This window comes from Polynucleobacter sp., from assembly GCF_044342855.1.
Lineage (GTDB): Bacteria > Pseudomonadota > Gammaproteobacteria > Burkholderiales > Burkholderiaceae > Polynucleobacter.
Genome location: NZ_JBIIPA010000002.1, coordinates 1 through 114627 on the forward strand (window position 1 = coordinate 1; position 114627 = coordinate 114627).

Annotated in this window: 116 protein-coding genes, 2 tRNA genes, 1 rRNA gene, 3 pseudogenes and 1 riboswitch (1 of these 123 only partly in view); of the genes and pseudogenes, 66 read left to right on the top strand and 56 right to left on the bottom strand. The window is 46.3% G+C overall.

Annotation, left to right across the window (positions count from 1 at the left end):
• Window positions 1-401: ribosomal RNA gene (locus ACIQZ3_RS00900) — 16S ribosomal RNA — on the bottom strand; the annotation flags it as partial.
• Between the two features lie 567 nt (window positions 402-968).
• Here ACIQZ3_RS00900 and ACIQZ3_RS00905 point away from each other — a divergent pair.
• Window positions 969-2314 (top strand): annotated as a pseudogene (locus ACIQZ3_RS00905) (IS5 family transposase).
• An 81-nt stretch (window positions 2315-2395) separates the two neighbouring features.
• The gene (locus ACIQZ3_RS00910; RefSeq protein WP_397389711.1) at window positions 2396-3055 is read left to right on the top strand and encodes a GNAT family N-acetyltransferase; all 660 of its coding nucleotides are present in this window, start codon (window positions 2396-2398) and stop codon (window positions 3053-3055) included.
• Here the strand turns inward: ACIQZ3_RS00910 and ACIQZ3_RS00915 are convergent.
• Genes ACIQZ3_RS00915 through ACIQZ3_RS00925 form a run of 3 tightly spaced genes read right to left on the bottom strand, consistent with a single transcriptional unit; the run spans window position 3052 to window position 4706 of the window.
• Window positions 3052-3405 (bottom strand): c-type cytochrome, encoded by a 354-nt coding sequence (locus tag ACIQZ3_RS00915; protein WP_397389712.1) that lies wholly within the window; start codon window positions 3403-3405, stop codon window positions 3052-3054. The two genes, ACIQZ3_RS00910 and ACIQZ3_RS00915, sit on opposite strands and share 4 nt — an antisense overlap.
• 23 nt (window positions 3406-3428) lie before the next feature.
• Complete coding sequence (locus ACIQZ3_RS00920; protein WP_397389713.1) at window positions 3429-4076, bottom strand: BON domain-containing protein; 648 nt, start codon at window positions 4074-4076, stop codon at window positions 3429-3431.
• 27 nt (window positions 4077-4103) lie between these two features.
• Window positions 4104-4706 carry a phosphoheptose isomerase gene (locus ACIQZ3_RS00925; RefSeq protein ID WP_397389714.1) on the bottom strand — a complete coding sequence of 201 codons (603 nt, stop codon included), beginning with the start codon at window positions 4704-4706 and terminating at the stop codon, window positions 4104-4106.
• Window positions 4707-4813: 107 nt separating this feature from the next.
• Here ACIQZ3_RS00925 and rsmI point away from each other — a divergent pair, with 107 nt between their 5' ends.
• Window positions 4814-5719 carry a 16S rRNA (cytidine(1402)-2'-O)-methyltransferase gene (gene rsmI, locus ACIQZ3_RS00930; protein ID WP_397389715.1) on the top strand — a complete coding sequence of 302 codons (906 nt, stop codon included), beginning with the start codon at window positions 4814-4816 and terminating at the stop codon, window positions 5717-5719.
• Window positions 5720-5759: 40 nt separating this feature from the next.
• Here rsmI and ACIQZ3_RS00935 read toward each other — a convergent pair whose 3' ends face one another.
• Window positions 5760-5984 (bottom strand): hypothetical protein, encoded by a 225-nt coding sequence (locus ACIQZ3_RS00935; protein WP_397389716.1) that lies wholly within the window; start codon window positions 5982-5984, stop codon window positions 5760-5762.
• A 106-nt stretch (window positions 5985-6090) separates the two neighbouring features.
• Here ACIQZ3_RS00935 and ACIQZ3_RS00940 point away from each other — a divergent pair.
• From ACIQZ3_RS00940 to ACIQZ3_RS00950, 3 genes are all read left to right on the top strand, one after another.
• Window positions 6091-6166, top strand: a tRNA-Arg gene (locus ACIQZ3_RS00940).
• An 80-nt stretch (window positions 6167-6246) separates the two neighbouring features.
• A complete protein-coding gene (locus ACIQZ3_RS00945; RefSeq protein WP_397389717.1) occupies window positions 6247-7389 on the top strand; it encodes a fatty acid desaturase in 1143 nt (380 codons plus the stop codon).
• A gap of 41 nt (window positions 7390-7430) precedes the next feature.
• Window positions 7431-7616 carry a hypothetical protein gene (locus ACIQZ3_RS00950; RefSeq protein WP_041396810.1) on the top strand — a complete coding sequence of 62 codons (186 nt, stop codon included), beginning with the start codon at window positions 7431-7433 and terminating at the stop codon, window positions 7614-7616.
• Between the two features lie 33 nt (window positions 7617-7649).
• Here ACIQZ3_RS00950 and ACIQZ3_RS00955 read toward each other — a convergent pair whose 3' ends face one another.
• Window positions 7650-8288, bottom strand: coding sequence for an MBL fold metallo-hydrolase (locus tag ACIQZ3_RS00955; RefSeq protein WP_397389718.1), 639 nt, complete (start codon window positions 8286-8288; stop codon window positions 7650-7652).
• A gap of 73 nt (window positions 8289-8361) precedes the next feature.
• On the opposite strand from ACIQZ3_RS00955, the gene gcvH reads away from it, so the two are divergent.
• Window positions 8362-8754 carry a glycine cleavage system protein GcvH gene (gene gcvH / locus ACIQZ3_RS00960; protein WP_397389719.1) on the top strand — a complete coding sequence of 131 codons (393 nt, stop codon included), beginning with the start codon at window positions 8362-8364 and terminating at the stop codon, window positions 8752-8754.
• Here gcvH and priA read toward each other — a convergent pair.
• From priA to dnaA, 25 genes and pseudogenes are all read right to left on the bottom strand, one after another.
• On the bottom strand, window positions 8751-10883 hold the full coding sequence (gene priA, locus ACIQZ3_RS00965; RefSeq protein ID WP_397389720.1) for a primosomal protein N': 2133 nt from the start codon (window positions 10881-10883) through the stop codon (window positions 8751-8753). The genes gcvH and priA overlap by 4 nt on opposite strands.
• Window positions 10884-11145: 262 nt before the next feature.
• Window positions 11146-12264 carry a uroporphyrinogen decarboxylase gene (hemE, locus tag ACIQZ3_RS00970; RefSeq protein WP_397389839.1) on the bottom strand — a complete coding sequence of 373 codons (1119 nt, stop codon included), beginning with the start codon at window positions 12262-12264 and terminating at the stop codon, window positions 11146-11148.
• A gap of 9 nt (window positions 12265-12273) precedes the next feature.
• Window positions 12274-12690 carry a F0F1 ATP synthase subunit epsilon gene (locus tag ACIQZ3_RS00975; RefSeq protein ID WP_015420208.1) on the bottom strand — a complete coding sequence of 139 codons (417 nt, stop codon included), beginning with the start codon at window positions 12688-12690 and terminating at the stop codon, window positions 12274-12276.
• A gap of 21 nt (window positions 12691-12711) precedes the next feature.
• Window positions 12712-14112, bottom strand: coding sequence for a F0F1 ATP synthase subunit beta (gene atpD, locus ACIQZ3_RS00980; RefSeq protein ID WP_072582052.1), 1401 nt, complete (start codon window positions 14110-14112; stop codon window positions 12712-12714).
• 55 nt (window positions 14113-14167) lie between these two features.
• On the bottom strand, window positions 14168-15037 hold the full coding sequence (gene atpG, locus ACIQZ3_RS00985) for a F0F1 ATP synthase subunit gamma (protein ID WP_397389721.1): 870 nt from the start codon (window positions 15035-15037) through the stop codon (window positions 14168-14170).
• A gap of 17 nt (window positions 15038-15054) precedes the next feature.
• Window positions 15055-16596, bottom strand: a complete 1542-nt coding sequence (gene atpA / locus ACIQZ3_RS00990) for a F0F1 ATP synthase subunit alpha (protein WP_216225711.1) — start codon at window positions 16594-16596, stop codon at window positions 15055-15057.
• 45 nt (window positions 16597-16641) lie between these two features.
• Window positions 16642-17178: a F0F1 ATP synthase subunit delta gene (locus ACIQZ3_RS00995; protein WP_397389722.1), complete on the bottom strand. Its 537-nt coding sequence runs from the start codon at window positions 17176-17178 to the stop codon at window positions 16642-16644.
• A gap of 1 nt (window position 17179) precedes the next feature.
• On the bottom strand, window positions 17180-17650 hold the full coding sequence (locus ACIQZ3_RS01000) for a F0F1 ATP synthase subunit B (protein WP_397389723.1): 471 nt from the start codon (window positions 17648-17650) through the stop codon (window positions 17180-17182).
• 63 nt (window positions 17651-17713) lie between these two features.
• The gene (gene atpE / locus ACIQZ3_RS01005; protein WP_012357116.1) at window positions 17714-17980 is read right to left on the bottom strand and encodes a F0F1 ATP synthase subunit C; all 267 of its coding nucleotides are present in this window, start codon (window positions 17978-17980) and stop codon (window positions 17714-17716) included.
• A 45-nt stretch (window positions 17981-18025) separates the two neighbouring features.
• Window positions 18026-18901 carry a F0F1 ATP synthase subunit A gene (gene atpB, locus ACIQZ3_RS01010; RefSeq protein WP_397389724.1) on the bottom strand — a complete coding sequence of 292 codons (876 nt, stop codon included), beginning with the start codon at window positions 18899-18901 and terminating at the stop codon, window positions 18026-18028.
• Between the two features lie 33 nt (window positions 18902-18934).
• Entirely contained in the window at window positions 18935-19444 is a 510-nt protein-coding gene (locus ACIQZ3_RS01015) for an ATP synthase subunit I (RefSeq protein WP_397389725.1), read from the bottom strand.
• A gap of 59 nt (window positions 19445-19503) precedes the next feature.
• Entirely contained in the window at window positions 19504-20391 is an 888-nt protein-coding gene (locus ACIQZ3_RS01020; RefSeq protein ID WP_397389726.1) for a ParB/RepB/Spo0J family partition protein, read from the bottom strand.
• A gap of 23 nt (window positions 20392-20414) precedes the next feature.
• Window positions 20415-21185, bottom strand: a complete 771-nt coding sequence (locus ACIQZ3_RS01025; RefSeq protein ID WP_397389727.1) for a ParA family protein — start codon at window positions 21183-21185, stop codon at window positions 20415-20417.
• Window positions 21186-21209: 24 nt separating this feature from the next.
• The gene (rsmG, locus tag ACIQZ3_RS01030; protein ID WP_397389728.1) at window positions 21210-21872 is read right to left on the bottom strand and encodes a 16S rRNA (guanine(527)-N(7))-methyltransferase RsmG; all 663 of its coding nucleotides are present in this window, start codon (window positions 21870-21872) and stop codon (window positions 21210-21212) included.
• The gene (gene mnmG, locus ACIQZ3_RS01035; RefSeq protein ID WP_397389729.1) at window positions 21865-23790 is read right to left on the bottom strand and encodes a tRNA uridine-5-carboxymethylaminomethyl(34) synthesis enzyme MnmG; all 1926 of its coding nucleotides are present in this window, start codon (window positions 23788-23790) and stop codon (window positions 21865-21867) included. The genes rsmG and mnmG overlap by 8 nt, the downstream gene beginning before the upstream one ends.
• A gap of 269 nt (window positions 23791-24059) precedes the next feature.
• Window positions 24060-24989: a branched-chain amino acid ABC transporter permease gene (locus ACIQZ3_RS01040; protein ID WP_397389730.1), complete on the bottom strand. Its 930-nt coding sequence runs from the start codon at window positions 24987-24989 to the stop codon at window positions 24060-24062.
• The gene (locus tag ACIQZ3_RS01045; RefSeq protein ID WP_397389731.1) at window positions 24990-25910 is read right to left on the bottom strand and encodes a branched-chain amino acid ABC transporter permease; all 921 of its coding nucleotides are present in this window, start codon (window positions 25908-25910) and stop codon (window positions 24990-24992) included. It abuts the gene before it with no gap.
• A gap of 17 nt (window positions 25911-25927) precedes the next feature.
• On the bottom strand, window positions 25928-27151 hold the full coding sequence (locus ACIQZ3_RS01050; protein WP_397389732.1) for an ABC transporter substrate-binding protein: 1224 nt from the start codon (window positions 27149-27151) through the stop codon (window positions 25928-25930).
• A 22-nt stretch (window positions 27152-27173) separates the two neighbouring features.
• The gene (locus tag ACIQZ3_RS01055; RefSeq protein ID WP_397389733.1) at window positions 27174-27878 is read right to left on the bottom strand and encodes an ABC transporter ATP-binding protein; all 705 of its coding nucleotides are present in this window, start codon (window positions 27876-27878) and stop codon (window positions 27174-27176) included.
• Window positions 27875-28636, bottom strand: a complete 762-nt coding sequence (locus tag ACIQZ3_RS01060; protein WP_397389734.1) for an ABC transporter ATP-binding protein — start codon at window positions 28634-28636, stop codon at window positions 27875-27877. Before ACIQZ3_RS01060 ends, ACIQZ3_RS01055 begins: the two co-directional genes overlap by 4 nt.
• A gap of 192 nt (window positions 28637-28828) precedes the next feature.
• Window positions 28829-28963 (bottom strand): annotated as a pseudogene (locus tag ACIQZ3_RS01065) (DUF3717 domain-containing protein); the annotation flags it as partial.
• A 9-nt stretch (window positions 28964-28972) separates the two neighbouring features.
• Window positions 28973-29467, bottom strand: coding sequence for an SET domain-containing protein (locus ACIQZ3_RS01070; RefSeq protein WP_397389735.1), 495 nt, complete (start codon window positions 29465-29467; stop codon window positions 28973-28975).
• Between the two features lie 5 nt (window positions 29468-29472).
• Window positions 29473-31971, bottom strand: a complete 2499-nt coding sequence (gyrB, locus tag ACIQZ3_RS01075) for a DNA topoisomerase (ATP-hydrolyzing) subunit B (RefSeq protein WP_397389736.1) — start codon at window positions 31969-31971, stop codon at window positions 29473-29475.
• Window positions 31972-31982: 11 nt separating this feature from the next.
• The gene (dnaN, locus tag ACIQZ3_RS01080; protein WP_397389737.1) at window positions 31983-33098 is read right to left on the bottom strand and encodes a DNA polymerase III subunit beta; all 1116 of its coding nucleotides are present in this window, start codon (window positions 33096-33098) and stop codon (window positions 31983-31985) included.
• 264 nt (window positions 33099-33362) lie between these two features.
• Complete coding sequence (gene dnaA, locus ACIQZ3_RS01085) at window positions 33363-34787, bottom strand: chromosomal replication initiator protein DnaA (RefSeq protein WP_397389738.1); 1425 nt, start codon at window positions 34785-34787, stop codon at window positions 33363-33365.
• 222 nt (window positions 34788-35009) lie between these two features.
• Between dnaA and rpmH the strand changes: the two genes are divergently transcribed.
• The 7 genes and pseudogenes from rpmH to mnmC all read left to right on the top strand — a co-directional run.
• On the top strand, window positions 35010-35144 hold the full coding sequence (gene rpmH, locus ACIQZ3_RS01090) for a 50S ribosomal protein L34 (protein ID WP_011903922.1): 135 nt from the start codon (window positions 35010-35012) through the stop codon (window positions 35142-35144).
• A 77-nt stretch (window positions 35145-35221) separates the two neighbouring features.
• Window positions 35222-35470 carry a ribonuclease P protein component gene (gene rnpA, locus ACIQZ3_RS01095; RefSeq protein WP_397389739.1) on the top strand — a complete coding sequence of 83 codons (249 nt, stop codon included), beginning with the start codon at window positions 35222-35224 and terminating at the stop codon, window positions 35468-35470.
• Between the two features lies 1 nt (window position 35471).
• A complete protein-coding gene (gene yidD / locus ACIQZ3_RS01100; RefSeq protein ID WP_397389840.1) occupies window positions 35472-35708 on the top strand; it encodes a membrane protein insertion efficiency factor YidD in 237 nt (78 codons plus the stop codon).
• Window positions 35709-35718: 10 nt separating this feature from the next.
• Entirely contained in the window at window positions 35719-37395 is a 1677-nt protein-coding gene (gene yidC, locus ACIQZ3_RS01105; protein ID WP_397389740.1) for a membrane protein insertase YidC, read from the top strand.
• A gap of 42 nt (window positions 37396-37437) precedes the next feature.
• The gene (mnmE, locus tag ACIQZ3_RS01110; RefSeq protein WP_397389741.1) at window positions 37438-38817 is read left to right on the top strand and encodes a tRNA uridine-5-carboxymethylaminomethyl(34) synthesis GTPase MnmE; all 1380 of its coding nucleotides are present in this window, start codon (window positions 37438-37440) and stop codon (window positions 38815-38817) included.
• Between the two features lie 89 nt (window positions 38818-38906).
• Entirely contained in the window at window positions 38907-40754 is a 1848-nt protein-coding gene (locus ACIQZ3_RS01115) for a phosphoenolpyruvate carboxykinase (GTP) (RefSeq protein ID WP_397389742.1), read from the top strand.
• 48 nt (window positions 40755-40802) lie between these two features.
• A pseudogene (gene mnmC / locus ACIQZ3_RS01120) lies at window positions 40803-41804 on the top strand (FAD-dependent 5-carboxymethylaminomethyl-2-thiouridine(34) oxidoreductase MnmC); the annotation flags it as partial.
• Window positions 41805-41863: 59 nt separating this feature from the next.
• Here mnmC and ACIQZ3_RS01125 read toward each other — a convergent pair.
• Both ACIQZ3_RS01125 and dprA read right to left on the bottom strand, forming a co-directional pair.
• Window positions 41864-44542, bottom strand: coding sequence for a DNA topoisomerase III (locus ACIQZ3_RS01125; protein WP_397389743.1), 2679 nt, complete (start codon window positions 44540-44542; stop codon window positions 41864-41866).
• A 198-nt stretch (window positions 44543-44740) separates the two neighbouring features.
• Window positions 44741-45439, bottom strand: coding sequence for a DNA-processing protein DprA (dprA, locus tag ACIQZ3_RS01130; RefSeq protein ID WP_397389744.1), 699 nt, complete (start codon window positions 45437-45439; stop codon window positions 44741-44743).
• Between the two features lie 71 nt (window positions 45440-45510).
• On the opposite strand from dprA, the gene def reads away from it, so the two are divergent.
• From def to ACIQZ3_RS01190, 12 genes are all read left to right on the top strand, one after another.
• The gene (gene def, locus ACIQZ3_RS01135) at window positions 45511-46026 is read left to right on the top strand and encodes a peptide deformylase (RefSeq protein WP_197712879.1); all 516 of its coding nucleotides are present in this window, start codon (window positions 45511-45513) and stop codon (window positions 46024-46026) included.
• 7 nt (window positions 46027-46033) lie between these two features.
• Window positions 46034-47029: a methionyl-tRNA formyltransferase gene (gene fmt, locus ACIQZ3_RS01140; RefSeq protein WP_397389745.1), complete on the top strand. Its 996-nt coding sequence runs from the start codon at window positions 46034-46036 to the stop codon at window positions 47027-47029.
• A 1-nt stretch (window position 47030) separates the two neighbouring features.
• On the top strand, window positions 47031-48344 hold the full coding sequence (rsmB, locus tag ACIQZ3_RS01145; protein WP_397389746.1) for a 16S rRNA (cytosine(967)-C(5))-methyltransferase RsmB: 1314 nt from the start codon (window positions 47031-47033) through the stop codon (window positions 48342-48344).
• On the top strand, window positions 48341-48922 hold the full coding sequence (locus ACIQZ3_RS01150; RefSeq protein ID WP_397389747.1) for a DUF4390 domain-containing protein: 582 nt from the start codon (window positions 48341-48343) through the stop codon (window positions 48920-48922). Before rsmB ends, ACIQZ3_RS01150 begins: the two co-directional genes overlap by 4 nt.
• Window positions 48923-48996: 74 nt before the next feature.
• Window positions 48997-51228 carry an ATP-binding protein gene (locus ACIQZ3_RS01155; RefSeq protein WP_397389841.1) on the top strand — a complete coding sequence of 744 codons (2232 nt, stop codon included), beginning with the start codon at window positions 48997-48999 and terminating at the stop codon, window positions 51226-51228.
• A gap of 2 nt (window positions 51229-51230) precedes the next feature.
• A complete protein-coding gene (locus ACIQZ3_RS01160; RefSeq protein WP_397389748.1) occupies window positions 51231-51911 on the top strand; it encodes a response regulator in 681 nt (226 codons plus the stop codon).
• A gap of 107 nt (window positions 51912-52018) precedes the next feature.
• On the top strand, window positions 52019-54229 hold the full coding sequence (locus tag ACIQZ3_RS01165; RefSeq protein ID WP_397389749.1) for an OsmC domain/YcaO domain-containing protein: 2211 nt from the start codon (window positions 52019-52021) through the stop codon (window positions 54227-54229).
• Window positions 54230-54333: 104 nt separating this feature from the next.
• Window positions 54334-54409, top strand: a tRNA-Phe gene (locus ACIQZ3_RS01170).
• Window positions 54410-54466: 57 nt separating this feature from the next.
• Window positions 54467-54991, top strand: a complete 525-nt coding sequence (locus ACIQZ3_RS01175; protein WP_397389750.1) for a GNAT family N-acetyltransferase — start codon at window positions 54467-54469, stop codon at window positions 54989-54991.
• Between the two features lie 256 nt (window positions 54992-55247).
• On the top strand, window positions 55248-55706 hold the full coding sequence (locus ACIQZ3_RS01180) for a superoxide dismutase family protein (RefSeq protein WP_397389842.1): 459 nt from the start codon (window positions 55248-55250) through the stop codon (window positions 55704-55706).
• A gap of 199 nt (window positions 55707-55905) precedes the next feature.
• Window positions 55906-56553 carry a haloacid dehalogenase type II gene (locus ACIQZ3_RS01185; RefSeq protein WP_397389751.1) on the top strand — a complete coding sequence of 216 codons (648 nt, stop codon included), beginning with the start codon at window positions 55906-55908 and terminating at the stop codon, window positions 56551-56553.
• A 36-nt stretch (window positions 56554-56589) separates the two neighbouring features.
• Window positions 56590-57345 carry a YoaK family protein gene (locus tag ACIQZ3_RS01190; protein ID WP_397389752.1) on the top strand — a complete coding sequence of 252 codons (756 nt, stop codon included), beginning with the start codon at window positions 56590-56592 and terminating at the stop codon, window positions 57343-57345.
• Between the two features lie 103 nt (window positions 57346-57448).
• On the opposite strand, the gene katG is transcribed toward ACIQZ3_RS01190, so the two are convergent.
• Entirely contained in the window at window positions 57449-59599 is a 2151-nt protein-coding gene (gene katG, locus ACIQZ3_RS01195) for a catalase/peroxidase HPI (RefSeq protein ID WP_397389753.1), read from the bottom strand.
• 462 nt (window positions 59600-60061) lie between these two features.
• On the opposite strand from katG, the gene ACIQZ3_RS01200 reads away from it, so the two are divergent.
• Both ACIQZ3_RS01200 and ACIQZ3_RS01205 read left to right on the top strand, forming a co-directional pair.
• The gene (locus ACIQZ3_RS01200) at window positions 60062-60628 is read left to right on the top strand and encodes an SRPBCC family protein (protein ID WP_397389754.1); all 567 of its coding nucleotides are present in this window, start codon (window positions 60062-60064) and stop codon (window positions 60626-60628) included.
• Between the two features lie 30 nt (window positions 60629-60658).
• Window positions 60659-61219, top strand: coding sequence for a peroxiredoxin (locus ACIQZ3_RS01205; protein WP_397389755.1), 561 nt, complete (start codon window positions 60659-60661; stop codon window positions 61217-61219).
• A 7-nt stretch (window positions 61220-61226) separates the two neighbouring features.
• Here the strand turns inward: ACIQZ3_RS01205 and pagP are convergent, their stop codons facing one another.
• The gene (gene pagP / locus ACIQZ3_RS01210; protein ID WP_397389756.1) at window positions 61227-61778 is read right to left on the bottom strand and encodes a lipid IV(A) palmitoyltransferase PagP; all 552 of its coding nucleotides are present in this window, start codon (window positions 61776-61778) and stop codon (window positions 61227-61229) included.
• Window positions 61779-61957: 179 nt separating this feature from the next.
• Here pagP and ACIQZ3_RS01215 point away from each other — a divergent pair, with 179 nt between their 5' ends.
• From ACIQZ3_RS01215 to ACIQZ3_RS01235, 5 genes are all read left to right on the top strand, one after another.
• Window positions 61958-62515: a phasin family protein gene (locus ACIQZ3_RS01215; protein WP_397389757.1), complete on the top strand. Its 558-nt coding sequence runs from the start codon at window positions 61958-61960 to the stop codon at window positions 62513-62515.
• A 138-nt stretch (window positions 62516-62653) separates the two neighbouring features.
• Window positions 62654-63019: an aspartate 1-decarboxylase gene (panD, locus tag ACIQZ3_RS01220; protein WP_397389758.1), complete on the top strand. Its 366-nt coding sequence runs from the start codon at window positions 62654-62656 to the stop codon at window positions 63017-63019.
• A 299-nt stretch (window positions 63020-63318) separates the two neighbouring features.
• Window positions 63319-63561, top strand: a complete 243-nt coding sequence (locus ACIQZ3_RS01225; protein WP_397389759.1) for a transporter substrate-binding domain-containing protein — start codon at window positions 63319-63321, stop codon at window positions 63559-63561.
• 8 nt (window positions 63562-63569) lie between these two features.
• A complete protein-coding gene (locus tag ACIQZ3_RS01230; RefSeq protein WP_397389760.1) occupies window positions 63570-63866 on the top strand; it encodes a hypothetical protein in 297 nt (98 codons plus the stop codon).
• A gap of 73 nt (window positions 63867-63939) precedes the next feature.
• Window positions 63940-64179 carry a hypothetical protein gene (locus tag ACIQZ3_RS01235; protein WP_397389761.1) on the top strand — a complete coding sequence of 80 codons (240 nt, stop codon included), beginning with the start codon at window positions 63940-63942 and terminating at the stop codon, window positions 64177-64179.
• Window positions 64180-64224: 45 nt separating this feature from the next.
• Here the strand turns inward: ACIQZ3_RS01235 and ACIQZ3_RS01240 are convergent, their stop codons facing one another.
• Genes ACIQZ3_RS01240 through ACIQZ3_RS01250 form a run of 3 tightly spaced genes read right to left on the bottom strand, consistent with a single transcriptional unit; the run spans window position 64225 to window position 65657 of the window.
• Window positions 64225-64872 (bottom strand): histidine phosphatase family protein, encoded by a 648-nt coding sequence (locus ACIQZ3_RS01240; protein WP_397389762.1) that lies wholly within the window; start codon window positions 64870-64872, stop codon window positions 64225-64227.
• Between the two features lie 19 nt (window positions 64873-64891).
• The gene (locus ACIQZ3_RS01245; RefSeq protein WP_397389763.1) at window positions 64892-65398 is read right to left on the bottom strand and encodes an MOSC domain-containing protein; all 507 of its coding nucleotides are present in this window, start codon (window positions 65396-65398) and stop codon (window positions 64892-64894) included.
• Between the two features lie 52 nt (window positions 65399-65450).
• A complete protein-coding gene (locus tag ACIQZ3_RS01250; protein ID WP_397389764.1) occupies window positions 65451-65657 on the bottom strand; it encodes a hypothetical protein in 207 nt (68 codons plus the stop codon).
• A 126-nt stretch (window positions 65658-65783) separates the two neighbouring features.
• Between ACIQZ3_RS01250 and ACIQZ3_RS01255 the strand changes: the two genes are divergently transcribed.
• Together ACIQZ3_RS01255 and ACIQZ3_RS01260 are read left to right on the top strand one after the other, a co-directional pair.
• Window positions 65784-66011 (top strand): DUF2798 domain-containing protein, encoded by a 228-nt coding sequence (locus ACIQZ3_RS01255; protein ID WP_397389765.1) that lies wholly within the window; start codon window positions 65784-65786, stop codon window positions 66009-66011.
• A gap of 36 nt (window positions 66012-66047) precedes the next feature.
• A complete protein-coding gene (locus tag ACIQZ3_RS01260) occupies window positions 66048-66296 on the top strand; it encodes a hypothetical protein (RefSeq protein ID WP_397389766.1) in 249 nt (82 codons plus the stop codon).
• Between the two features lie 2 nt (window positions 66297-66298).
• Here ACIQZ3_RS01260 and ACIQZ3_RS01265 read toward each other — a convergent pair whose 3' ends face one another.
• Window positions 66299-67918 (bottom strand): peptide chain release factor 3, encoded by a 1620-nt coding sequence (locus ACIQZ3_RS01265; RefSeq protein WP_397389843.1) that lies wholly within the window; start codon window positions 67916-67918, stop codon window positions 66299-66301.
• Between the two features lie 60 nt (window positions 67919-67978).
• Entirely contained in the window at window positions 67979-68716 is a 738-nt protein-coding gene (locus tag ACIQZ3_RS01270) for a pseudouridine synthase (protein ID WP_397389844.1), read from the bottom strand.
• Between the two features lie 162 nt (window positions 68717-68878).
• Here ACIQZ3_RS01270 and ACIQZ3_RS01275 point away from each other — a divergent pair, with 162 nt between their 5' ends.
• Window positions 68879-70162 carry a dicarboxylate/amino acid:cation symporter gene (locus ACIQZ3_RS01275; RefSeq protein WP_397389767.1) on the top strand — a complete coding sequence of 428 codons (1284 nt, stop codon included), beginning with the start codon at window positions 68879-68881 and terminating at the stop codon, window positions 70160-70162.
• A gap of 25 nt (window positions 70163-70187) precedes the next feature.
• Here the strand turns inward: ACIQZ3_RS01275 and ACIQZ3_RS01280 are convergent, their stop codons facing one another.
• The 4 genes from ACIQZ3_RS01280 to can are packed head-to-tail and all read right to left on the bottom strand — an operon-like array spanning window position 70188 to window position 73966.
• Entirely contained in the window at window positions 70188-71606 is a 1419-nt protein-coding gene (locus ACIQZ3_RS01280; protein WP_397389768.1) for a serine/threonine protein kinase, read from the bottom strand.
• Between the two features lie 7 nt (window positions 71607-71613).
• Window positions 71614-72366, bottom strand: coding sequence for a metallophosphoesterase family protein (locus ACIQZ3_RS01285; RefSeq protein ID WP_397389769.1), 753 nt, complete (start codon window positions 72364-72366; stop codon window positions 71614-71616).
• Between the two features lie 38 nt (window positions 72367-72404).
• Entirely contained in the window at window positions 72405-73292 is an 888-nt protein-coding gene (locus ACIQZ3_RS01290) for a lipid A biosynthesis acyltransferase (RefSeq protein WP_397389770.1), read from the bottom strand.
• A gap of 8 nt (window positions 73293-73300) precedes the next feature.
• Window positions 73301-73966, bottom strand: coding sequence for a carbonate dehydratase (gene can / locus ACIQZ3_RS01295; RefSeq protein WP_397389771.1), 666 nt, complete (start codon window positions 73964-73966; stop codon window positions 73301-73303).
• A gap of 25 nt (window positions 73967-73991) precedes the next feature.
• Here can and ACIQZ3_RS01300 point away from each other — a divergent pair, with 25 nt between their 5' ends.
• Window positions 73992-74285: a DUF167 domain-containing protein gene (locus ACIQZ3_RS01300; RefSeq protein ID WP_397389772.1), complete on the top strand. Its 294-nt coding sequence runs from the start codon at window positions 73992-73994 to the stop codon at window positions 74283-74285.
• 3 nt (window positions 74286-74288) lie between these two features.
• Here ACIQZ3_RS01300 and ACIQZ3_RS01305 read toward each other — a convergent pair whose 3' ends face one another.
• Complete coding sequence (locus ACIQZ3_RS01305; RefSeq protein ID WP_397389773.1) at window positions 74289-75191, bottom strand: aspartyl/asparaginyl beta-hydroxylase domain-containing protein; 903 nt, start codon at window positions 75189-75191, stop codon at window positions 74289-74291.
• 163 nt (window positions 75192-75354) lie between these two features.
• On the opposite strand from ACIQZ3_RS01305, the gene ACIQZ3_RS01310 reads away from it, so the two are divergent.
• On the top strand, window positions 75355-75720 hold the full coding sequence (locus tag ACIQZ3_RS01310; RefSeq protein WP_397389774.1) for a hypothetical protein: 366 nt from the start codon (window positions 75355-75357) through the stop codon (window positions 75718-75720).
• Window positions 75721-75796: 76 nt separating this feature from the next.
• The gene (locus ACIQZ3_RS01315; RefSeq protein ID WP_143742185.1) at window positions 75797-76117 is read left to right on the top strand and encodes an HU family DNA-binding protein; all 321 of its coding nucleotides are present in this window, start codon (window positions 75797-75799) and stop codon (window positions 76115-76117) included.
• 90 nt (window positions 76118-76207) lie between these two features.
• Here the strand turns inward: ACIQZ3_RS01315 and rodA are convergent, their stop codons facing one another.
• The 5 genes from rodA to ACIQZ3_RS01340 are packed head-to-tail and all read right to left on the bottom strand — an operon-like array spanning window position 76208 to window position 81775.
• Entirely contained in the window at window positions 76208-77359 is a 1152-nt protein-coding gene (gene rodA / locus ACIQZ3_RS01320) for a rod shape-determining protein RodA (RefSeq protein WP_397389775.1), read from the bottom strand.
• On the bottom strand, window positions 77341-79248 hold the full coding sequence (gene mrdA / locus ACIQZ3_RS01325; protein ID WP_397389776.1) for a penicillin-binding protein 2: 1908 nt from the start codon (window positions 79246-79248) through the stop codon (window positions 77341-77343). The genes rodA and mrdA overlap by 19 nt, the downstream gene beginning before the upstream one ends.
• An 8-nt stretch (window positions 79249-79256) precedes the next feature.
• Window positions 79257-79781, bottom strand: a complete 525-nt coding sequence (gene mreD / locus ACIQZ3_RS01330; RefSeq protein ID WP_397389777.1) for a rod shape-determining protein MreD — start codon at window positions 79779-79781, stop codon at window positions 79257-79259.
• Complete coding sequence (mreC, locus tag ACIQZ3_RS01335; RefSeq protein ID WP_397389778.1) at window positions 79778-80707, bottom strand: rod shape-determining protein MreC; 930 nt, start codon at window positions 80705-80707, stop codon at window positions 79778-79780. Before mreC ends, mreD begins: the two co-directional genes overlap by 4 nt.
• A 24-nt stretch (window positions 80708-80731) precedes the next feature.
• Entirely contained in the window at window positions 80732-81775 is a 1044-nt protein-coding gene (locus ACIQZ3_RS01340) for a rod shape-determining protein (protein WP_397389779.1), read from the bottom strand.
• 62 nt (window positions 81776-81837) lie between these two features.
• Between ACIQZ3_RS01340 and gatC the strand changes: the two genes are divergently transcribed.
• From gatC to ACIQZ3_RS01400, 12 genes are all read left to right on the top strand, one after another.
• On the top strand, window positions 81838-82131 hold the full coding sequence (gene gatC, locus ACIQZ3_RS01345; protein ID WP_397389780.1) for an Asp-tRNA(Asn)/Glu-tRNA(Gln) amidotransferase subunit GatC: 294 nt from the start codon (window positions 81838-81840) through the stop codon (window positions 82129-82131).
• On the top strand, window positions 82128-83645 hold the full coding sequence (gene gatA / locus ACIQZ3_RS01350; RefSeq protein ID WP_397389781.1) for an Asp-tRNA(Asn)/Glu-tRNA(Gln) amidotransferase subunit GatA: 1518 nt from the start codon (window positions 82128-82130) through the stop codon (window positions 83643-83645). The genes gatC and gatA overlap by 4 nt, the downstream gene beginning before the upstream one ends.
• On the top strand, window positions 83645-85114 hold the full coding sequence (gatB, locus tag ACIQZ3_RS01355) for an Asp-tRNA(Asn)/Glu-tRNA(Gln) amidotransferase subunit GatB (protein ID WP_397389845.1): 1470 nt from the start codon (window positions 83645-83647) through the stop codon (window positions 85112-85114). Before gatA ends, gatB begins: the two co-directional genes overlap by 1 nt.
• Before the next feature lie 36 nt (window positions 85115-85150).
• A complete protein-coding gene (locus tag ACIQZ3_RS01360) occupies window positions 85151-85825 on the top strand; it encodes a DUF484 family protein (RefSeq protein WP_397389782.1) in 675 nt (224 codons plus the stop codon).
• Window positions 85806-86807, top strand: coding sequence for a tyrosine recombinase XerC (locus tag ACIQZ3_RS01365; protein ID WP_397389783.1), 1002 nt, complete (start codon window positions 85806-85808; stop codon window positions 86805-86807). Before ACIQZ3_RS01360 ends, ACIQZ3_RS01365 begins: the two co-directional genes overlap by 20 nt.
• Before the next feature lie 64 nt (window positions 86808-86871).
• Window positions 86872-87924: a CobW family GTP-binding protein gene (locus ACIQZ3_RS01370; RefSeq protein ID WP_397389846.1), complete on the top strand. Its 1053-nt coding sequence runs from the start codon at window positions 86872-86874 to the stop codon at window positions 87922-87924.
• Between the two features lie 224 nt (window positions 87925-88148).
• Window positions 88149-88526, top strand: a complete 378-nt coding sequence (dksA, locus tag ACIQZ3_RS01375) for an RNA polymerase-binding protein DksA (RefSeq protein WP_397389847.1) — start codon at window positions 88149-88151, stop codon at window positions 88524-88526.
• A 26-nt stretch (window positions 88527-88552) separates the two neighbouring features.
• Entirely contained in the window at window positions 88553-89455 is a 903-nt protein-coding gene (argB, locus tag ACIQZ3_RS01380) for an acetylglutamate kinase (RefSeq protein ID WP_397389784.1), read from the top strand.
• A 22-nt stretch (window positions 89456-89477) separates the two neighbouring features.
• Entirely contained in the window at window positions 89478-90134 is a 657-nt protein-coding gene (gene slmA, locus ACIQZ3_RS01385; protein WP_397389785.1) for a nucleoid occlusion factor SlmA, read from the top strand.
• Window positions 90131-91270 carry a homoserine O-acetyltransferase gene (locus tag ACIQZ3_RS01390; RefSeq protein ID WP_397389786.1) on the top strand — a complete coding sequence of 380 codons (1140 nt, stop codon included), beginning with the start codon at window positions 90131-90133 and terminating at the stop codon, window positions 91268-91270. Before slmA ends, ACIQZ3_RS01390 begins: the two co-directional genes overlap by 4 nt.
• The gene (metW, locus tag ACIQZ3_RS01395; protein WP_397389787.1) at window positions 91267-91848 is read left to right on the top strand and encodes a methionine biosynthesis protein MetW; all 582 of its coding nucleotides are present in this window, start codon (window positions 91267-91269) and stop codon (window positions 91846-91848) included. The genes ACIQZ3_RS01390 and metW overlap by 4 nt, the downstream gene beginning before the upstream one ends.
• Window positions 91841-93175: an AmpG family muropeptide MFS transporter gene (locus ACIQZ3_RS01400; RefSeq protein ID WP_397389788.1), complete on the top strand. Its 1335-nt coding sequence runs from the start codon at window positions 91841-91843 to the stop codon at window positions 93173-93175. The genes metW and ACIQZ3_RS01400 overlap by 8 nt, the downstream gene beginning before the upstream one ends.
• Here ACIQZ3_RS01400 and ACIQZ3_RS01405 read toward each other — a convergent pair.
• Complete coding sequence (locus ACIQZ3_RS01405; protein ID WP_397389789.1) at window positions 93168-93950, bottom strand: exodeoxyribonuclease III; 783 nt, start codon at window positions 93948-93950, stop codon at window positions 93168-93170. The two genes, ACIQZ3_RS01400 and ACIQZ3_RS01405, sit on opposite strands and share 8 nt — an antisense overlap.
• 8 nt (window positions 93951-93958) lie before the next feature.
• Between ACIQZ3_RS01405 and pyrE the strand changes: the two genes are divergently transcribed.
• Window positions 93959-94627: an orotate phosphoribosyltransferase gene (gene pyrE, locus ACIQZ3_RS01410; RefSeq protein WP_397389790.1), complete on the top strand. Its 669-nt coding sequence runs from the start codon at window positions 93959-93961 to the stop codon at window positions 94625-94627.
• 21 nt (window positions 94628-94648) lie between these two features.
• Here pyrE and dapF read toward each other — a convergent pair whose 3' ends face one another.
• The 3 genes from dapF to ACIQZ3_RS01425 are packed head-to-tail and all read right to left on the bottom strand — an operon-like array spanning window position 94649 to window position 97348.
• Entirely contained in the window at window positions 94649-95503 is an 855-nt protein-coding gene (gene dapF / locus ACIQZ3_RS01415; protein WP_397389848.1) for a diaminopimelate epimerase, read from the bottom strand.
• 59 nt (window positions 95504-95562) lie between these two features.
• On the bottom strand, window positions 95563-96462 hold the full coding sequence (locus tag ACIQZ3_RS01420; protein WP_397389791.1) for a lipid A biosynthesis acyltransferase: 900 nt from the start codon (window positions 96460-96462) through the stop codon (window positions 95563-95565).
• A 25-nt stretch (window positions 96463-96487) separates the two neighbouring features.
• Window positions 96488-97348, bottom strand: coding sequence for a lysophospholipid acyltransferase family protein (locus ACIQZ3_RS01425; RefSeq protein WP_397389792.1), 861 nt, complete (start codon window positions 97346-97348; stop codon window positions 96488-96490).
• 203 nt (window positions 97349-97551) lie between these two features.
• Here ACIQZ3_RS01425 and metK point away from each other — a divergent pair, with 203 nt between their 5' ends.
• The 3 genes from metK to metF all read left to right on the top strand — a co-directional run bounded on the left by metK (window position 97552) and on the right by metF (window position 101301).
• Window positions 97552-98718 carry a methionine adenosyltransferase gene (metK, locus tag ACIQZ3_RS01430; protein ID WP_397389793.1) on the top strand — a complete coding sequence of 389 codons (1167 nt, stop codon included), beginning with the start codon at window positions 97552-97554 and terminating at the stop codon, window positions 98716-98718.
• Between the two features lie 78 nt (window positions 98719-98796).
• A riboswitch (S-adenosyl-L-homocysteine riboswitch) is annotated at window positions 98797-98908 on the top strand.
• A gap of 61 nt (window positions 98909-98969) precedes the next feature.
• A complete protein-coding gene (gene ahcY, locus ACIQZ3_RS01435; RefSeq protein ID WP_397389794.1) occupies window positions 98970-100415 on the top strand; it encodes an adenosylhomocysteinase in 1446 nt (481 codons plus the stop codon).
• Window positions 100416-100470: 55 nt separating this feature from the next.
• The gene (gene metF / locus ACIQZ3_RS01440; RefSeq protein ID WP_397389795.1) at window positions 100471-101301 is read left to right on the top strand and encodes a methylenetetrahydrofolate reductase [NAD(P)H]; all 831 of its coding nucleotides are present in this window, start codon (window positions 100471-100473) and stop codon (window positions 101299-101301) included.
• Here metF and ACIQZ3_RS01445 read toward each other — a convergent pair.
• Window positions 101291-101923 carry a 5-formyltetrahydrofolate cyclo-ligase gene (locus tag ACIQZ3_RS01445; RefSeq protein WP_397389796.1) on the bottom strand — a complete coding sequence of 211 codons (633 nt, stop codon included), beginning with the start codon at window positions 101921-101923 and terminating at the stop codon, window positions 101291-101293. The genes metF and ACIQZ3_RS01445 overlap by 11 nt on opposite strands.
• Window positions 101924-102011: 88 nt before the next feature.
• Between ACIQZ3_RS01445 and ACIQZ3_RS01450 the strand changes: the two genes are divergently transcribed.
• The 3 genes from ACIQZ3_RS01450 to ACIQZ3_RS01460 are packed head-to-tail and all read left to right on the top strand — an operon-like array spanning window position 102012 to window position 106004.
• Window positions 102012-103928, top strand: coding sequence for a transglycosylase SLT domain-containing protein (locus ACIQZ3_RS01450; RefSeq protein ID WP_397389849.1), 1917 nt, complete (start codon window positions 102012-102014; stop codon window positions 103926-103928).
• 23 nt (window positions 103929-103951) lie between these two features.
• Entirely contained in the window at window positions 103952-104860 is a 909-nt protein-coding gene (locus ACIQZ3_RS01455; RefSeq protein WP_397389797.1) for a complex I NDUFA9 subunit family protein, read from the top strand.
• A gap of 4 nt (window positions 104861-104864) precedes the next feature.
• Window positions 104865-106004 (top strand): polynucleotide adenylyltransferase, encoded by a 1140-nt coding sequence (locus ACIQZ3_RS01460; protein ID WP_397389798.1) that lies wholly within the window; start codon window positions 104865-104867, stop codon window positions 106002-106004.
• A gap of 4 nt (window positions 106005-106008) precedes the next feature.
• On the opposite strand, the gene ACIQZ3_RS01465 is transcribed toward ACIQZ3_RS01460, so the two are convergent.
• The gene (locus ACIQZ3_RS01465; RefSeq protein ID WP_397389799.1) at window positions 106009-107136 is read right to left on the bottom strand and encodes a class I SAM-dependent methyltransferase; all 1128 of its coding nucleotides are present in this window, start codon (window positions 107134-107136) and stop codon (window positions 106009-106011) included.
• Between the two features lie 85 nt (window positions 107137-107221).
• On the opposite strand from ACIQZ3_RS01465, the gene ACIQZ3_RS01470 reads away from it, so the two are divergent.
• The 8 genes from ACIQZ3_RS01470 to ACIQZ3_RS01505 form a co-directional block, all read left to right on the top strand.
• Entirely contained in the window at window positions 107222-108043 is an 822-nt protein-coding gene (locus tag ACIQZ3_RS01470; RefSeq protein ID WP_397389800.1) for an SDR family oxidoreductase, read from the top strand.
• A gap of 45 nt (window positions 108044-108088) precedes the next feature.
• Window positions 108089-108484: a dihydroneopterin aldolase gene (locus tag ACIQZ3_RS01475; RefSeq protein WP_397389801.1), complete on the top strand. Its 396-nt coding sequence runs from the start codon at window positions 108089-108091 to the stop codon at window positions 108482-108484.
• Between the two features lie 25 nt (window positions 108485-108509).
• A complete protein-coding gene (gene ttcA / locus ACIQZ3_RS01480) occupies window positions 108510-109418 on the top strand; it encodes a tRNA 2-thiocytidine(32) synthetase TtcA (protein WP_397389802.1) in 909 nt (302 codons plus the stop codon).
• Complete coding sequence (gene glmU / locus ACIQZ3_RS01485; protein ID WP_397389803.1) at window positions 109415-110875, top strand: bifunctional UDP-N-acetylglucosamine diphosphorylase/glucosamine-1-phosphate N-acetyltransferase GlmU; 1461 nt, start codon at window positions 109415-109417, stop codon at window positions 110873-110875. Before ttcA ends, glmU begins: the two co-directional genes overlap by 4 nt.
• On the top strand, window positions 110875-112707 hold the full coding sequence (gene glmS / locus ACIQZ3_RS01490) for a glutamine--fructose-6-phosphate transaminase (isomerizing) (protein ID WP_397389804.1): 1833 nt from the start codon (window positions 110875-110877) through the stop codon (window positions 112705-112707). The genes glmU and glmS overlap by 1 nt, the downstream gene beginning before the upstream one ends.
• Window positions 112708-112855: 148 nt before the next feature.
• Window positions 112856-113278 carry a MarR family winged helix-turn-helix transcriptional regulator gene (locus ACIQZ3_RS01495; protein WP_397389805.1) on the top strand — a complete coding sequence of 141 codons (423 nt, stop codon included), beginning with the start codon at window positions 112856-112858 and terminating at the stop codon, window positions 113276-113278.
• A 2-nt stretch (window positions 113279-113280) separates the two neighbouring features.
• Entirely contained in the window at window positions 113281-113838 is a 558-nt protein-coding gene (locus ACIQZ3_RS01500; protein ID WP_397389806.1) for a flavodoxin family protein, read from the top strand.
• 31 nt (window positions 113839-113869) lie between these two features.
• Window positions 113870-114627, top strand: partial view of a pirin family protein gene (locus ACIQZ3_RS01505; RefSeq protein WP_397389807.1) — the 5' portion only. The gene runs 106 nt beyond the window's last position; only the first 758 of its 864 coding nucleotides appear in the window; it begins with the start codon at window positions 113870-113872; the stop codon falls past the right edge of the window.

A 114627-nucleotide genomic window follows, 5' to 3' on the forward strand; every position in this document is an offset into this window, starting at 1 on the left:
ACGCGGCATTGCTGGATCAGGGTTTCCCCCATTGTCCAAAATTCCCCACTGCTGCCTCCCGTAGGAGTCTGGGCCGTGTCTCAGTCCCAGTGTGGCTGATCGTCCTCTCAGACCAGCTACTGATCGTCGCCTTGGTGGGCTTTTACCCCACCAACAAGCTAATCAGGCATCGGCCGCTCTAATCGCGCGAGGTCTTTCGATCCCCCGCTTTCCCCCTCAGGGCGTATGCGGTATTAGCACAGCTTTCGCTGCGTTATCCCCCACGATAAGGTACGTTCCGATGTATTACTCACCCGTTCGCCACTCGCCACCAGGTACAAGTACCCGTGCTGCCGTTCGACTTGCATGTGTAAGGCATGCCGCCAGCGTTCAATCTGAGCCAGGATCAAACTCTTCAGTTCAATTCCTGTGATCCTTGCGGATCGTCGCACTCATTCAAGAAATTGACTTGGTAATAAAACCAAATCTTTTTACTGTCTATGAGTACTGTTTATTTACATCTGTCCCGAAGGACTTGATGCTTTCACTTAGTACCCACAATTATCGGTTGACTAATTTTTAAAGAGGGCCGCTTCGTTTTTCGTATTTCGTAAAACGTTGCAGCAGAGAGATGAGACTTTATCCTAGTGATTAGGGTCTGTCAACACCTTTCGTAGTCTTTTTCATAAAAAAAGCGAAGTTTTTTCTTATTTTTAAAATAAACCCTTTAAAAACAATGGGATGTAGTTTGAAAATATTTTCAACTTTTTTTCATATTCTAGGAATTTTTATACATTAGATAGTGGTTTAGGGGGAACATTCACCTTTTTAGCCCCCATTTGCTGCTTTTCTGCCGCCCTACTTAGTCCACCCTGAAATATCCCCCAAACCCATACCCCATATAGAAAAAGACCTCAAAAGTGGTCAACCAATTTGCCAGGTTTTGCGTTGTTTATATCAATAACCTTGCAAATATTGACGAAAGTTTTATGGGTCCCAAGGCTACTGACATTCAAACCGATGAACTGTTCTTAATGCGCTTAGATGGGCAACTTAAGATGAGTCACCCCCTGATTAAGTTGGCCAATACCCTAGATTGGTCCGCCGTTGAAAAAGAATTCTCTGGCCGCTTTGTGACTACTCGTGGCAGACCAGTATTACCTCCCAGATTAGTGACTGGACTTTTGTATCTGCAGCATGCCTTTAGGGCCTCTGATGAGATGGTGATTAATGCGTGGTTAGAGAACCCCTATTGGCAATACTTCACCGGTGAGATCTATCTTCAGACGGAGTTACCTATTAATCCATCGAGTCTCACCCGCTGGCGTAAGCGTTTAGGAGAGGCTGGAGTAGAGCTATTGCTCAGCTTGACCATTGATTGCGCCAAGCAACTGACGGTCGTGAAAGAAAAAGTCTTGATCGTGTGATTGTCGATACCACCGTCATGCCCAAAGCCATTGCCCACCCCACTGATAGCGCCCTATTAGAAACCGCCTGTCAGCATCTGGTTGCCTTTGCCAAAGAGCGCAACTTAACTCTACGTCAGAACTACAACAAAGAAGCGCCTAGATTAGCCATCCAAGTAGGGCGTTATGCCCATGCTCGGCAGTACAAAAGAATGCATGGCGCACTGCGTAAGCTCAAATCGAGAGTAGGCCGCATCCATCGTGAGCTCATCCGTCAGTTTGAGCAAGTACCATCAGGGGCAGAGCAAAGCGGGTTTGAACTACTACAATAAGTAGAGCGCATCTTGACTCAAAAGCCCAAAGACAAGAATAAGCTCTACAGCCTGCATGCTCCTGAAGCCGAGTGCATCTCCAAGGGCAAAGCCAGAAACCCTTATGAGTTTGGCGTGAAGGTTAGTATTGCCACTACGCTAAATGAAGGCTTAGTAGTGGGCATGCGAAGCATGCCGGGCAATCCCTATGATGGTCATACTTTGCATGAAGCGCTAGAGCAAGCAAGCATCCTGGCCGATCACCGTCCCAGGATTGCCATCGTGGATAAGGGTTACAAGGGTGCAGCGATTGATGGCATCCGAATATTGCGATCAGGACAAAGAACCCAGAGCAAAACCCTCAAGAAGATGATTAAACGCAGAAGCAGTATCGAACCGGCCATAGGCCACATGAAGATGGATGGCAGATTAGCCAGAAATCCTCTTAAAGGCGCTATTGGTGATGCGCTTCATGCAGTGCTATGTGGAGCTGGACATAATCTGCAATTGATCCTCAGGAAGCCGCGGCTTTTTTGTTCCCTATTTTTATCATTGCCACTCAGAAATATATTGGCAATTCTGAAACAACATCAGCTTGCACATCAAGTGGCATTGTGAAAAGTGAATTGTTCAGGGTGGACTAGTTATAAGCCTAGGGAAAACCCTGATAATTATTCTAATTTCTGCTAATATATTGCTATGCACAATAAATTAGCAAACAGTCACTTACCTAGCAAGCTATATATGGCGGGCCTGGCCGTCCCTGTACGCGAATTACACACCGGCCTTAGAAAAGAAATTCTGCACCATCTTCTACTCTTAAATGAAGAAGATCGTCGCCTGCGTTTTGGTACACAAACCCCTGATGAGGTCATTCATCACTATGTAGAAGGCCTGGACTTCAATAGAGATAAGATATTTGGTAGCTTTGACTCACAACTAGAGCTTATTGGCATGGCGCATTTGGCATATTTACCAAAAATTAAAGGTCAGCCGCAGGCTGCCGAGTTTGGGGTTTCTGTACTCCCTGATGGTCGCGGGCAGGGCATTGGGACAGCTTTATTAGCGCGCGCTTCAGTGCACTCATGCAATACTCGCATTGAAACCCTATTTGTTCATTGCTTGGCAAACAATAGAGCCATGATGCATCTAGCCCAAAAGGCTGGCATGCGCGTTGAATACGCTTATGGTGATGCGGATGCGTACTTAAAATTACCACCCGCAAATCCTGCTACGTTTGTGGAGGAAGCGGCCAATGAACAATGGGCTGACTTTGACTATGCACTCAAAGAGAATCTTAAGCGTTCAAATGATGTGTGGTCTTGGTTTCTGGGTCAGCCAGTCGTTCGTCCAACTTAATTTGCACTGGGCGCTCCGCGCAAAATCCAGCCTGTAAGCAGAGACACATCAGCGTCGCTTAACTTCGCATTTGCTGGCATTGGCACAACACCCCAAGATCCGGAGCCGCCTTTTAGAATTTTATTTTTTAGAAATGCGCTTGCAGCAGGATCAGTCGCATATTTTTTTGCAACAGCCTGAAAGCCAGGCCCCACAACCTTTTTATCAACAGCATGACATCCCAGGCAAGCGTTTTGTTTTGCAAGTGTGGCAGCCTTTGCATCATCAGTAGTAGCTTGTACTCTTAAAGAGCAAAGCGAGAAGAGGGCAGCAAGAAAAAAATATTTCGGATCCTGCCCAAAGAAATTCATTGCTCGCTTCTCAACAAATAAATTTACTGCTTAGGCATTGTGTTGGGCTGCGACTCATCTGCCTTGCCTTGTTTCTCTAAGCGCGCTTTTTCTGCCTCAGAAATACTATCGAAGTAAGCGTAAACGTCTTTTACGCCGTCAATATTGCTCGCAACTTTCTTGGCAATTGCCGATTCATTCTGAGTCAAAATTCCCATTAAATAAACACTACTGCCTTCAGCAACAATCTCCATCGAATTCGATGGTAACTTGTCTGTGAAAATCATTTGTGTTTTGATTTTGGATTCGAGATAAGAATCATTGGCGCGAGAAGTGTAAGTGCTGTTTGGTCCAACGACTAATTCATTAAATACGGAGCGAACATTCTTGTTTGCTTTTGCATAGGCGCCAGCTTGCTCTTTAATACTCGCATCCTTAACTTCGCCGGTCAGCAATACTTTTTGATTGAAGGATGTCACATTAATGTGCGCACTATCTCCAAATTTCTTGTCCAAAGCATTCTCTACCTCCAGCCCGATCCCCTTATCAATTGCCTGAACTGCTGGGGGTCGTCGATCCGCCATAACGCTTGCGCCGGCAGCTACACCGCCTACAGCAACAACTGCACAAGAAGATAAGAAAGCGGCAAGTATTAATACGGCCAATACCTTGCTAATGAAATATGTGCGCATATGTAATACCTTTTTATATTTAAAACGTTAATCGAGTAAAAGGTGATCCACGCCATCGCATAGAGCGTGAAGCAAAACTAAATGTGTTTCTTGAATGCGAGCGGTACGAGTGGAGGGTGCACATAGATGAATGTCGTCCGCATCCAAAAGAGTTGCAATTTTTCCACCGCCATTACCAGTCAGCGCAATAATTTTGATGCCCATCTTTTTTGCAGCCTCAATGGCCTGCACTACGTTTTTTGAATTTCCCGAAGTGGAGATGCCAATCAAGATGTCGCTTTTTTTTCCAAGGCCTCGCACTTGTTTGCTAAAGATCTCGTCATAGCTGTAGTCATTTCCTACGGCAGTCAAGATTGAGGTATCCGTTGTTAATGCAATTGCAGCCAACTCTTGGCGCTCTCTTTCAAAACGGCCAATGAGCTCGGCAGCAAAATGCTGTGCATCAGCAGCAGATCCGCCATTGCCGCAAGCCATCACTTTTCCACCGGAGCGCAAACAATCCGTCATAGTAACGATGGCACGAGCAACTTGCTCAGGCAGTATTTTTTCAGCCTCTTGCTTTACAACAATGCTGTCTAAAAAATGTTGGGATGCGCGAGCGCGCAAACGTTCGAGGGTATCTTTATCCATCACATTATTATGCGCCAAACTACAGACGGAATGTCTGCGCTGCCCATGAATTCAAAAGGGACGTATTCTCTTGCTTATTAACATCTCTTTCGCAAAAGATTGCTCCCATGGAATTAAGCTCCTTTGACTTTTTGAAACAGCAGGACCTGCCTACTGGGGCCCTATATATGGTTGCCACCCCGATTGGCAATATGGGGGACATCACCCTGCGTGCGCTGCATGTTCTCAACACGGTAGATGGCATTGCCTGTGAAGACACCAGACATAGCGCGCCCCTGCTTCAACACTTTGGCATTCATAAGAAATGTGTTGCCTTGCATGAGCACAATGAAATTGCAGGCGCACAAAACATCATTCAGCATCTCTCCCAAAACGAACGCTGGGCTTATATCTCAGATGCAGGCACTCCTGGCGTTTCTGATCCGGGCGCACGACTAGTCAATGCCGTTCAAAAGGCAGGCTTTCGCATTATTCCCATTCCTGGCGCTAGCGCAGTGTCATCTGCCATTTCTGCTAGTGGTTCAGTCATGTTGCCATCAGAAGGGCGCTTTCAGTTTCTGGGCTTTTGGCCGAATAAGGCCAAAGAACGTTCTGCACTGTTACAAGATATTCGAAGCAATTCAAAAACGAGCATCTTTTTTGAATCGCCACATCAGATACGTGAAACACTCGCAACACTTCACAAAGAATTAGAGTCCGAGCGACAAGTCCTAGTTGGTAGAGAGCTCACTAAAAAATTTGAGCAGTTGGTAACACTGACAGCTGGCGATATTCCACAGTGGCTTGAGAAGGCGGAGACCCTCAAAGGTGAATTTATTATTTTGGTCGCTGGTCGCCAAGCCAATGCTGATGAGGCTCCAGAGCATTCAACCTTATTGCTGTGGGCTAATGCATTAAGTCCATATTTGGGCAGCAAAGAAATTGCTGCTGTACTTGCTCAGATACTTGGGATCAGCAAAAAAGATGCTTATCAAGCAGCCCTAGATGCAAAAGGGCAAAACGAAGGGCAATAAAAAGCTGGCATGTAGCCAGCTTTCAAATTGCGCCAAATGATTACTTCGCTGCTTGCGTATCGCTGGGCGCAGGGCTCTCTTGAACATTCAATTGAGCCACTGGCTTAATCAATTGCTCAGCTGAGGCTTCTGAATCTGCGCGCTTGCCATTGTTTACAAACACCATTAACAACAAAATAACAATTAAGGGTACAAAAAAGCTGAGAAACACCATGATGATGAGTTGTTTGGGGGACTTAATTAGGCTGCCGTGCGCTTCGCTCATAGGACTTTTATCGTTTGACGGGTTTAAGGATTGCTTTGCAAAGATTATAACGAGACCGCGGGGGATATAGGCACTTACAATAGCGTAGTTAGCGAATTCCCTACTGGCGCCCGTAGCTCAGTGGATAGAGTATTGGCCTCCGAAGCCAAGGGTCGCAGGTTCGATTCCTGCCGGGCGCACCAAAACAGGGGGTTTTTGACCTATATCATGCGTAAATTCGTGAAAAAGGCTATCATTTGCACCTAACTTATTGATTCTTATCATGTCAAATCATCTAAATTCCGCACTCTCTGAGCCATCTATTGCCAATCCTTTGGCTCCTGACCTTCCATTGCCGCATCGAAAAATCATTCGCAGCTGGCTGATCCCAATGGCCGAAGGAGAGACCGCAAAAGCAATCGCGCTTTTAGTGCTAGATGCCGTTTTGTGGCTTGCCTGTATTGCTGGGACCATTTTTGTCGAAAGCATCTTCATCAAGATCATCTTGGGCTTGGTTGCCGGTTTTGTTACTGGTCGTATCTTTATTTTGGGCCATGACGCTTGCCATCAAAGCTATACGCCTCACCGTGAACTCAATAAAATACTGGGTCGCATTGCATTCTTGCCATCCTTAACCCCATATAGCTTATGGGATGTAGGTCATAACGTAGTTCACCACGGCCAAACTAACCTCAAAGGCTTTGACTTTGTTTGGGCTCCGCTATCGAAGGCGGAGTTTGATGCCCTACCGGCTTGGCGTAAAACCTTAGAGCGCCTCTACCGTAGCGGCTGGGGTCCAGTTTTTTACTACCTGATTGAAATCTGGTGGAGACGCGAGTACTTCCCTAATGCGAAGAACAAACCAGGTGATCGCCCAATCTTCCTAAAAGACAACTTATTGGTGACTGGCTTTGCCATTATTTGGATCGGCTGCCTGATTGCTGGCGCGATTGCTACTGCGCAATCTATCTGGCTTGGCCTAATTACTGGCTTCGCCATCCCATTCCTATTCTGGAACGGCATGATTGGCTTTGTAGTCTACGTTCACCATACCCATCCAAGTGTTTCTTGGTACGACAAGAAGTCAGAGTGGTTACGCGCCCAGCCTTTTGTTTCAACCACGGTTCATTTAACCTTTAACTGGATTTGGGGCTCTTTAATGCACCACATCATGGAGCACACAGCCCATCACGTGGACATGAGCGTACCCCTATATCGCCTGCAAGAAGCCCAAAATACACTCGAAACCATCCTTCCAGGGCGTATTTTTGTACAAAAGTTCTCTTGGGCATGGTATTTCGATACAGCGCGCAAATGCAAGCTCTATGACTTCGAGAACAAGGCTTGGCTGGATTTTGATGGCAATAAAACGGCTGATTCCGTCAGAGTCGTCCTAAGCCCAGCCCCAGTGGGACAAAACGGGTAAAATGGATCTTCTGCACAAGATTTGGCTTACCCGGATTGCCCATGACTACCTCGACTCCAGCTGCTACCCAAGAAACCTCACAGAGCCTTAAGTTTTGCTCCTCATGCAGTCGCGAAAAGCGCCTGGAAGGTGGCACATGGATTCCGACAAGCAATCGTAAACAACGCTGGATTTGCGCAAGCTGTTTGTATAACCGCACACACCGCACAGGCTCAGCAAAAACCTAATTTCTCAATTAGGTTCTACCAACTCCAGCTTGATTAATCCCCGACATAAGGGTTTGTTTGGCGCTCTTTGCCAAATGTCGACATAGGTCCATGACCAGGAACAAACTGCACGTCATCACCTAGCGGCCATAATTTTGTCTTAATGGCATTAATTAAATCGGCATGATTACCGCGCGGAAAATCTGTTCTTCCAATTGAGCCTGCAAAAAGTACGTCACCCACTAAAGCCAAACGATCTTCTTTATCAAAGAACACAACATGGCCTGGTGTATGGCCCGGACAATGCAGCACCTCCAAATCCACATTACCCACTTGCACATGATCCCCATCCTCTAACCAGCGAGTTGGCACAAATGCTTTTGCATGGCCAAATCCAAAACGTATAGTTTGCTCGGGTAATTGGTCCAGCCAAAACTGTTCATCAATTTGCGGACCCTCAATAGGCGCACCTAATTGATCTGACAAGTCTTTGGCTGCAGCGCAATGATCCAGATGTCCATGGGTTAATAAAATCTTTTTAACGGTACCGCCTAATTGCTTGACGCCAGCCAAAATCTTATCGATATCCCCACCAGGATCAACCACTGCTGCATCCCCAGTTTCTTGGCAAACCAAGATAGAGCAATTTTGCTCGAATGGCGTAACGGGAACAATTCCTAATTTGATCGGCATAAATTAAAACACTTAAATTGATTGGCTACTAGTTTATGGCAAAGACGCTAGAATATATCTCACAGGATACACAATGAAAACTCAAGACACGTTTAAATTCGCAGAAACACATGAGTGGGCCAGCACTGAAGATGATGGGCTAGTGTGGGTCGGCATTAGCAATCATGCGCAAGAAGCTTTGGGTGATGTCATGTTTTTTCAAGCGCCGAAAATTGGGCAACAAGTAAAGCGGGGCGAAGCTATTGCTGCAATCGAATCCGTTAAGGCAGCGAGCGATATTCATGCGCCCATTAGTGGTGAGATCGTTGCCCTAAATGATGAAATGGATGCAAGCCCCGAGGTAGTAAATGCAAAGCCCTATGCAGTTTGGCTTTTTAAAATTAAACCGACATCAACAGAATCTCTGGCTGCAGATCTCAATGCTTTAATGCCTCTTACGCAATATGAATCTGGACCAGGTGCTTAAATAGAAATTGGGTCGCGCTCTACCAGCCAACGAATGCGCGATGCTTTACTAATTCTTCCAGTGGAATCTTGACGCAGGTCTTGATCAATCATTTCAAGCGCTTCTTGTAGAGTCTTACGATTACCTGACTCAATAAGCAACTGGGCGCGCTCTGATCCCGCCACCCTCATGACTGGCTTGGGTACGGGGTCATAGACTTTCAATTCTTTAGTAATCAAGCCCCTGCTTCTGATGCGCGCTTTTAATTCACTCAAAAACTGAATCGCCTTATCTAGGCTTTTACCTTCTGCATGAATAAGGGCTTGATAAGAGTAGGGCGGTAACTTTGCCTCTTCTCGCTCACTCGCAGTAAATGCTAAGAATCCATCTACGTCATGTCTTAACAAATACTGGAATACCGGAGACTCTGGATACTGAGTCTCGATATAAATATCACCTCCAGCTTCACCACTGGTGCCAGACCTTCCTGCGCGTCCAGCCACCTGTACCAACTGCGCAAATAATCTTTCAGCGGCCCTAAAGTCAGCCGAATAAAGTCGACTATCGGCATCCAGGACCGCAACCAATCCTATGTTCTGATAATCATGTCCCTTGGCAATCATTTGAGTGCCAACAACAATGTCTACATTGCCATCATGTATTTCCTGAAAGAGCGCTTCTGCCCCTTTGCTCTTTCTACTTGAGTCTGTATCTACACGCAGGACCCTTGATTGTGGCCACATTTCTTCAATGGCGTCTTCTAGCTTTTGTGTGCCATGGCCCAAAGTTTTTAAATCAGCATTGCCACAGTCTGGGCAAAACTGTGGAATTGGCTTTACCAACCCGCAGTGATGGCAGCTCAACACTGATCTCTTCCCTAATGCGCCAGCCTTATGCATTACGGTATAGGCGGAGCACTGGGTACATTTTGATAACCAATTGCACGCCGAGCAACTGAGTACAGGAGCATAGCCACGTCGATTAATTAAAATCAGGCATTGTTTTTTTTCTGCCAATGATTTGCTAATTGCATTTGAGAGTGTTTTAGTGATGAGGCTTTTTTCTTTTGGCACCCCCACATCACCTGGGCTAAATTGATTTTGTGGATCTCGCGTATTGATTAGATGCACTCTTGGCAAGCTAGCACCCTGCGCTCGTTGATCGAGACGTATATATTCATAGCGGCCTGATTGAGCAGCCAGCCAAGTTTGTAGAGAGGGCGTTGCTGAAGAGAGAAGAATGGGAATTTTTTGATCATGCGCACGCCATATTGCTAAATCTCTTGCAGAATAGCGCGTACCATCCTGCTGCTTATACGATGGATCATGCTCTTCATCTACGACGATGGCGCGTAAGTTTGGCATAGGCGTTAATGCTGCCAACCTAGTTCCTAAAATGATTTGCGCATTTCCGGTCATTGCCTCATACCAAGCTACACCTCTCTTCTTCTCGCTCACACCGCTATGCAGTACAGCCATTTTGTTATCTGGGAAGTATGCCTTCACGCGCCTCTCTAATTGCGGCGTTAAATTAATTTCTGGCACAAGCAGCAATACTTGGGCACTTTCATCCTGGAGAATACTTGCCAGCCAATTCAAAAAGACCGCGGTCTTACCGCTACCCGTTTGTCCCTGCAATAAGATTGCTCTAAACTGATTTTCTTTTGCACCGCCAGCCAATAATTCTTGTAATGCCTTTTTTTGCTCGTCGTTCAGTTGATCGATTGTGATTAATCCTTCTGGGATAACCGCACTCTTTTTTTTGCTTTTCTTTTCTGCCGATTCCAGTTTCTCTGGAATCTTTTCCCAATCATCAGCTTTTTTCCACATCTGTGGAATAACCGGCAATATGGCTTCCCCCAAAGCATGGACGTAATACTGGCTTGCAAAATTCATTAGGCGCAAAAGGGCTGGATCAAAAGCAGGTAGCGGCGCTAGACGCTCAACGGATTTGAGCTTTGCTAAATCATATTCAGAGTGATCGCTTACTTTAATCACTATGGCAACCATCTTCGATCTAGCAAAAGATACTTCGACTACATTGCCAATCTCTGGTAATTTGCCTAATTTTTCACCATCCCACAGATAGTCAAAGCCTTGAGCCAAAGGCTTATCTATCACTACCTGTACAACGATGGGCTTGGGAATCATTTACTTAACTTCTTCCGTCTTATCCTGTGGATAAGTCTGTGGATATCATTCGCTGTTTTAGATTTATATGGCTATTTTATAGGAATGCTATTTTGCATAGAAAATCAGCCTAATGTTTATTTTCTATATAAATCAGTAAGTTGCATTGATTACTAAAGGTGAAAGTTCACAATTAACACGAATCTCACTGTATTTATGATTCTGTACGTTTCTGTGCATAACTTTTGCCTTAATATTGGCCAAAGTTAGTAATTACTTGTGCTTATTTTGCTGCCCGTAGGCCTTTTGACCTGGATATTACAGTTTCAGAGAGGGCGGCTACGCTTTCCGGAGGGGTAAATTGATTAATCCCGTGACCAAGGTTAAAGATATGGCCATCCAAAGAATGTAAGCCAGGCTTTAGTGCAGGGGCACTGGCTAGGTCATCCAAAAGGCTCGAGGCGGCTGCTGAAATCTGCTGCGGCTCTGAAAATAGAATGAGGGGGTCTAAGTTGCCCTGCAAGGCCAAAGGCTTTTTGATATCTAAAAGTTGTTTACGAGCGCGGCTTAATTTCATGGTCCAGTCGATAGCAATGACATCCGCCCCAACTTGCGCCATATCGTTTAACCAAACACCACCGCCTTTAGTAAACATGATGATTGGGATCTTGCGTCCCTCATGCTCACGAGGCAATAGCGCAATCACTTTTTGCATGGCCGCCAAAGACATGCGCTGATACCAACCATCGGGAAGTAAACCGCCCCAAGTATCAAAGATCATCAGCGCTTGTGCACCAGCCTTTACCTGCTCAATTAAATATGCGGCTACCGACTGCACATTAATCTCAAGAATATGTTCAAGTAAATCAGGGCGACTAAACATCATCGTCTTGGCATGCCGGAAATCATCGGAACCTGAACCATCAATCATGTAACAAGCCAATGTCCATGGGCTTCCAGAGAAGCCAATTAAAGGGACACGCTGCCTTCCATCTTGAATTAATGCTTTACGGATTTCAGAGACAGCATCAAAAACATATTTGAGCTGATCCATATCTGCAACACGTAATTTTTTTACCGCCTCTTCTTTGCGAAGGGGATGATCAAAACTAGGACCTTCACCGGCAGTAAATTTCAAGCCCAAACCCATTGCATCGGGAATGGTCAAAATATCGGAGAACAAAATTGCTGCGTCTAATGGGTAGCGGTCCAATGGCTGGAGCGTTACTTCAGTAGCATAGGCTGGATTTTTAGCAAGACCAAGAAAACTTCCAGCTCTTGCACGAGTTGCGTTGTACTCGGGTAGATAGCGGCCCGCTTGGCGCATGAGCCAAAGCGGTGTTTGATCAACCGCTTCGCCCAAGCAGGCTTTTAAAAACCGATCATTTAACAACAAGGAGATGACCGGCTCTTACTTTTTACGACGGAAACGAGCAATTGCTGCAAGCTGTGCTGCTGCCATTGCAAACTCTGATTGTGCCAATGCCAAATCAAAGTCAGTGCCACGATTTTGCATTGCTTCTTCAGCGCGCTTCTTAGCTTCGTTGGCTTTAGCCTCATCCAAATCATGACCGCGAATAGCAGTATCAGCCAATACAGTGACATGATCAGGCTGAACTTCTAAATAGCCACCTGCAACGAATACAAACTCTTCATCACCGTCAGCTTTTTCAATACGAACTGAGCCGGGACGAATGCGTGTAATCAAAGGAGTGTGGCCGCGTAAAATACCGAGCTCACCATTCTCACCAGGAAGCGCAACAAATTTGGCCTCACCGCTGAAAATGGATTGCTCAGCACTTACTACATCGACGCGTATGGTTGACATAATTTCCCTAGATGAGTTCGATTAAAGCTTCTTAGCTTTCTCGATGGCTTCATCAATTGAACCCACCATGTAGAATGCTTGCTCTGGCAAGTGATCCAATTCACCGCTGCAGATCATTTTGAAACCACGAATAGTTTCTTTTAGTGGAACGTATTTGCCTGGTGAACCAGTAAATACTTCAGCAACGTGGAAAGGCTGGGACAAGAAACGTTGAATCTTACGAGCACGTGACACAGATAATTTATCTTCTGGTGACAACTCGTCCATACCCAAAATTGCAATAATGTCGCGCAATTCTTTGTATCGTTGTAATGTCATCTGAACTTCGCGAGCAACTTCATAGTGCTCTTGACCAACTACTTGTGGATCAAGCTGACGGCTGGTTGAATCCAGTGGATCAACTGCTGGGTAAATACCCAAAGCAGCGATGTCACGTGACAACACAACTGTAGAGTCTAAGTGTAAGAAAGTTGTTGCTGGTGACGGGTCGGTCAAGTCATCCGCAGGAACGTAAACGGCCTGAATAGATGTAACAGAGCCAGTCTTAGTTGAAGTAATACGCTCTTGCAACTTACCCATTTCTTCAGCCAAAGTAGGTTGATACCCCACAGCTGAAGGCATACGACCTAGCAACGCTGATACCTCAGTACCTGCGAGTGTGTAGCGATAAATATTGTCAACGAAGAACAAAATGTCACGGCCTTCATCACGGAACGCTTCAGCCATTGTCAAACCAGTCAACGCTACGCGCAAACGGTTACCAGGAGGCTCGTTCATCTGACCAAACACCATCGCCACTTTGTCGATAACGTTAGATTCTTTCATCTCGTGGTAGAAGTCATTACCTTCACGAGTACGCTCACCAACACCGGCAAACACAGATAAGCCTGAGTGTTGCTTAGCGATGTTGTTAATCAATTCCATCATGTTCACGGTCTTACCAACACCCGCACCACCGAACAAGCCAACCTTACCGCCTTTAGCAAACGGGCAAACTAAGTCAATAACCTTAATACCGGTTTCTAACAAGTCAACGGAAGGGGAGAGTTCATCAAACTTTGGTGCTGGCTGGTGAATAGCGCGACGCTCTTCAGTGGCAATTGGACCTGCATCATCAATTGGACGACCTAAAACGTCCATGATGCGCCCCAATGTTGCCGGGCCAACAGGCACAGAAATTGGACCACCGGTAGATTTCACTTCCATGCCGCGACGCAAACCATCACTTGCACCCATGGCAATCGCGCGAACTACGCCGTCACCGATCTGTTGTTGCACCTCAAAGGTCAAACCTTTTTCAGCAAATGATTTTTCGCCGCTATCAACTAATGTCAACGCATCATAAATGTTTGGCATTTTGTCGCGTGGAAACTGAATATCCACCACTGGACCGATACACTGCACGATATTTCCGTTACTCATCGCATTTCTCCGCTTTTAATTCCTGAATTCTTTCGTATTCCTAAACGCTGACCGCTTAAACAGCAGCCGCTCCGCCAACAATCTCTGACAACTCTTTTGTAATAGCAGCCTGTCTTGTCTTGTTGTATTCCAATTGCAATTCGCCGATTACATTCTTCGCATTATCTGAAGCGGCCTTCATTGAGACCATGCGAGCAGATTGTTCTGAAGCCATATTCTCAGCAACAGCTTGATAAATCATTGCTTCTACATAACGCTTGAGCAGTCCATTCAAAATGGACTCTGCATCAGGTTCGTAGATATAATCCCAAGAATTTCCTGCCTTCTCTTCTGGAGTTAATTCAGCTGGCTCCAGTGGTAAGAGTTTTTCTAAGACAGGCTCTTGTTTCATTGCGTTAACAAAGCGGGTGTATGCCAAATAAACAGCATCAATTTCACCGCGCTCAAACGCCTCCAATTGAGCCGTAATTGCACCAATCAAAACATCCATATGTGGCGTATCGCCAATCTGAATTGTTTGAGAAATGAGTTTTGCTTTAGAGCGATTTAAAAACTGGAGGCCTTTTGAACCGATGGCGGTGTACTCAATACTAACATTGCTGCCTTCCATATCGCGCACTTGGTTTGCAATCAGACGCAATACGTTGGTGTTTAAACCGCCACACAAACCTTTGTCTGTTGTAACCAAGATCGTACCAATCTTCTTCACTTCCCGAGTTGCCATGTATGCAGGGCGGAACTCAGGATTTGCTTTGGAAAGATTGGCAACAATCTCACGAATTTTTTCAGCATATGGACGCGCATTACGCATGCGCTCCTGGGCGCGACGCATCTTGGATGCGGCGACCATTTCCATTGCCTTCGTGATCTTGCGCGTGTTTTGCACGCTCTTGATCTTAGATCGTATCTCTTTTGTGCTTGCCATGATTTATGCGAGTCCTCTTAGAAAGAGGCTGAACGCTTGTAATCCTCAATTGCAGCACGCAAAGCAGCTTCGTCATCTTTACTCAAATCTTTTGTTTCTTCGATACGGCCAACTAAATCAGCGTACTTAGATTTCAAATGATCTTGCAAACCTTTTTCGAATGGCAATACGTTCTTTACTTCGAGGTCATCAAAGTAGCCGTTATTAACAGCGTAGAGCGACGCAGCCATTTCCCAAACTTGCAAAGGCTTGTACTGCGCTTGCTTACACAATTCTGTAACACGACGACCGCGCTCTAACTGCTTACGAGTTGCTTCGTCAAGGTCAGAAGCGAACTGAGCAAACGCCGCCAATTCACGATACTGCGCCAAGTCGGTACGGATACCGCCAGACAATTTCTTAATGACTTTAGTTTGAGCTGCACCACCAACACGTGAAACAGAAATACCAGCGTTAATCGCAGGTCGTACGCCAGCGTTAAACAAGTCAGTCTCCAAGAAGATCTGACCATCAGTAATCGAAATTACGTTAGTTGGAACGAATGCAGAAACGTCACCAGCTTGAGTTTCAATAATTGGCAATGCGGTCAAAGAGCCCGTCTTACCTTTTACCGAACCATTTGTAAATTTCTCTACATACTCCGCGTTTACACGAGCAGCGCGCTCTAACAAACGTGAGTGGAGATAGAACACATCGCCAGGGTAAGCTTCGCGGCCTGGTGGGCGACGCAAAAGCAAAGAAATCTGACGGTATGCAACAGCTTGTTTTGTTAAATCGTCATAAACGATCAATGCATCTTCGCCACGGTCACGGAAGTATTCGCCCATTGTGCAACCAGCATATGCTGAGAGGTATTGCATCGCTGCAGATTCAGAAGCACTTGCAGCAACAACAACGGTGTATTCCATTGCGCCTAGCTCTGTGAGCTTGCGAACAACGTTAGCAATAGTAGAGGCTTTTTGACCAATCGCAACGTAAACGCAATAAACACCTTTACCTTTTTGGTTGATGATCGCGTCAACCGCAACTGCTGTCTTACCAGTTTGACGGTCACCAATGATCAACTCGCGCTGACCACGGCCGATTGGAACCATTGCATCAATCGCCTTCAAACCAGTTTGAACTGGCTGACTAACGGATTGACGAGCGATAACGCCTGGAGCAACTTTTTCGATAAAGTCAGTCAACTTGGTATTGATTGGGCCTTTGCCATCAATCGGCTGACCGAGTGCGTTTACAACGCGACCGAGCAACTCTGGACCAACTGGAACTTCCAAAATGCGGCCAGTACATTTAACTGGGTCGCCTTCTTTAATGTGGGTGTACTCACCCAACACCACAGCACCAACTGAATCACGCTCAAGGTTCAGCGCGAGGCCGATTGTGTTGTTAGGGAATTCCAACATTTCGCCCTGCATAACACCAGACAAGCCATGTACGCGGCAAATACCGTCGGTCACTGAAATTACAGTGCCTTCGTTGCGAAGCTGGGAATCAACACCCATTTCGCTAATTCGGCTTTTGATCAGCTCGCTGATCTCGGAAGGGTTGAGTTGCATTACTTACTCCTGGGTCTTATTTCGTATGTTCTTAATAGGGATAACTTATGCGCCAAGACTTGCTTGCATTTGAGCTAACCGTGCTTTAACTGAACTATCCAACACCTCATCTCCAACTTGAATGCGAACTCCGCCAATCAACGCAGGATCTACTTGAATAGTTGGGCGCAATTCTTTACCCCCAAAGCGCTTCTTCAAACTTGACAACAAATCATTTAACGCAGAACCCTCTAATGGGAATGCGCTAGTAATCATTGCTTCTGCTGCACCTTCGCTCTGATTCTTCATTGCCTCAAATTGACGTGCAATTTCAGGAATGGCAGATAAACGATGGTTTTGATTTACAAGACTTAAAAAACTTGCGGTTTTGCCATCCAGCTTTGTCTTAACCATGCCGGAAAGCAATTTGCTTAAATCATCTGCAGATACTTTTGGATTGCTTGATAAAGCAGCAACCTCTGGCAATGCAGCTAGCTGCGCCAATTCATTTAACTGCTCTAAACAAGTAGCAAGCTCAGCAGGCTTGGCGCTTTGGAAAAGCGCTTCAGCGTAAGGGCGTGCAATCGTGGCTAATTCAGCCATATCAAAGTTCTGCCTTTAGTTGATCAAGCAATGTGCCATGGGCTTTTGCATCAACTTCACGACGCAAAATTTGCTCTGCACCTTTCACAGCCAACACGGCAACTTCTGCACGCAACACTTCACGAGCACGAGTTACTTGTTGATCTGCATCTTGCTTAGCTTGAGAAATGATGCGGGCGGCTTCAGCTTGTGCATTGGCGCGAATTTCTTCAGCGGACATTTGTGCACGTTTTTCTGCTTCTGCAACACGCTGCACACCTTCTTGGCGTGCTTTATTTAATTCTTGCTCTGCTTCATTGCCTGCTAATGCGAGTGCTTCTTTACCACGCTCGGCCGCAGCTAAGCCGTCGGCAATTTTGCTTGAACGTTCATCTAACGCCTTAACTAGCGGTGGCCACACAAAGCGTGCAACAACCCACCATAAGACGAAGAAAACGATCATTTGCGCGAATAGGGTCGCGTTCAGATTCACGATATTCCTTTCAGTATTGTTGAGAACGGTTGGATGACCCAGTGGTCATCCACGCCAAAACAATTACTTAATAACTGCGAGCAGTGGGTTTGCGAAAGCAAACAACATTGCAACACCAACGCCGATCAAGAACGCAGCGTCGATCAAACCAGCCAAAAGGAACATCTTAGTTTGGAGTGGCTCCATCAATTCTGGTTGACGTGCACAAGCTTCGATGTACTTACCACCCATCAATGCAATGCCTAAACAAGCACCGATCGCGCCGAGGCCGATGATGATGCCGATAGCGATTGCTGTGAAACCTTGAATGTTTGCGAGAAATTGTTGCATGTTGCTGACTCCTGAAGTTAAAGAGATAAGTTAAAAATAAAAATCTTAGTGATGGCTATGTGCTTGCCCGATGTAAACCAAAGTCAACATCATGAAAATAAAGGCTTGCAACAAAATAACCAAAATGTGGAAGATGGCCCAAGCTGATCCAGCAATAACATGGCCCACCAATCCGAGCAGGGATAAATCAAAATTAAACGTCCACACGCTACCTAGCAATGCGATCAATAAGAAAACTAACTCGCCGGCATACATATTGCCAAACAGTCGCATTCCCAGTGAAACACCTTTAGCAAGATATTCGATGATGTTCAAAGCAAGGTTGAATGGGGCCAAGTACCACTTCGCGCCAAACGGGGCAGAAACGAGCTCATGCAAGAAGCCGCCAAAACCTTTTACTTTGAAGCTGTAAAAGAAAACCAAAAGTAAAACAGACATGGACATACCCATGGTCGCATTTAGATCGGTTGTAGGAACAACCTTATGGTGCGGAACATGAACACCAAAACTTTCGATGAAATGATTGACGCCCAAAACCCAATCCACTGGAATCAAGTCGAGGGTATTTAAAAGGATGATCCAAAAGAATACGAACAGGGCAAGCGGGGCAATGAAAGAGCGGTCGCCATGAACAATGCTCTTCGATTGCGTCTCGGCCATCTCCACAATCATTTCAATAAAGCACTGGAAGCGGCCTGGTACACCTGGAGTTGCACGACGCGCCGCAATCAACAAAATGAATACAGTGATCAAGCCCATAAGGGATGCCCAAAAGATGGTATCTAAATTGATGATGCTGAAATCAATAATGGACGTCTGTGGTCCACCTGAATTGTTGAGGTTTTGTAAGTGCTCTGAAATGTACGCTGTTGGCGTCATTTGCTCGGCTGCCGCGTGGGCTTGGTTTACTTCGCTAGACATCTCTTAACTAGTCCTTTGGTTCAATCTCATTTATTACTCTTGGCGCCACAACCACGCCAGCCACACACACTTAAGGGCAAGCACATAAGTCACCAACAATGGGGCCCAAAGCACGCCCGGGATCAAATATGCAACCCCCAAAAACAGCATCAAAGTAACGACGATTTTAATAAATTCGCCCGAAACTAATGCTGCTAAATAATTACCTGGATTCAATATCTGCGTATTTTTTGCCAACTCCAACCTGATCAAAAACAAGGTTGATGGCAAGACGCTAATTAAACCACCTAAAAAGGCCGACTGAGTATAAAGGCTTACCCCTACCGGCTCCCCAAAAATTGACCAAGTCACCATACTGAGCACAGTAACAGCTGCTTGCGCAGCTAAAATCATCCAAGGCGATAGTGGGGGGTGTTTTACGGCATTGCTTTCTTGCAGCGCCGCCATTTCCGCCTTACTTAAAACCCGATAGACATCTTCTTCGGGCCCATCCCACTCATTTGCCTTGGAAAATCGATTTTTTTGAGGAATCAATTTAGCCACGTGAGTTTAATGTGTGCACTGCAGTAGGTCAAATGTTTTAGGGTCATTTCTGAAGACTTTTAAGCCTCAACGCCTAGCTTTTTTAGCAAAGAATCTAGCTCGTCAAACTGGCTAAAGCGAATTCTGAGCTCTCCGCCCTTTCCTTTGAACTTAAATTCAGCATTTAAGCCAATTAAATCAGCGATTTCCTGAGTTAAGCGACGCATATCGGGATCTCGGCTTGGAGCGCCTGCCTCTGTCTTGGTTTTGGCTTTTTTGTCCCCGATCTGACCGCCGGCGAGCGCTAGGGCAGCAGACATTCTTTCGGCCTCACGAACCGATAGTCCTTGGGCTGCAATTCTTTGGGCCAAGGCCACCTGAGTTGCTCCAGGCAAAGGCAATAAAGCACGAGCGTGACCCATATCAATATCCCCCGCTAAGAGCATGGCTTGCACTGGTTTTGCTAGTTGATTTAAGCGCAATAAATTGGTTACAGCACTGCGTGATTTGCCAACCGCTTTTGCCGCTTGTTCGTGCGTGAAACCAAACTCCTCAATTAACCTTGCGAGACCCTGAGACTCTTCAAGCGGATTCAAATCCTCGCGCTGCATATTCTCAACCAAGGCCATCGCTGCTGCAGCTTGATCGTTAGCACCAGAAACTAAAACGGGGACCTCTTTTAAGCCAGCCAGTGTTGCTGCACGGAAGCGACGTTCGCCCGCAATAATTTCATACTTACCAGGAGCAACCAAACGCACTAACAATGGTTGCATCACACCTTGCTCGCGAATACTCTCAGCTAACTCTTGTAATGCGCCCGCTTCCATTTTTTGACGCGGCTGATATTTACCAGCCTGCAATGCGGTTAATGGCAAGCGATTAATTTCAGCAGCAGTTTCTTTCTGCGCCTTATCGCCGAGCAACGCCTCTAAGCCACGACCCAAACCTTTTTTCTTAATAGCAACCATAATATTTTTCTTGTTCCTAGGTTTTACATTTGCTTAATGCGCTCAATCATCTCGGCACCAAACTCCAAATAGGCTTTAGCGCCACGCGAAGACTTATCAAACGCCACCCCAGGAAGCCCATAGGACGGGGCTTCGGCCAGGCGGACATTGCGGGGAATAATGCTCTTAAATACTTTGTCGCCAAAGTGCCCAAGCAATTGATCAGAGACTTGTTGCTGCAATGTCATGCGCGCATCAAACATCACGCGTAATAATCCAATGATCACTAAGTCGGGATTTAAATTCGCATGTACTTGCTTGATGGTGTTAACTAAATCCGACAATCCTTCTAATGCAAAATATTCACACTGCATTGGCACGATCACACCGTTCGCTGCGCATAATCCATTGAGCGTCAACAAAGATAATGCAGGGGGACAATCAATCAAAATAAAATCGTAGTCATTTGCTACGAGTGCAAGCGCATCTTTCAATCGTTGTTCGCGAGAATCTAAATCTACCAACTCAATTTCTGCGCCAGCTAAATCACGATTTGCTGGCAATACATCGTAGCCAGAACTCTCGCAACGCACCGCAGATTCTTTCACTGATGACAGGCCAATTAAGACTTGATACACAGTGCTATTGAGATCCGCTTTTTCAATTCCCGATCCCATCGTGGCATTGCCTTGCGGATCTAAATCTACCAATAAAACACATTGCCGATGTCCGGCTAAACCAGCGGCCAAATTCACAGCGGTAGTGGTTTTACCAACACCGCCTTTTTGATTTGCAATACAAAATATTTTGGCCATAATTTTTCTTAAAAATGTCGTACTTTAGAGGGGTAATTTTCTCACGGGGGATAGGACTAAAAGTCTGCGCTCCACCGCCAAATTCGGGATCTGCAAGGGCTCATCGGCAACCAGGCGCCAGTCATTCATGCAAACATCTTGCAGCTCTTCATCTGCCCGCTTAGCTTTCATTGCAAACACTAGGCCATCAGACTTCAGAAGGGGGAGGGAGAGCTCTAGAAAGTGAGCAAGATTAGTAAATGCCCTAGAAATCACCGCATCAAACTGTCCAGGCTGTGATTTAGCCACCGCTTCAACGCGCTCACTCAGAACCTGTATATTCTTTAAAGCCAACTTGCCGCGCACATGTTGCAAGAAGGCTGTTTTTTTGCGGATAGCCTCAATCAAGGTCACATGCCACTCAGGCTGCAAGATGGCGATAGGGATTGCTGGCAAACCACCGCCCGACCCAAGGTCTGCAATTTTGGGATTTTTTAAATCCAAAAATTGACGCATAATAGGTAAAACTGTAATAGAATCAATTAGATGCAATCGTACTGAGTTCTTTTCACCCTCAATTGCAGTCAAATTATGCACCCGGTTCCAGCGACCCATCTCCTGCAAAAAGAGCTCTAAGTCTGCAATATTCTCGGGGCTAAGGTTGAGACCCAGCCCCTCAATTCCTAAAGAAACCAGCTCATTACTCATGCGCTTCTTCTTGAATCCGACCCAAGCCCTTTTTAAGGTGCACCAGCAGGAGCGAAAGGGCTGCAGGCGTAACACCAGAAATCCTGCCAGCCTGACCTAAGGTGCCAGGCTTATGTAGATTTAGTTTTTGCTGCACCTCTTTCGATAAACCAAGAACCTGGGTGTAGTCCAAAGACTTGGGCAAGGGGAAGCTCTCGTTATGCTCTTGCCGAGCAATCTCAACCGCCTGCCTATCTATATAGCCTTGATATTTAATAGAAATTTCAACCTGGTCGCTAATTTGCTGCGCCAAACCCAAATCGTCATCCAAAGTTCCTGGCGACCAAAGGCCATCCGCTAAATTGGTGACCGCCTCATAGGTTATGCCGGGACGTCGCAAAAGATCAGCCAAACTACACTCGTGCGATAAGTCTTGGCCTAAAAGCCCAGAAACCGCCTTTGCAGACCCATGTTTTGGTCCAATCCAAATATCTTGTAAGCGAGATGTTTCACGTGAAACAGCTTCTTGTTTTCTACAGAACGTATTCCAGCGGTAATCGTCTACCAAACCAAGCTCCCGGCCAATCGTAGTTAGGCGCAAATCTGCATTGTCTTCACGCAGGCTCAGGCGGTACTCGGCACGGCTAGTAAACATGCGGTAAGGCTCTTGAACGCCCAAAGTAATCAGGTCATCTACCAAAACACCAATATAAGACTCACTACGCTTCGGCAGCCAAGCCTCCTTACCTTGCGCTGCTAAGCCAGCATTAATTCCGGCAAGCATGCCTTGGGCGGCAGCCTCCTCATAACCTGTTGTGCCATTAATCTGCCCGGCAAAGTAAAGGCCCGCAATCGCCTTAGTCTCTAAACTATGGCGCAAGTGGCGCGGATCAAAGAAGTCATACTCAATGGCATAACCAGGACGCACAATCACCGCAGACTCTAAACCCCGGATGCTTCGCACCAAACTCCACTGAACATCAAAGGGAAGGCTGGTAGAAATGCCGTTGGGATAAAACTCGTTTGTTGTTAAACCCTCCGGCTCCAAGAAGATTTGGTGGCTATTTCTAGAGGCAAAGCGGTGAATCTTGTCTTCAATAGAAGGGCAATAGCGTGGGCCAACACCCTCAATAACTCCCGTATACATTGGCGAGCGGTCTAAACCACCCCGAATAATGTCGTGTGTTTGCTCATTCGTATGGGAAATCCAGCAAGGAACTTGCTTTGGGTGCTGCTCAGGCCTGCCTAAATACGAGAAAACGGGCACAGGATCTAATTCTCCTGGCTGCTCCAGCATGACCGAGAAATCAATAGTACGACCATCAATCCGAGGTGGCGTACCAGTCTTTAATCTTCCCTGAGGAAGTTTTAACTCTTTTAGCCTGGCTGACAAAGAAACAGCCGCTGGATCGCCAGCTCGACCACCGGCGTAATTATTTAAACCCACATGAATCTTGCCATCCAAGAAGGTTCCGGCCGTTAAGACAACCTTCTTGGCCATAAACTTCAAACCCATTTGCGTAACTACGCCCTGGACTTCGTCGCCCTGAACCAGCAAATCATCGACAGCCGCTTGAAAAAGAGTCAGGTTTTCCTGATTCTCAAGACGGCGGCGAATCGCTGCTTTATATAGAACTCGATCACCTTGTGCACGGGTCGCACGAACAGCAGGGCCTTTGCTTGAATTCAATATCCGAAACTGAATACCGGCCTCATCGGTAGCTGCCGCTATAGCGCCACCCATAGCATCAATTTCTTTAACTAGATGGCCTTTGCCAATCCCACCAATTGAGGGATTACAGCTCATGGCACCTAAACTCTCAATACTGTGAGTAATAAGAAGGGTATCGCATCCCATGCGCGCAGCCGCCAAGGCAGCCTCAGTCCCGGCGTGACCGCCGCCAACCACAATGACATCGAAGTTCTTTGAATAACGCATGATTTGCCTCAGATAGGGCGATGATCATAGCATTTTGTAGGTTTCACGTGAAACAAATACTCACTCCAACAAGAATGAATTTCACATTTACTTCGTAAGTCATTGATTTAATTGATTTTTTATAAAAATAGTCGGAAATTGTTGGTGTTACGAAATCCCCAACACCCGCGACCGAGAAGTGGCGGCATATCTTGAGCAAGTGGTGGGAAGTTTTAAATGGGTGCGGCGCCGAAGCGCCGCACTAAAAACTCATCAGAAAAAAACCTAAATCAACTTTTCTTCTTAAAGAGATGAATGATTTCGCCAACAACACCGCGACGGAATGCCAAGACACAGATTACAAAAATGAATCCTGTCGCAATGGTGCTCCAAGAGCCAATGTTAGCCAAGTAGTTTTGCAAACCAACCACAATGCCTGCACCTACTACTGGGCCAAGAATAGTTCCCATGCCGCCAAGCAATGTCATTAGAACAACTTCACCAGACATGTGCCAATGAATATCCGTCAATGTTGCCAACTGAAAGACTAACGTCTTCAAGGAGCCAGCAAGGCCCGCAAGCGCAGCTGAAATCACAAAAGAAATCAGCTTGAAACGATCAACGTCGTAACCCAAAGAAACTGCACGTGGCTCGTTTTCGCGAATGGCCTTTAAGACCTGGCCAAATGGGGAATGTACTGTGCGAACGATCAAGGCAAATCCAAGCAAGAAAACCGCAAGCACAAAGTAATACATGCTGACATCATCTTTTAAATCAACTAAGCCAAATAACATTCCGCGTGGAACACCTTGAATGCCATCCTCACCACCAGTGAAGGGGAGTTGAACCGCTAAGAAGTAAACCATCTGGGAGAGCGCAAGCGTCACCATCGCAAAATAAATACCTTGTCGACGAATGGCTAAAGAGCCAATCAGAAAGCCTAAGATGCCAGAGCCCAAAACACCCAACGCAATACCGAATTCCGGAGATAAGCCCGCCTCTTTACAAAGATAGGCGGTGATGTAAGCAGAGGCTCCAAAGAATGCCGCGTGTCCAAAAGAAAGAAGCCCCGTGAATCCCAACATCAAATTAAAGGCGCAAGCAAAGAGGGCGAAACAAAAGACCTTCATTGCAAAGACTAAATAGATAAAATCTTGAAACGGAAGCAGCAAGGCAATTAAAACCAGGATGCCGTAAAAAAGTTTTGTTTTTGAGCTCACTTATTTCTCCCGGCCAAAAAGTCCAGCAGGGCGAATGAGCAACACGATTGCCATGATCACAAAAATAACCACGCCAGAAGCTTCTGGATAAAAAACTTTAGTTAAACCCTCAACCAAACCTAATGCAAGGCCGGTCAAAATGGAGCCCATGATGGAGCCCATGCCGCCAATCACAACAACTGCAAAAACCACAATAATGAGATTCGAACCCATCAATGGGTTAACTTGAAAAATTGGAGCGGCCAGAACACCAGCAAAACCCGCAAGGCTCACGCCATAAGCATAAGCCAAAGAAATCATTAAAGATACATTGATGCCAAATGCTTGAAGAAGTTTTGGATTTTCAGTACCAGCACGAAGATAAGCGCCCAATTTAGTTCGCTCAATCACATACCAAGTAGAGAAACAAACCACCAAAGAAGCTACCACCACCCACAAACGGTACTTAGGCAAAATAATGCCAATCGACTCAAGCGGGATCGCTCCTTGCAGCAACTCTGGTGCTGGATAACCCTCACCAGAAATTCCATACCAGTGACGGAACATGCCCTCGATGATGAGTGCCAAGCCAAAAGTTAACAACAAGCCATAAAGGTGATCAAGGTGGTAAAGGCGCCTGAGCATTGTGCGCTCGAGAATCAAACCAAAGCCCGCCATAACCAAGGGCACCAGAATTAATGCAAACCAATAATTGATTGAGAACTCAGGAAAGCCAAACCATTGGCCAACTTGAGTAAGGCCAATCCACGCAACAAATGCGCCCATTGTGTACTGGGCGCCATGTGAAAAATTAATGATGTTGAGTAGGCCAAAAATAATGGCCAGACCCAAACTCAAAATGGCGTAGAAGGAGCCATTAATAAGCCCCACCAAGAGCTGAGCAACCAGCCCTTGTGGGGTAATTCCAAAAAGTTCAAACATACTTAGCTAGAAATAAATTACTTGTTAGTAACCAGCTTGCATCGTGACAATGCAAGTGGTTGGGTTGCCTCGGCAGCAGGAATCACTGCCTTGACGTTGTAATAATCCCATGGGCTCTTAGAGTCAGATGGCTTCTTCACTTCGAGCAAATACATGTCGTGCTCAAACTTACCATCAGCGCGGATTTTTCCCTTGAATAATCCATCATCAATATTGGTGGATTTCAAAGCCTTCATTACCGCTTGAGTATCGTCAGTGCCAGCTTTTTGTACTGCAGTTAAGTAAGCAAGAACTGATGAATAAACGCCAGCCTGAACACTGGTGGGCATGCGCTTATGCTGCAAGATGAAACGCTTAGAGAATGCGCGCGTCTTATCATCTTTATCCCAATAGAAACCTTCTGTTAAGTACATGCCTTGTGCAGCATTCAAACCCAAAGAGTGAACGTCTGAGATAAACATAAGCAAAGGCACTACCGTTTGCTTTTTGTTGATACCAAACTCTGAAGCCTGCTTCACTGAGTTAATTGTGTCTTGACCGGCATTCGCCAATGCCACAACATCGGCACCACTGGCTTGGGCTTTTAGAAGATATGAAGAGAAGTCGCTGTTAGGGAATGGGTGCTTACTGGTGCCCAATACTTTACCGCCGTTAGCATTAACAACGTTGGTTGAATCCTTCTCCAAAGCAGCACCGAAAGCGTAGTCGGCTGTAATGAAGTACCAATTCTTTTTACCTTGCTTTACAACGGCTTTAGCAGTGCCGTTTGACAGTGCATAGGTATCGTAAGTCCAGTGCACATTATTCGCAGTACATTTTTCATTAGTAATTGGCAATGAAGCTGCGCCAGAAACTAAGGTGATTTTATTTTTTTGTTCTGCTACTTCCATTACAGCCAAAGCAACGTTGGTAGACACCAACTCAACAATCACATCTACACCATCTTTGTCGTACCACTCGCGCGCTTTATTTGCGGCAATGTCTGCTTTGTTTTGATGATCAGCACTAACCAACTCAATCTTTTTACCAACAACAGTGCCGTCCTTTGAGAAGTCAGCGATCGCCATTTTTGCTGCAATCACGGCGCCAGGACCAGCTAAGTCTGAATACGTTGAAGATAGATCGGTCAATACGCCAATCTTGATTACATCACCACTCACTTTAGATGTTTGTGCAAACGCTGGGTTTGAACCAAAAAAGGTTGCCGCCACCAGACACGCGGTAATTTGCTTTAACTTCATTTTTGTCTCCTATAGATAACCACTAAACACCAAGATACTCATTCAATAAGCTTGCTTTCTCAGCAAGCTCGTTTTGATTAACCACTTCCACCACATTGCCGTGCTCAACCACATAATGACGATCCGCCAAGGGCGCAGCAAAGCGGAAGTTTTGCTCCACCAACACAATCGTGAAACCTTTATTGCGCAAGCTTGTAACCACCTCACCCAGCTTTTGAACAATCACCGGGGCCAGGCCTTCAGTAATTTCATCTAGTAAGAGTAGTTTTGCGCCCGTTCTCAGGATGCGGGCCATTGCGAGCATTTGCTGCTCACCACCTGATAGCCTTGTACCGGGGCTGTTTCGCCGCTCATAGAGGTTGGGGAACATCTCATAGATCTCATCCAAACCCATTCCGCCAGGCGCGATCTCCGGCAACAACATCAAATTCTCTTCAGTGCTTAGGCTGGCAAAGATGCCACGCTCTTCTGGGCAGAAACCAACCCCCAAGCGCGCAATTCTATAGGTTGGCATCGTAATAGTTTGAGCGCCGTAAACCTCTACCGAACCCGTTCTTTTGCTGGTTAAGCCCAAAATCGTTTTTAAAATGGTGCTGCGACCAGCGCCGTTGCGACCCAAAAGAGTAACCACCTCACCATCACGCACAGCAAAGTTCACGCCATGAAGAATATGGGACTCTCCATACCAAGATTGAAGGTTTTTAACCTCTAGGGCCATATTGCTCATATGCCGTCACCCCCGTGACTACCCATATAAGCCTCAACCACCAGCGGGTTGTTTGAAACCTCCTGATAGGAGCCTTCAGCTAAAACTGAGCCGCGCTGCAATACCGTAATGCGGTCAGCAATAGATGAAACCACCTTCATATTGTGCTCAACCATTAAAATAGTGCGGCCCTTAGCCACCCGATCAATTAACTCGGTAACGCGCTCCACATCTTCATACCCCATGCCTTGTGTTGGCTCATCCAGCAGCATTAACTCGGGCTCCATAGCCATGGTGGTGGCAATCTCTAAAGCTCTTTTGCGCCCATAGGCTAGATTTAAAGTCTCTTCGTGGGCAAAATCAGCCAAACCAACCTCACACAGGAGCGCCTCAGCGCGCTCGTTAAGCACGTTAAGCGAGTCTCCGGACTTCCAGAAATAAAATTCGGTACCCAAACCTCGCTGCAGCGCAACACGAACGTTTTCTAAAACAGTTAAATGCGGAAAAACAGCGGAAATTTGAAAAGATCGGACAACACCGCGCCGCGCAATTTGCGCTGGCTTTTCTTTGGTGATATCAAAACTATTAAATAGAATTTGGCCGCTACTAGGCTCTAAAAATTTTGTAAGGAGGTTAAAACAAGTAGTTTTGCCTGCTCCATTAGGCCCAATAAGGGCATGGATGGTTCCCCGAGTGACATCTAGATTGACATCACTCACCGCAGAAAAACCTTTAAAGGTTTTTCCAAGGCCAATTGTTTTTAATATTGTTTCTTGCAAGCTTAGATCCTCATACCCTTCCTTGGGCAAGCGTTTGAGAATAACCTAAGAGAGCGCTTACTAATATAGCGATAACCCTAAACACACAAAGTGTATGTTGTTTTATTTTGTATGGCTATTTTTAAAAAAGTTTTGAATTGCCAGTCTTGCCATCCCATCCAAAACGTCCGTAGGAACCCTTTGAGCACCCTAAACAATCATGAGGGCATATGGCTTTGCAAGCGCTGCAGCCCCTGGACACAAGTGCAACTCCTCACCAACTGCAGGTGATTGGCTGCGCCAATAATTAATAGCTAACTCTAGATCCTGAATGTTCACAAACAACATTTTTAAGAATTACTTATCGTCAAGTGACAACATGGTGCCGCGACATTTTTTTGCACCACAACGGCACTCATAGTCTTTTTTTATTTGCTTAGTAATGCGGCCCTCGACCTCAAGAGAGTAGTCATAAAAAAGCTCCTCACCCAATTTGAGATCTCGTTTAGCATAGATAAATACACGCGGCTCACCATCAAAACTATCTTCTCGTGTTTCACAACTAGGTTTACAAGAGTGATTAATCCAGCGTGCGGCGTTGCCACCGTACTTGGCATCAATACAACGCCCATCCTCCAGGGAGAAGTAGAAAGTGTGATTTGGATCTTTGGGATCGTGCGGGTGGCGCTTCTCAGCCAACTTCCAACTAATGCGCTCACCTTTGTATTCAATGATGGCCGCGCCCTTTTTAATAGGTTTTGCAGCAAACACCCCTTTACCGTGAATAGGTGAAGACCTAACAACAATGCAAGACTTATCCAGACTCGGTAAAGCCAATTTCTTTTTAGTCATCTAAATCAAACATCCAAGTTACGAGCAATTAATGCATTCTTCTCAATAAACGCACGACGCGGCTCTACCTCATCACCCATTAAGGTGGTGAAGACTTGATCGGCAGCAATAGCATCTTCAATTTTGACCTGAAGGAGAGTGCGCGAACCAGCATCCATCGTGGTTTCCCACAGCTGTGATGGATTCATCTCACCAAGACCCTTGTAGCGTTGGCGACTGAGCACGCGCTCCGCTTCGGAAAGCAGCCAAGCAAAGGCGGCTCTAAAATCTTGAATGGCTTGTTCCTTTTGATTTTTATCTGGATCGCCGCGACGCACTTTTGAGCCAGGCAATACTTTGCCAGATAAAACCGCAGCAGCATTTGCTAGGCTTTGATAATCATCACCATGAACAAAGTCAGAATTAATTGCAGATAACTTCAAATTACCATGTATACGACGAGACAGTAATAACTTAAATCGATCGGTGCGCTCTTCCTTTTGCACAATAATTTCTGGTGGCAAAGCTAAAGGATTTAAAGAGTCGGCAAGGGCAATGCGTAGCCGCTCAGCAGATTCTTGAGCAGACTGTTCGGCATCTAAATTCAACTGGGTACCGGAAGCAATTGCACGTAAAGCATCCTCATCAATTGTCCGTGACAAACGATCAACGATAGATTGAATTACTTGGTAGTGTTTTGCCAACTCATTAAGAGCTGCACCCTCAATGATTTCTCCGGCAGGAGTTTGGAGAGACGCTGACTCAAGGGCAATCTTCAATAACAATTGGTTAAGCTCAACATCGTCCTTAATGTATTGTTCATTCTTACCAAACTTCACTTTATATAACGGTGGTTGCGCAATATAAATATGGCCGCGCTCGATCAACTCCGGCATCTGTCTATAAAAGAAGGTAAGTAGGAGTGTACGGATGTGGCTACCATCAACGTCCGCATCGGTCATGATGATGATGCGGTGATAACGCAGTTTATCGGCCTTATATTCTTCAGCACCAATACCGGTACCAAGTACGGTGATTAAGGTAACCACCTCTTGGCTTGCCAACATCTTGTCAAAACGCGCCTTTTCCACGTTCAAGATTTTTCCCTTAAGAGGAAGAATCGCTTGGAAACGGCGATCACGCCCCTGCTTTGCAGAACCTCCCGCAGAGTCTCCCTCGACAATAAATAATTCAGATTTAGTTGGATCTTTTTCTTGGCAGTCTGCCAATTTTCCAGGAAGACCTAAACCATCTAGAACCCCTTTGCGACGAGTCATGTCACGCGCTTTGCGGGCAGCCTCACGGGCACGAGCGGCATCGACAATTTTCCCGCAAAGGATTTTTGCATCAGCGGGACGCTCTTGAAGATAGGCGCTCAAAGCCTCGGCAACAATTTCTTCTACCGGGCCACGAACCTCACTGGAAACTAATTTATCTTTTGTTTGGCTTGAAAACTTTGGTTCAGGCACCTTAACCGACAGCACGCAGGCAAGGCCTTCGCGCATGTCATCACCAGAGATTTCTACTTTTGCCTTCTTGGCGACCTCATGTTCATCAATATATTTATTGATAACACGCGTCATAGCGGCACGTAAACCAGTTAAATGAGTACCACCATCACGCTGAGGAATGTTGTTAGTAAAACAAAGTACTTGCTCACTAAAACTATCATTCCACTGCATAGAGACTTCAGCAGTAATGTTGCCACCCAAGTCTGATGGGCGAATACCTTCTGCGTAAAAAATGTTTGGATGTAAAACATTTTTGGTTTGGTTAATGTATTCAACAAAACCTTTAACACCACCAGAGAATGCAAAATCCTCTTCTTGACCAGAGCGCTGATCAATTAATTTGATGTGAACGCCGTTATTTAAGAAAGAAAGTTCACGGATACGCTTAACAAGAATTTCATAATGAAACTCTACATTTCCAAAAATATCTTCGTCTGCTAAAAAGTGAACTTCAGTTCCGGTTAAAGTTGTATCACCAGTAATGGTAATTGGTGATGTATCAACGCCATTTTCTTTTTGAATGTTGCGATTCTGAACCACACCACGCGCAAACTCCATGTGGTGAGCTTTACCATCACGACGGATAGTCAACCTCAACCATTTTGAAAGTGCGTTAACACAACTAACACCAACTCCATGCAGACCACCTGAAACCTTATAGCTATTTTGGTCAAACTTACCACCGGCATGTAACTCGGTCATCACAATTTCAGCCGCACTTCTTTTTGGCTCATGCTTATCGTCGTACTTAATTCCTGTTGGAACGCCACGACCGTTATCAACAATTGAAATTGAGTTATCGGTTTGGATAACAACAGTAATCTCAGAGCAATAACCTGCTAATGCCTCGTCAATAGAGTTATCTAAAACCTCGAAAACTAAGTGGTGCAGACCTGTGCCATCAGAGGTATCTCCGATATACATACCGGGGCGTTTACGAACCGCCTCAAGACCTTCTAAGATCTGGATCGATGATGCACCGTACTGCTCTACTACTTTTTTTTCTTCAGTCATTTTTTTCTAAATTAAATACGCATTGGCATCACAACATACTTGAAGTCTTCTGAACCTGGCAAAGTAACGACTGCACTACTATTGGCGTCACCTAAGCTAATTTGAATTTTTTCATTCTTCAAGTTTGATAAAACATCTAATAGGTAGCTTACGTTGAAACCAATTTCAACTTCATCACCACCATATTCAGTCTCAATCTCTTCCTGCGCCTCTTCTTGTTCAGCATTTGTTGATTGAACGGTAATTCGATTTGGCGACAAAGAAAAACGAACACCTTTAAATTTATCGGTTGTCAAAATTGCAGCTCGTTGTAGAGCAGATTGCAAAACATCACGCCCAACCACCAATGAATTTTTGTGACCCTTAGGAATTACTCGCTGGAAATCAGGGAATTTACCCTCAACCAACTTTGAGATCAATTCAATATCGCCAAAAGTAAACTTCACCTGGTTTGATGTAAGACTCATCTCCAGCATCTCATCTGAATCCTCAAGAAGATGTTGGCACTCGAGAATGGTTTTACGAGGAATGATAATTTCCTGCCTTTCCCCGGACCCCACTGGAGCCTCAGCTAGTTCAACTTGAGAATAGGCCAAACGATGACCATCAGTAGCCACAGCGATCACCTGCTTGCCCTCAACAACCAACAACATACCATTGAGGTAGTAGCGAATATCTTGCTGAGCCATTGCAAAGTGAACCTGACTAACCAGTTGACGAAAACTCTTTTGAGTCATCTTCCAACTTGCGGTTACCTCACCAACACTTTGCATCACAGGGAACTCAGTCGCAGACAAGGTTTGCAAAGAGAAGCGGCTCTTACCACTCTGAACAACCATCTTGTTATCCTTAAGATTTAATGACACCGGCCCCTCTGGAAGAGCGCGCAAGATATCAAGCAGTTTTCTAGCAGCAACTGTGGTCGTTACATCTTCAGCACCAACACCAAAACTGGCATTGGTTGTAATTTGAATTTCTATATCAGTGGATATAAAGGAAACTTTGTCACTCTGCTTCTTAAACAATAAATTTGCCAAGATAGGTAAGGTATGTCGACGTTCAACAATGCCACTAACAACCTGAAGGGGTTTTAACAAACTGTCACGTGAGGTGTTTACTAGTTGCATTGCTTTTAAATCCTTGTATATATCTTATTAGTAGTAGTAGTAAGGCTCATTATTTCGGTGGATAACTCAAAAACCGTATATAAAACAACCCATTAAAACCAAAAAAACCTGTGGAAAACTTTTGTATAAACGCTGCATAAATATTGGATAACCTTTAATCAACACCCTATTTTTGCATGAAGCGTGAGCTTTCCACAATTTATCCACATGATGTCCCCAAAGTTATCCATTGAGCTATCCACAACCTTATCCACAGGCTAAAGATTATGACTTTAGGGTTTGCTCGATAACGTGGATTTCGTGGTTGAGTTGACCATCGTGAGAGCGCTCCTCACCAATCTTTCGAACAGCATGTAAAACCGTGGTGTGGTCTCGTCCACCAAATAACTCCCCAATCTCCGGAAGGCTTTTCTGGGTAAGCTCTTTGGCCATAAACATCGCGATTTGGCGTGGTCGAGCAATATTTGCCGGACGCTTCTTGGAATACATATCCGCAACCTTGATGCTGTAAAAATCTGCCACCGCCTTTTGGATGTTTTCAACTGAAATTTGACGGTTTTGTATTGAGAGTAAGTCTTTAAGGGCTACGCGAGCCACATCAATAGTGACCTCTTTGCCGTGGAAGCGAACGAAGGCCAAAATCTTCCGTAATGCGCCCTCTAGCTCTCGCACATTGGATCTCAAGTGCTTTGCTACAAAGAAGGCCACATCCTCACTCATGGGAATGCCCTCACTTAAAGCTTTCTTCATCAAAATGGCTACCCGCATCTCAAGTTCAGGGGGTTCAATGGCAACTGTTAGGCCCGAGTCAAACCGTGAAATGAGGCGATCATCTATCCCAGCCATTTCCTTTGGGTAGGTATCACTTGTGATGATGACCTGGGCTTTGTTGCTGAGGAGCGCCTCAAAAGCATAGAAAAACTCCTCTTGCGTCCTAGATTTCCCACTAAAAAACTGAATATCATCAATTAATAAAAGGTCTAAGGAGTGGTAATAGCGCTTAAAGCGGTCAAAAGCCTTTTGTTGGTATGCCCTGACCACGTCGGAGACATACTGCTCTGCATGGATGTATCGAATTCGGGCATTGGGCTTCTCTTTTAAAAGATGGTTCCCAATTGCGTGGATTAAATGGGTTTTACCCAAACCAACACCGCCATACAAAAACATGGGGTTATAAGAGGTGCCTGGGTTGTGGGCAACCTGAATTGAGGCAGCCCTTGCCAATTGATTGGCCTTACCGGTTACAAAAGTCTCAAAAGTAAGGTTGGGGTTTAGCTTGGAATGATCTTCAATTTCAAAAGCCTGCTCTTCTGTCGAGGCGCTATCTGCGGTAATTACAGGCTCTTGGGGCTCTGACTTTGCTTGTGGGATGTGGGCCGGCATTGTTTGGCCGCTCGATCCCTCGACATTAAGTGTGAAGTTTAAGGTGATTGGATGACCAAAGTATTGGTCAGCCATCTCTTGGAAGCGGTCAGAAAAAGTCTTTTTTATCCAATCAAGTTTGAACCTATTTGGAGCCCCCAATATGAGTGATTGCTCACTTTCATCATAAGAAACCAGGCTTAGCGGAGCGATCCAGGTTTTAAATTGTTGGGGGGAGAGCTCGCGAGCAAGCGCGCCTAGGGCGCCATCCCAAAACCCCAGTGGGCTAAGTGAATTCAATGTGGGTGGATTCTGTAAGTTACTCATATTTTTGGAGGATCCATTGTAGCGATCCCACAAAGTTATCCACAAGCCAGAAAAACGTGGAAAACCTGTGGATAACTTGTGTATAAAAGCTAAAAATTCATTTAAATCAATGGCTTAATAAAAACACCCAAACAAAATAGAGAAAAATACCTATATATTCTTCCGCAGCGGTTGACCTTTTGCTGCGCAACAAGGAAAATACGGGGTTTTGCAGGATGAATCATGAAAAGAACATACCAACCCTCAGTAACACGTCGTAAACGCACTCACGGATTCCGCATTCGTATGAAAACTAAGAGTGGACGCGCAGTATTAAACGCACGCCGCGCTAAAGGCCGCAAACGTCTAGCCGTTTAATTTAGCAGTTGAATAGCGCCAGGATTTCTGAGTTACTAAAAACACGCCCCAAGACAAGTTTGTATTGGGGTTTGTATTTGGCATCTCCGGATCAGGGCGCAAAACCAGACTTAGGCATTGCGGTAGCTAAAAAACTAGCTAAGCGTGCGGTAGACCGCAACCAATTAAAACGCATGATCCGTGAACTGATCAGAAGCGCTCAAGCCACAAGCCTCAACAGTGATGTTGTTGTGAAGCTGAAAAAACCAATTGGTCGCGAAACCCGTGGCAGACTTAGATGTAAAGAAAAAGAAGTTCTGCGCACTCAAATCGCAGGGCTTATCTAACGTGCGCCTATTTAACAAACTTGCTATTAAAGTTGTGAGGCTCTATCAAGTAGCGCTTAGCCCTTTTATTGGTATGCATTGTAAGTTCTCACCCTCCTGTTCTCAATACGCATGCGACTGCTTTACTAATTACGGATTTTTGAAAAGCTTTGGGCTAATAGTTTGGCGCATCTTGCGTTGCAATCCGTGGTCACAGGGCGGCTACGACCCCGCAGTAAAACCAACACCTCATCATTAAGTGAATGCAAATGGACTTTAAAAAAACAATTCTTTGGGCAGTTTTCTCTATGTCGGGTCTCATGTTGTACAACAACTGGCAGGTGCACGAAGGAAAGCCCTCGATGTTTGGTGGAAGCCCTACAAGTAGTGCTGTTGTGGCTGATAAAACCCAAGCGGGCAAGGTGGACATTCCATCACCGGTTCAGAATCCAAGCATTCCAGCGCCAAATCAAACGCCAGCCATTGTTGCTGGTGCAATTGAAACATCGGAAAAGTTTATATTGCAAAACGATGTGTTGGTTTTAGAAATCAGCGCCAATGGCGCCAACATTATTGATGCGAAGCTACCCAAGCAGCTGACAGCAGAAAAAAATCCGGTCGAACTATTTCAATACGCGCCAAACCATAAATATTTTGCGCGTTCAGGTTTAATCGCTTTGGGCAATGCGGACTTACCTAATCACACCAGCACATTTAAGTTGGTGCAGTCTGGTAAAGATGAATCCGGAAAGCCTTTTATTGTTTTGGCTAGCGAGCGCAACGGCGTAAAATTAGAGAAGACTTTTATCTTAAGCCCTGGCAGTTATGTTGTTGATGTTGGACATCGCGTTACACAAAGCAATGCAAATGCAGCACCATTGGTTCTCTACACAGAGATCGTGCGCGACGCCTCACAAGAGCAAAAAATTGGACCCTTTGGTGGCGCATTCTCAGCAAGCACTTTTACTGGCCCTGCCGCTTATACCGAAAAAGAGAAATTCAATAAACTGGAATTCACGGCGATTGATAAAAATAAAATCACTATCCCAACACAGGTGCCAGCAGGAGACCCTGCTTGGATCGCCATGGTTCAGCACTACTTTGCCAGCGCGTGGATTCCTGGTGATAAGACAGCGCGCGATATTTATGCGGGAAGAATTGACAACAACCTTTACCGCATTGGCATGCAAACTCCTTTGGGTGTAGTTGCGCCAGGAATAGCTGTTGTTGAAAAAGCAAAGCTGTTTGTTGGCCCACAAGAGGAAAGCGTTTTAGAAACGATTGCTCCAGGTTTTGCTTTGTTGAAAGACTACGGCTACCTCACCATTCTTGCTAAACCTATTTTCTGGTTGCTAGAAAATATTCACGCTTATGTTGGTAACTGGGGTTGGTCAATCATCTTGCTGACTATCTTGATTAAGTTGGTGTTCTTCCCACTGTCTGCAGCTAGCTATAAATCAATGGCACGCATGAAAGAAGTTCAGCCGCGCTTGCTTGCTATGAAAGAGCAATACAAAGGTGAGCCGCAAAAATTAAACCAAGCGATGATGGAGATGTATCGCAAGGAAAAAATTAATCCTTTGGGTGGCTGCTTACCAGTGGTCATTCAGATCCCGGTATTTATTTCTTTGTACTGGGTTCTACTGTCTTCAGTAGAAATGCGCAATGCACCATGGATTGGTTGGATTCACGACCTATCAGTTCCGGACCCATATTACATTTTGCCAATCGTCATGGCAGCTTCTATGTTTGTGCAAACCAAACTCAACCCAACACCGCCAGATCCAATTCAGGCAAAGGTGATGATGTATATGCCGCTAGTATTCTCGGTAATGTTCTTCTTCTTCCCGGCGGGCTTGGTTCTGTACTGGGTGGTAAATAACTTGCTGTCGATTGCTCAACAATGGCAGATCAATCAAATGTTTGGAAAGAAGCCAGCTAAATAAATTTTTTAGCTGACCAAAGATGAATATGGAGTGCCCGCAATGATGACTCGAAAGTTGCCCATCATTGCGGTTGCAACCGCACCAGGAAAAGCTGGTGTTGGCGTCATTCGCATAAGCGGAGCTCAGCTCTTACTGCTGTCAGAAGCTTTATTTCAGAAGACGCTCTCGCCCCGTCAGGCAAACTTATTGACACTTCGTGATGCGCAAGGCGAGTCGATAGATCAACTCATTGCCATTTACTTTGCCGCCCCCGCCTCCTTTACTGGTGAAGATGTCTTGGAGCTGCAATGCCATGGGGGACCACAACTTTTAGAGTTGGTCATGAAGCGTTGTCTTGAGCTGGGAAAAGATCAAGGTCTGGTAATTGCTGAACCAGGTGAATTTTCCTTACGCGCTTATCTGAACAACAAAATCGATTTAGCCCAAGCAGAGGCTATCGCAGATTTAATTGATGCCCAAAGTGAAGCGGCCGTTCGAGGTGCTGCGCGTTCATTGCAAGGGGCCTTTTCAAACGACATCAATAGTTTGATCGAGGAAATTACCCAATTACGTATTTTGGTTGAATCCACTCTAGACTTTCCTGAAGAGGAGATTGAGTTCTTAGAGAATGCCCAGGCTCGTGAGCGCCTCAGTGCGGCGATGAAAAAGTTGCATGCGCTTCGCGAGGGTGCCAAGCAAGGAAAAATTTTGCGTGACGGTATCCAGTTAGTTTTAGCCGGCGCCCCCAATGTTGGAAAAAGCTCCCTTTTGAATCGCCTGGCCGGCGAGGAGGTGGCTATTGTCACGCCTATCGCTGGAACCACAAGAGATCGAGTTAAGGAGAGCATCACCATTAATGGAGTGCCTATGCACATCATTGATACCGCTGGTTTACGTGAGACCGGCGATTTGGTTGAGGCAAAAGGTATTGAAAGATCTTGGGAGGCCATTCGAGCTGCTGACCTGGTTATATTTCTACAAGATCCAAGCTCTACGGATAAAAGCAATAACGCCGAGGCCTCAGCGTTGAAGGCCCAAATATTGCAAGCGCTTCCACCGAAGTGCCCCGTTTTAGAGGTGCGCAATAAATCAGACTTATTGAGCGAATCCGCATTAAATCAAGATGGGAACGAGTGTCTGCTGATTTCAGCGAAGACGGGCGACGGTATCGAGGGACTCAAACAGAAAATCTTAGAGTCGGTGGGATGGGGCGGCACCCAAGAGGGTGCTATTTTGGCTCGTAGACGGCATTTGGATTGCCTAGATAGGGCTGCCACACATTTAGATACGTCAAATCAATTCGCGGCAGATGGCAATGTATCGCTGGAGTTATTTGCAGAAGAGCTCCGTTTAGCACAAGATCAGCTTGGGCACATTACCGGAAAATTGCTCCCCGATGACCTTTTGGGCAAGATTTTTAGTCAATTTTGTATAGGCAAGTAAAGGGTTTGCTCTTGGTGGACCAAGCCCTAAAAATATGCCCAAAATGTTAAGATGGTGCGATCAAAAATATTACATTTCATAGGGCTCTCATGACTATCAATACCAATGCACCTGAGTACGTAAAAAATCAAAAACTGATTCAATGGGTTGCCGAAGTGGCCGCCTTAACTAAACCAGATAAGATCCGCTGGTGTGATGGTTCTCAGACTGAGTACGATGAATTTTGTGAGTTGTTGGTAAACGCAGGTGTATTCAAGCGCCTCAACCCAGCTAAGCGCAAAAACGCTTTCTTAGCATTGTCAGATCCAGATGACGTAGCTCGTGTTGAAGACCGTACCTTTATTTGCTCTGAAAAAAAAGAAGATGCAGGTCCAACGAATAACTGGGTAGAGCCGAGCGAAATGCGCGCCACTCTCCAGCCATTGTTTGATGGTTGTATGCGCGGTAGAACAATGTATGTTGTGCCATTCTCAATGGGCCCAATTGGTTCCCCAATCGCCCACATTGGCGTTGAGCTTTCTGATAGCCCCTATGTTGCTATCAATATGCGCCTGATGACCCGCATGGGTAAAGCAGTGATTGATCAACTTGGCGCCACTGGTGAATTCGTTCCTTGTATTCACACTGTTGGCAAGCCTTTGGCCGCAGGCGAAAAAGACGTTGCTTGGCCTAATAATAAAAACAAGTACATCGTTCACTACCCAGAAACTCGCGAGATTTGGTCTTTTGGGTCTGGTTACGGCGGCAATGCCTTGCTAGGTAAAAAATGTTTTGCTTTGCGTATCGCATCCAATATGGGGCGCGATCAAGGTTGGCTAGCTGAGCACATGTTGATCTTGGGCGTGACTTCACCTGAAGGCAAGAAATACCATATCGCTGCTGCGTTCCCTTCTGCTTGCGGAAAAACCAACTTCTCTATGATGATTCCTCCAAAGGGCTTCGAGGGTTGGAAGGTCACTACAGTTGGTGATGACATTGCATGGATTAAGCCACGCAAAGACCTCGTTACAGGTAAGACACGTTTATTTGCGATTAACCCAGAGTCTGGTTACTTTGGTGTTGCTCCAGGCACAAACCGCCAAACCAATCCAAACTGTCTTGACTCATTAAGCCAAGACGTGATCTTCACTAACGTTGGTTTAACTGATGATGGTGATATTTGGTGGGAAGGTTTAACTGATACACCTCCAGCACATTTAATTGACTGGCAAGGCAAGGATTGGACTCCTGCTGATGGCGCTGCAGGTCGTAAAGCCGCACACCCAAATTCACGCTTCACTGTAGCTGCTACTAACAACCCTGCAGTCGATCCTAATTGGGATAATCCTGAGGGCGTAGCGATTGATGCATTCTTGTTTGGCGGTCGTCGCTCAAACACGGTTCCATTGGTAAGCGAAGCGCGTGACTGGGTTGAGGGTGTTTACATGGCCGCAACAATGGGCTCTGAAACTACTGCTGCTATTACTGGTCAAGTTGGCGTTGTTCGTCGCGATCCTTTTGCAATGATTGCATTTGCAGGCTACAACATGAGTGATTACTTCCAACACTGGTTAAACATTGGTAGCAAGCTTGCTGCTGAAGGCGCTGTGTTGCCAAAGATCTATTGTGTGAACTGGTTCCGCAAAGATGAGAGCGGCAAGTTTGTATGGCCTGGTTTTGGTGAAAACATGCGCGTGCTTTCTTGGATTTTGGGCCGTGCTGAAGGCACAGCTAAAGGCAAGGAAACTGTATTTGGTATTTGCCCAGAGCATGCTGATATGCATTGGAACGGTCTCGACTACTCAGCAGATAAGTTTGAAAAAGCCATTACTGTTGGTGCTGATGATTGGAGGAGTGAGCTCAAACTTCATTCAGAATTATTTGAGCATTTAGGTGAGCGCTTGCCTAAAGAGTTAATCGAAGCTCGTAGCAAAATTGAGAAGCGCTTAAACGCCTAGGTATTCCCTAGAAATTTAAGAAGCCTTTTCAAAAAACATCTCTATTTGATGGCCTCACCCCAACACCATGACATCGTAGTGATTGGGGCGGGCATTGCAGGCTCCAGTATTGCCAGTGAGCTGCTCGAACGTGGTCAAGCGGTTTGTATTGTTGACTCAGCCCCTCACCCTGCATCAGCATGTTCTAGTCACGCTTACGCTATTGCCCATCCACATGTTGGGCGTGGCGCCCCTCGTTTATTACGCCTAACTCGCATTGCATTTCTGATGGCTGAAGCTCGCTGGAGCAAGGTCTGGCACCAGCACGGAATCTTTCAGCCAAGCAAGAAAGACAAGGCCTTTAATCGTGATGATGTTTCAAGCTACTTACGGTCACTCGATCTTGATGAGGATATAGCACAAGCTCTTTATGCGGATGATGCAATGCAAGCCTGTGGAATTTCTCAAGACGGAATTTGGCTTCCGCGGGGCGCAGCATTAAATTTGTTTGAAGCAACGCAAGATGCATTAGCCCCCCAGCCAAAGCTGACGTGCTGCTGGAATACTTCTGTTACCCGACTAGGGAAGGTTGATGCCGGCTGGCAGTTAATCAACTCTCAAGATAGGCTCATCATGACCGCTAGCAAGGTGATTATTGCGGCAGCACTTGAAACCAAAACATTAGCTGCAAGCATCAACATACGGCTTCCCTTAAGGCCGGTACGCGGTCAGCTAAGTATTTTTTCTGTTGATAAAAATAGTTCGTGGGCACCAAAACTACCTCGTACTGCTATATCGGGCGATGGCTATTGTTTGCCGTCCAAGAAATTAGCCGATGGAAATTACCAATGGATAGTGGGCTCTAGTTTTGATGAGGGCGAGTCTGATCTTCAGGATTGGGATGCAAGTGATAACTTTAATCGTCAGCAGGCAAGAGGCTTGTTGAATTGCGTAGAAGACGACCTTAGCCAGCTTCACAAGTCGGGAAGCTTTGTAGGTGTTCGTTGCGTTGCTGGCGATCGCTTGCCGATTATTGGCGCACTTACTCAGCGCCCCGGGATATTTTTGGCAACAGCCCTGGGGTCGAGAGGCGCACTGTGGTCAGCTTTAGCGGCCAAACTCATTACTGCTCAAGTGCTTGGGGATGACTTTGCTTTGCTGGCCCGCTTAGGTTTTGCTGCAGACTTAGTAGCTGCGCTGGCGCCCGCACGTTTCTTCGCTGGCGCTTTAGCAGCAGCACCCACTTTAGGCGCTTTTGCTTCAAACTCAAAACCAATTTTGCCATCTGCGCCTAAGGCGAGATAAGCCTTAAAGCCGCGACCAGTACGGTTGGATTTGAAATTGGCTAGCAAATCTGTTTTGCCTTCCGTGAGCAATTTCTGAACTTGCTCAGTAGAAATTTCTTGTTGCAAAACAACCTTACCTGTTTTGAAATCACACGATTTATCTGGGCCGGTATTTCTTTCGCACAAGTAGCGCATGCCATCTTCGTACACCGCGCCAGAACATTTTGGACAAACGCCCAAAGCCTGACGGCCAGTAAAGTCGATTGCCTCAGATTCATCTTCTTGAGTATTGCCAAAATCAAATTCAAGCTTGAAACCTGCGTTTGGATAATCCTTATCATCTTCAGGAATTTCGCTTAATTTGATAATCGCCGCAAAGGGCCTGCCCATTTTGCTGCGGAATCCTTGCAAGGGTCCGATGGTTTTCTCGCGTAGTAATTCTTCTACTTCTGGATATTCAAATGAACGCCCACCCGGAGTTTTGCTAATGGTAAAGCCACACTTCTCACATGCAAAGCGACGATAGTTTTCTTTAACCGCGCCTTTACAGTGTGGGCACGGTGTAGTCATCGTGGCATAGTCACCAGGGATGGTATCACTGTCATATTCTTTTGCGCGCTTGACAATACGTTGCGTCATCTGTGCAATTTCTTGCATGAAGGTGTCGCGATTCATCTCGCCACGCTCAATCAAGGAAAGTTTATTTTCCCAGCTACCGGTGAGATCGGGCCTAGTTAATTCTTCAACATCCAAGCCACGCAAAAGCGTCATTAGTTGAAATGCTTTGGCTGTGGGTATCAGTTCACGCGCTTCGCGAACCATATACTTTTCTGCTAGCAGGCCTTCAATAATCGCAGCGCGCGTTGCAGGAGTGCCTAAACCTTTTTCTGCCATGGCTTCACGCATATCATCATCATCTACCCACTTGCCGGCACTTTCCATTGCTGATAACAAAGTTGCCTCGGTGTAGCGAGCCGGCGGCTTAGTTTTTAATGAGATGGCGGCGATTGCTTCAGTCTGAACGGTTTCACCTTCCTGTACGGCTACCAACTCATCATCCGCTTGATTGGATCTGCCATATACCGTGAGCCAGCCTGGCGTGACCAGTACTCGACCTTCGGTTTTAAAGTGGTGTCCTGATGCTTCGGTGATGCGAGTGGTGACGCGGAATTCAGCTGCGGGATAAAACACTGCTAAGAAGCGACGTACAACCAAGTCATAGAGTTTTTGTTCTGGCTCGCTCAGGGTCTTTGGAGACTCTAAGGTCGGAATGATCGCAAAGTGATCGGATATTTTTGAGTTGTCAAAAATGCGTTTGTTTGGTTTGATCCAGCCATATCCAGCTTTAGCTTTTGGATCTTTGGGATCACCTTGCAAAATTTGTTTGGCGAAAGCGCGATATTCTTGTGAATGTTCAGCCAAGTTTTCCATGGTCTGCTTCACAGTATCCAGATAATCCTCAGGCAACGCTTTCGCATCGGTACGTGGATAAGTAAGCACCTTGTGACGCTCGTAAAGCGCCTGAGCTAAACCCAAAGTATTTTTAGCGGAGAAGCCAAAGCGTGCGTTGGCCTCGCGTTGCAAGCTGGTTAAATCAAATAGTTGTGGCGCTAGCTGAGTAGCCGGTTTTGCCTCTTCTTTAACGCTCGCCTTTTTGTCGCGACAGGCCGCAACAATACTTTGTGCGGCTGCTTCGCTCCACAGACGATTTTCACGCGCATCTGGAGCGGCAGCATCTTTCTTAAACTTCGGATCAAACCAACGGCCTTCATACACGCCAGCTGCGGCAATAAACTCCGCCTTCACCTCCCAATAATCTTTGGAGATAAATTTACGAATAAGTTCTTCGCGTTCCACCACAATTGATAGTGTGGGTGTTTGTACTCTGCCAACCGTTGTTAGAAAAAATCCTCCACTCTTACTGTTGAACGCGGTCATGGCGCGAGTACCATTAATTCCCACGAGCCAGTCGGCCTCAGAGCGGCAACGCGCTGCATCTGCTAGCGGCTGCATATCACTATCGCTTCGTAGTGAAGCAAAGCCATCACGAATAGCTGCTGGTGTCATCGACTGTAACCAAAGTCGCTTGATTGCTTGGGGTGCTTTTGCGTGCTGTGCAATCAAGCGGAAGATCAACTCACCTTCGCGACCCGCGTCACATGCATTAATCAGTTCATTAATATCTTTGCGCTTAATGAGCTTTTGTAATACCTTAAGCCGCGATTCAGTTTTGGCGATCGGGCGCAAATCAAAATAGGGTGGCACAACCGGAAGATTCGCAAATGACCACTTGCCGCGTTTGACATCAAACTCTTCGGGGGCGGCGATTTCTAATAGATGGCCAACCGCAGAAGAGATAACAAAGTCATCGCTCTCGAAATAGTCCTCGTATTTAGTGAAGCCACCCAAAGCCTTGGCGATGTCATTCGCAACAGAAGGTTTTTCCGCAATGATCAGCGCCTTGGGGTGATCTAAGGCTGAGGTCTTTGAGCTGCTTTTTTTGGTAGTTGCTTTAGTTGCCACGCGTTTTGCCTAAATTTGAGCTTGAAATGATGTTTTTAATGGGTGAAAACGGGCGACCAATTTAAACCAGATCCTAGGCAAGCCCGCCGCACCCCTCTTTTTTATTATTAACCGATAAATTAATAAAAGTCCAAAACCCACATTTTTTGGGGCCTATTTGGGGGTCTTATAAAGGACAAATTTAGTGAAAATAGGCTTTTAAAGCCTTTTAAATGAGGTTTTTTGGTATTTTGGCAACTCCTCAAGAATATCTTCCGGGGATTGAACCAGTTTGGCGCCTTGCTGCAGAAGTTGGTGGCAGCCCCTGGACAAGGGGTGGTGAATCGATCCTGGAATCGCAAAAATCTCCCGCCCGAGCTCGCACCCCAGCCTAGCGGTAATCAGCGAGCCAGAGCGCTCAGCAGCCTCAATTACCAAGATTCCTAGGGCTAGGGCTGCAATGATGCGGTTCCGGCGAGGGAAGTGCCAGGGTTTTGGACCCAATCCTGGGGCCAGCTCAGATACCAAGAGCCCAACTCCAGCAATAGCCTTAGCCAATCGAAGATGCTCTCTTGGATACACGATATCCAGCCCTGTTCCGCATACCGCAAGGGTTGGGCAGTCTTGATTTGATCCAAGAGCACCCAGATGCGCAGCGCCATCAATCCCTTTGGCAAGGCCAGAAACAATGAGATAGCCCTCCGCAGATAAGGCTTGCGCAAAATAATGGGCATTTTTGATTCCTTCTGGGCTGGCGGCGCGCGACCCAACAATAGCAATCATGGGCAAATTCAACAGGCTAATATCCCCATATATATAGAGTGAATGAGGTGGGTCGCATAAATCCAGCAGGCGAGATGGGTAGCCAGGGGTGTCCCGGTGCATTTGAGTGATGTGGGGACTTTTGGGAATGTGCATAAAGCAATTTTCAGCATGGGGCGAGAGAGAACTATCGGGACAGTCTGATTACTCTGTTGGATAATTCCCATATGGCTTTATTAACCGTCCTTTGTTATCCAGATCCGCGCCTACACAAGGTTGCAAAACCCGTGGCGCAGGTAGACGCACGTATCAAAAAAATTGTGGCTGATATGGCTGAGACAATGTACGAAGCCCCCGGCGTTGGTTTGGCTGCAACCCAGGTGGATATTCATGAGCGAATTGTGGTGATTGATGTTTCAGACAATCAAGATGAGTTAATGGTATTCATCAACCCAGAATTAGTTTGGGCAAGCCCAGAAAAAAAATCGTGGCGTGAAGGCTGTCTCTCGGTGCCTGAGTATTACGATGAAGTAGATCGTCCAGCAGTCGTGCGAGTGAAGGCTCTTGATATCAACGGCAAAGAATTTGAAGTAGAGGCGGATGGTTTGCTATCGGTTTGCTTGCAACACGAGATGGACCACTTGCAAGGCAAAGTATTTGTTGAGTATCTCTCGATGTTGAAGCGCAACCGCATTTCTCTCAAGATGAAAAAGCGCGCAAAAGAATTAGTAGGCGAGCGCTAAGCACCCAATGAAAATTGTTTTTGCTGGCACTCCAGGGTTTGCTGCACAAGCAATGCAGGCAATAGATGACGCTGGCCATCAAATTGTCTTGGCGCTTACTCAACCGGATCGTCGTGCGGGTCGAGGCATGCATCTCCAAGCTAGTCCCGTAAAAATATTTGCGCAAGAAAAAAACATTCCTGTCTTGCAACCAGAAACGCTGAAGCGAGAACATGCAGATCCACAAAAGAGGGTCGCCGCTGCACGGACTTATCAATATTTATCTGATATTGAGTTTGATGCGATGGTAGTTGTTGCTTATGGATTAATTCTTCCCCAAGACATTCTTGATATTGCCTCTAGTGATGGTAGATATGGCTGCTTTAATATTCATGCCTCCTTGCTGCCAAGATGGCGTGGTGCGGCGCCGATTCAGCGCGCCATCGAGAGTGGTGATGCCACCACAGGCGTGAGCATCATGCAGATGGATTCAGGCTTAGATACCGGTGATACCGTTTTGGTGGGCGATCTAGAAATTACGCCTCACGAAACTAGTACATCACTTCATGATCGTTTGGCAGTCTTAGGTGCGGAGCTCATGGTCAAGACGCTCAATGATTTGGACAAAGGCCTGGACCTCGCAAGAACTCCGCAGCCCAGTGCAGGCATTACCTATGCAGAAAAAATATTAAAGAACGAGGCAGAGATTGATTGGCATTTAAGTGCCATGGAAATTGATCAACGCATTCGAGCTTTTAATCCATTTCCTGGATCCACTAGCAATCTTCATGGCGAGCAATTTAAGTTTTGGAATTCTTGCTTGCCTAGCAAAATGCCGACACTTCAAAACGCCATTCCAGGACAAGTTTTGGGCTTTGATGGAGATGCTGTGTATGTCCAGTGCGGAGAGGGTGTGGTTGAGGTCTTAGAAATGCAAAAGCCCGGCGGAAAAAAAACAAGCGCCAGTACTTGCCTTCAAAGTTATCGCATACAAGAAAAAATAATGCAGTTCAAGAAAGATTAATTTGACCGATCATAAAACACCACGCAGTCTTCCGCTATCAGAGGCGATTACTATTTCTGCGCAAGCAATTGGCGAGGTGATGGTCGGTCGATCACTTACAGAAGTGTTGGATCAGCTGGATGCACATGAACGGCCCATTATTCAAAGTCTCACCTTTGATGCTTTGCGTAAGTGGGTGAGGTCACATGAGTTCATTCAGCAATTCATTCCAAAGGCGCCACCGCTGGAGGTGGAGTATTTGTTAAGCGTGGCAATCGCTTTGTTTTTGCAGGGCACGACGGATGGCAAAGGTTATGCGGCACACACAATAGTTGATCAGGCTGTAAAAGCCTGCAGTGAATATGAGCCGACGATGTATGCCAAGGGTTTAGTGAATGCTGTGTTGCGTAAGGTGAGTCTTGCAGTTCAGGCTGAGAGTGAAAAGCCTTATCCGCCAGACCCTATCCCCATGTTCTTTCCGCCTTGGTGGCGTGCTAGTCTGAAGCGAAATTATTCCAAAGCTTGGCAGACCATGCTGATTCAGCAGGCTGAGCGAGCACCTTTGATTTTGCGGGTGAATGCTAAACAACATACACGCCAAGAATACCAAGAGTTATTGCATCAAGCTGGCATAGCCGCTGAGCCTATTGAGAATGTTGCTGGGATCACACTAGATTCCGCTTTGCTCTTGCGCGAGCCGGTGCCAGTTTCGGATTTGCCAGGCTTTTACAGTGGCGCAGTGTCTGTTCAGGATGCGGGCGCGCAAATTGCAGCCGTATTGCTTGACCCAAAACCGGGTGAGCGCATATTGGATGCATGTGCGGCACCTGGAGGTAAAACCGCCCATTTACTAGAGCTAGCGCAGTGCGATATGACTGCCTTAGAGCTAGATGGCGAGCGCCTTGGAAAAATTGGCGGCAATTTAGATCGGTTGCGTCTTCAGTCTGACGCTGTTCGAGTAGTGCGCGGTGATGCTTCAAAGGCAGCTTGGTGGGATGGCAAGCCATTCGACAAAATTCTATTAGATGCACCCTGCTCAGCATCTGGCATTGTTGCCAGGCATCCAGACATTCCATTTTTGCGTCGTGAGGCGGATATTAAAGCCCTTCAGCTCAGGCAGCGCACCATATTGGAGCAGGCGTGGAGGATGCTTAAGGTTGGTGGCATGCTTTTGTATGTGACTTGCTCCGTGTTTCCGGAGGAGGGCGAAGAGCAGGCAATTTGGTTTACGGCAGAGCATGTTGATGCGTTACGATTAGGCGCCCCCGGACAAATTTTGCCCGCTGAGCTAAATGACGGTTTTTATTACGCTTTGTTTAAGAAAAATGGTGCATGAGCCAAGGCATTAAACAATTCATTCTTTGTGTTTTGATGGCACTGAGTTTATTTTCAGCAGCAGCAAGCGCAGAGGGAGTCAAACTTAAATCTGCTGACCTTGAGCGGTTGGATGGTGACTGGCTATTAAATGCTACTTTCCAGATTGAGCTAACTCCCGGTCTAGAAGATGCAGTTCAAAAAGGCGTGGTTTTATATTTTCAGACTGAATTTGATGTAACCCGTTCTCGTTGGTACTGGTTTGATGAAAAGCCCGCGCTTGCTCAGCGATTAACGCGCTTGTCCTATCAGCCAATGACACAGCAATATCGTATCGCCTCCGAAGGCTTCACCTTTTCCGCCAAGACAATCTTTGAAGCCTTGCAGGCGGTGGGTAGCATTGGTGGTTGGCGAGTAATTGATGGCAATCAAATTGATCCAAGCAAGTCTTACACTGCGGCATTAAGAATGAGCCTGGATTTGGCTAAGCTACCCAAACCATTCCAGGTAAATGCGCTAAATAATCGCGACTGGAATGTCAGTAGTGATTGGCTACGCTTTCCATTTCTACCAACTGGCCCCAACGTCATTAAACGATGAAGATATCTTTAGACTTCATTGGGCCCAATGCGCTTGAGAAGGATGCGTGGAAGAGGCGCGCTCTGCCCATAGCGATGGCGGTGATTGGTGCCTTTGCTCTCTTACTCTTAGTGCTCCTCTCAATTGCAACATCAAACACCGAGTTTTTTGATAACTATTTTATTTGGCTTTACGCGGCCAACGTAATCATTGGCATTTGTTTAACTTTAGTCATTCTGACTTTGGTGATTGTGATTGCCATTCGTTGGCGTAAGGGCCGATTCGGTACGCGCTTAGTCGCCAAACTAGCCATGATTTTTGCTTTGGTTGGTGTTGTTCCGGGATTAATTTTGTATGGGGTATCTCTGCAGTTTGTATCCCGCAGCATTGAAACCTGGTTTGACGTTAAAGTGGAGTCAGCCTTAGACGCTGGTCTTGAGTTGGGCCGCGTTACCCTGCGCGTTGCGCAAGAAGAGATTTTGGCTGAGGGCAATTACATCGCCGAGCAAATTGTGCAGATTCCATCCGGGGCAACTTCTGAACAAGTTGGTGCCATGGTGATGAAAACCCGCAACCAATTTGGCATTCAAGAGGTGAGCCTATTTAATATTCAGCGCAACTTGATTCTAACTAGCGAGTCACGACTTAAAAAATATTTTCCTGCACCTGGTCCCGATATTGTCGCAGAAGCATTTAAAAAGAAGGGCGTTACCTTCATAGATCAAATTGAAATGGATGGCGGGCAACGCGGCTATCGAGTAAGGGCGATTGTGCCTATTGTGCGTAAAAAAAATATTTCTAGCAAAGGCGATTCTGGTAAAGACATAGAGGATAAATATTTTCTGCAGCTAGTGCGCTTTATTCCTGGCCCCTTGGCTAAGAACATCGTTGCGGTTGAGTCTGCTTACAGAGACTATCAAGAAAAATCATTGGGCAGGACCGGTTTACGAAAAATGTTTGTGGGCACGCTCACATTAACGCTATTTTTTGCATTATTTGTAGCGGTTACTTTGGCCTTGATTCTGGGTCGTCAACTGGCAAGACCGTTGCTAATGCTTTTAAAAGGCACGCAGGCTGTTGCCCAGGGAGATTTGTCCCCCAAGCCAGAGCTCGATACCGGCGATGAGTTGGGTATGCTCACGCGTCAATTTAATGTGATGACTCGCCAGCTCGCCGACACCAGAACATCTCTACAAGAATCCAAATCATTTCTAGAGACGGTATTGGGAAATTTAACTGCCGGTGTTTGCATCTTTGATAAGAGCTTTAATGTAGTGTCTAGCAATGCAGGTGCTGATCGTATCTTTGGGCAAGACTTAACGCAACTGGATGGGCGTCCTCTAGGTGATGGCCCAACTCTTATTGAGTTTGAGCAAGCCATTAAAGAAGGCTTTGCTACGATTAAGCTAACGGTTGGCACGGATGGTGAAAAGCCGACCCTAGAAAAAAATAAACCAGCGCCAGTATGGCAAAAACAAATTCAGCTCCACAGTACAAATGAGTTTGAGAATGAGCCTGGCGTCACATTATTTATTCGCGGAACCGAATTGACTGCAGATTTACGAATGGTGGTCTTTGATGACATTACCGATGTAGTGAGCGCACAGCGCTCCATTGCCTGGAGTGAAGTGGCGCGGCGCCTTGCGCACGAGATCAAGAACCCACTAACCCCTATACAGCTCTCAGCAGAGAGATTGCAGCATAAGTTGGCTGGTAAGTTGAGCCCTGAGCAGGAAGAGATGATGAATCGCAGTACGGAAACCATCATTGCGCAAGTGCAAGCCATGAAAGAAATGGTGAATGATTTTAGGGATTTCGCGAAGACGCCAAGCCCACAACTGAAACCAGTCTCCATTAACATTTTGACCAAAGAGATCTTGGGCTTGTATGAAGGAAGCCCGTTAAGAACCCAGCTTGATTCCCATTGCCCAAATATTATGGGTGACGCTACGCAGCTCAGACAGATTATTCATAATCTTTTGCAAAATGCACAAGATGCCACTCTTGAGGGCAAGCATCAGGCTGAGCCAGTTGAAGTAAAAACAGAATTGGTGTCTTATGGTGAAGTCAATGGCGTGCCACAGAATGCGGTGCGATTAACAATAAGTGATAGCGGTTCAGGATTTCCAGCTAAGATATTAGCAAGAGCATTTGAGCCGTATGTAACAACAAAGAGTAAGGGCACCGGATTGGGTCTGGCGGTAGTGAAGAAAATCGTTGATGATCATGGGGCCAAGATTGAAGTCCGGAACCGCATGCAGGGAGATGAAGTGATCGGCGCACAAGTATCAATTTTGTTTATGAATCTGGCAAAAGAGGCAGCATAAGAATGGCAAGTATTTTGGTGGTCGACGATGAGATGGGAATTCGAGAGCTTCTCAATGAGATTCTGACGGATGAAGGTCACACCGTTTATGCGGCAGAGAGCGCCATGCAGGCACGCACAATCCGTGAGCAAATGCGCCCAGATCTTGTTTTGCTTGATATCTGGATGCCAGACGTTGACGGTATTACCCTTTTAAAGGAGTGGTCCAAGACTGGACAGCTCACAATGCCGGTAGTCATGATGTCTGGACATGCCACGATTGATACTGCGGTTGAAGCTACGCGTATTGGCGCGCTGAACTTTTTAGAAAAGCCGATTGCGCTTCAAAAGTTACTAAAGACAGTTAATAAAGCGCTGGAGAGTTCCCCCAGGTATGTGGAGCCAGATGAAGAGAGGGCTGCGTCAGCATCTACATCAAGCCCAAGCCCTAAGGCAGTGGTCAGCGAACAGGCGCCCCAAGCCCAGGATGGCGAATATATTAGCGGGATAGCAAAAACCTATTTTGATTTGCCGCTGCGAGAGGCTAGAGATTTATTCGAAAAAGCCTACTTTGAACACCAAATGATCATTATGGGCGGTAGCATGACCAAGATTTCTGAATACACGGGTCTCGAGCGAACCCACCTTTATCGTAAGTTAAAAGCTTTGGGAATCGATACGTCGCGCAATAAGGCTGAGCAGTAAAACACCCGCCATCAGTCTTGGCAGCGATTCTTTGAGGCCATTGATGCGGCACACAGCATCGCCGATGCGACGGATAATAATGCCCATATCATTTCGGAATTACTCCTATGGAAATAAAGGTTAACTTTCTCGATAAGTTGCGTCTTGAGGCCAAGTTCGACGACTTCACGGTGATTGCTGATCAGCCCATTCGGTATAAGGGGGATGGGTCAGCTCCTGGACCTTTTGATTACTTTTTGGCTTCATCAGCTTTATGTGCCGCCTATTTTGTGAAGTTGTATTGCGATACGCGCAATATTTCAACTGAGAACATTCGGCTTTCGCAAAATAATATTGTTGATCCAGAAAATCGTTACCAACAGATTTTCAAAATTCAGATTGAATTGCCAGAAGATATCCCCGCAAATGATCGCCAGGGTATATTGCGTTCGATTGAGCGTTGCACGGTAAAAAAAGTTGTTCAAGCAGGCCCCGAGTTTGTTATCGAGGAGGTCAAGAACTTAGATGCGGATGCGCAGACTTTGTTGGCGCTGAAGTCAGCCTCCGATGCGAGCACCTATATTGCGGGAAAGGATTTACCGCTAGAGCAAACCATTGCCAATATGTCCAGCGTGTTGATCAATCTAGGAATTAAGATTGAAATCGCTTCATGGCGCAACCTGATTCCCAATGTGTGGTCTTTGCATATTCGCGATGCGCATTCGCCAATGTGTTTTACAAATGGTAAAGGTTCTACAAAGGAAAGTGCTCTGGCCTCAGCGCTGGGTGAGTATATCGAGCGACTCAGCAATAATCACTTTTACGCCGGGGCATTCTGGGGTGAAGATATTGTAAATAGTACATTTGTTCATTATCCGAATGAGCGCTGGTTTAAGCCGGGGCCAAAAGATTCAATCCCCGCAGAAATGCTTGATGAGTATTGCCTAAAAATTTTTAATTCTGATGGTGAACTGCATGGCTCACATTTAATCGATACTAATTCCGGCAATGTAGAGCGCGGGATTTGTTCCTTGCCATATGTTCGCCAGTCTGATGGGGAGACGGTTTATTTTCCATCAAACCTCATTGAAAATCTCTATGTCAGTAACGGCATGAGCGCTGGCAACACATTGGCTGAGGCTCAGGTCCAATGCCTATCAGAGATTTTCGAGCGGGCGGTGAAGCGAGAAATTATTGAAGGTGAAATTGCTTTACCAGATGTGCCGCAAGAAGTACTTGCCAGATACCCTGGCATTCTGGAGGGCATTCAGAGTCTTGAGGATCAAGGCTTTCCAGTGTTGGTCAAAGACGCATCATTAGGCGGCGTCTACCCGGTCATGTGCGTTACCTTGATGAACCCACGAACAGGTGGAGTATTTGCATCCTTTGGCGCCCATCCAAGCCTAGAGGTTGCTTTAGAGCGAAGTTTAACGGAGCTATTGCAAGGTCGAAGCTTGGATGGCTTGAATGATTTACCCCCGCCCACTTTTGCTAGTGAAGCGGTTACCGAGCCAAATAATTTTGTTGAACACTTTATCGATTCAAGCGGTATTGTGTCGTGGCGATTTTTCAGCGCAAAATCAGATTACGATTTTGTTAATTGGGATTTTTCTGGAAAAGGCGAAAACTCAAATGCTCAAGAAGCCGCCACCTTATTCGGAATTCTTAAATCATTGGGCAAGGAGTCATACGTTGCGGTGTATGACCAGTTAGGCGCGATTGCCTGCCGAATCTTAGTGCCAAGCTATTCTGAGATTTATCCAGTCGAAGATTTGATTTGGGATAACACCAATAAATCGCTGTTATTCCGTTCTGATATTTTGAATTTATCGAACTTAGATGATGCAAGCCTAAGTGCACTGCTTGAGCGTTTAGAAAATAATGAGCTAGATGAGTACGGGGATATTGCTACATTAATTGGTATTGAATTTGATGAGAACACGCCTTGGGGGCAGTTAACAGTTTTGGAGTTGAAGTTATTGATTCATCTTGCCCTCAAGCAATTTGAAGAGGCGCATGAGCTTGTCGGCGCCTTTATTCAATACAACGACAACACAGTCGAACGTAAATTGTTTTACCAGGCTTTAAATGCGGCGCTAGAGGTTTTGCTAGACGATGACTTGGAGCTAGATGACTACTTAGTCAACTTCCGTCGAATGTTTGGCGCCGAGAGAATGGATGCTGTCATGGGCTCGGTCGAGGGAAGTATCCGCTTCTATGGATTGACTCCAACCAGCATGAAACTAGAGGGCCTCGATAGGCATCATCGCTTGATTGATAGCTATAGAAAATTACATGCTGCTAGAGCTAAAACTGTAGATCCCTCTAGTCAGGGCTAGGGCAAGAGCTTTTTGCCACAGATTTACAGCCTTTACCCGGGGCTTATTGATGGTTGACCCATTTTTCAGGCTGGAATGGAGTTTCATTTATAATTCTTACTCTTGGCCTGGTAGCTCAGTCGGTAGAGCAGAGGATTGAAAATCCTTGTGTCGGTGGTTCGATTCCGCCCCGGGCCACCAAGAAACACCAAAACCACCTTCGGGTGGTTTTTTATTGCCCCGTGTGAAACTATCGTTATGAATATTGACGAATACCGCATCGCTACAGCTAGGGATGTTTCAGAGCTAGTCGGCCTGATTAATAAATCATATCGCCCTAACGGCAATGAAGCCGGCTGGACTCATGAGTCAGAGCTTATAGAGGGCGAAAGAGTTAACTCCCAACAACTTACCGAACTCCTTGAGAGGGAGGGCTCGACAGTGTTGCTTGGCTTAAGTAAGACTGAGATTGTGGCTTGTGTGAATGTCAATGAAGAGGGTGGGGCAACTTATATCGCCATGCTGACAGTTAAGCCCTCTTATCAAAATCTTGGTTTAGGTAAGGAAATGCTTCAGCTCGCAGAAGAGTATGCCGAGAATAAATATGCGTCTTCAGAAGTTAATTTATTTGTTATTTCAGAGCGTAGAGAGCTATTTGATTTTTATTTGCGTAGGGGCTACGAGCCCACGGAAGTAAGCTCAGACTATCCAGCAAATGCTGGCGTTGGAAATCCTAAGGTCAGCGGTCTTAAGCTGGTGTTGTTAACAAAACAACTTGGTTAAGCATCCTCAGCCCAGTCGATTCCGCCCTGGGCCACCAAGAAGCACTAAAACCACCTTTGGGCGGTTTTTTCATATGCTACAGAGTTGTTTGGGTTGGTTAATAAGACTACATAGAGAGTGGTCTCTATTTTTCATTGAAGACTGTCCATAAAAGATCTATTCTGATCTTTCATAAACACTGGAGACAAATAATGATTTAAAAATATCTCTATTGCTTGGCGCTGCATCCATTTTGTCTTTGGTTGCCTGTCAGTCAATGGAGCATGGCACTGGTCAAAAAGCATCGGCCACCTTAGACTCACGCTCGGGATCGAATGCCAGGGGAACTGTTAATTTTGTATGGCAAGGGCATGATGTATTGGTTGCTGGAAGCTTTTCTGGTTTGAAGCCAAATGCTGAACAAGGATTTCACGTGCATGAAAAGGGAGATTGCTCCGCGCCTGATGCAGCTAGTGCAGGCGGTCATTTCAACCCAAATACAAAATCACACGGTATGCCAGAAAGTGGCTCAAATCATGCTGGCGATATGCCAAACATCAAATCAGATGCGAATGGTAATGCTGTCTATTCTGCAAAGTTAAGTGGATTTGCTGTTAATAATGGACCAGTTGGAATACTGGGAAGATCCGTAGTTGTTCATCGTGATCCAGATGACTATAAATCTCAGCCCGCTGGAAATTCTGGCCCAAGAATTGCATGTGGCTTGATCAAGTAGGATTAGGCATCTAAGGCATGGTCGATTCTGACCAGAGTCACTAAGAAATACCAAAACCACCTTCGGGTGGTTTTGGTATTAGTGAAGACCTGCTATAAATTGATTAACGATCAATGGAGCTGACGTGACGCAATCGTTACGCTTAGCCATAATATTGTTTTAAACGACAATACAAATACGGGCTGATCACAAGGGCTGCATGTATAAGCTTATCGCTTTTGATGCTTACGGAACATTATTTGATGTGTATTTCATGGGAAAGTTGGTAGAAGATTTATTTCCTGGCAATGGTCCAGCCTTCGCCTTAATGTGGCGTGATCGCCAAATCGAGTACACCCGCTTAGTCACCATGAGCGATCCTAATCCTGGTGGGAGCAGGTACTACCTTCCGTTTTGGGAATTAACAGTTCGCTCGTTGCGTTACGTATGTAAGCGCATGAACTTAAATCTCAGCCCTGACCACGAGAAGCGGTTGATGGATCAGCATGCCAAGCCCACTGGTTTTGAAGATAGCCCGCACGTTCTTAAGACAATAAAAAATAAAGGTATTGCTACAGCAATTTTGTCTAATGGCAGCAGAGAGATGTTGGCGACAGTAGTTGAGAGTGATGGCCTCACCGCTTACTTGGATCAAGTGGTCACCGTCGAGGATGTGCGCTTATTTAAGACCGCCCCTCAAGCCTACGAACTTCTTTTTGTATCGAGCAACGCTTGGGATGCGCTAGCAGCAAAGTGGTTTGGTTTTGATGTGTTTTGGGTTAATCGGCTGGGGCACCCCTTTGAGAAAATTGGTGAGAGGCTGGACTATGAAGGCGGCTCGTTGAGTAAAGTTTTGGAAGTTATTTAGGGCTTGTTAAGTTTAGGGTCGTAAAATGAAGGCTTAATGCCAATTGAGTGTATTCAGCGCTTAACAGGTGCACAGAGATCCCACAAAACCAATATTCAATTGGGCGCTTATATGGCGTTTGTGGCGGGCGCTGTAAATCCTGGTGGTTTCTTGGCTATTTCTCGATATACATCTCATATGAGCGGCATCATCTCTGCAATTGGTGACGATCTAGCGCTTAATGACTTCATTTCAGTTTTGGGCGGCATCTCGCTTTTGCTATCCTTTCTATTTGGCGCAGCTACAACAGCCATCATTGTTAATTGGGGTCATAGAAGAAAAATTCATAGTGAGTTTGCATTACCATTATTTCTTGAGGCTGCTTTGCTATTGATCTTTGGCTTGGTGGGCGCCAACCTCAATTTATATCTACCCTTAACTGTTCCAGCAATCGCCCTTCTTTTATGTTTTGTGATGGGCTTACAAAATGCCATTGTCACAAAAGCTTCTAAATCGAAAATTAGAACAACCCATATGACGGGTGTCATTACCGATATTGGAATAGAGGTGGGGAAGTTAATTTATTGGAATAAGTCTTCTCAAGCCGATGAAGGTGGATATGTCAAAGCAAATAGAGAAAAATTAAAAACGCATTCATTTATTTTCGGAATGTTTTTAATTGGCGGAATAGTTGGGGCGATTAGCTTTAAGACGGTCGGGTATATATCGGTGATACCGCTTTCCCTTTCCCTAGTGTTGACAGCAGGTTTGCAGATTTATCGAGACATCAGGGTGGTATTGAGGTGTTGTTAGCCTTTTCACATTAACTTCAATCAAGATGTTAGGCCCTTACTTCAGCACTAAAAAATAAGGGAGGCAAAGCCCCCCTTATTGCTGAAAGTTACTGCCGTATAAATTATAAGAGATCTGCGTTCATGACCTTAATCCAGGCAGCAACAAAATCATTCACAAACTTTTCCTTGTTGTCATCTTGTGCATACACCTCTGCGTAGGCGCGCAAGATAGAGTTAGAGCCAAATACTAGATCAACTCGAGTAGCGGTCCATTTAGTGTCACCTGTATTGCGCTCAACAATGGCATAGCTATTTCGGCCGGTAGGTTTCCATTGGTAATTCATATCAGTTAAATTGACGAAGAAGTCATTGCTTAATACCCCCTCTCTTTCTGTGAATACACCATGTTTCGTTCCACCATGGTTGGTGCCCAGTACGCGCATGCCGCCTACCAGCGCGGTCATCTCTTGAGCGGTGAGCCCCATCAACTGTGTGCGGTCTAAGAGCAATTCTTCTGGAGTGACAACATAGTTTTCTTTCAGCCAATTGCGATAGCCGTCTGCTAGTGGCTCAAGAACTTCAAATGACTCTATATCTGTCATTTCTTGAGTAGCGTCACCGCGGCCTGGGGTAAATGGCGCCTTGATATCAAATCCTCCAGCTTTGGCGGCCTGCTCAATGCCAATGTTGCCACCAAGTACGATGGTGTCAGCAATGCTGATGCCAGATTCCTTTGAGATTTTTTCGTAGACCGACAAGACTGTTGCCAAACGCTCTGGTTCATTGCCTGCCCAGTCTTTCTGAGGTGCCAAACGAATGCGCGCACCATTAGCACCCCCACGTTTATCTGAGCCACGATAAGTGCGAGCGCTATCCCAAGCAGTGCTTATGAGATCGCTGATGGATAAGCCGCTGGCTTTGATCTTTGTCTTGACGGCTTCAATGCCATAATCATTTGGGCCTGTCGGCACCGGATCCTGCCAGATCAAATCTTCCTTAGGAACATCTGGTCCGAAGTATCTTGCTTTAGGCCCCATATCTCGATGGGTTAACTTAAACCAAGCTCTAGCAAACGTTTCAGAAAAATAGGCTTGATCCTTGTGGAACATTTCTGAGATCTTGCGATATTCAGGATCCATCTTCATTGCCATGTCCGCATCGGTCATCATTGGCATGCAGCGAATAGAGGCATCTTCAACATCGACAGGCTTATCTTCTTCTTTAATGTCGATGGGCTCATATTGCCAGGCACCAGCCGGGCTCTTAGTCAGCTTCCATTCGTAATTGAGCAATAAATGAAAGTAACCGTTATCCCACTGCGTTGGATGTGTTGTCCAGGCGCCCTCAATTCCACTGGTCACCGTGTCTCTGCCAATGTCACGAGTCTTGTGATTCATCCAGCCAAGACCCTGCTCATCAATCGGAGCTCCCTCTGGCGCTGGTCCAAGATTGGCTGCATTGCCATTGCCGTGCGCTTTGCCAACGGTATGGCCGCCTGCAGTTAGGGCAACAGTCTCTTCATCGTTCATGGCCATGCGAGCAAAAGTTACCCGAATATCTTGTGCAGTTTTCAAGGGATCTGGATTGCCATCTACACCCTCTGGATTTACATAGATCAAACCCATCATGACAGCGGCAAGTGGATTAGCCAAGTCTCGTTCGCCAGAGTAGCGACTTCCTTCGCCACCGCTTTTTTGGAGCCATTCTTTTTCTGAGCCCCAATAGATATCTTTTTCTGGATGCCAAATATCTTCGCGGCCAAATGAGAAGCCGAACGTTTTGAGCCCCATAGATTCGTAGGCAATAGTGCCAGCCAGGATCATCAGATCGGCCCAGCTTACTTTGTTGCCGTATTTCTTTTTGATGGGCCACAGGAGGCGACGCGCCTTATCCAGATTGGTGTTATCTGGCCAAGAGTTCAATGGGGCGAATCGTTGATTACCCGTTCCAGCCCCACCGCGACCATCGGCAATGCGATAGCTTCCAGCAGAGTGCCAGGCCATACGAATCATCAGGCCGCCGTAGTGACCCCAGTCTGCCGGCCACCAATCTTGACTATTGAGTAGCAGATCTTTCATGTCGTGCTTAAGTGCACTCACATCGAGCTTTTTCAATTCATCTCGATAGTTGAATGACGGGCCCATTGGGTTTGTCTTTGTATCTTGCTGATGAAGAATATCTAGGTTCAGTGATTTTGGCCACCATGCCATAGGGGTGCTGCTTGATTCGGTATTGGCCCCGTGAGCAACTGGGCACATTCCTTTTGATGTCATTTAGATCTCCTTATGGGTAAATCATTTTTGGTTGGTTAACCCGACTTATTCAGACTAACTGATAAAGCTATAAACGGTCTGTGTGTTTGATGGTTTTTATTCTCCCGCCATGAATGCGATAAGAATATTCATCTCCCGCTCCCTTTGGCGAATTCCGATCGCAAGATTTTTAGCAAGTCCTGCTCATGTTGATGGTTGAGGAAGTACAAGCCCTCTGCAATTCCGGCCAATCTATTTTGGATTTTCATTATTGACTCTCTTCATTGTGTGTTGCGATAGGATCATCTTATTCCTGGTTAGATGATCCGTCCAATGAATAAATATGAACTTATTAATCTAATAAATCGATTATTAGATCAGTTGATCTGGAATTTGACAGACCCATATGCCATCCTTGGGCTGGCGGGCAAATCATTGCAAGGACCTCAAACCTCACTAGCGTATTTGTCGAATTGCCTGAGCATGAGGCGACTCCTCTACTTTTTTCTGATTGCGGCGTTTGGCATTGCCTTTGCGCAAGAGCCGCCCAATCCTTATGACTTAAAGGTTGCCGTCACTAGGGCGGGAGATTGCTTTCAGGTAAATGCAAGCTATGAGGTGCCGATTAACGTGTGCGAAGCTTTTGCATTTATCGCTGACTATGAGGGCATTAAAAGTTTGCCTGGAGTTGTAGATTCAAAAGTGCTCTCTAGATCGGGCAACAAAGTGAAGGTTACCCGTTTGCTTGAAGATAGAATTTTATTTATCCCATTTGAGATGCGCTCTGAGTTGGAGTACATCGAGTTTCCTAACAAAGCGTTGCTTTTTGAGCGGATAAGTGGGGGCGCCAAGTATTACAAGGGAAGTTGGCGGCTCTTACCCGAAAAAGATTTCACTACATTTAAATGCGATGCACAGGTTGAGCCAAATTCTCTTGTGCCATCAGCGGTAATCGAGTTTTTTATCAAAAATGTCTTGCGACGACAGTTTGAATCAATGGCTGAGCTGGCGTCACTCAAGAAGTCAGCCTCTACAAAACCATGTAGGTAGGCTAGTTATTCTTGGGCTAAGATTCAATCTATGATAAATTTCAATCAATTGCCTACTGATCTGCCGATTCCTCAAGATGATGGGGCCGCCGCTCACTTAGTCGGTATGCGCTTACCTGCCATCTCATTGGGCGCGACTAATGCTGGTCAATTTAATCTTGGCGAGAGCAAAGGTCGTCTGGTGATTTACTGTTATCCAATGACGGGTCAACCCAATGTTCCGCTGCCGGAAGGTTGGGATCAAATACCTGGAGCCAGAGGATGCACGCCACAAAGTTGCTCCTTTAGAGATCACTATCAAGAGTTGCGCGCTTTGGGTGCTGATGTTGTAGGCCTGAGTGTGCAGTCTACCGAATACCAAAAAGAAATGGCGGATCGACTGCACTTACCGTTTCCGGTGTTAAGTGATGTGGATTATCAGCTTCAGCAAGCTTTGCGCTTGCCAACTTTTGTTGCTGCTGGAATGACTTTATTAAAGCGCATCACTTTGATTGTGAATGATGGCGTGATTGAAGCTGTGCACTACCCAATATTTCCGAGCGATAGTGACCCAGCTTGGGTGATGGACTATCTAAAAAATAATCCCGCCTGACTTAAGGTTAAGGCAAATTGTATTTGGCCCAGGTGAACAAGACATTTCCGACGTTTTGTCCGCCAGGCACATAGGCAGTCTGAATGCTAAGATCTTTGTAGCTGATTGAGGCAATGGGTAGCACTCCGGGGAAGGGGATGTAGTGCATGATGTCTTGGCGAGACATGATGAAGACAGTAGCTCCAACGCCATACTTCCAGTCGGTGCTATTGCCAATGTTCCACATGGGAATCCATCCATAGCCCACCATGTACTCATAGATTCCGTGCGAGTCTTTGAAGGTCATTCCATAAATGCCCTCCCAATTGCCGCTCTCATTCATTAATCCCTTGCCGAATCCAATGCCCATGGGGTATGAGGTGTATTCATTGATTTTTTCTTGAGAATACGCATAAGGCATGTGATAGGTATAGAGGGGGATGTAAAGCTCGTTACCGCCTTTATCCCAGACGGACTCAAGATGCGTTGTTGTGGTCTGAAACCAATCGGAGATGCTTTCAGCGCGGGAGGCCGCAAATGGCATGAAGAGAAGCAAAAGAACAATGAATCTGCGGCACATAACTAAGAATTTCTGAACTGAGCAAAACACCTGTTAAATGAGGCTGAATGCTGTTTTTGTAATAAACCACCTGAATTGACAACATTATATGTTGCTTTGCAGCAATATTTGCTTGCTAAGCCCAAAATAAGCTATTAATATGGTGCAGTGCAACAAAATAACCCTTTAAAGGAAATCTCATGTTCAAAAATCAATTTGCAGAAAATCAAGCCAAATCCGTAGAAAGCGCCCGTGCATTGGGTCAAACAGCTCTTGAAAATGCTCAAGAATTGGCAGAGATCAATTACCAGGCTGCACAACAGGCCGTAGCAAACGCGCAAGCCAAGGCTGCTGAGCTGTTGAAGGGCAAAGATGCCAAAGCCGCACTAGACCTTCTGCAAAGCCCAGAAGTGCAAGAAGCTGTTGCTGAGGTAGCCGCGTATCAGAAAAAAGTTGCTGCAGTGCTACGTCGCGGTAACCAAGAATTAGTTGAGGCTGTAGAAGCCGCTATTGATCAATCACAAGATGATTTGAAGAGCTTTGTAGCTGCCGCCACTTCAAAAGCACCCGCTGGCTCAGAAGCATATGTAAGTGCCTTTACATCCGCATTCAATACGGCAATGCAAAACTTTGACCAAGTGCGTTCAACAACTCAAGATGCCTTTGCAAACTTTGAGAAAAGTGTAGAAACAGCAATGAAGGCTGCACAGGGTCAATTTGGCCAAGCTCCTAAGGCAGCAAAAAGCCGCGCCAAGTAATTAGTAGATAATAGAAGCACAGAAGGCCCCGTGTAAGCGGGGTTTTTTGTGGCCTTACTTCAAAAAAATTTGAGAAAATAGCCAGATAGCTTTAATAAATACTTAAAGAAGCTCGCTGTTAATTTTTGAGGAAATCGTATGAATCGCATTATGTTGTTGGGAAAAATTCACAGGGCAACCGTTACGGAGGCGGATTTGCATTACGAAGGCTCTTGTGGAATCGATGAAGATTTGCTCGATACCGCTGATATGCGCGAGTTTGAAAAAATCGAGCTCTACAATATCAACAATGGCGAACGTTTCTCCACTTACATCATTAAGGCAAAGCGTGGCTCAGGGGTTATTTCTCTGAATGGTGCCGCAGCACGTAAGGCGCATGTTGGCGACCATCTGATTATTTGCACCTATGGACAGGTGAGCAACGATGAAGTTGCAAAGCATGTTCCTAAAATTGTTTTATTAGATGATGGAAATAGTATTAAAGAAATTAAGAAGGTCAATTAATTATTTTCGATCATTTCTGCCAAACCACCTTCGGGTGGTTTTTTACATTCAAATCTTGATAAGATCGTTCATCTAATTTAATTCTGAATACATCATGAAGCTAGCCCGACTAATTTAGATATTGTTAGCAACCCTACTTATTCTTGGTGCCCGCTCCAAAGAGGAGCAATCTAATGTAATTAAGGTTGCCGTATCTCAAACAATACCCCCCCCATGCTATTTGAAAAGGATGGTAAATATACCGCATAGACTTGGAGATATTTGAGGGCTACTGTAAGTCACGGGGCTGCACATTCAAAATGACTGCCTATGATTGGCTCGGCATGTTGGGCGCGTTGACTAGTGGCCAAGCTGACGTTGCATTCTCCGGGATCTCTATTGCCGATAAACGCAAAGAGATAATGGATTTTTCTAATCCCTATTTCACCAGTACTTGGCAATTGATTCGCTTAAAAAATCGACATATCAAAATTACCGATTTGTCCCAGTTAAAAAATACACTATTGCCTATCCAATTGGCAGCGTATTTGATGACTATGTAAAAACGGTATTGCAACCAAAAGGCTATTATTCGGTAGACCAAGTAAAGCTACACCCATCGCCGGCAGAAGCACTAATTGCATTGCAAAATGGCAATGTGGACTTGGTATTTGTGGACAACGTCATGCTGGTGAATTATCAAAAATCTTTAAATCTCCCGGTTAGCAGTAGTTACCAGGTGGTCGGGTTTGACAATCTGGGATTTGCCTTAAAAAAAGTTTCAAAATTACGCGATGACTTTAATTTATACCTTTCCGAGCTAGGCCCGGAAAAGTTAAAGGCGATTATTAATCGCTGGACGCAATAAATTGAAGTGATTTTCATATATTGGGTTAAAGTGCACCTTAAGCAGATTATTTCAATTATTCGTAAGGAAAAATATGTCCCATCATGACAAGTTAATTGCCGCTTTTGAAGCGTACCAATCAGAGAATGAAAAGTTTCACGGAAAAGGTATTAAAGCTTCTGCTGCAAGAGCCCGTAAAGCATTGCAAGAAATTGCTGGTTCTTGCAAAGAGCGCCGCAAAGAAATTACTGCTGAAAAAGAAGCGCTTGAAGGCAAGCCAAAAAGTGAGGGCATGTCACAAGATGCTGCTCGTCACGCACACATCAGAAAGTAAACTCTTTCTGAAAAGTTAAAAGTCACCTGCGGGTTACTTTTTTGTTTAGAGGTCAACGTTTTCTAGAGTAGGACCCTGAAGATGTCGGGTGTCAGCCCATTGCCCCACTGTCCATCCACTACCTTGACTATGAGTAAGCCAGTTGAGCGATGCATTGGGTACTGAGGCTACTCTATCGGCGCTGAGGACTTGCTTACTGGCAATGCGATACATCATGTCGAGCGTGCCGCCATGACTAACAAGCAAAATGGTTTTACCAGTATGCCGTGCTTGAATTTTATCTAGCGCATTTTGTACGCGCAATGCAAATTGCTGAATACTTTCGCCGCCACCAAGATCATGCTCTAAGTCACGGGCAATATGAGCCTGCCAAATGCCGGGTTCCTGCAGGGGAGCCTCGCTAATTGAAAGCCCTTGAAGTGCGCCAAAATGACGCTCTCGCAAAGCGCTATCGACTTGCACATCCACCCCAAACAATTCAACTACAGCATTTGCGGTGTCAGCCGCCCTCTTGAGATCGCTGGTGTACAAGACATCAAATGTGAGTTTGATATCTTTAAGTGCTTGCGCCATTTGGCGGGCCTGCAATATGCCAGTGGCATTAAGGGGAATATCGGTATGCCCTTGCAAGCGCCTGTCGGCATTCCAGGAAGTTTCGCCATGGCGAATGAGGCATAGTTTGGTTATGGACATACTGCAATATTAAATTGAATTACTTTTCTCCAGGCCCTGAAAATTGAAGAAGGTCTCTGGGGGCAAGTTGTCCAGACTCTAGCGCCTCGGCTCTGAGGCCGCCTCTATCTTTAAATGCACTCATAAAGTCTGGTCTTTTCAGCAAGTTGGCTGGTCGTTGGCATGGTTCACACAACTCAGTGCCTTTAAATGCAAGGCCACCCAAATAGAAAATCTTTCCAACCAGATCATTGAGTTCATCCGCAGAAATGCCGCTGATGATGACATTTCTGCGAGTATCGCCTTCGCCAAAGGGCGTTTGCTGCTTATCCATTAATTGATGCATAGCATCCTCTATACCCTTTAGGGCAATGAGAGAGATGTGGCGTATCTTGAGTTTAGTTTTGGAGAATGCACCTATACCTAGTGCATAACGATCACCCACAATTCCTTCGCCAGCAACGATGTTGGCTTGTGCAATCTGCACCATCGATTCGCCCGCTTGAGGGGCGATGTATATAGAGTGAATTTGAGGGGATGCTTTCATGATGAGAGCATATTACATAAGAAAAAGCCCCGGTAATTTCGGGGCTTAGTACTTAGGCTGCGACAGGCTCAGCGATGGCCGCTGGCGCTGGAGGGCGCTTATTGAGAGCCCTCTGAATCTTTGCCTTTTCTTTAGGTTTGGTGCTGGATTCAAGTAATTTGTTGAGTTGAGCAACGGTAAGTGGGCCCAATTTAGCTTTGCCGGTTTTACTAACCATGGGATCGTTTTTTCTATTTCTTTGATTTTGGCCAACAGCCATATTTTTTCCTAGAGTCTTGGAATGATGAACCTCTGAGCTTGCTCAGCAGACTCCCCTATGTAGGGCGCGGAATAGTGATCACAGATCAGAATAACAGTTAAGCAGTCTAGGCGCTATGATTAGATCATGCTGAATATTCCCAATCTGATTTTTGCCGCCATCATGGGCGGACTCATGTCATTGAGCATTACATTGGTCACGACTTTAGTACGAGTGGGCTTTGCGTCAGATTTCTTATGGGTTTGGTTGGAGGTTTGGTCGGTGGCCTATCCAGTCGCGATTATTTGCATTTTGATCTATCGCCCATTTGCTAGCAAACTCGCTGCAGGCTTAGTGAAGAGGCTTGAGCTATGACTGGGCTGATGTATTTATTAAATAAGGGGGGCTTGAATGAGGCATCTCAAATACGTTTTGCTCTTAGGAATTTTCTTTTTGAGTGCTTGCGCGGCGGTTTACACCGATGCATCAGATTCAAATCACGTCACCTTTTTGAATAGTGATGGTGAATCCATTGGATCGCTAACACCTAAGGCCAATGCGTATTGCACGCAATATGGTAAGACAGCGTCTTTTAGGAAGGGCGATACTCAGTTAGTTGCAGTGTTCGATTGCAATTGGCCGCAATCAAGCCCAAGCTAGATTTATCCGGCGAGATCTGATTGATAGATGAGGCCCGCATGCTCTCTGAGCGCATGGAATTGAATGGATTCCCAGCGCTGCTGAGCAACATCTAGTTCGGATTTGTGGCTAGCCAAAAATACTGAAGCCCCGACAACATCCTCTGCCATGCGGTGAATATTTTCCTGTATGAATTTCTTGAGCGCCACAGGATCATCTGAGCTTACCCAGCGAGCTAGATTATAGCGTGCCGGCAGTAAGCGAACTTCCGCGCCATATTCAGTTTGCAGGCGATGACTTACCACCTCAAACTGCAGCTGTCCAAATGCACCAAGCAGCATGGTGCCCCCGGTCATAGGTCGGAATACTTGAATCGCACCTTCTTCGCCAAGTTGCATTAAGCCTGTGCGCAACTGCTTAGAGCGTAATGGATCAGCGGATTCGACCATGCGGAAAATTTCTGGAGCAAAAAATGGTAAGCCTGTGAATTGCAATTGCTCGCCTTCGGTGAGCGTGTCACCTAGTCTCAGAAGGCCGTGATTTGGTAGTCCAATAATGTCGCCAGGGAAGGCTTCATCCAAGATGTCGCGACGTTGTGACAAAAAGGATAGAGCATTATTGGTGCGCACTTCTTTGCCATTCCGACAAATCTTCAACTTCATACCGCGCTGAAAATGCCCAGAACATATGCGTAAGAAGGCAACGCGATCTCGATGTGCTGGATCCATGTTTGCTTGAATCTTAAACACCACGGCCGAGAATTTATTTTCTGCTGGACTAACTTCACGCTGCAAAGCTTTGCGTGAGCCTGGTGATGGTGCGAGCTCTACTAATGTATTCAGAATTTCGCGTACGCCAAAATTATTAATGGCTGAGCCAAAGAATACTGGCGATTGACGACCAGCTAAAAAGGCTTTCCTGTCAAACGCAGGCATCGCATTTTTAATGAGATCGACTTCAGCAAGCGCATTTTCTAGATCAGTACCTAGACGCTCTTTTAGTGCAGGGTCATTAATGTCAACAATCGCGTGCGAATCTTCAGTCACACGATCTTCGCCTGCCTTGAACATGCGCATTTGCGAGTTAGCGATATCAATCACACCAGCAAATGATTTGCCCATGCCTACAGGCCAAGTAAAGGGAACTACCTCAATGCCTAGCGCAGTTTCAATCTCATCCATGAGTTCCATGGGGGGTTTTACTTCGCGATCCATTTTATTAATGAAGGTCACGATTGGTGTGTTGCGTGCGCGACAGACTTCAAGCAAGCGTAAGGTCTGTGACTCAACGCCATTAGCCGCATCAATCACCATTAGGGCGGAGTCAACTGCAGTCAATACGCGATAAGTATCCTCAGAGAAATCTTGGTGGCCCGGAGTATCGAGAAGATTAATAATGCAATCACGATATTCCATTTGCATTACCGAGCTCGCAACAGAAATACCGCGTTGCTTTTCAATCTCCATCCAGTCGGAGGTTGCGTGACGGCTAGCCTTGCGGGCCTTGACGCTACCAGCAATTTGAATAGCTCCAGCGTACAACAAGAGTTTTTCGGTAAGCGTGGTCTTTCCAGCATCTGGGTGAGAGATGATGGCAAAGCTACGACGTCTTAAAACTTCTGCGCCGGGAGTGCTGGAGGTGATGGTATCGATGGTAATTCTGCGCTTAATCTAATTGACAGGATTATAAGCGTGCGGAGCTTATTAGAATTGCTCTTCAGGCCTTACAAAACGCCATTTTCCAGGGGGTAGGGCGCCCAGAGAAATTCTACCCATGCGAACACGTTTAAGGCCTAGAACTCTCAGGCCAACCATTTCGCACATGCGACGAATTTGACGCTTGCGACCTTCTCTCAGGACAAAACGAAGCTGGTCTTCATTCTGCCAGCTGACTTGAGCCGGCTTTAAAACAACGCCATCCAGTTCCAGACCATGTTTTAGACGATCGAGGCCTTCAAAAGAAAGGGCGCCTTCAACTCGAACCAAATACTCTTTTTCAATCGGACTGTTTTCGCCGATAAGGAGTTTGGCAATACGGCCATCTTGGGTTAGTACCAGCATCCCAGTAGAGTCGATATCGAGGCGACCGGCAGGCGCTAGGCCGCGGGTATTAAAGCGTGGGTTGCGGCCCTTATCAAGCGGGCTAGGAAAGTAATTATCTGGGGTGATCAGCGAGGCGGCCGGTTGGTACTCTTGCTCATCATCATAATGAGATATAAAGCCTACAGGCTTATTCAGAATGACCGTAATCCGAGATGCCTGTTGTGCTTTGGCGCCGGACTGCAATTCAATTTTCTGATGACGAAAAGCCCGTGAGCCTAGCTCGTTAACCACTTCACCATCGACGGTTACCAGGCCCTGCTCAATGTAGGAGTCAGCCTCGCGACGAGAGCATAGGCCCAACTCAGAGAGTAGCTTGGATACGCGTATTTTTTCTTCCATGACCATATTATCGGGCAAGCTGCAAATATGTCAGTTTGATCAGGATTATTACTTGCTTAGAGTGCCATATTTGGCCCATGCCATTAATTCAGCAAAGGAAATGAAATTGACATCCACATTAAAAAAGCCCCCAATTTATAAATCCTTTACTGTCAAGTGGTTGTGGTTGTGGTTGTGGCTGTGGTTGTGGGTGTATTGCTAGGCCATTTATACCCATCCTTGGGTGTGGATATGAAGCCATTTGGCGATGCTTTCATCAAGGGCATCAAGATGCTGATTGCCCTGATTATCTTTTGCACTGTTGTGCTGGGTATTGCGGGCATGGAAGATATGAAGAAGGTGGGCAAGACCGGGGGCTTGGCCCTTCTCTATTTTGAGGTTATGAGCACTATCGCACCCATAGTGGGTCTAGTAGTGGTCAATGTACTCCAGCCAGGTGCGGGCATGAATATTGACCCTGCCAGTTTGGATACTAAGGGAATTGCTGTCTATACGGGTCCGGGCAAGATGGACACGACCACCGAGTTTTTGCTAAATATTATTCCCAACACAGTAGTTGATGCTTTTGCAAAAAGGGAAATTCTGCAGGTGCTATTTATTGCAGTGTTATTTGGTTTTGCATTGCATAAATTTGGCGGTAGAGGGACGATGGTGTTTGACTTGATCGAAAAGACCTCCCATGTTCTTTTTGACATTATTGGCGTCGTCATGAAATTTGCCCCTATTGGCGCCTTTGGCGCAATGGCATTTACGATCGGAAAATATGGAGTGGGCTCTTTATTTTCTTTAGGAAAATTGATGGGTGCGTTTTATATCACCTGTTTACTTTTTGTATTTATCGTTCTTGGAATCATTACGCGCTTGAATGGATTTAACATTTTTAAATTTGTACGCTATATCAAAGAAGGGTTGCTGATTGTTTTGGGAATATCTTCATCAGAGTCAGTTTTGCCGCGAATGATGGAAAAGATGGAGTTGTTAGGGGCAAAGAAAAGCTGCGTCGGTTTAGTTATCCCAACAGGATATTCATTCAATCTGGATGGCGCATCTATTTATTTAACAATGGCAGCAGTATTTATTGCGCAGGCCACAGACACACCCATGACAATTACGCAGCAGGTTACCTTATTGCTAGTCTTGCTTCTGACCTCTAAGGGCGCCGCAGGAGTTACCGGTAGCAGTTTTATTGTATTGGCCGCAACTTTATCTGCGGTCGGGAATGCGCCTGTTGCAGGCTTGGCAATTATCTTGGGCATTGACCGCTTGATGTCTGAGGCTCGCGCACTCACAAATTTAGTTGGCAATGGTGTGACAACTATTGTTGTGGCACGCTGGACGGGAGAGTTAAACCAGCAGCAATTAACGGCTGCACTAAATCGTGATAGTTGGGTTGAGGCCCAGGAACCCGAAGTGATCTTGGATCAAAAGCAAGACAAGATGCGCTAAACACTACCTAGATCAGATCAACGATCTAGGTTCTAACAATGTGAACGCTGCAAGGAGCCTCTTCAACAATCTTTGTCATGGAGGTCCGCCAAGGCGTTACTTTGTTTGGTAGCTTGCGGGATGCCCCAATCAGGATTAGCGAGGCATCATTGTCTTTTGCGAATTCCACAATGCGACTTGCTGGATCAAGCGCCTCTAGTACGTGATACGAAATCCGCTCAGGCGGTAACTTCAAGGGTTTAGCCCATTCCATCAGCTGCACGAGATGGCCTCGCACAATACCGCTGGCAGTTTCACTTTCTTGATTGCCTTCAAAGGTTGGGGTACTTGCAATGGTGCTGAGACACACGAGGCGACTTTCGGGATAGGCCTGTAATAAATTCTTTGCGGTTGTTTGCATACGTTCACGCAAGTCTTCATCCGATTGGCGTGTATCAATCGCCGCAATCATTAATGGGGCATCGTAATTTCCGACGCTAGGGCGCGGGCTTGGGGAGGGCTCGTAACCGGCTGCGCGGAACATGCGTTTGAGGTTTTCCCAAAAGCTCAAAGGGTCAACTCGGTCAGCGCGCTCGGTAAGGGCGACACTCTCATGATCCCGTAAGACTTGACGTAAACGTGTGGCGCTTTGATAGCGATCTGCTGCGCGCGGCTCTAGGCAGCGCAAAATAATTTCTTGCAACCAGCGTGGAATCTCTTTGCGGATGGCACGAGGAGGAAATGCCTGTGCCCACATTCTTTTTCGTAAGCCGCTCATCGACTGTGGGTTCCCAAAGGGTAGCTCACCCGTTAACAACTCATACAGAATGACGCCGATAGAAAAAATATCACTGCGATAGTCAGAGCGAATTCCAGTAACTTGCTCTGGCGAGATGTATGGCGCAGAGCCAATTCCCTTCCGCATTTCTTCTGCGAGTAAGTCAGGGAAGCGCGCATGATGCGATAAGCCAAAGTCAATTAAGGTGAGCTTACCCTTATCATCAATCAGAATATTTTCTGGCTTGATATCTAAATGAATCGCATCTTGTGCATGAAGCGACTGCACTGCTTGTGCCAAGTCAGCCCCAATTTTTACTACTTCATCAATTGAAAAAACTTTACCTTCTTTAATGAAGTCCTCAAGAGGTCGTCCTTCAACACGCTCCATTGCAATATAAGGGCGTGTCGCCATATTGCCAGAGCCGAGATATTTGGGAACATAGGGGCTTTTCAGTGAGCGCAGAATTGTCAACTCAGTTTCAAAGCCAATGAGACTTTCAACAGGCTGGTCACGACCGACCCTCGGAATCTTTAGAAGAATGGGAACATCAATACCTTCTTTGGTTGCGGAGTACAGGCTGGCCATGCCGCCACGATGAACTTCTGTCCCCAGCGTAAACCCGTCAACCACTTTGCCTTCTTGGAAAATCTCATCAACTGCTTCAATATCAGTATTAATCGACATAAATGAATTATTTGCCCGTGATTAGGCGGGTGGCAAGATCTTCCGGCAATCCAGCGCGGCGCACTTTATCAGCCGCTGTAAATTGATCGTAAGGAGTGCGATGAAAGGTGAGTGCCTCTAGCTCTGGTTCGAAAACAGCAAAGCAAGCCTCAGGATTTCCATCTCGCGGTTGACCAAGCGAGCCAACCACTCCAACCCATTGGCGATGACGCATTACTGGAACCTCATCACCAGGGTGAGGGGCAAAACGAATTAACTTACCAACTGCACTTTGATAGAAGAGCGCTTGCTCATGAGTATGGCCGACAAACGTATATGTCTTGCCAGAGCTTTGCACGCAACGCCAAGCACTCATGCTGTCAGTGATGTAATTCCAGTCTGCCGGATTGTGTGCCGATGCATGAACAAAACACATCGCATCTTCTTGAGCCATTAATGGCAAGTCTTTTAAGAATTGCACTTGCGTAGCGTTAAGCTGGGATTTAGTCCACTCAATTGCCGCATTTGCACTCGCATTCATTTGATGGCTGTGGTCTTCAAAGACTGCTTGGTCATGATTGCCTAGAACGGCAATCGCCTTTTTATTGGCAACCATTTCGCCAATACGATCAATCAGTGCGCCGGGGTCTGCGTTGTAGCCAACAATGTCCCCCAAGAAAACCATGCGGGTCACACCCAGCTCTTTAGCCTCCTCCATGCAGGCGTCGAAAGCTTCTAAATTACTATGTAGATCGGCAAATAGCCCAATACGTTCAGTCATCCTTTAATGATAGGACAAAAGCGCTTCGAGAAGAAGGGCTAATAAGGGCCGGCTTCGTTAAATGGCCTATTTTTAAAACGCTTATGAACCCAATAGTATTCAGCGGGTCTGAGCCTGATTTCTCGTTCAAAAATTTGGTTTAAGCGTGCGGTATCTGATTCAGGGCTTTCGGTCGGAAAATTCTCAAGAGGTTTGCTAATAGTGCAAACATAACCAGCCCCATTCTTTTTTAGGGTCGTGGTCATCATGCAGGCTTCTGCCCCCGTAATTTTTGCAAGACGCGATACAGCTGTAATCGTATTAGTTTGAATATTAAAAAAAGGAACGAATGTCGAGTCCTTAAGGCCTAAATCGATATCAGGGGCAATGATGATGAAGCTACCCTTACGAATTTCTCGAATGAGCTCAAGAGAATTTCCTTGGCGGTCAATAGAATTTCCACCAAAGCGATTGCGCCACTCAATAATTTTTCTATTAAAGAAGGGGCTTTTCATTCTTTGGAAAAATCCCGAGGTGCGCGGCCAACCCCTGTCGTCAGCAAGTGCGCTCAAAATAATACTGCCTTCAATGCCAATAAAATGCATGTTCACTAAGATGCGCGGCTTTCTATCGCTCAGATCAACCTCCGACCGAACTTCGATCATGTCCTCTAGCTGTTTTTTGGTACCGAGCCAAATAATACTTTTCTCTACCAGGCTACGACCAAGTAATCGCCAATGCTCTTTTCTAAGTTCGTTAATTTCATTTGAGCTTAGTTCGGGAAAGCACAATTCTAAATTTTTTTGAACCACACGATTGCGATCGCTGGGAATATGTGCCGCAAGATAGCCCAAGCTATAGCCAATAGAGACTAGGGTCTTATAGGGAAGCGATACCAGAAATTGAAGTAGCGCTACCCCAGAATTATTTGAAAAATTTTTAAACAAAACTTAATTTATTCAGAGTCGTAGCGAGATAAGGATTTAGCATAGCGTGCATTCATTTCGTCAGTGGAGCTAATCGACATACCTAAATCATTTACTAGCCCAGTCTCAAGGCGATAAGCCCAACCATGGACCGTTAAATCTTGCCCTCTCGCCCACGCATCTTGAACGATGGTGGTCTCGCAAACGTTGACTACCTGCTCGATAACATTGAGCTCGCACAGGCGATCTTGTCGTTTTGGTGTGGGGATGACTTCACCAAGATAACGCTCATGTTTTTGGTGCACATCCTTAACATGGCGCAACCAGTTGTCAGCCAGACCTATACGCTTGTCTGTCATCGCAGTATGAACGCCAGAACAACCATAATGACCTACCACCAAAATGTGTTTAACCTTCAAGAGATCAATTGCAAATTGAATAACAGATAAACAGTTCAAGTCGGTGTGCACTACTACGTTGGCAACGTTTCGATGAACGAATAATTCGCCCGGAAGAAGGTTGACAATTTCGTTGGCGGGAACACGGCTATCTGAGCAGCCAATCCAGAGATATTCTGGCGCCTGCTGAGAAACTAGACGTTTAAAAAAATCAGCATCTTTGGCGATTTTGGCTTCCGCCCAATCGCGATTATTGGCAAATAGCTGGTCTAGAGCGCTGGAGTTCTTCATAATCATGATTTGAGTTTAAAGTACTTTAATGATGCCTATTTGGTTAAAGCAAACCCCCACTGGCATTGTTCTTAATCTGCACTGCCAACCCGGCGCCAAGTTGACCAAGGTCGTTGGCTTGCATGACGGCTGTCTCAAGATATCCTTGCGGGCCCCAGCCCTAGAAAACAGGGCGAATGAGATGCTGTTGTCTTGGCTTTCAAAGCACTTGAGGGTGCCGCAAAAACAAATTCAACTCTTAACGGGACAAAGTAGCCGCGTAAAGCGAGTAGAGATTTGGGGTTCAATCACTCCAGAGCAGATTATTGAAGCATTAAGCCCATAGAATTTACCAAAAGATAGCCCAGAGAATTCCTAAAATCAAAACCCATTTTCCGATGTAATAAACGCTGCGATGTTTTGCTTTGAGCTTTTTTGCCTGCGCCCTTAGGTGATAAAAGTACTTGAATAGGATGTTTACAAACCCTACCTTCTCTCCTTCAACGTTTTGGGAGGAGGCGGCACTCATTATGTAGCGCCCAAACCAGTGATTGAATAATTGCACCAATTTAGTGTGAACTGGGCGCTCCACATCGCAAAACAAGACAATGCGCTGATAATCCGTCTCATTGGCTGCGTAGTGAATATAAGTTTCATCAAACATGACTGGTTCGCCATCTTTCCAGAAATACCGCTCCCCATCTACATCAATAAAGCACTTGGGATCGTTTGGGGTGACGAGGCCGATGTGATAGCGCAGCGAGCCTGCATAAGGGTCTCTATGGCGTACTAGCGTTGCCCCTGGGGGTAATGAGGCAAACATCGCGGCCTTGATCGAGGGGATCGATATGAGGAGGGCGACAGTTTTAGGACATTGGACTTGTGCAGATGGCATTTCTTTGCCATACCAGTAGAGGTGAAAGCGTTTCCAACCCGTCCGAAAAAAGGAGTTAAATCCAATATCGTTATATCCCGTAGCAGCAGCGATTGCGCCATCTGCGTTTAAAGCAAGTGCTTCATCGCGGATGATCTGCCAATTATCTTGGAGGGGTTTCATCTCAGGAAAGTCTGCAACTGGGATAAATGCCCCAGCCTTAGTTTTCGAGAACAGGTAGAGGAGAGTGTTAACTGGCGCCAAAAGAACTTGGTAGTCTGTAAGTGAGCGCACTACGCCAAATCGGACTTTACCCCTGAAGTAGACATAAACGGCTGAGACAACAAAGATCAAAAAGACGATGTGGCGTAGTTCCATAAGATTTACCAGATAGCGTTAACGCTAGTATTTTAATTTGTATGGAGCGTCATTTCATCCCTATTTTTATAATGAATATGCTCAAATGTTGATTGGGGTCAAAACGGACCGCTATGAATGCACCTATTTAGGGCTGCAGAGATGATTTGTTAAGGAAAACCACATGAATGGATTCGTAAAATGGCTTTTAAGCCTTGTATTGATTGGCTTGGCCAGTTTAGCGGCATATACCTGGATTATGCTCAATTGGAGCTATGGCAGCGGGGAGCGTGCCGGATATGTCCAGAAATTTTCCAACCGAGGTTATGTATGTAAAACTTGGGAAGGCGAATTAGCCATGGTTTCAATGCCGGGAACTATGTCAGAAAAATTCTTCTTTACAGTGCGTGAAGATGCTGTGGCGCAAAAAATTAATGCCAATTTGGGTAAAAAAGTCGCCCTTAAATATGATCAGCACATTGGGTTGCCTACAAGCTGTTTTGGCGATACCGAGTATTTTGTATCTGATGTGGCAGTTATAGAAGAGTAAAAAGCGGCAATAAAAAAATTTGCTGTGACGCAGCTTTATTTTTGTAATTTTTTGTGGTTAAAATCATATCAGCGCAATGTGCGCTGATATCAATATCTATAAGGAGCTTCACTTGAACAAAGCAGAACTAATCGCAGCGATTGCTGACGACGCTGAGATCTCAAAAGCCAAAGCTGAATTTGCATTGAATTCTGCTATTGAGCAAATCATTAAAGCTGTTACTAAAGGCGACTCAGTACAGCTGATCGGTTTCGGTACTTTTGCTTCTGGTAAGCGCGCTGCACGTATGGGTCGTAACCCAAAAACTGGCGAGCCACTCAAAATTGCTGCTGCTAAAACTGTTAAGTTTTCTGCTGGTAAAGCATTTAAAGATTCAGTTAACAAGCGTAAGAAGTAATTCTTGCTTTGTTGATGAAAAAGCCTGGCATGCCGGGCTTTTTTTCTAGAGAGATAGCGCTGTAATCTTGCGTGATTGCCCGATCTAATTTTAGCTTTGCACTAAACGTCGATGTCGATGAATGCTCATCAAAATCCCGGCACCAAATCCCAGCGTTACTAAAGCAGTGCCTCCATAGCTGATGAAGGGTAATGGAACGCCTACAACAGGCAATAGGCCGCTTACCATGCCGATATTGACGAATGCGTAGGTAAAGAAAATTAGCGTCACTGATGCACCTAGTAGTCGCGTAAAAAGATTGGGTGCGCTAGCAGAGATAGCTAGGCCACGTTTAATTAGAGCGAAGAAAAGTGCCAGTAAGACTAGGTTGCCTAATAGGCCAAATTCTTCAGAGAAAACAGCAAAGACAAAGTCAGTATGTTTTTCTGGAATAAATTCAAGATGCGCTTGCGTACCCTGGAACCAGCCTTTGCCAAAAAATCCTCCAGAGCCAATTGCAATCATTGACTGAATTGTATGAAAACCTTTTCCAAGGGGGTCGCTGCTAGGATCGAGCAAAGTGCAAACCCGATGTTTTTGATAGTCATGAACGAATGGCCAAATAACATCCTGTGCGCAAATCATATTGCCAAAAATAATGATCAAGATAATGCCAAAAGCGCCAAGACCAACAAATGGAAGAATCCATTTCCAAGGTAGTCCCGCTAAAATAATCACGTACATACCCGCAGCAAAAACTAAGAGTGCCGTACCCAGGTCGGGTTGACGTGCAATCAGGAATACCGGAATAACAAGGATGATTGTCGCCACCCCATAGTCCCAAGATTTTTGTAGTCCCTCACGTTTTTGAAAGTACCAGGCCAGCATGAGAGGCATTGCAATTTTCATGAGCTCAGAAGGTTGAATCACGAAACCAATATTGAGCCAACGTCGCGCGCCTTTTTTAATTAATCCAAATGCAGCGACTGCAATCAGCAGGGCGACCCCAATTCCATAAATCCATACTGCAGCCATCTCTAACCATTTTGGTGGAATACGAGAGACGATCCACATGACGGCAAATGAAAGCGCTAGGTTACGAAACTCATCTTCAAAGCGAACGGGCGTATTTTGGCTTGCGGATAAAAAGGTAATAAAACCAACTGCCACCAAGCCAAGTAAAATAAGGCCCAGCTGGCGATCTAAACCGCTAAAAATACTAAGAAATATTGCTTTAGTTTTTGTTATGGCGCTCTTTTCCATTCGGGAACCTCCTTAGGCCATTTGCCTTCAAGATAAAAATCTAGCGCCTTCCTGGCAATCGGTGCAGCATACTGTGCGCCGAATCCAGCATTCTCAACGACCATTGCAATGACGATGGTTGGCTTTTCTGCGGGAGCAAAGGCAATATACAAAGCATGGTCGCGTAAAAATTCTGCAGTAGCACCATGTTTATATTCTTTCGAGTTCAAGCTAAATACTTGTGCCGTTCCAGTCTTTCCGCCCACTTGATAACCGGCGCCTTTAAAAACAGAGGCAGAGGTTCCAGAGTTGTTTACCTCAACCATGGCCTTCTTAACTACCTCAATATTCTCCGGAACAAGATCAATGCGATAACTTTCTTTGGGCGTAGCGAGTGTGCGATTTCTTGTGAATGGGTCTTCAATCGCTTTTACTAAGTGTGGCTTCATCACGATGCCATTATTCGCCATATTCGCCATGGCATGTGCCAACTGCAAAATGGTGAATGCGTTATAGCCTTGACCGATTCCAAGAGAAATTGTTTCTCCCTCGTACCATTTTTGCTGCTCTGGTTTCTTGAAGGTATTTTTCTTCCACTCCGTAGATGGCAGAACACCTTTAGATTCGCCCTGTAAGTCGATGCCGGTAATTTGCCCAAAGCCAAATGGTTTCATGAAGTCATGCATCATGTTGACGCCCATATCTCGCGCCAACATGTAGTAGTAGGTATCGCAAGATTCAACGATTGACTTTTGCATATCAACAATGCCGTGCCCACCTTTTTTATCATCACGGAAAGTATGATTTCCAAAATCAAAATAACCTGGATCTGAAATGGTTTGTGACGGTGTGCGCTTTTTGGTCTCTAAAGCAGCAAGCGCCATAAATGGTTTGTATGTTGACCCCGGTGGGTAGATGCCTTTAAGTGGGCGGTTATATAGCGGCTTTTGCGGGGAGTCGTTCAGCTCCTTCCACGTCACTGAATCAATGCCCTCTACGAAATCGTTTGGATTAAAGTTGGGCTTGGATACAAATGCCAAGATGTCACCAGTCTCAGGTTCAATCGCTACGAATGCGCCGCGGAAATTTCCATAAAGTTGTTCAACCAAATATTGCAGTTTGATATCAACTGATAGCACTACATTTTTTCCAGGCACTGATGGCGAGCTAGAGAGTGTTCGTACAGGTTTACCGCCTGCGGTAATTTCTACTTGATCGTAGCCTGGCACTCCACGAAGAACCGTTTCATAGCTTTGCTCTAATCCAATCTTGCCAACGTACTGAATGCCCGGCAAAAAAGAAGTCTGTAGTGCATCTGGATCATCTACTTTGGAGCTATCAATTTCCGCCTGCATTTTCTCTTTATCTCTTTGAGATACGCGTCCGATATAGCCAATTAAATGGGAGGCTAATTCGTTGTATGGGTACTCTCGAAAACTGCGGGCGCGGATCTCAACTCCAGGAAATCGGTAGCGATTGGCCATAAATCGGGCTGTTTCAGCCTCAGTAAGCATCGATCTAAGTGGAAAAGTGCCCATTTTTCGAGAATCTTCCAGGGAGCGCTTGAAATTTCGGCGATCTCGCGGCGAAATCAGCACAATTTGAGACAGCTCGTCGATGAGTTCATCCACATTGCCTTTAACTTCTTCGGCATTCACATCCAAGGTCAGCGCTGAATAGTTTCTGCCAATGACAATGCCATTGCGATCTATCAGCAGACCCCGATTCGCTGGGGCGGGTACAAGGGCAATGCGATTATTCTCAGCCAATAAGGCATATTTGCCATAGCTCACGAGCTGTAGCCATACCAGTCGTGTAATTAATAATAAGAGGCAGAAGGTAACAAATAGAGTCGCAATATGAATGCGCCCTTGAAACGAGTCGAGATCTGGTTTTTTAAACGAAACCATGCCGCCCTCTAAATTGGACGATTGTGATCAACGTCAATGGGGCGACGTTGAGGCGACAACAAGATGCGTGTTGCCACGGGCCATAGCAATGCCTCAATCAAAGCCTGAATGGCGCCAGTTAGGGCCCACCAATGCACCTCACCACTTAATAGCCAATGAGCTAGCACTGGAAACAATGAAACTAATAAGAAGATGGGCAAAAGATGCAGGGCTTGCGTTAGAACTGTTAAGGCGATGATCCGACGATGCCAAGAGATGGCAAGGTAGGCGACCAATGAGTAGCTAAAAGCATGAAGACCTAGCAAATCAGAATTGTGGACATCCATCAAGAGTCCAAGAATGAAGGCGATGATGACGCCAACATAGCGATGCTGATGGATGTTCCAGAACACGATGCAAATAATGAGCCAGTCTGGCACCCAGCCGTAATTACCAATTGGCAGAAGATTTAACAGCAGGGCGCAAAACAAGCTGAAATAAATAAAGACCGGATTCACCGGGCGCAGAATGTAGCCGCTTTGAAAATCGATCATTGCATGCCTCGCGCACGAGTTTGACGGCGACCCGGAGTATTGGTTAGTGGCGCACCAGGCTTGCTAGTGGCTGTTGATGCTTTTGCATCCCACTGTGGATCGTAAAGCAGGGCTAAAGCTTGGCGGTAGCGATTCACCGCTGCAACTGGTACGCAAAATACATTTGAGGAGTTTTTGTCGGCATTACGTTCAATGCGGCTGATTACTGCCACCGCAAAGCCGGGCGGGTAAATGCCATCAATGCCTGAGGTAATGAGTACATCACCCACTTCTAAATCGCTGGCCACAGGAAGATAGCGAAGTTCAAGCGGGTTGCCGCGCCCCGCACCAAATACTGCTGCTCTTAAGCCATTGCGAGCTACCTGAACTGATACCGCAAAGTCACGATCTTCTAGTAAAGAGACTTCTGCAGAGCGATCGTAAATGCGCACTACTTGGCCTAAGATACCGGAGTCATTTGCAATGGGGTTGCCCAGCTTCAGGCCATCGTCGCTCCCACGATTAATCACAATGCGCTGAGAAATTGGATTGGGTGGATTAAATAAAATTTCTACTGGTAATGTTTTAAATGGAACGTGCTTTTGTAAATCCATTAGCTGACGTAGATTTTGATTTTCTACAAGAAGAAATTCAGATTGGTTTGCAAGTAAAGAGAGCTCTGCTTGACGCACTTTCATTTCTTGATTTTCTTTGTCGAGCGTTCCGCGACTTGTGAAATATTCTGATGTCGCTTCATACGCATTGCGCGGCATCATCATCGCATACTCTAGCGGGCGCAATATCCAATTGACGTTACTGCGAATCGGATCAAGCGCCTTAAAGCGAAAATCGATCAACATCAATGCGATGCTGATCGATAGACAGACAATCAGTTTGACTAAAGCCGGAACGCCTTGTCTGAAAAGAGGGGGGGCGCTATGTTGCAATTCCCTAATCGACGCTTAGGTCAATTACTCTTGAGAGAACACGCCGCCCAACTTATCCATGCGCTCTAAAGCAATACCGCAACCACGAGCGACGCAAGTGAGGGGATCTTCTGCAACATGAATAGGAAGGCCAGTTTCTTCGAGCAGTAAGCGATCGAGGTCACGCAATAGCGCGCCACCACCGGTCAGCATCATGCCGCGTTCGGCGATGTCGGAGGCAAGCTCGGGAGGAATTTGTTCTAAGGCTGCCTTTACTGCAGTCACGATTTGATTCAACGGGTCAGTCAAGGCTTCGAGTACTTCATTACTTGTCACAGTGAAGCTACGTGGAATACCTTCAGAAAGATTGCGACCCTTTACTTCCATCTCGCGAACTTCTTGACCTGGGAATGCAGAGCCAATAGTTTTCTTAATTAACTCAGCAGTTTGTTCGCCGATCAACATGCCGTAGTTGCGGCGGATGTAATTAGTGATTGCTTCATCAAACTTATCACCACCAACACGAACAGAGCCTTTGTAAACCATTCCGCCCAATGACATGACGCCAACTTCAGTTGTGCCGCCGCCGATGTCAACAACCATCGAACCAGCCGCTTCAGAAACTGGCAGACCTGCACCAATTGCAGCAGCCATTGGCTCTTCAATCAAAAATACTTGTGATGCGCCTGCACCCAAAGCAGATTCACGAATTGCGCGACGCTCAACTTGGGTAGATCCGCAAGGAACGCAAATGATGATGCGTGGACTAGGCTTTAAAAGCTTGCTCTCGTGCACCATTTTGATAAATTGCTTGAGCATTTGCTCTGTAATCGTGAAATCGGCAATAACGCCGTCTTTCATAGGGCGAATAGCCTCAATATTTCCAGGAACACGACCCAACATGGCTTTTGCTTCTTTTCCAACCGCCAAAATGGTCTTTTTGCCATTTGGGCCGCCTGCAGTGCGAATTGCCACGACTGACGGTTCATCAAGCACAATACCCCGTTCACGCATGTAAATTAAGGTGTTGGCGGTACCTAGGTCGATGGCCAGGTCATTAGAAAAGTAGCTGCGGAAAAAACCAAACATGATGTAGTGGGAAAATAAGTAAGTGTTAAAAAATATATATAGGAATGATACTCTAGCGCCCCATGAAACTTGATGATGTCCAGCGCATTGCGCACCTTTCCAGCCTTGAGTTAAGTCAGGCAGAAGCCGAGGCAGTTTTGCCCCAATTACAGGCAGTTTTTGCCCTGGTTCAGGAGATGCAGGCCGTCGATACAAGCGGCCTTGCCCCTTTGGCTCACCCCATCCTCTTTTTGCGTGATTTGGCGCAACCCCTGCGTAGTGATGCAGTGACTGAAGCTGACCATCGCGCCGAAAACATGCAGTCTGCCCCTGCTGTGCAGGCTGGCTACTTCTTAGTTCCGCGGGTGATCGAATGAGTTGGCACCAAACCCCCATCGCCTTAATGGCCAAAGCCTTGGCTGCTAAAGAGGTCTCTAGCACCGAGCTGACAAAGTATTTTCTAGACCGCATTGAGGCCGGAAAGCACTGGAATGCATATCTTGATGTAAGTGCTCACTTAAGTTTAGGGCAGGCATCCAAAGCAGACAAAATTATTGCTTCCGGGAAGGCTGGAAAATTGACGGGCATCCCTGTTGCCCATAAAGATGTCTTTGTAACCCGTGGCTGGAAGTCCACTGCAGCATCCAAAATGCTCGAGGGTTACCTTAGCCCATTTGATGCCACCGTAGTCGCGAATCTTGGAATTCCGGATGAACTTAATCCCAATGGTGCGGGCATGGTTTGCCTTGGCAAGACCAATATGGATGAGTTTGCAATGGGCTCCTCCAATGAAAATTCAGCCTATGGACCCGTTCTCAATCCCTGGAATTCAGAATATGTTGCAGGTGGTTCTTCTGGAGGTTCTGCAGCGGCAGTAGCTGCAGGGTTGGCTCCGATTGCGACAGGCACAGATACTGGTGGGTCCATACGTCAGCCAGCTGCTTTTTGTGGGCTAACTGGGATCAAGCCTAGTTACGGGCGCGTTTCTCGCTACGGAATGATTGCTTATGCCTCTTCATTGGATCAGGCTGGCCCAATGGGCAAGACCGCAGAAGACTGCGCTTTGTTACTATCAGCAATGTCTTCCCATGATCCACGTGACTCCACTTCTTTGGCAGATTCTGGGGAGGACTACGGTCGTTTCCTCACTCAGCCGTGGAAAGAGGGTAGCTCCAATCCAGCAAAACCTTTAGAAGGCTTACGCATTGGCTTGCCAAAAGAATTCTTCGCGGAAGGCCTTGCGCAAGAAGTGGCTAATGCCGTCAATGCCGCAGCAAAAGCCTTGCAAGATTTGGGCGCAGAGTTGCTTGAAGTAAGTCTTCCTAAGACTAAGTTATCCATCCCAGTGTATTACGTTTTAGCTCCAGCCGAAGCCTCCAGTAATTTGAGCCGCTTTGATGGAGTGCGTTATGGACACCGAGCAAATGAATATCGTGATTTATCCGACATGTATAAAAAGTCTCGCACCGAAGGTTTTGGTGCAGAGGTAAAGCGTCGGATCTTGGTGGGTACCTATGTGCTTTGTCACGGCTATTACGATGCCTACTATTTACAAGCTCAAAAAATTCGCCGCATCATTGCATCTGACTTTCAGGCGGCATTTGAAAAGTGCGATGTGATCTTGGGCCCAGTTGCACCTGATGTTGCATGGCGCCTAGGTGAAAAATCAAAAGATCCAGTACAGATGTATTTAGAGGACATTTACACGCTCTCAACTAATTTAGCGGGACTGCCGGCGATGAGCGTTCCTTGCGGATTTAATTCAAGCAAGCTACCTATAGGTATGCAGCTCATTGGTAATTATTTTTCTGAAGCGCGCTTACTTCAAGTGGCGCACCAATATCAGCAAAATAGTGACTGGCATTTGCGTCAAGCAAGCGAGGTGGCATGATGCAATGGGAAATCGTTATTGGCCTAGAGACCCACGCGCAGCTACAAACACAATCAAAAATATTTAGTGGCGCAAGCACCCACTTTGGGTCGAGTCCAAATACACAGGCCTCCGCAGTCGATTTAGCCTTGCCGGGTGTTTTGCCGGTATTAAATCGCCAAGCGGTTGAGCATGCCATTCGTTTTGGTTTGGCTGTGGGCGCGAAGATTTCTCCAGCGAGTATTTTTGCGCGCAAGAATTATTTCTATCCCGACTTACCAAAGGGATACCAAATTAGTCAGATGGATCTCCCTGTAGTCGTTGGCGGTCATTTGGAAATACTGGTTGGCGATCAAGTCAAAGTAGTTGAGCTCACGCGCGCCCACATGGAAGAGGACGCAGGTAAGTCAGTTCATGAAGAGGGCTTCTTAGGCCCTCATGGCGAAGCATCCAGTGGCATCGACTTAAATCGTGCCGGCACACCATTACTAGAAATTGTCACTGAGCCAGTGATGCGCAGCGCTGCAGAAGCAGTTGCGTATGCAAAAGCACTGCATACATTGGTGGTGTGGTTGGGTGTTTGCGATGGCAACATGCAAGAAGGCTCTTTCCGTTGCGATGCTAACGTGTCTGTTCGGCCTGTAGGTCAAAAAGAATTTGGCACCCGTTGCGAAATCAAGAACTTAAACTCCTTCCGCTTTTTGGAAGAAGCGATTCAATATGAAGTGCGTCGTCAAATTGAATTAATTGAAGATGGCGGCAAAGTAGTGCAAGAAACACGCCTGTACGATCCTGATCGTCAAGAAACACGCAGTATGCGCAGCAAAGAAGATGCAAACGACTACCGCTATTTCCCGGATCCGGATCTATTACCAGTTGTGATTGATGACGCATGGATTGCTGATGTACGAAGCAAGATGCCAGCTTTACCGGCACAGCTTCGGGAGCAATGGCAAGGCGAATTCGGCTTGAGCGCTTACGATGCGCAACTTCTTACACAAGATCGAGATACTGCAACAGTATTTGAGGCGCTTTTAGCAATCGTTGGTAAGCCGCTGGCAAAAGCTGCGGCCAATCTGATTGCGGGTGAGTTTGCCTCATCACTGAATCGTGCTGGTATTGCTACTGCAGATGCGCCTTTAAAGGCAGAGCATTTGGCGCCACTATTGACTCGTGTTGCAGATGGCACTATCTCTAACAAGATCGCAAAAGATATCTTTGCAATTTTGTGGGAAGAGGCTATCGCCGGCAAAATCATTAGCACTGTTGATCAAGTAATTGACGCCAAAGGCTTGAAGCAGATTAGCGATAGTGGTGAGCTTGAAGCCATGATTGATCAGGTTTTGGCGGCCAACGAGAAGTCTGTTGAAGAGTTCCGCTCTGGTAAAGAAAAGGCTTTCAACGCCTTGGTGGGCCAGATCATGAAAGCTTCGCAAGGCAAGGCGAATCCAGGTCAAGTAAATGAGCTGCTCCGTAAAAAGCTAAGCTAAAAAAATGAAATCAGAAAATAAGCGAGAAAGACATAGATGAGTGCAATCGATCCTAAGCAAGCCGAACAAGAAGAATTGGTGGCGGAGTGGTTACGTGCTACACCGGGGTTTTTTGAGCGCTATGCCAGCCTCTTAAATGAAATTCGCTTGAAACATCCGCATGAAGATCGCGCGATCTCCTTGCAGGAGCGTCAGATGACTTTATTGCGCACTCAGAACCAAGAACTCAATCGTCGTCTCAGCGAGATGCTGCACTTTGGTAGTCGCAATGACAAGACACAGCAAAGTCTAGTTGCTTGGTTGTTACGTCTGATGCGTGCAAACACAAAGGCGGATGTGGAGTCTGCGGTGACTGCTGGATTGGCGGAAGTGTTTGAAGTGGAATCGGCACAACTACTATCGCCTAATGCGGCATTTGGTTCTTGGATTGATACACCGCTTTGTGGCTCAGCAAAAGAGCTGGCTGCGGCGAGTGTGGATTTGTTGGTAACCCAAGTGAGCATTGATCCTGAGTGGCAAAGCATGGTGGCTATTGGCTTGCCATTAGGTAAAAGTATTGGTGCAGTCCAATCGCCAGCAGTGCTGTTGTTAGCAAGCAAAGACGAATCTCGTTTTACTGCAGATATGGGCGCGTTCTATCTACGTCAAATTGCTGAACTCACTGCTGCAGCTTTGGATCGTATCCAGGCTTATGAGCCAAGCACCGGCTGATCTTCATCTCCTAGTGCAGGAGTACTTGCACGAGCTGCATGTATTAAGGCAGCTGTCACCGCATACGCTTAAAGCGTATCGCATGGATCTTGGCGAGCTTCAGTCATTAGCAGCAGATGATGCTGTTGAGTTGTTCAAGGTCACTAATGCTCATGTGCGCCGTTGGGCTGGTCGCTTGCACTCCAAAGGAAAGTCATCGCGCACCATTGCTAGAGCGCTATCTGCTTGGCGAGGTTGGTATGACTGGTTGACTGAGAAAGATGCCCGTCGTGATGCGCAGGCGGGAAGGGTGACCGCAAAGCTAGCGGCTAATCCTGTTGATGATGTAAAGGCCCCCAAACGTTTGAAGTCTTTGCCTAAAGCGCTTTCGGTCGAGCAGGCACTCTCTTTAGTAAATCAAGCCGTAAAAGAGGCCGAAGAAAAAAAAGATCTAGAGACTGTGCGTGACGCAGCGATCATCGATTTGCTGTATTCCTCGGGCCTTCGTTTATCAGAGCTTCTTGGTATTGATGTGATGCAAAGCAAAGATCGCCAACAGGAATCTGCTGGATGGTTGGATTGGGATGCTGCAGAAGTAACGGTTTTAGGTAAAGGTGGCAAGCGCCGCTCAGTCCCCATTGGTGGGCCAGCCATGAACACTCTCAAAGCTTGGCGGGAGTTAAGAGATCAGTCTGAGCAGGCTGATGTTTCTATTGCCTTATTTATTTCAGCTACAGGTACCAGACTATCTCCTCGGACGGTGCAGGCACGCCTACGGACTTTGGCAATGAGGGCTGGGCTGCCAACCCATGTGCACCCGCACATGATGCGTCACAGCTTCGCCAGTCATGTCCTGCAATCGTCCCAAGACTTGCGGGCAGTGCAGGAGATGCTGGGTCATGCCAGCATTGCTAGTACTCAGATTTATACCTCTTTGGATTTTCAGCACCTAGCGCAGGCGTACGATAAAGCCCATCCTCGCGCAAAGGCTGGCAAAGCCTGAGGAACTCGGTAAGATAGAAGGTTTCCCATTTGGGGAAATGTACTTATAGATTTTGAATGGATCAATAATGGCGTTAATTCCAGTAACAATTCTCACGGGCTTTTTAGGCAGCGGCAAAACGACTTTGCTCAAACATATCTTGACTGAAGATCATGGCAAAAAAATTGCCGTGATTGAAAACGAGTTCGGCGAAGATAATATCGATAACGACATCTTGGTTCAAGACAATCAAGAGAACATTGTGCAAATGAGTAATGGCTGTATTTGCTGCACGATTCGTGGTGATCTAGTTGAGGCACTCAATTCATTGTGGGAGCAGCGCAAAGATAAAAAGATTAGCTTTGATCGCGTAGTGATCGAGACTACTGGTGTGGCTAATCCAGGGCCAGTAGCGCAAACATTCTTTATGGATGATGATGTTGCGGATCATTACGTGTTGGATGCGGTGGTCACACTTGTGGATGCCAAGCACGGCCCACAACAGCTGACTGAGCATGAAGAAGCGCAACGCCAAGTAGGCTTTGCTGATCAAATCTTCATCACCAAGACCGATTTGGTAGCGCCTGCCGAAGTGGATGCCTTGCGCAACCGATTAATGCACATGAATCCCCGCGCCCCAATTCAGGGTATTTCTAAAGGAGTGGTTCCTTTGGATGCCGTTTTGGATCTCAAGGGCTTTAACTTGAATTCGAAGCTCGATATTGACCCTCACTTCTTGGGGCAAGATGATCATGACCACGCTACTTGTAGCCACGATCACCATGATCACAGCACTTGTGGGCATGACCATAGTCACGATCACCATGGCCATGCGGGCCATACAGACCGCATCAAATCCTTCGTTTTTCGTAGTGATAAACCCTTTGACCATAAAAAATTGGAGGACTTCCTGGGGGGCATTTTGGAGGTCTTCGGAGAGAAGATGCTGCGCTACAAAGGCGTCCTCTATGTGAAGGGAACTAACCGAAAAGTCGTGCTCCAGGGCGTCCATCAGATGATGGGGAGCGATATGGCTGGTTTATGGGGTACCGAACCGAAGCAAACGCGGATGGTCTTTATTGGCATCGATTTACCTAAAAACACCCTGCTGGCTGGGCTTGAAGGCTGTTTGGCCTAGGAAATATCAAGTACAATCCGCCGCCACGGTCAATATTGGTAAATATTGGCAAAAGGGCGGTAAAAGTTTGGCAGAATGAAGTAATAATGGTTTAGATCCATGGAAAGAATGAAATGACGGCAAAAACACCAACGAAATCTACGGCTACAGCAAAAGCGCCTAGTAAGGCTGCAAGTGCAAAGGCTGTTAAAGGTGATCCTTTAGCAGAGGTTGAATTGCTCAAGATGTCCGAAAAGGACTATATGAATGCAGCTCAACTTGATTTTTTCTGTCAAAAGCTTCTGACTTTAAAAGACGATATTTTGAAAAATGCTTCTGAGACTACAGAGCATTTGCGTGAAAACATTTTGGTTCCTGATCCCGCGGATCGTGCAACGATTGAAGAGGAGCACGCTCTTGAGTTGCGCACACGTGATCGTGAGCGCAAGCTATTGAAAAAAGTAGAGCAGGCTTTGGCTCGTATTGAGTCTGGTGATTACGGTTGGTGCGAAGAAACTGGTGAGCCGATTGGTTTAAACCGTTTAATTGCACGCCCAACAGCCAATCTTTCTCTTGAGGCACAAGAGCGTCGTGAGCTTCGTCAAAAGTTGTTTGGCGATTAATTTCCAGATCAAATAAAAAAGTAGCAATGACAAAGCAATCCCCATCTATTAGCGAAATCTCTCCTTTACTGAAGGCAGAGATTTTGGCTGAAGCCTTGCCTTACATTCGTGCTTATCACGGTAAGACTATCGTGATTAAGTACGGCGGGAATGCGATGGTTGAAGAGCGCCTCAAAGAAAGTTTTGCGCGCGATGTCATCTTACTGAAGCTGGTTGGTATGAACCCCGTAGTCGTTCACGGTGGTGGGCCGCAAATTGATGAGGCTCTCAAAAAGATTGGCAAGACCGGCACCTTTATTCAAGGTATGCGCGTAACTGACGAAGAAACCATGGAGGTAGTGGAGTGGGTTCTCGGCGGCGAAGTGCAACAAGACATCGTGATGTTGATTAACCACTTTGGTGGTCAGGCTGTTGGCTTGACTGGTAAGGATGGCGGCTTGATTCGTGCGAAGAAAATGTTGGTTGCTGATGAGAAGAAGGTTGGCGGAACGATTGATTTAGGTTTTGTAGGTGAGATCGAAGCAATTAACCCGGCGGTGGTTAAAGCATTGCAAGACGACGCTTTTATTCCGGTGATTTCCCCTATTGGATTTAGCGAAGAAGGCCAGGCGTACAACATCAACGCTGACTTGGTTGCTGGCAAGATGGCAGAAATTTTGCATGCAGAGAAATTGGTCATGATGACGAATATTCCTGGCGTGATGGATAAAAACGGTACGCTCTTAACAGACCTCACTGCGCGTGAAATTGATGGCCTATTTGCTGATGGCACGATTTCTGGCGGAATGTTGCCAAAGATTTCCTCTGCATTGGATGCGGCAAAGAGTGGTGTGAATTCAGTTCACATTATTGATGGACGAATCGAGCACTCTTTATTGTTAGAGATTCTGACAGAGCAAGCGTTTGGAACAATGATTCGCTCTCGCTAAGAGTTGAACAAGAGATATATACATGCGTGATTCCTTAGGCCCTACTGCATCAGAGATCGAAGAGACAGCTGCCGAAGAGGGTAAGACACGTAAGCGTTCGCGCCCTGGCGAGCGACGCCTCCAGATCTTGCAAGTATTGGCTGAGATGTTACAAAACCCTAAGGGTGAGCGTGTAACTACTGCAGCGTTAGCTGCAAAAATTCAAGTTTCAGAAGCAGCCCTCTATCGACATTTCGCTAGTAAGGCGCAGATGTTTGAAGGCTTGATTGCTTTTATCGAGCAAACAGTTTTTGGTCTGATTAATCAGATTAATCAGAAGGAAGGGTCTGGGCTTGCTCAAGCTCGCGGTATTTTGCAGATGCTTTTATTTTTCGCAGAAAAAAATCCCGGCATGACTCGCGTCCTTTTGGGCGATGCTTTATTGCAAGAGGATGACCGTTTGCAAGAGCGGATTACCCAGGTGCTTGATCGCGTAGAAGCCTCTTTAAAGCAGGCATTGCGCATTGCGCAAACTCAGGGCGGCGCATGGGCAAACGTGTCTCAAGATGAAGTAAGCATTCGCGCGGCGATGTTAATGAGTTATGTCTTGGGCCGCTGGCATCGTTTTGCTCGCAGTGGCTTTAAGAAGCTTCCAACTGAAGCGTCTGATATTAGTCTTCGCATTCTTCTGTCCGAATGAGCGAGCTACACCTCTTTAGAAACACCATCCACTTTGCCGAGCCCTTGCCTTTGCAAAGTGGCGCCATCTTATCGGGCTACGATTTAGTTATTGAAACTTACGGCAAACTCAATGCTGATAAAAGTAATGCCGTACTGGTTTGTCATGCTTTGAATGCATCACACCATGTAGCCGGTCCCAACCCAGATGATGCAAGCGATATTGGCTGGTGGGACAACATGATTGGTCCGGGCAAGCCGGTTGATACTGATCACTTCTTTGTTATTGGCGTCAACAACTTAGGTTCTTGTTTTGGCTCTACTGGTCCAATGAGTATCAATCCAGCCACCAGTAAGCCTTATGGCGCAGACTTCCCGGTGATTACGGTAGAGGATTGGGTCAACACTCAGGCACGCTTGGCTGATAAGCTGGGCATTCGTCGTTTTGCTGCGGTAATGGGAGGAAGCTTGGGCGGTATGCAGGCATTGGCTTGGTCAATTCAGTTTCCAAAACGCCTTGCACATTGCTTGGTCATTGCATCTACACCAAAGCTGAGTGCGCAGAACATCGCCTTTAATGAAGTAGCGCGTAATGCCATTTTGTCCGACCCAGATTTTTATGGCGGCAATTACTACGAGCATGGCGTGGTGCCAAAGCGTGGTTTAAAGCTGGCTCGCATGGTTGGGCATATCACCTATTTATCTGATGATGACATGGCAGAAAAATTTGGGCGCGAGCTGCAAAGGCCTAACGGTGAATCTCAAGACTATCGTTTTAGCTTTGATGTCGAATTTGAAGTTGAAAGTTATTTGCGCCATCAGGGCGATAAGTTCTCCACTTACTTTGATGCCAACACCTATTTGCTGATTACCAGGGCGTTAGATTATTTTGATCCCTCTCGTCGTTACGAAGGAAGTCTCAATCGCACCTTAGCCGAAGTGCAAGCCAAGTTTTTAGTTGTGAGCTTCTCTACAGATTGGCGTTTTCCACCAAATCGCAGTCGCGAGATTGTGGAATCTTTGCTCAGCAATAAGAGTGAAGTGAGTTATGCAGAGATTGATGCACCACACGGGCATGATGCTTTCTTGTTGAATGATCCTCGTTATCACAATCTGATTCGTGCTTATTTCGAACAAATGCTAGAGGCTAAATCATGAAGCGCGCAGACTTTGCTGCAATAGCGAACTGGATTGCGTCTAATAGTGAAGTGCTTGATCTCGGTTGTGGGGATGGTAGCTTCTTAGAGTATTTGCAAAAGAAAAAGCCTGTTCATGCTTACGGAGTTGAAATTGATGATGCGCGCGTACTTTCTTGCGCTCAAAAGGGTTTGAACGTCATTCAGCAAAATCTTGAAGGGGGCTTAGCGCTCTTTGAGAACAATAGCTTTGATACGGTAGTGCTCTCCCAGACGCTGCAAACGATTCACGAAACTGAAAAGATCTTGCGTGAAGTGGTTCGGGTTGGGAAGGAGTCCATTGTTTCTTTCCCAAACTTTGGCCATTGGTCTCATCGTCTAGCAGTTGGCTTTGGTCGCATGCCTGTCTCTAAGAGCTTGCCATATCAGTGGTACAACACACCTAACGTGCGCGTGCTCACAGTAGCTGATTTTGAAAAGCTAGCCTCAAGCTTAGGATTGCAAATTTTGGATCAATGCATCTTGCATGAGGGTCGCCAGGTTACTTTGATGCCTAATCTTTTTGGAAGCCTAGCGCTGTTCCGCGTTCGACGTGCTTAGTACGATTGAGTCCTGGCTGAAAGATTTTCGGGTTTATCTCGAATGGCCTTGTCTCCGAATGCTCTTCTTGGGCTTCTCCGCAGGTCTACCCCTGCTACTGATTTTAGGAACTTTGAGCTTTTGGCTAAGAGAGGCTGGCATTGATCGCAGCACTATTGGGTATCTCACTTGGGTTGGCTTGATCTACGCATTTAAGTGGATGTGGGCACCTTTAGTCGATCGTCTATCCATTCCCCTGTTATCCACTTTATTTGGCAGAAGGCGTAGCTGGCTTCTCTTTGCACAGTTGTTGATTGTTCTGGGTTTGGTGGGTATGGCTAGCATTGACCCCAAGGTTCAGCTCACGCCGATTGTGTGGTGCGCACTCCTGGTTGCCTTTGGTTCTGCAACTCAAGACATTGCATTAGATGCTTTTCGGATTGAGTCTGCAGATAGCGATCATCAGGCAGCATTAGCCGCTACATATCAAACAGGATATCGACTCGCTTTAATTTGGGCTGGCGCCGGTGTTCTTTGGTTAGCCGCCCGTGCTGAGTCAGGTACTGCCGGCTATGATCCTGCTGCCTGGCAATTTGCCTATTTTTGTATGGCGCTTTCGATTAGTGTGGGCGTGATCACTACCTTGTTAAGTAGAGAGCCTGTTCGCATTGAGCTTGCAAAAGCCCGTAATGCAAAAGCATGGCTCCATCAAACTTTGATTGAGCCATTTGCAGACTTTATTAAACGCTATGGTTGGCACGCTATTTTGATTTTGTCCTTAATTGCCATCTACCGTATTAGTGATGTGGTGATGGGCATCATGGCCAATCCGTTTTATGTGGATATGGGTTACACCAAAGATGAGGTGGCAGCAGTTAGTAAAGTCTTTGGCGTTGTGATGACATTAGTCGGCGCTTTCCTTGGCGGAGTGCTCACATTGCGCTTCGGAGTGATGCGCATTTTATTTTTAGGTGCGATTTTATCGGCTGTCAGCAATCTGTTATTTGCTTGGCTTGCCACCCAGGGTCATGACTTACATGGCTTGATCTGGGTAATCTCTGCAGATAACCTGAGCTCCGGAATTGCTTCAGCCGCTTTCATTGCGTTCCTGTCGGCGCTGACAAACATTCAGTACTCTGCAACCCAGTACGCATTGTTTAGCTCGATGATGCTCTTATTACCAAAGTGGTTAGCTGGATTCTCGGGCGTCTTTGTAAATAACTTTGGCTATTCAAACTTTTTTATTAGCACCGCAATTATTGGTGCGCCAGTATTAATTTTGGTTTGGCTCACTATTCATTTCAAAGTGGTTGAATTTAAAAAGCACGATTCTCAGGTCGCTAAATAGACCAGTCGTAATCCACTGTGAGTGGAGCGTGATCTGAGAAGCGCTCATCTTTATACACAGCAGTATTTTTTGCGCTTGCCGCAATCCCTGGGGTGGTGATGTGATAGTCGATGCGCCAGCCCACGTTCTTTGCATAAGCTTGACCACGATTACTCCACCAGGTGTAGCAGGCCTCAGTCGCCTCCGGCTCTAATTTTCTGTAGACGTCTACGTAGCCGACTTTGCCAAATAGGTTTGTCAGCCAAGCACGCTCTTCAGGTAAAAAGCCCGAGTTCTTGAGATTACCTTTCCAGTTCTTAAGATCAATCTCATTGTGGGCGATATTCGCGTCCCCACACAGCACAATCTCGCGCCCTGAATTTTTGAGTTCTACTAGGTGCGGCAAGAAAGAATCGAGATAGCGATATTTAGCCTCCTGTCTTTCTGGCGAGCTTGAGCCTGAGGGCATATATACCGAGATTACTGACAACTTCTTGAATCGAGCTTCTACATAGCGTCCCTCAGCATCGAATTCTTCGTTACCATGGCCATAGAGCACCTCATCAGGCTTGTGGGGGGTGTAGATGCCACAACCGCTGTAACCCTTTTTCTCGGCATGATGAAAGAAGCCGTGCAGGCCATCTGGATTGAGGATGACATCTTCCAAATCGTCCTGTTGAGCCTTGAGCTCTTGCATGCAGACAAAGTCGGCCTTTTGTTTTACAACCCAAGGCATAAAGCCTTTTTTAACCGCTGAACGGATGCCGTTGAGGTTGGCAGAAATGATGCGTAACATATAGGCCTATGAGCTCAAAAAATTCTAATCAAGATAACTTTATTCAATTTGCCCTAGAGGCAAATGTTTTGTCGTTTGGGGAGTTTAAAACTAAAGCTGGACGTCTTTCCCCTTATTTCTTCAATGCGGGTGGATTTAATGATGGCGCACGCTTAAGCGCCTTGGGTCGTTATTACGCCAAAGCCCTGCAAGAGTCTGGCCTCTATTACGACATGCTCTATGGCCCCGCATATAAGGGCATTACCTTGGCCACCACCACCGCAATTGCTTTGGCCGATGCTGGCCGTAATGTGCCTTATGCCTATAACCGCAAAGAAGCCAAAGACCACGGTGAGGGCGGATCATTGGTGGGCGCCCCAGTAAAAGGTAAAGTGGTGATCATTGATGATGTGATTTCTGCTGGGACCTCGGTGCGAGAGTCTGTAAAACTCATCCGGGATGCAGGTGCCGAACCGGCAGCAGTATTAATTGCCCTGGATCGTATGGAGAAATCAGGTACTGCAACAGAGATTGGCGACAAGTCTGCAGTGCAGGCTGTTGAACAAGAGTTTGGATTGCCGGTAGTGGCAATTGCGAACTTAGCTGATGTAATGTCTTTCTTGACCGCTTCAAGCAATCCGGAGTTAACAACGTACTTGCCAGCTGTAAAAGCTTATCGCGAGAAATACGGCATTTAATCTAAAGAGCAGCTCCGCCCTTTAGATTGTTGTTTCACCTTCGAACACGGTAATCGCCGGCCCGGTCATGGTGACGGACTGAGCAACTTCATTGATCATACCGCCCCAAGCAATTTGCAAATCGCCGCCACGAGTGTGCACTTTGACAGGGGAGTCAAGTAAGCCACGACGAATGCCGGAGATCACAGCTGCACATGCGCCAGTGCCGCAAGCAAGCGTCTCACCGGCACCACGTTCGAATACGCGCAACTTGATTTCATTGCGGCTGAGGATTTGCATGTAACCAGCATTTACTCTTTTTGGAAATGCCACATCCTTTTCAATTGATGGGCCTTCTTCGAGTACGGGTGCGCTATCAACATCGCCTACTACCTGCACTGCATGGGGATTGCCCATCGACACCACGCCAATCCAGCTGTCGTGTGTAGCGGGCTTCGCAATAGGCAGGGCGTAGAGCACTTCGTGGAACTCTTGCTTACTTGCTAAGCCGCTTGCATTGAAAGGGATTTGGCTATGCTCAAAAATCGGTGCGCCCATATCTACTTCCACCTGACCATCATCATGAGATCTCAAGGTGAGAACGGTATGCGCCACTTCTACGCGTAAGGGATTCTTTGTAGAAAGGCCTTGGTCGAGCACAAAGCGAACGAAGCAACGTGAGCCGTTGCCGCATTGCTCAACTTCACCGCCATCCGCATTAAAGATGCGATAACGAAAATCTGCATCAGGACGCGTAGCTTTCTCAACGAGCAGAATTTGATCGGCACCAATACCAAATTGGCGATGAGCTAGTTTTTGCCACTGCTCACGAGTGATAGCGCTGAGATCTTGATCAATGCCATTGAGCACAATGAAATCATTACCAGCACCATGCATTTTGGTGAAGCACAATGTGCGTGCAGGCTTGTTTAAATTCGTGCTCAAAAGAATTCCAATTATTTGTAAAGACTCGGTTCACCGGTTGGCCGATGTTTAAAGCGTTTGTGTACCCAATAGTACTCCGCCGGCCTTTCTCTAACAAGGTCTTCGATGTATTTGTTCAAGCGTGCGGTATCGGCTTCCACATCATCCGTTGGAAAGTTGGGAAGTGGTGCGCTAATGTTGCAGGTATAAGCTTTGCGATTCGGATTCAAGGTGGTAGTCATGAGACAAACTTCTGCACCACTGAGTCTGGCTAAGCGTGAGACAGAAGTGATCGTATTGGTTTGGATTCCAAAGAATGGAACAAAAACAGAGTCGCGTGGACCGAGATCAATATCAGGCGCAATAAAAATAAGGTTACCCGTTTGAATTTCCCGAATCAAATCACGCAAGCGACTTTGCCTCTCAATCGATTTGCCCCCAAAACGATTTCTCCATTCAATCATCTTTTGATTAAAGAATGGGTTCTTCATGTTTTGATATAGGCCAGCACCACGCGGCCAATCATGCTGACTAGCCAAAACAGAAAGTGCCATGAAGCCACCCTCGAGTCCTACAAAGTGAGGATTGATTAAGAGTCGTGGCTTGCGATCGCCCAGCGTAATCGCGGAGTTAATCGTGACGATGTCAGTGATCTGCTTTCCGCTACCGAGCCAAATCCGACTTCTTTCAATTACACTGCGTCCAAATAATTTCCAGTGCTCTAGCGCAAGTACATCAATTTCATCTTCACTCAGATTGGGAAAGCACAGGAGCAAGTTGGTTTTAACAACCTTTGTACGTTCATTAGGTATGTGCGCTGCTAACCAGCCGAGACCATAGCCAATGTAAATGGTGAAGGTATAGGGTAGAAATGCAAATAGACGCAATAAGCTCAGCGCTAGAAAATTAAAAACGTTTTGTAACCAGGCCATGTTGAATAAATTATAAATTTATTAACTAATTGCTTGGCGGTAATTCTGCTCCGCTGGGATGTTTGTAGCGGTTATAGGCCCAGATGAATTGATTGGGCGCAACTAGGATTGCATTCTCAATTGCAACATTGAGCTCGGTGGCCGCAAGGATGGAGTCTTCAGAAAGCGGCTCTAGTCTCTTGGCTTGCATGAGCCAGCCTTTGCCAAGGCCTTTGCGTTTGGCGGTAAACATCACAACCGGCGTGTTGTTGCGATTGGCTAAGCGAGCGGGAAGTGGGGTTGTATAGGCGGGGCGCCCGAAAAAGGGCACCCAAACACCTTCACCGCCGCTCGGGACTTGATCTGGAAGAATGCCAATAGCTTCCCCACGTGTCAGTGCACGCGTCATTTGACGAACGCCATGCAGATTGGTGGGCACGAAATGCATATTGGGGTAGGCGCGACCCTCTTCCACCACTTCATTGAGCCATTCTTGGCGTGATGGGCGATAGAGGATGGTGGCTGGGAAGTGTAGAGCCAAGACTCGAGGAATGATTTCAAAGCCACCGAGGTGTGGAGTAAGCATGACTAAGCCATGACCTTCGTTAATGGCTGTCTCGACGATATCCCAGTCTTGCACCTCGACTAGCTTGAGGGCTTTGGCTGGATTACGCCAAATCCATAGACTGTCTGAGAAGAGCTGTCCTGAGGCAGCCGCCGCTCGCCAGATTTGCAGGGGCAAACGATGGCTTTTAACAACCGCCTCATATTGAGGGCGGAAAAGTGATCGATATTGCTTGGAGCCGACATAGGCCAGCACCCCTAAAGTAGCCCCAATCACCTGAACTAGGAATAAGGGCAATACCGCTATTGCGGCGAGGATTAGCTTGAGAAGGAGTTTGCGCACCCTCTAATGATATTCAATGCGGGCGATAGGGCCAGATTTCCTGGGTTGCTTAATGAATATGGCATTTTTCAGATAGAATTCATGTATCGCTGAGTTAAGGCAACTTGCAGGGCGATTCATAAATTCTGCTAAAGCGTCGCCGTTGTAGTTCCTGGCACGTCGAGTTGTCCCTTAGATCGTGTTAATTTTTAAAGGAATATGCAATGGCAAATGATTACTTCTTCACCTCAGAATCCGTTTCTGAAGGTCACCCCGATAAAGTAGCAGACCAAATTTCTGATGCCATCCTGGATTCCATCCTGGCTCAGGACCCAACTGCGCGCGTTGCTGCGGAAACTTTGTGCAATACCGGCTTAGTAGTTTTGGCTGGTGAGATCACAACGAACGCCAATGTGGACTACATCCAAGTGGCTCGCAACACTTTGCGTGAAATTGGTTACGACAACACTGACTACGGCATTGATTACAAAGGCTGTGCTGTGTTGGTTGCTTATGACAAGCAAAGTCCTGACATCGCTCAGGGCGTAGACAAGGCGCATGACGACGGTTTAGATCAAGGCGCTGGTGACCAAGGTTTGATGTTTGGTTACGCTTGTGACGAAACTGCAGAGCTCATGCCTTTGCCAATTCATTTGTCACACCGCTTGGTGGAGCGTCAGTCTCAACTGCGCCGTGATGGCCGTTTGAACTGGTTGCGCCCAGATGCAAAGTCCCAAGTGACCTTACGTTACGTGGATGGCAAGCCTGACTCAATCGATACCGTGGTTCTCTCCACACAACATGATGAAGAAATTTCTCTCGAGAAATTGCGCGAAGCAGTGATCGAAGAAATCATTAAACCAGTATTGCCAAAGCATTTAATTAAAGGCGCGATTAACTTCTTGGTAAACCCAACAGGTCGATTTGTTATCGGCGGCCCGCAAGGCGATTGTGGTCTGACAGGTCGCAAGATCATTGTGGACACCTACGGCGGCGCGGCTCCCCACGGTGGCGGCGCGTTCTCAGGCAAGGATCCATCAAAGGTTGACCGTTCGGCTGCTTACGCTGGTCGTTATGTAGCGAAGAATTTAGTTGCTGCTGGTTTGGCAAGCAAGTGCTTGATTCAGATCTCTTACGCGATTGGTGTGGCCAAGCCAACTTCAGTCATGGTGAGCACCTTTGGTACTGGCAAGATCTCCGATGAGAAGATTGCGCAATTGGTATCTGAGCACTTTGACTTGCGTCCAAAAGGCATCGTGAAGATGTTGAACCTCTTGCGTCCGATTTATCGCAAGACTGCTGCTTATGGCCACTTTGGTCGTGAGGAGCCGGAATTTACTTGGGAGCAGTGCGATAAGGCGCCTGCATTGCGTGCAGCTGCTGGCTTGTAATCTGCTTTCTAGGTAGTAAATTTGCAGTTTGTTTTGTATTGAGGCGAAATATGGCGAAATTGATTACAATTTCGCCATACCTTCAAGGAGCGTTGCAAGGAATACTGAGAATCAGTGTTTCCCCAGGCTTGAAGGGAGTGGACTCCTAGGTAACCCCAGAGTTTGCTAATTGCAACTGCGCTCGCTAACCCATGATTCAATGGCTAGCGAGTTTCTACTCCAGCATTGGATCGTATTTAGCTGGAGCATTCATGAGTACCGTTTCCGATTTAAACAACTTTGTAGCAACCCGTTGCGCTATTGCCGATATTTCCTTGGCTGACTTTGGCCGTAAAGAAATCGCCATTGCTGAAACTGAAATGCCAGGTCTCATCGCGATTCGTGACGAGTTCGCATCACAGCAGCCATTACGTGGTGCACGTATTACCGGTTCATTGCACATGACCATTCAAACTGCAGTATTGATCGAGACGCTTGAAGCTCTCGGCGCTGAAGTGCAGTGGGCATCTTGCAATATTTTCTCCACACAAGATCATGCTGCTGCAGCGATTGCTGCAAATGGCACACCAGTGTTTGCGATCAAGGGCGAAACCCTCGAGCAGTATTGGGATTACACCCACCGTATTTTTGAGTGGGCTGATGGCGGTTTCACCAACATGATTTTGGATGACGGTGGCGATGCGACTTTGTTGTTGCATCTCGGCGCACGCGCTGAAAAAGATCAAGCTTGTTTGAATCACCCAACTAGCGAAGAAGAAACCATTTTGTTTGCAGCGATTAAAAAGAAATTGGCTCATGATCCAACTTGGTATTCCACACGTTTAGAAAAAGTAAAAGGCGTAACTGAAGAAACCACTACTGGTGTGCATCGTCTCTATCAGATGTTCGCTAAAGGCGATTTGAAGTTCCCAGCAATCAACGTAAACGACTCTGTTACTAAGAGCAAGTTCGACAACCTCTATGGTTGCCGCGAATCTTTAGTTGATGCAATCAAGCGCGCTACTGACGTGATGGTTGCCGGTAAGGTTGCAGTAGTTTGTGGTTACGGCGATGTAGGTAAGGGTTCAGCTCAAGCCTTGCGCGCCTTGTCTGCTCAAGTTTGGGTTACTGAAGTGGATCCAATCTGCGCATTGCAAGCGGCAATGGAAGGTTATCGTGTTGTGACAATGGATTACGCTGCAGATAAGGCAGACATCTTTGTTTCTGCAACAGGTAACTACCATGTGATTACACATGATCATATGATCAAGATGAAGAACCAAGCCATTGTTTGTAACATTGGTCACTTCGATAACGAGATTGATGTTGCCGGTATCGACAAATACAAGTGGGAAGAAATCAAGCCACAAGTAGATCACGTGATTTTCCCAGCAGCTAATGGCAATCCTGAGAAGCGCATCATCATCTTGGCTAAAGGTCGTCTGGTTAACCTCGGTTGCGGTACAGGCCATCCATCTTACGTAATGAGCTCTTCATTTGCGAACCAAGTGATTGCACAGATTGAATTGTGGAATGCAGTTGGCACAGATAAATACCCAGTCGGTGTTTACACCTTGCCTAAGCATTTAGATGAGAAGGTTGCTCGTTTGCAGCTCAAGACATTGAATGCACAGTTAACTGTATTGTCGGATCAGCAAGCTTCTTACATTGGCGTAACGAAGGAAGGCCCATACAAGGCTGACCACTATCGTTATTAATCTGCCCCTTGCTAGATATTGTTCAACAGAGAAATAGAGATACAGGCCCAAGATCATGGAATTAAGCGTTGAATTCTTCCCTCCAAAAACACCTGAAGGTGAGAGTAAGCTGCATCTCGTGCGCGAGCGTTTTAGTGAAACGCTCAAGCCCGCTTTTTATTCTGTGACTTTTGGTGCTGGTGGCTCTACACAATCTGGCACATTAAAAGTAGTGAGCGATATTCACGCTGCAGGTGCAGCAGTTGCTCCGCACTTATCTTGTGTTGGTAGCTCACGTGAAAGCGTGCGCGAAATGTTGAAGCAATACCAAGCCTTAGGTGTTAAACGTATCGTAGCTTTACGTGGCGACTTACCATCTGGCATGGGCCAGTATGGTGAGTTCCATCACGCCAATGAATTAGTCGAATTTATTCGTGCAGAAACTGGTGACTGGTTTCACATTGATGTAGCCGCATATCCAGAGAGTCATCCTCAGGCCAAGTCGCCAGCAACGGATGTGGATTTCTTTGTGCAGAAGATGAAGGCTGGAGCCAATTCAGCGGTGACTCAGTATTTCTATAACAGCGATGCGTACTTCCGTTTTGTTGATGAGGCCTATGACTTGGGCGTTACTCAGCCGGTGATCGCTGGAATTATGCCGATTACCAATAGCACTCAGCTGCTGCGCTTTTCTGATGCTTGTGGTGCGGAGATCCCGCGTTGGATTCGTTTGCGCTTGCAGTCTTATGGTGATGACACAGCCTCGATTCGTGCTTTTGGTGAAGGGGTAGTAACTGATCTGTGTGATCAGCTTTTAGTGGCTGGTGCACCTGGACTACATTTCTATTCGCTCAATCAGGCGGATGCTGTTTTGGCGATTGCAGATAACCTCAGTCTCAATAAGTAATGAATAAGCCTGACTCAGTCAGCACGGCATCTAAAGGCTCATCATGTGTTTGAGCTTGCCATTGAGAATCATCTAATTTATGCCAATCAAAGCCTATACCTACACATAGTAGGTTTGGCTTGGCTTTACGTAATTGAGCCAAGGTGCGGTCAAAGTAACCGCCCCCATACCCAAGCCGCCAATAATGTGTTTTATCGCCTGCCCTGGATTCTGACCAGCCTACACAGGGAATCAAGATGCAGTCTGGAGTGACTTGAGGTCTACGGGGATTATTAGGGTCTGGCTCTGGCACGCCGTGGCGACTTGGAATCAGCAGATCACCTTCTTGCCAGGCATAAAAATCCAAATGTTTATCAGGGCGTGCAAAAGGAAGGGATAGTGTTTTGCCTGTACTACTCTCAGCCCAAGCTAATAAAGCGGGCCGCAGATCAAGCTCATCTTGAATTGGGCAATACAGGGCAATAGATTGAACTTGAGCGTCATGGGCGCCCAGAAAACTGATTAGGTTAGCCGAAATAGCTTCTTGTGTCATTGGATAGCTTGCGCTAGCCGCAAACTGTTTCCTTTGGGCCAGTAAGTCCTGCCGTAGCGATTTTGGAGAATTGCCGTGCATATCAGCCATTATCAGGCGAAAATTAAGAGATATAGTAAATCGATAAGGCAATACGGTGAAAAAGAGGTTTGATATTTTTAGTGGCTGGCAAAAAACAGTGGGTGGAATTTTATTTCTGGCTCTGACAGTTGCTGTGCCTAGCATTTCTGCAGAAAAAGCTAAGAAAGCTGCCCCCACCAAAGAAAGCAGAGTCTCCGCCTTTGAAATTACCGAAGGCGATCGTACTTTTATTGAATTACGTGAGGCCGCCAAAAGAAATGATGTGGCTCGCGCACAAACCTTGGCCGCCAGTCTCTCTAATTACCCGTATGAAGACTACGTAGCCTATTTCCGCATCAAGCCCCAACTATTTGACAATGCTGGTGGCGCTCGGTCTGATAGCAATGCAGACTCTCAGGTACAGGCTTTTCTAAATCAATATCAAGGCACTGCATTAGCCGATCGGATGCGCAATGATTGGTTACTCGTTCTGGGTAAGCGTAAAGATTGGTCTCGCTTTGACGCTGAATATTCCAAGTTTGTTTTGGATGATGACACTCAAGTGAAATGTTATTCCTTGCAATCCAAGTTGGTTCAAGGTGAGAACCCAACAAAAGTAGGGCTTGATGCACGCGCAATATTATTGGACCCACGTTATTTTGGTCAGGCCTGCCAAGAGTTAGTGCCTATTTTGGTTGGCGCTGGTGGTATGACGCCGAGCGAAGCAAAAGCGATTGGTCGCGCTGCTAGCGAGATGGGTTTTGACACGATGTCACGACGCTTGGGTGGCGAAGATCCTATTGCGGAGATTGTTAAATCTGCCAAAGCAGATCCTGCAAAAGCGTTTAAAGATTTTTCACAAAATGCATCTCGCTATAGCAAAGAGAATCAGGCGGTAGCTTGGGGTGTGATTGGTCAATTCCTCGCAAAAAAATTAGATCCCAATGCGGATGATGCGTATCGCCTTCAACAGGAGCTGGGCTACAACGAACTCCTGTCTACTGAAAGTCAGGAGTGGAAAGTGCGTGCAGGTTTACGTGCTAAGGATTGGACGCTGGTGAAGAACGCAATTGAAGGCATGAACCCTGCGGTGCGCAGCAAAGATCCCGCTTGGACTTATTGGTATGCGCGCGCATTAAAAGCAGAAGGCCAAAATGAAAAAGCCCGCGAGAATCTTGAGCTTGTTGCTGACCAGTACAGCTTTTATGGACAGCTTGCACGCGAAGATCTGGGTAAATCGAATCATGCGCCCGCACGCACCAAAGTTAGCGATGCCGAAATTGATGCTATGTCTCAACGTAAGGGCTTTATTCGAGGTGAACGCTTCTATGCCATGAATTTGCGCTTTGAAGGCAATCGTGACTGGAATTGGGAGTTACGCAATATGAGTGATAAGCAATTGCTCGCAGCGGCTGAATACGCCAAGCGCATCGGCTTGTATGACCGCGTAGTGAATACAGCGGATCGTACCAAGCAAGAGCATGACTTTAGCTTGCGCTACCCAACACCGTATCGCGATGAGCTATCTCCGATTGCCAAACAAATTGATTTGAATTTAGCTTGGACTTATGGATTGATTCGCCAAGAATCACGCTTCATCATCAACGCCTCTTCGTCGGTTGGTGCTTCAGGCTTGATGCAGGTGATGCCCAATACAGCAAAGTATGTAGCCAAGAAAATTGGAATGACCTCCTATACCAATGACAAGCTTGGCGATACCAACACCAATCTCACGTTGGGCAGTAATTATTTAAATATGGTTTTAGCGGACTTAGATGGTTCTTGGGTTCTGGCATCTGCGGCTTATAACGCTGGCCCATCACGCTCTAAATCTTGGCGAGAAAAACTGACTAGCCCAACCGAGGGTGCAATCTTTGCTGAAACCATTCCGTTTAATGAGACGCGAACCTATGTCAAAAACGTTTTGGCCAATGCAACGTATTATTCATCGGTGATACATGGACAGACACAGTCTTTAAAACAACGTTTAGGAGTAATTACTCCTAAGGCAGCAAACGCATCTGAGCTACCTTAGTATTTCAACTACATTGGAGTTTTATGAAATATGACATTCTGCTAATTGGCGGCAACGGTTTTGTAGGTAGAGTCTTAGCTGCCCAGTTGCAAGCAGCGGGCTATTCAGTTTTGCTGCCCACTAGACACTTAGCAGCTGCGCGTGAATTACGCATGCTCCCGAAGGTACATTTAGAAGAAGCTGATGTGCATGAGTTTGATTCATTGCAAGAGCTTTGCTCGCGCATCAAACCAAATGGTGCTGTCATTAATTTGGTAGGCGTGCTTCATGACAAGCCTGCAGAGCCATATGGGAAAGTATTTCAGGCGGCCCATGTAGGACTCCCAAAAAATATCATTACCGCTATGCAGTTGCATGGCCTAAAACGCTTTTTACATATGAGCGCCTTGGGTGCAGATTCTAATGGCCCATCGATGTACCAGCGCAGCAAGGGTGATGGCGCAGCAGTAGTAAAAGCTAGCAACTTAGATTGGGCTATTTTTAGGCCTTCGGTAATTTTTGGTGCTCAAGATCAATTTATTAATTTGTTTGCAAAGCTGACTAAGTTATTCCCGGCGATGCCTTTAGCAAATTCGAAAGCGCAGTTTCAGCCGGTAAGCGTGGATGATGTAGCTTCCGCTTTTACGATGGCCCTGAAAATGCCGTCGACTATTCATCAGGAGTATGACTTGGCTGGCCCTACTGTTTACACCATGAAAGAGATTGTGGAGTTTGCTGCGCGCAAGGCACATACCCGTTGCGTGATTATTCCCGTGCCCGCCTTCGTTGGCTACCTTCAGGCTTTGGCTTTTGAATACCTGCCCGTTCCCACCTTAATGTCGCGTGACAATATTGCCTCTATGAAGGCGCCAAACATCTTGCCTCTCAATGGAGTAGATGCCTTGACTACAGTATTTGGCATTAGCCGCCGCACTCTAGAAGGCATGCAATAAGCTCATGAAGATCTACGCTGTTGGCGGCGCCATTCGGGATACCCTCATGGGTTTGCCGGTACATGACATTGATTATGTGGTGGTGGGCTCTAGCGTAGAAGAAATGATTGCTCAGGGCTATCGTCCAGTGGGCAAGGATTTTCCAGTGTTCTTGCATCCAGATACTCAGGCTGAATACGCCTTGGCTCGAACTGAGCGTAAAACTGGCAAGGGCTATAAAGGGTTTATGTTCTATGCCGACCCTACAGTCACGTTAGAGCAAGACTTAGAGCGTCGTGATCTAACTATCAACGCAATGGCACAAGAGGTGGACGCTGATGACAAATGGGTTGGGCCTATTTTGGATCCGTACAACGGTCAGCAGGATTTAGCAGCGAAAGTATTTCGTCATGTGTCCGATGCGTTTGCTGAAGACCCTTTGCGTCTATTGCGTATCGCGCGTTTTGCAGCGCGCTTTCCAGAATTCATGGTTGCGCCAGAAACAATGGATGCTTTGCAGGCCATTGTTCAATCGAATGAATTATCAGCACTTTCGGCTGAGAGAATCTGGCAAGAGCTAGCTAGAGGATTCACTGCTGATAAGCCAATGCGAATGTTCCAAGTTCTGCTGGATACTGATGCAGCCAAGGTATTGCTACCGCCAACGCTGACATCCTATTTGGCTAAAGAAGAATTCCGCGAACGGCTCATTGCCCATTTGCACGCAGCAGATAGGCGCTTGGAAAATCGTTGCGCTGTCACGCTCATGTATTTGCCTGCTAGTGAAATTCGTTCATGGGCGGAGTGCGTCAAGATGCCAAACGAGGTGCGTGATTTTAGTGAAATATTTAGTGAGCTCAATGTGCTCATCGAAAAATCAGTTAACGATATAGGTACTAGCTATCAGCCTGCAGATATATTGGCCTGGTTTAATCGTGCAGACGTTTGGCGTAAGCCTGATCGTGGAAATACTTTGTTGGATTTGGCAAAGCGGATTGGCTTGAATGTCAGCGCTTTAATTTCGGCAATGCAAAATGCGCAATCGCTCAATACGGCAGAAATTATTGAAGGCATTCCAGCGGAGCAGCGATCTAATGGTGAAAGAATTCGTAGTGCAGTAGATGCCGCGAGACTCTTAGCTATTACTGTAGCCATAAGTATTTAATAGCTTACAGCCTATTTCTGCCTCGAAGACCAGGTAGATCTTCTAAGACATGGTCTGGCATTATTGCAGATAGTTTCTTTGAGAATGTAAAGACTTTGAAGAGTTCTCCCATCTCCGCTTCAGACAATAGTTTTTGCAACGAGTTCGAAATCGGCAAGAAAGTTTCTGGGTTGCTAGGGTCGCCAATCTCTAGCGCAATATCGCCAATGCCGGCATCAAGTAAATAAGACGCCTGATTGCTGAGATAGACATCATCCACCTCTTCCTCAAGTGCGCTGCGTGCAATCTGTGACCATTCCACATGCGTTGTTAAATCACACAGTCCCGGAAGGTGAAAGGAATCTTGAATAGCATGATGGCGATGGTGCGCCATGAGTGTGCCTTCTAGGCGTTGTGCATGGTAATACTCGCTCTCAGGAAATCCGTAATCAAAAGTAAGGAAGAGTCCGGTATCAAGATGCTTGGCTACTTGGCGCACCCAAGCATTTGCGGGCGCATGTAATTCAGTAACGTAGCCTTCAGAAAAGTTTCCCGTGAGCAAAGCCTCTGGAAGCAGTGACTGCTCAACGGGTTGTCCTGTTGACCAAGTAAGCTTGCCATCAATTACAGCGACGCCTTGTTGATGCCAAAAGCCATTATGAAAAATGATGGCGTCACAGGGGATGGCATCAATTACCTCATTGGCCAGAATGATGCCCTTGAAGTTGCTAGGTAAAGAACTTAACCAATTGCATTGAGTAGACAAGGCTAGTTTCTCGGCAAGTTGCTTGAGGCGCTCATCTTGTCTTTGAGCTAGGTCTGGCGAGATCTCGATGATGTCGTAGCGATCGAGGGAGAGGCCCAGATCATGCAATCGAGTGAGAATGGATTCGGCAAGCTTCCCAGTGCCGGCGCCAAACTCCAGAATTTGGGTAGGGAGTCCTTGGGCTTGAAGGCCCTCCAGAATCGGTAAAAGGGTTTCTACAATAGCGGCGCCAAATAGGGGGGAGAGCTCTGGGGCTGTCGTGAAATCACCGCCAGCACCTAATTTATGGGCTCCAGCGCTGTAATAACCCATGCCTGGCTCATATAAAGCCATTTCCATATACCTTGAAAAGGCCATCCAGCCGCCATTAGAGGCGATTTCAGCCATTATTTTTTGGCTAAGAAGCTCGTTATGAGCCGTTTCAAGGCTGGTCAAGGTAATATCCATAGCTCGCTAGTCTAAGAGAATTTAAGTGAACTTGAGTTCAAACCCACAACCTCAGCAAAATAAAGCAGTTTTAGTGACGGGCGCTGCCAAGCGTCTTGGTCGAGAAATTGCCTTGGAATTTGCTCGTCAGGGCTGGGATATTGCGGTTCACTATGGCCAGTCTGCGTCTGATGCCCAGACTACCGTTGCGGAAATTCAAAGCTTAGGGCGTAAGGCCGTGGCATTTAATGTTGACCTCGCTAGCGAAGCAGAAATTCATTCTTTGTTTGCCGCAGTTGTTGCTGAATTTCAAAGCCTCGAGTGTCTCGTGAATAGCGCTTCAATCTTTGAATATGACCGCGCTAATTCAGATGCCCCGCTCAGCAGTAAAAGTTTGCAAGAACACATGCAAGTTAATTTAGCTGCGCCTATTTTACTATCTCAGTTGATGTTTGAATATCAAAAGAGTCAGACAAAGAAAGCAAGTGAGAGCGATCCATCAATCCCCTCGGTGATTCAGCTACTTGATCAAAAATTGATTAATCTCAATCCCGATTATTTGTCTTACACATTATCTAAGGCTGCGCTGCTCACCTCAGTTGAGGTGCTAGCTGTGGATTTTGCTCCGCACTTACGAGTGATTGGTTTGGCTCCCGGCATTACGCTGACTTCGGGTGATCAAACCGAATCCGGTTTTACCAAGGCCCATCAGATGACGCCATTAGGTAAGTCATCAACACCAAGCGATATTGCAAAAGCAGCAGTATTCTTGGCAGGCTCAAGTGCAATCACCGGCACCACCTTATATGTAGATGGTGGACAACATCTTTTGCCATCATCACGCGATGTGATGTTTAAGACAAGTTAAGAATTCAATACAGAATCAAAATTTGAAAAGAGTTAATACAAATTTATGCATGCCATTCTTTCTCATCCTGCTTTAGCTGATTGCCGCCGCTTATTTCTTCGTGACTATGAAATCTATATCAATATTGGTGTACATGATTTTGAGAAGAAGGCTGAGCAGCGCGTTATTTTGAATGTCGACTTATATATTCCACTCGACATGAACAGCCCCACAAAAGATTTATTGGAAGAGGTTGTGGATTACGACTTCATGCGTGAAACCATTAAGGCGCGGTCTTCCCACGGCCATATTCATTTACAGGAAACCTTCTGCGATGACATCGTGGCCGCGATGCTCTTGCATCCGAAGGTCATTGCGGCTCGTGTTAGTACGGCTAAGCCTGATGTCTATCCAGATTGTCACTCCGTTGGCGTTGAAGTATTTCGGATGAAGCAAGTTTAAAGAAAAGCCAGAAAATTTAGTTGCCATGAGTGATATCCGTAAAGTCGTCTTCGAAGAAAACAAGCTTGAGAAAAAGCTCTGCCGTTTAGTTGGCCAAGCGATTGGGGACTTTGGCATGATTGAAGATGGTGACAAAGTGATGGTTTGTCTGTCAGGCGGTAAAGATAGTTATGCCATGCTCGATATTCTCTTGAAGTTGCGCGAGCGTGCCCCAATTGATTTTGAAATTACTGCCGTCAATTTGGATCAAAAGCAGCCAGGATTCCCAGCAGCGATTTTGCCGAACTACTTAAAAGCTTTGGGTGTTCAGTACCATATTGAAAACCAGGATACGTATAGCATTGTCAAGCGTGTAATTCCAGAAGGAAAAACAACTTGTGGCCTTTGCTCTCGATTGCGTCGAGGCATTTTGTATCGTGTTGCAGATGAGTTGGGTGCTACCAAGATTGCTTTAGGTCATCACCGTGATGACATCTTAGAAACATTGATGCTGAATATGTTCTTTGCGGGCAAGCTCAAAGGCATGCCGCCAAAGCTGCGATCTGATGACGGTAAGCATATTGTGATTCGTCCACTCGCATATGTTCCTGAAAAGTTATTGGAACGTTACGCGGTAGATATGAACTTCCCAATTATTCCGTGCAATCTCTGTGGCAGTCAGCCCAATTTGCAGCGTGGCGCTATGAAGGAGATGTTGCGTGATTGGGAGAAAAAGCACCCGGGGCGCGTTGAGAACCTCTTTCGCTCAATGCACCATATCGTGCCATCCCATTTAATGGATGGTGAGGCCTTTGATTTTAAGAATCTAGAGATTTCTACGGAACTGTCGGGTATTGCCGCCAGATCGGCTGGAGATAAGGCGATTGACGAGACGGAGATCGATGAAATAGCCTGTGGAACGCTGATTCAGGGGACTTATAATCCCTCTTTATGAACATCGTTATTTTGGCTGCTGGGCAGGGAAAGCGGATGAAGTCCGCATTACCCAAGGTTCTCCAAACCTTGGCAGGGAAACCCCTTCTCCAGCACGTTCTCAAAACAGCCTTAGACCTGCAAGGTAAAGGCGCTAAAACTAGCCCTATCGTTGTTGTTGGTCATGGCGCAGCCGATGTTAAAGAATTTCTTGAAATTGCCAGCGAGCAAGATTCTCGCTTCAGCAAGGTAGGTACAGCCCTACAGGCTGAGCAAAAAGGAACGGGCCACGCTTTATTGCAAGCCTTGCCTAAGTTGGATGTGAATGAGCCTACTTTGGTTCTCTATGGCGACGTACCGCTTACAGGTAAAAAGACGCTTTCTAAGTTGGCGAAATTGGCTGATGGTGTGCGTGGTCAAGATTCTGCTTTAGCACTCCTGACTCAAAACCTCAGTAATCCAACTGGCTATGGTCGTATCGTGCGCGATATTGATGGTTCGGTAAAGGCGATTGTTGAAGAAAAAGATGCATCGCCCGAGCAAAAACGTATTCAAGAAATTAATACCGGAATTATGGTTCTGCCAACCAACTCATTGAAGAAGTGGTTGAAGTCTTTGCGAGCCAGTAATGCTCAGGGTGAATACTATTTAACCGATGTCATTGCGATGGCAGTTAAAGATGGCGTACCCATTCGTACTGCACAAGCCGATGCTGAATTTGAGACTGTTGGCGTTAACAGTCGTGATCAGTTAGCTACATTAGAGCGAGTACATCAACTTAACCAGGCGAATGTCTTGATGGATGCGGGCGTTTCTTTAGCTGATCCAGTGCGCATCGATATTCGTGGAACACTAGAGTGCGGTACCGACGTCTTTATTGATGTGGGTTGCGTATTTGAAGGTTGCGTAACTTTAGCTGCCGGCACAAAAGTGGGCCCGTACTGCATTATTCGCAATAGCGTGATTGGTAAGAATGTCACGATTCACCCATATAGCCATATTGACGGTGCAAAAGTTGGCGCTGGTTCACTGATCGGGCCTTATGCTCGTTTGCGTCCCGGTGCAGACTTGGCAAATGATGTACATATTGGCAACTTTGTAGAAGTGAAGAACAGTAAGATTGCCTCCAATAGCAAAGCTAATCACTTAGCTTACGTGGGCGATTCGATCGTTGGATCAAGGGTAAATATCGGCGCAGGTACGATTACCTGTAACTACGACGGTGTCAATAAACACCAAACCATCATTGAGGACGACGTCTTCATTGGTTCAGATACGCAGTTGGTTGCCCCAGTGCGCGTTGGCCGTGGTGCTACATTGGGTGCGGGCACAACCCTGACTAAAGATGCGCCTCCTAATCAACTTACCATGTCGCGCGCTAAGCAAATCTCTTTACAGTGGCAACGCCCAGTAAAGAAGGAAAAGAAAGTAGTGACAAATAAAGTGGCTACAAAAAAATCCGTGAAGGCTAAAAAATAATGTGCGGAATCGTTGGCGCAGCATCGCGTAAGAATATTGTTGAAGTGTTGATCGAAGGCCTGCGTCGCCTTGAGTACCGCGGCTATGATTCCTGTGGTTTTGCCGTAATTAATGGTGATGATGCCAAGCATCCCATTGAGCGTGCTCGCACTACCGCTCGCGTTTCTGAGTTGGCAGAGCAGGGTAAGGATTTTCATGGCACTTTAGGTATTGCGCATACCCGTTGGGCAACGCACGGTAAACCGGACACACAAAATGCCCACCCCCATATCTCCGGTGGATTAATCGCTGTAGTTCACAACGGCATTATTGAGAACTACGAATCTCTACGTACCGAGCTGAAATCTGCTGGATATGTTTTTGCATCTGAAACTGATACCGAAGTGATTGCGCATTTAATTCATCAAGCATATGTGGCTAATAAGCAAGTAGATTTAGTGGCTTCTGTTCGATCAGTGTTACCGCGCTTACATGGTGCCTATGCAATTGGTGTGATTGCACAAGATCGTCCGGATGTTTTAGTCGGTGCGCGCGTTGGATCGCCTTTAGTTGTTGCGCTCGGCGAGAATGAAAACTTTCTTGCTTCTGATGCGCTGGCTTTGGCTGGGCGCGCTCATTCGATGATATATCTCGAAGAGGGTGATGTCGCCATTCTGAATGCTGAGGGCATTGAGATCCTTGATCAGACTGGTAAATCTGTACAAAGAGAGCGCAAGGCTATGCCTGCGCAAGCTGACTCAGTAGATCTGGGCCCTTATCAGCACTACATGCAAAAAGAGATTTTTGAGCAGCCAGGAGCAATTGGCGACACGCTTGCGAATATCGCTAGCTTTGGTCCAGAGCTCTTTAATGCTGATCCTGAGCAATGGAAAAAGTTTGATCAAATTTTGATCTTGGCTTGCGGCACGAGTTACTACTCTGCCTGTGTTGCTAAATACTGGTTAGAAGATTTGGCTGGTATTTCGACGCAAGTGGAGATTGCGAGTGAATACCGTTATCGCACCACCGTTCCCAACCCAAATACATTAATTGTGGTGGTATCGCAGTCCGGTGAGACAGCAGATACTCTGGCAGCTTTGCGTCATGCCCAGGCTTTGGGGCATCAATACACGCTAGCAATTTGTAACGTTGCAAGTAGCGCCATGGTTCGTGAAACCCATTGGAATTTCTTGACCAAGGCCGGTACCGAGATTGGCGTAGCTTCTACTAAAGCCTTTACTACTCAATTAGTTGCTCTCTATCTGCTAGCTGTTTCATTGGCTAAGCGCGCAGGCAAGGTAAGTCCTGAACAAGAAAAAGAGCTCTTGCGTGATTTGCGCCATTTGCCAAAAGCTTTGCACGCAGTATTAGCGCTTGAGCCACAGATCATGGCTTGGAGTGCTGCATTTGCTAAATGTGAAAATGCTTTGTTCTTGGGTCGTGGCATGCATTACCCAATTGCCCTTGAAGGCGCCCTCAAGTTAAAAGAGATTTCGTATATTCATGCTGAAGCTTACCCAGCAGGTGAGTTAAAGCATGGACCGCTCGCACTTGTTACTGAGAAGATGCCAGTAGTGACTGTGGCTCCTAATGACGATCTATTGGAGAAGCTCAAGTCCAATATGCAGGAAGTCAAAGCCCGCGGCGGCAAGCTTTATGTCTTTGCAGACCAAGATACTGAAATCACTAGTAGTGAAGGCATCAATGTGATTCGTTTGCCTGAGCACTACGGCAAGCTCTCCCCAATCCTGCACGTAGTTCCTTTGCAGCTCCTGGCGTATCACACGGCTTGCGCCCTGGGTACTGATGTTGATAAGCCGCGCAACCTCGCAAAGAGTGTTACGGTGGAGTAATTCCTCTGGGGTGCATGCACTCCAAAATTCCTATTTGATCTAGGCGGAAGCCATGCAGCTGGTTAATCCCTTGAGTTTTGTGGGGTCTTGCAATTAGTACGAACTAGTACTAAAATAGTACGCATACAGACTAAATTGAGGTAATTTCATGAATCACCTATCGCTTGTAAAGGAATTGGTTCAGGCATATCAAGCCTTTGAGGCCCACTCTGGAGCGCATATTAAGGAGATGGGCTTAACAACCACTCAGTTCGATATTGTCGCGACCCTGGGCAATCAGTCCCCGATGACTTGCAAGGAATTGGGAGACAAAACGCTTGTTTCCAAAGGCACCATGACGGGAGTCCTCGAGCGTCTAGAAGCTAAGGGTCTGATTGAAAAGTTTTTGAATGTCGATGATGGACGTAGCTACAAGATTGGTTTATCTAAAAGTGGCGACAAACTATTTAAGAAGGTTTTTCCAGAGCATGTCGAATATCTAGGAAAGGCTTTCGGGAAGTTAAGTAAAAAAGAAATTGAACAAGCAGTGACAGTTTTAAAAGAAGTTAAATTAATTTTTCAAAGGAAATAATCATGACTAAAGTAGCCGTTGTATTTCATAGTGGTTATGGCCACACTGTTAAGCAAGCTGAAGCTCTTGCTAAAGGGGCGAATGCCACCTTAGTAGCAATTGATGCTGAAGGCAATCTCACCGATGCTCAGTGGGACGTCCTCAACACTGCTGATGCCATCGTATTTGGTTCGCCAACCTATATGGGCACAGTAAGCTGGCAGTTTAAGAAGTTCGCTGATGCGAGTTCTAAGCAATGGTTTTCACAACGGTGGAAAGATAAAGTATTTGGTGGCTTTACCAACTCTGCCACGATGAACGGTGACAAGCATTCCACCTTGCATTACTTCATCACTCTAGCAATGCAGCATTCAGGTATTTGGGTTGGCACTGGTTTGATGCCTTCGAATTCCAAAGCTGCGAAGCGTGATGATGTCAACTATGTTGGCTCTTCTGCTGGCGCGATGATGCAGACACCTTCAGATGCAGGTGCTGACGAGGTAAATGCTGGAGATTTAGAAACAGCACGTCTCTATGGTGAGCGTATTGCCAAGATTGCTGACGAGCTAAAAGCCAAGTAATTATTCTGATCTGAAAGAAATTGGGGGAATCATGAAAAAACTCATTGGTTTACAAGGCAATGATCGAGGCCACTGGGTGGGCGACGGTTTTCCTGTGCGCACCTTGTTCTTCTACCAAGACCTGGGAAAGCAAATGAGCCCATTCTTGATGCTGGACTATGCAGGTTCAGCAGAGTTTCCCCCAACAACTGAGCGTAAAGGCGTGGGCTCACACCCTCATCGCGGTTTTGAAACAGTCACCATTGTTTACGAGGGTGAAGTCGCTCATAAGGATTCCACAGGTCAGGGCGGTATGATTGGTCCTGGCGATGTGCAGTGGATGACTGCTGGCTCTGGCATCTTGCATGAAGAGTTTCATTCTGAAGGATTTGCCAAAAATGGCGGAACTCTGAATATGGTGCAGTTGTGGGTGAATTTGCCGGCAACGCTCAAAATGACTAAGCCGGGCTATCAAGCCATTCTGGATAAACAGATTCCTGCGATTGATCTGAGGAATGGTGCAGGACAAGCGCGCATCATTGCTGGCGAGTTTGATGGTCATAAAGGGCCAGCCAATACCTTTACTCCACTTAATGTGATTGACCTGAAGTTGAAGAAAGGTTCAACAAGTATTCTCGTGCCTGAGGGCTGGAATACTTCCCTGGTTGTGCTGAAGGGTGCCGTTGAGGCTGGTGAGGGCGTGGTCGCCAAAGATGCCCAGATGCTGATGTTTAGTAATCAAGGCCAAGATATTCAAGTGAATGTTCTGGAAGACTCGATTGCCTTGCTGCTAAGTGGCGAACCGATTAA

Bases quoted from the DNA above. Each gene is read 5' to 3' on its own strand.
- atpG (WP_397389721.1), bottom strand. From the start codon at position 15,037: ATGGCAAGCACAAAAGAGATACGATCTAAGATCAAGAGCGTGCAAAAC.
- rpmH (WP_011903922.1), top strand. From the start codon at position 35,010: ATGAAAAGAACATACCAACCCTCAGTAACACGTCGTAAACGCACTCAC.
- rsmI (WP_397389715.1), top strand. From the start codon at position 4,814: ATGGAATTAAGCTCCTTTGACTTTTTGAAACAGCAGGACCTGCCTACT.
- ACIQZ3_RS01180 (WP_397389842.1), top strand. From the start codon at position 55,248: ATGGAGCATGGCACTGGTCAAAAAGCATCGGCCACCTTAGACTCACGC.
- ACIQZ3_RS01240 (WP_397389762.1), bottom strand. From the start codon at position 64,872: ATGTCCATAACCAAACTATGCCTCATTCGCCATGGCGAAACTTCCTGG.
- metK (WP_397389793.1), top strand. From the start codon at position 97,552: ATGGCAAATGATTACTTCTTCACCTCAGAATCCGTTTCTGAAGGTCAC.
- katG (WP_397389753.1), bottom strand. From the start codon at position 59,599: ATGACATCAAAAGGAATGTGCCCAGTTGCTCACGGGGCCAATACCGAA.
- ACIQZ3_RS01160 (WP_397389748.1), top strand. From the start codon at position 51,231: ATGGCAAGTATTTTGGTGGTCGACGATGAGATGGGAATTCGAGAGCTT.
- ACIQZ3_RS01340 (WP_397389779.1), bottom strand. From the start codon at position 81,775: ATGTTTGGTTTTTTCCGCAGCTACTTTTCTAATGACCTGGCCATCGAC.
- ACIQZ3_RS01455 (WP_397389797.1), top strand. From the start codon at position 103,952: ATGAAATATGACATTCTGCTAATTGGCGGCAACGGTTTTGTAGGTAGA.
- ACIQZ3_RS00920 (WP_397389713.1), bottom strand. From the start codon at position 4,076: ATGCGCACATATTTCATTAGCAAGGTATTGGCCGTATTAATACTTGCC.
- ACIQZ3_RS00935 (WP_397389716.1), bottom strand. From the start codon at position 5,984: ATGAGCGAAGCGCACGGCAGCCTAATTAAGTCCCCCAAACAACTCATC.
- priA (WP_397389720.1), bottom strand. From the start codon at position 10,883: ATGATTCCCAAGCCCATCGTTGTACAGGTAGTGATAGATAAGCCTTTG.
- dapF (WP_397389848.1), bottom strand. From the start codon at position 95,503: ATGCATGGTGCTGGTAATGATTTCATTGTGCTCAATGGCATTGATCAA.
- ACIQZ3_RS00915 (WP_397389712.1), bottom strand. From the start codon at position 3,405: ATGAATTTCTTTGGGCAGGATCCGAAATATTTTTTTCTTGCTGCCCTC.
- atpA (WP_216225711.1), bottom strand. From the start codon at position 16,596: ATGCAACTCAACCCTTCCGAGATCAGCGAGCTGATCAAAAGCCGAATT.
- rsmG (WP_397389728.1), bottom strand. From the start codon at position 21,872: ATGAGTAATGAGCTGGTTTCTTTAGGAATTGAGGGGCTGGGTCTCAAC.
- ACIQZ3_RS01245 (WP_397389763.1), bottom strand. From the start codon at position 65,398: ATGAAAGCATCCCCTCAAATTCACTCTATATACATCGCCCCTCAAGCG.
- ACIQZ3_RS00995 (WP_397389722.1), bottom strand. From the start codon at position 17,178: ATGGCTGAATTAGCCACGATTGCACGCCCTTACGCTGAAGCGCTTTTC.
- ACIQZ3_RS01495 (WP_397389805.1), top strand. From the start codon at position 112,856: ATGAATCACCTATCGCTTGTAAAGGAATTGGTTCAGGCATATCAAGCC.
- dnaN (WP_397389737.1), bottom strand. From the start codon at position 33,098: ATGCAACTAGTAAACACCTCACGTGACAGTTTGTTAAAACCCCTTCAG.
- atpB (WP_397389724.1), bottom strand. From the start codon at position 18,901: ATGTCTAGCGAAGTAAACCAAGCCCACGCGGCAGCCGAGCAAATGACG.
- def (WP_197712879.1), top strand. From the start codon at position 45,511: ATGGCTTTATTAACCGTCCTTTGTTATCCAGATCCGCGCCTACACAAG.
- ACIQZ3_RS01405 (WP_397389789.1), bottom strand. From the start codon at position 93,950: ATGTTACGCATCATTTCTGCCAACCTCAACGGCATCCGTTCAGCGGTT.
- ACIQZ3_RS01390 (WP_397389786.1), top strand. From the start codon at position 90,131: ATGAGCGAGCTACACCTCTTTAGAAACACCATCCACTTTGCCGAGCCC.
- ACIQZ3_RS00910 (WP_397389711.1), top strand. From the start codon at position 2,396: ATGCACAATAAATTAGCAAACAGTCACTTACCTAGCAAGCTATATATG.
- mnmE (WP_397389741.1), top strand. From the start codon at position 37,438: ATGACTCGAAAGTTGCCCATCATTGCGGTTGCAACCGCACCAGGAAAA.
- mrdA (WP_397389776.1), bottom strand. From the start codon at position 79,248: ATGGTTTCGTTTAAAAAACCAGATCTCGACTCGTTTCAAGGGCGCATT.
- panD (WP_397389758.1), top strand. From the start codon at position 62,654: ATGAATCGCATTATGTTGTTGGGAAAAATTCACAGGGCAACCGTTACG.
- mreD (WP_397389777.1), bottom strand. From the start codon at position 79,781: ATGATCGATTTTCAAAGCGGCTACATTCTGCGCCCGGTGAATCCGGTC.
- ACIQZ3_RS00950 (WP_041396810.1), top strand. From the start codon at position 7,431: ATGACTACCTCGACTCCAGCTGCTACCCAAGAAACCTCACAGAGCCTT.
- ahcY (WP_397389794.1), top strand. From the start codon at position 98,970: ATGAGTACCGTTTCCGATTTAAACAACTTTGTAGCAACCCGTTGCGCT.
- ACIQZ3_RS01445 (WP_397389796.1), bottom strand. From the start codon at position 101,923: ATGGCTGATATGCACGGCAATTCTCCAAAATCGCTACGGCAGGACTTA.
- ACIQZ3_RS01150 (WP_397389747.1), top strand. From the start codon at position 48,341: ATGAGCCAAGGCATTAAACAATTCATTCTTTGTGTTTTGATGGCACTG.
- glmU (WP_397389803.1), top strand. From the start codon at position 109,415: ATGAACATCGTTATTTTGGCTGCTGGGCAGGGAAAGCGGATGAAGTCC.
- dksA (WP_397389847.1), top strand. From the start codon at position 88,149: ATGTCCGAAAAGGACTATATGAATGCAGCTCAACTTGATTTTTTCTGT.
- ACIQZ3_RS01365 (WP_397389783.1), top strand. From the start codon at position 85,806: ATGAGCCAAGCACCGGCTGATCTTCATCTCCTAGTGCAGGAGTACTTG.
- ACIQZ3_RS01185 (WP_397389751.1), top strand. From the start codon at position 55,906: ATGTATAAGCTTATCGCTTTTGATGCTTACGGAACATTATTTGATGTG.
- ACIQZ3_RS01155 (WP_397389841.1), top strand. From the start codon at position 48,997: ATGGCGGTGATTGGTGCCTTTGCTCTCTTACTCTTAGTGCTCCTCTCA.
- metF (WP_397389795.1), top strand. From the start codon at position 100,471: ATGGAATTAAGCGTTGAATTCTTCCCTCCAAAAACACCTGAAGGTGAG.
- gyrB (WP_397389736.1), bottom strand. From the start codon at position 31,971: ATGACTGAAGAAAAAAAAGTAGTAGAGCAGTACGGTGCATCATCGATC.
- dnaA (WP_397389738.1), bottom strand. From the start codon at position 34,787: ATGAGTAACTTACAGAATCCACCCACATTGAATTCACTTAGCCCACTG.
- ACIQZ3_RS01025 (WP_397389727.1), bottom strand. From the start codon at position 21,185: ATGGCCAAAATATTTTGTATTGCAAATCAAAAAGGCGGTGTTGGTAAA.
- ACIQZ3_RS01420 (WP_397389791.1), bottom strand. From the start codon at position 96,462: ATGGCCTGGTTACAAAACGTTTTTAATTTTCTAGCGCTGAGCTTATTG.
- ACIQZ3_RS01310 (WP_397389774.1), top strand. From the start codon at position 75,355: ATGAATGGATTCGTAAAATGGCTTTTAAGCCTTGTATTGATTGGCTTG.
- pagP (WP_397389756.1), bottom strand. From the start codon at position 61,778: ATGTGCCGCAGATTCATTGTTCTTTTGCTTCTCTTCATGCCATTTGCG.
- ACIQZ3_RS01165 (WP_397389749.1), top strand. From the start codon at position 52,019: ATGGAAATAAAGGTTAACTTTCTCGATAAGTTGCGTCTTGAGGCCAAG.
- gcvH (WP_397389719.1), top strand. From the start codon at position 8,362: ATGAAAACTCAAGACACGTTTAAATTCGCAGAAACACATGAGTGGGCC.
- gatA (WP_397389781.1), top strand. From the start codon at position 82,128: ATGAGTTGGCACCAAACCCCCATCGCCTTAATGGCCAAAGCCTTGGCT.
- yidC (WP_397389740.1), top strand. From the start codon at position 35,719: ATGGACTTTAAAAAAACAATTCTTTGGGCAGTTTTCTCTATGTCGGGT.
- fmt (WP_397389745.1), top strand. From the start codon at position 46,034: ATGAAAATTGTTTTTGCTGGCACTCCAGGGTTTGCTGCACAAGCAATG.
- ACIQZ3_RS00975 (WP_015420208.1), bottom strand. From the start codon at position 12,690: ATGTCAACCATACGCGTCGATGTAGTAAGTGCTGAGCAATCCATTTTC.
- ACIQZ3_RS01300 (WP_397389772.1), top strand. From the start codon at position 73,992: ATGCCTATTTGGTTAAAGCAAACCCCCACTGGCATTGTTCTTAATCTG.
- gatC (WP_397389780.1), top strand. From the start codon at position 81,838: ATGAAACTTGATGATGTCCAGCGCATTGCGCACCTTTCCAGCCTTGAG.
- dprA (WP_397389744.1), bottom strand. From the start codon at position 45,439: ATGCACATTCCCAAAAGTCCCCACATCACTCAAATGCACCGGGACACC.
- ACIQZ3_RS01280 (WP_397389768.1), bottom strand. From the start codon at position 71,606: ATGTCGATTAATACTGATATTGAAGCAGTTGATGAGATTTTCCAAGAA.
- ttcA (WP_397389802.1), top strand. From the start codon at position 108,510: ATGAGTGATATCCGTAAAGTCGTCTTCGAAGAAAACAAGCTTGAGAAA.
- ACIQZ3_RS00925 (WP_397389714.1), bottom strand. From the start codon at position 4,706: ATGGATAAAGATACCCTCGAACGTTTGCGCGCTCGCGCATCCCAACAT.
- argB (WP_397389784.1), top strand. From the start codon at position 88,553: ATGACAAAGCAATCCCCATCTATTAGCGAAATCTCTCCTTTACTGAAG.
- ACIQZ3_RS01260 (WP_397389766.1), top strand. From the start codon at position 66,048: ATGAGGCATCTCAAATACGTTTTGCTCTTAGGAATTTTCTTTTTGAGT.
- ACIQZ3_RS01315 (WP_143742185.1), top strand. From the start codon at position 75,797: ATGTGCGCTGATATCAATATCTATAAGGAGCTTCACTTGAACAAAGCA.
- ACIQZ3_RS01305 (WP_397389773.1), bottom strand. From the start codon at position 75,191: ATGGAACTACGCCACATCGTCTTTTTGATCTTTGTTGTCTCAGCCGTT.
- ACIQZ3_RS01225 (WP_397389759.1), top strand. From the start codon at position 63,319: ATGACTGCCTATGATTGGCTCGGCATGTTGGGCGCGTTGACTAGTGGC.
- ACIQZ3_RS00945 (WP_397389717.1), top strand. From the start codon at position 6,247: ATGTCAAATCATCTAAATTCCGCACTCTCTGAGCCATCTATTGCCAAT.
- can (WP_397389771.1), bottom strand. From the start codon at position 73,966: ATGATTATGAAGAACTCCAGCGCTCTAGACCAGCTATTTGCCAATAAT.
- ACIQZ3_RS01045 (WP_397389731.1), bottom strand. From the start codon at position 25,910: ATGTTTGAACTTTTTGGAATTACCCCACAAGGGCTGGTTGCTCAGCTC.
- ACIQZ3_RS01115 (WP_397389742.1), top strand. From the start codon at position 38,907: ATGACTATCAATACCAATGCACCTGAGTACGTAAAAAATCAAAAACTG.
- rodA (WP_397389775.1), bottom strand. From the start codon at position 77,359: ATGGAAAAGAGCGCCATAACAAAAACTAAAGCAATATTTCTTAGTATT.
- ACIQZ3_RS01460 (WP_397389798.1), top strand. From the start codon at position 104,865: ATGAAGATCTACGCTGTTGGCGGCGCCATTCGGGATACCCTCATGGGT.
- ACIQZ3_RS01020 (WP_397389726.1), bottom strand. From the start codon at position 20,391: ATGGTTGCTATTAAGAAAAAAGGTTTGGGTCGTGGCTTAGAGGCGTTG.
- metW (WP_397389787.1), top strand. From the start codon at position 91,267: ATGAAGCGCGCAGACTTTGCTGCAATAGCGAACTGGATTGCGTCTAAT.
- ACIQZ3_RS01235 (WP_397389761.1), top strand. From the start codon at position 63,940: ATGTCCCATCATGACAAGTTAATTGCCGCTTTTGAAGCGTACCAATCA.
- ACIQZ3_RS01285 (WP_397389769.1), bottom strand. From the start codon at position 72,366: ATGACTGAACGTATTGGGCTATTTGCCGATCTACATAGTAATTTAGAA.
- ACIQZ3_RS01465 (WP_397389799.1), bottom strand. From the start codon at position 107,136: ATGGCTGAAATCGCCTCTAATGGCGGCTGGATGGCCTTTTCAAGGTAT.
- atpD (WP_072582052.1), bottom strand. From the start codon at position 14,112: ATGAGTAACGGAAATATCGTGCAGTGTATCGGTCCAGTGGTGGATATT.
- ACIQZ3_RS01190 (WP_397389752.1), top strand. From the start codon at position 56,590: ATGCCAATTGAGTGTATTCAGCGCTTAACAGGTGCACAGAGATCCCAC.
- ACIQZ3_RS01215 (WP_397389757.1), top strand. From the start codon at position 61,958: ATGTTCAAAAATCAATTTGCAGAAAATCAAGCCAAATCCGTAGAAAGC.
- pyrE (WP_397389790.1), top strand. From the start codon at position 93,959: ATGAGCTCAAAAAATTCTAATCAAGATAACTTTATTCAATTTGCCCTA.
- ACIQZ3_RS01500 (WP_397389806.1), top strand. From the start codon at position 113,281: ATGACTAAAGTAGCCGTTGTATTTCATAGTGGTTATGGCCACACTGTT.
- ACIQZ3_RS01250 (WP_397389764.1), bottom strand. From the start codon at position 65,657: ATGGCTGTTGGCCAAAATCAAAGAAATAGAAAAAACGATCCCATGGTT.
- ACIQZ3_RS01050 (WP_397389732.1), bottom strand. From the start codon at position 27,151: ATGAAGTTAAAGCAAATTACCGCGTGTCTGGTGGCGGCAACCTTTTTT.
- ACIQZ3_RS01070 (WP_397389735.1), bottom strand. From the start codon at position 29,467: ATGACTAAAAAGAAATTGGCTTTACCGAGTCTGGATAAGTCTTGCATT.
- ACIQZ3_RS01175 (WP_397389750.1), top strand. From the start codon at position 54,467: ATGAATATTGACGAATACCGCATCGCTACAGCTAGGGATGTTTCAGAG.
- ACIQZ3_RS01255 (WP_397389765.1), top strand. From the start codon at position 65,784: ATGCTGAATATTCCCAATCTGATTTTTGCCGCCATCATGGGCGGACTC.
- ACIQZ3_RS01055 (WP_397389733.1), bottom strand. From the start codon at position 27,878: ATGAGCAATATGGCCCTAGAGGTTAAAAACCTTCAATCTTGGTATGGA.
- glmS (WP_397389804.1), top strand. From the start codon at position 110,875: ATGTGCGGAATCGTTGGCGCAGCATCGCGTAAGAATATTGTTGAAGTG.
- ACIQZ3_RS01475 (WP_397389801.1), top strand. From the start codon at position 108,089: ATGCATGCCATTCTTTCTCATCCTGCTTTAGCTGATTGCCGCCGCTTA.
- gatB (WP_397389845.1), top strand. From the start codon at position 83,645: ATGCAATGGGAAATCGTTATTGGCCTAGAGACCCACGCGCAGCTACAA.
- ACIQZ3_RS01360 (WP_397389782.1), top strand. From the start codon at position 85,151: ATGAGTGCAATCGATCCTAAGCAAGCCGAACAAGAAGAATTGGTGGCG.
- atpE (WP_012357116.1), bottom strand. From the start codon at position 17,980: ATGCAACAATTTCTCGCAAACATTCAAGGTTTCACAGCAATCGCTATC.
- slmA (WP_397389785.1), top strand. From the start codon at position 89,478: ATGCGTGATTCCTTAGGCCCTACTGCATCAGAGATCGAAGAGACAGCT.
- ACIQZ3_RS01200 (WP_397389754.1), top strand. From the start codon at position 60,062: ATGAGGCGACTCCTCTACTTTTTTCTGATTGCGGCGTTTGGCATTGCC.
- mnmG (WP_397389729.1), bottom strand. From the start codon at position 23,790: ATGCGTTATTCAAAGAACTTCGATGTCATTGTGGTTGGCGGCGGTCAC.
- ACIQZ3_RS00955 (WP_397389718.1), bottom strand. From the start codon at position 8,288: ATGCCGATCAAATTAGGAATTGTTCCCGTTACGCCATTCGAGCAAAAT.
- ACIQZ3_RS01205 (WP_397389755.1), top strand. From the start codon at position 60,659: ATGATAAATTTCAATCAATTGCCTACTGATCTGCCGATTCCTCAAGAT.
- ACIQZ3_RS01270 (WP_397389844.1), bottom strand. From the start codon at position 68,716: ATGGAAGAAAAAATACGCGTATCCAAGCTACTCTCTGAGTTGGGCCTA.